The 115343-nt window shown below is 71.7% G+C and carries 100 protein-coding genes, 2 pseudogenes and 1 riboswitch (2 of these 103 running past the window's edge); of the genes and pseudogenes, 65 read left to right on the top strand and 37 right to left on the bottom strand.

Annotated elements, in window-relative coordinates; genetic code table 11:
• Positions 1-137, bottom strand: the 5' portion of a protein-coding gene (locus tag ACLJPL_RS09905) for a hypothetical protein (protein WP_411080377.1). It extends 127 nt beyond the left edge of the window; the window shows 137 of its 264 coding nt (coding positions 1-137); its start codon is at positions 135-137; its stop codon lies beyond the left edge, outside the window.
• A 237-nt stretch (positions 138-374) separates the two neighbouring features.
• Positions 375-1589: a helix-turn-helix domain-containing protein gene (locus ACLJPL_RS09900; protein WP_411080376.1), complete on the bottom strand. Its 1215-nt coding sequence runs from the start codon at positions 1587-1589 to the stop codon at positions 375-377.
• Positions 1590-2224: 635 nt separating this feature from the next.
• On the opposite strand from ACLJPL_RS09900, the gene ACLJPL_RS09895 reads away from it, so the two are divergent.
• From ACLJPL_RS09895 to ACLJPL_RS09800, 20 genes are all read left to right on the top strand, one after another.
• Positions 2225-3157, top strand: coding sequence for a hypothetical protein (locus ACLJPL_RS09895; protein ID WP_411080375.1), 933 nt, complete (start codon positions 2225-2227; stop codon positions 3155-3157).
• Positions 3158-3358: 201 nt separating this feature from the next.
• Positions 3359-4015 (top strand): hypothetical protein, encoded by a 657-nt coding sequence (locus tag ACLJPL_RS09890; RefSeq protein WP_411080374.1) that lies wholly within the window; start codon positions 3359-3361, stop codon positions 4013-4015.
• Positions 4016-4345: 330 nt separating this feature from the next.
• On the top strand, positions 4346-5851 hold the full coding sequence (locus tag ACLJPL_RS09885; RefSeq protein WP_411080373.1) for a DUF6801 domain-containing protein: 1506 nt from the start codon (positions 4346-4348) through the stop codon (positions 5849-5851).
• A 351-nt stretch (positions 5852-6202) separates the two neighbouring features.
• Complete coding sequence (locus ACLJPL_RS09880) at positions 6203-7201, top strand: ABC transporter ATP-binding protein (RefSeq protein WP_411080372.1); 999 nt, start codon at positions 6203-6205, stop codon at positions 7199-7201.
• Complete coding sequence (locus tag ACLJPL_RS09875) at positions 7198-8070, top strand: MlaE family ABC transporter permease (protein WP_411080371.1); 873 nt, start codon at positions 7198-7200, stop codon at positions 8068-8070. The genes ACLJPL_RS09880 and ACLJPL_RS09875 overlap by 4 nt, the downstream gene beginning before the upstream one ends.
• Before the next feature lie 5 nt (positions 8071-8075).
• A complete protein-coding gene (locus ACLJPL_RS09870; RefSeq protein ID WP_411080370.1) occupies positions 8076-8879 on the top strand; it encodes an MlaE family ABC transporter permease in 804 nt (267 codons plus the stop codon).
• Positions 8879-10162 carry an MCE family protein gene (locus ACLJPL_RS09865; protein ID WP_411080369.1) on the top strand — a complete coding sequence of 428 codons (1284 nt, stop codon included), beginning with the start codon at positions 8879-8881 and terminating at the stop codon, positions 10160-10162. The genes ACLJPL_RS09870 and ACLJPL_RS09865 overlap by 1 nt, the downstream gene beginning before the upstream one ends.
• Positions 10159-11190 (top strand): MCE family protein, encoded by a 1032-nt coding sequence (locus ACLJPL_RS09860; protein ID WP_411080368.1) that lies wholly within the window; start codon positions 10159-10161, stop codon positions 11188-11190. The genes ACLJPL_RS09865 and ACLJPL_RS09860 overlap by 4 nt, the downstream gene beginning before the upstream one ends.
• The gene (locus tag ACLJPL_RS09855) at positions 11187-12203 is read left to right on the top strand and encodes an MCE family protein (protein ID WP_411080367.1); all 1017 of its coding nucleotides are present in this window, start codon (positions 11187-11189) and stop codon (positions 12201-12203) included. The genes ACLJPL_RS09860 and ACLJPL_RS09855 overlap by 4 nt, the downstream gene beginning before the upstream one ends.
• A gap of 1 nt (position 12204) precedes the next feature.
• On the top strand, positions 12205-13347 hold the full coding sequence (locus ACLJPL_RS09850) for an MCE family protein (RefSeq protein WP_411080366.1): 1143 nt from the start codon (positions 12205-12207) through the stop codon (positions 13345-13347).
• A complete protein-coding gene (locus ACLJPL_RS09845; protein WP_411080365.1) occupies positions 13344-14645 on the top strand; it encodes an MCE family protein in 1302 nt (433 codons plus the stop codon). Before ACLJPL_RS09850 ends, ACLJPL_RS09845 begins: the two co-directional genes overlap by 4 nt.
• On the top strand, positions 14642-15904 hold the full coding sequence (locus tag ACLJPL_RS09840; RefSeq protein WP_411080364.1) for an MCE family protein: 1263 nt from the start codon (positions 14642-14644) through the stop codon (positions 15902-15904). Before ACLJPL_RS09845 ends, ACLJPL_RS09840 begins: the two co-directional genes overlap by 4 nt.
• Entirely contained in the window at positions 15901-16419 is a 519-nt protein-coding gene (locus tag ACLJPL_RS09835; RefSeq protein WP_411080363.1) for a hypothetical protein, read from the top strand. Before ACLJPL_RS09840 ends, ACLJPL_RS09835 begins: the two co-directional genes overlap by 4 nt.
• Entirely contained in the window at positions 16416-17102 is a 687-nt protein-coding gene (locus ACLJPL_RS09830; protein WP_411080362.1) for a hypothetical protein, read from the top strand. Before ACLJPL_RS09835 ends, ACLJPL_RS09830 begins: the two co-directional genes overlap by 4 nt.
• Before the next feature lie 20 nt (positions 17103-17122).
• Positions 17123-17653 carry a hypothetical protein gene (locus ACLJPL_RS09825; RefSeq protein WP_411080361.1) on the top strand — a complete coding sequence of 177 codons (531 nt, stop codon included), beginning with the start codon at positions 17123-17125 and terminating at the stop codon, positions 17651-17653.
• A 54-nt stretch (positions 17654-17707) separates the two neighbouring features.
• Positions 17708-18541, top strand: coding sequence for a hypothetical protein (locus tag ACLJPL_RS09820; RefSeq protein WP_411080360.1), 834 nt, complete (start codon positions 17708-17710; stop codon positions 18539-18541).
• Between the two features lie 37 nt (positions 18542-18578).
• Positions 18579-19901 (top strand): lytic murein transglycosylase, encoded by a 1323-nt coding sequence (locus ACLJPL_RS09815; RefSeq protein WP_411080359.1) that lies wholly within the window; start codon positions 18579-18581, stop codon positions 19899-19901.
• Positions 19902-20080: 179 nt separating this feature from the next.
• Positions 20081-21742 carry a PP2C family protein-serine/threonine phosphatase gene (locus ACLJPL_RS09810; protein ID WP_411080358.1) on the top strand — a complete coding sequence of 554 codons (1662 nt, stop codon included), beginning with the start codon at positions 20081-20083 and terminating at the stop codon, positions 21740-21742.
• Positions 21739-22830, top strand: coding sequence for a B12-binding domain-containing protein (locus ACLJPL_RS09805; protein WP_411080357.1), 1092 nt, complete (start codon positions 21739-21741; stop codon positions 22828-22830). Before ACLJPL_RS09810 ends, ACLJPL_RS09805 begins: the two co-directional genes overlap by 4 nt.
• Positions 22827-23231: an STAS domain-containing protein gene (locus tag ACLJPL_RS09800; protein ID WP_411080356.1), complete on the top strand. Its 405-nt coding sequence runs from the start codon at positions 22827-22829 to the stop codon at positions 23229-23231. The genes ACLJPL_RS09805 and ACLJPL_RS09800 overlap by 4 nt, the downstream gene beginning before the upstream one ends.
• A 252-nt stretch (positions 23232-23483) precedes the next feature.
• Here ACLJPL_RS09800 and ACLJPL_RS09795 read toward each other — a convergent pair whose 3' ends face one another.
• Positions 23484-23855 carry an ATP-binding protein gene (locus ACLJPL_RS09795; protein WP_411080355.1) on the bottom strand — a complete coding sequence of 124 codons (372 nt, stop codon included), beginning with the start codon at positions 23853-23855 and terminating at the stop codon, positions 23484-23486.
• Between the two features lie 295 nt (positions 23856-24150).
• On the opposite strand from ACLJPL_RS09795, the gene ACLJPL_RS09790 reads away from it, so the two are divergent.
• A complete protein-coding gene (locus tag ACLJPL_RS09790; protein ID WP_411080354.1) occupies positions 24151-24888 on the top strand; it encodes a hypothetical protein in 738 nt (245 codons plus the stop codon).
• A gap of 91 nt (positions 24889-24979) precedes the next feature.
• Here ACLJPL_RS09790 and ppk2 read toward each other — a convergent pair whose 3' ends face one another.
• Both ppk2 and ACLJPL_RS09780 read right to left on the bottom strand, forming a co-directional pair.
• Positions 24980-25945, bottom strand: coding sequence for a polyphosphate kinase 2 (ppk2, locus tag ACLJPL_RS09785; RefSeq protein WP_411080353.1), 966 nt, complete (start codon positions 25943-25945; stop codon positions 24980-24982).
• A gap of 124 nt (positions 25946-26069) precedes the next feature.
• Positions 26070-27131, bottom strand: coding sequence for an ATP-dependent DNA ligase (locus ACLJPL_RS09780; protein ID WP_411080352.1), 1062 nt, complete (start codon positions 27129-27131; stop codon positions 26070-26072).
• A 76-nt stretch (positions 27132-27207) separates the two neighbouring features.
• Here ACLJPL_RS09780 and ligD point away from each other — a divergent pair, with 76 nt between their 5' ends.
• Both ligD and ACLJPL_RS09770 read left to right on the top strand, forming a co-directional pair.
• Entirely contained in the window at positions 27208-28233 is a 1026-nt protein-coding gene (gene ligD / locus ACLJPL_RS09775; protein WP_411080351.1) for a non-homologous end-joining DNA ligase, read from the top strand.
• Entirely contained in the window at positions 28230-29369 is a 1140-nt protein-coding gene (locus tag ACLJPL_RS09770) for an ABC transporter permease (protein WP_411080350.1), read from the top strand. Before ligD ends, ACLJPL_RS09770 begins: the two co-directional genes overlap by 4 nt.
• Before the next feature lie 15 nt (positions 29370-29384).
• On the opposite strand, the gene ACLJPL_RS09765 is transcribed toward ACLJPL_RS09770, so the two are convergent.
• Positions 29385-31643 (bottom strand): OmpL47-type beta-barrel domain-containing protein, encoded by a 2259-nt coding sequence (locus tag ACLJPL_RS09765; protein WP_411080349.1) that lies wholly within the window; start codon positions 31641-31643, stop codon positions 29385-29387.
• Entirely contained in the window at positions 31640-34150 is a 2511-nt protein-coding gene (locus ACLJPL_RS09760; RefSeq protein WP_411080348.1) for a ThuA domain-containing protein, read from the bottom strand. Before ACLJPL_RS09760 ends, ACLJPL_RS09765 begins: the two co-directional genes overlap by 4 nt.
• A gap of 217 nt (positions 34151-34367) precedes the next feature.
• Between ACLJPL_RS09760 and ACLJPL_RS09755 the strand changes: the two genes are divergently transcribed.
• Positions 34368-35387: a multicopper oxidase domain-containing protein gene (locus ACLJPL_RS09755; RefSeq protein WP_411080347.1), complete on the top strand. Its 1020-nt coding sequence runs from the start codon at positions 34368-34370 to the stop codon at positions 35385-35387.
• 7 nt (positions 35388-35394) lie between these two features.
• Here the strand turns inward: ACLJPL_RS09755 and ACLJPL_RS09750 are convergent, their stop codons facing one another.
• Positions 35395-37575, bottom strand: coding sequence for a DEAD/DEAH box helicase (locus ACLJPL_RS09750; protein ID WP_411080346.1), 2181 nt, complete (start codon positions 37573-37575; stop codon positions 35395-35397).
• 154 nt (positions 37576-37729) lie between these two features.
• Positions 37730-38683 carry an MvdC/MvdD family ATP grasp protein gene (locus ACLJPL_RS09745; RefSeq protein ID WP_411080345.1) on the bottom strand — a complete coding sequence of 318 codons (954 nt, stop codon included), beginning with the start codon at positions 38681-38683 and terminating at the stop codon, positions 37730-37732.
• Positions 38684-38902: 219 nt separating this feature from the next.
• Here ACLJPL_RS09745 and ACLJPL_RS09740 point away from each other — a divergent pair, with 219 nt between their 5' ends.
• The 6 genes from ACLJPL_RS09740 (at position 38903) to ACLJPL_RS09715 (ending at position 43344) form a co-directional block, all read left to right on the top strand.
• Positions 38903-39718 carry a helix-turn-helix domain-containing protein gene (locus ACLJPL_RS09740; protein WP_411080344.1) on the top strand — a complete coding sequence of 272 codons (816 nt, stop codon included), beginning with the start codon at positions 38903-38905 and terminating at the stop codon, positions 39716-39718.
• Positions 39715-39912 carry a DUF397 domain-containing protein gene (locus ACLJPL_RS09735; protein ID WP_411080343.1) on the top strand — a complete coding sequence of 66 codons (198 nt, stop codon included), beginning with the start codon at positions 39715-39717 and terminating at the stop codon, positions 39910-39912. The genes ACLJPL_RS09740 and ACLJPL_RS09735 overlap by 4 nt, the downstream gene beginning before the upstream one ends.
• Before the next feature lie 19 nt (positions 39913-39931).
• Positions 39932-40129, top strand: a complete 198-nt coding sequence (locus tag ACLJPL_RS09730; RefSeq protein WP_411080342.1) for a DUF397 domain-containing protein — start codon at positions 39932-39934, stop codon at positions 40127-40129.
• A gap of 274 nt (positions 40130-40403) precedes the next feature.
• A complete protein-coding gene (locus ACLJPL_RS09725; RefSeq protein WP_411080341.1) occupies positions 40404-41198 on the top strand; it encodes a VOC family protein in 795 nt (264 codons plus the stop codon).
• Positions 41199-41294: 96 nt separating this feature from the next.
• Positions 41295-41549 carry a WhiB family transcriptional regulator gene (locus ACLJPL_RS09720; RefSeq protein WP_411080340.1) on the top strand — a complete coding sequence of 85 codons (255 nt, stop codon included), beginning with the start codon at positions 41295-41297 and terminating at the stop codon, positions 41547-41549.
• A 67-nt stretch (positions 41550-41616) separates the two neighbouring features.
• On the top strand, positions 41617-43344 hold the full coding sequence (locus ACLJPL_RS09715) for a GMC family oxidoreductase (protein WP_411080339.1): 1728 nt from the start codon (positions 41617-41619) through the stop codon (positions 43342-43344).
• A gap of 86 nt (positions 43345-43430) precedes the next feature.
• Here ACLJPL_RS09715 and ACLJPL_RS09710 read toward each other — a convergent pair whose 3' ends face one another.
• The gene (locus ACLJPL_RS09710) at positions 43431-44405 is read right to left on the bottom strand and encodes an acyl-ACP desaturase (protein ID WP_411080338.1); all 975 of its coding nucleotides are present in this window, start codon (positions 44403-44405) and stop codon (positions 43431-43433) included.
• 107 nt (positions 44406-44512) lie between these two features.
• Positions 44513-46862 (bottom strand): annotated as a pseudogene (locus ACLJPL_RS09705) (ATP-binding cassette domain-containing protein).
• Positions 46863-47200: 338 nt separating this feature from the next.
• On the opposite strand from ACLJPL_RS09705, the gene ACLJPL_RS09700 reads away from it, so the two are divergent.
• Positions 47201-47635 carry an SgcJ/EcaC family oxidoreductase gene (locus tag ACLJPL_RS09700; protein ID WP_411080337.1) on the top strand — a complete coding sequence of 145 codons (435 nt, stop codon included), beginning with the start codon at positions 47201-47203 and terminating at the stop codon, positions 47633-47635.
• 42 nt (positions 47636-47677) lie between these two features.
• Here the strand turns inward: ACLJPL_RS09700 and ACLJPL_RS09695 are convergent, their stop codons facing one another.
• The 4 genes from ACLJPL_RS09695 to ACLJPL_RS09680 all read right to left on the bottom strand — a co-directional run bounded on the left by ACLJPL_RS09695 (position 47678) and on the right by ACLJPL_RS09680 (position 52782).
• A complete protein-coding gene (locus tag ACLJPL_RS09695; protein WP_411080336.1) occupies positions 47678-49312 on the bottom strand; it encodes an ABC-F family ATP-binding cassette domain-containing protein in 1635 nt (544 codons plus the stop codon).
• A gap of 313 nt (positions 49313-49625) precedes the next feature.
• Positions 49626-50042 (bottom strand): SsgA family sporulation/cell division regulator, encoded by a 417-nt coding sequence (locus ACLJPL_RS09690; protein WP_411080335.1) that lies wholly within the window; start codon positions 50040-50042, stop codon positions 49626-49628.
• A 248-nt stretch (positions 50043-50290) separates the two neighbouring features.
• Positions 50291-52012 carry a hypothetical protein gene (locus ACLJPL_RS09685; protein WP_411080334.1) on the bottom strand — a complete coding sequence of 574 codons (1722 nt, stop codon included), beginning with the start codon at positions 52010-52012 and terminating at the stop codon, positions 50291-50293.
• Positions 51997-52782: an ABC transporter ATP-binding protein gene (locus ACLJPL_RS09680; protein WP_411080333.1), complete on the bottom strand. Its 786-nt coding sequence runs from the start codon at positions 52780-52782 to the stop codon at positions 51997-51999. The genes ACLJPL_RS09685 and ACLJPL_RS09680 overlap by 16 nt, the downstream gene beginning before the upstream one ends.
• 124 nt (positions 52783-52906) lie before the next feature.
• Here ACLJPL_RS09680 and ACLJPL_RS09675 point away from each other — a divergent pair, with 124 nt between their 5' ends.
• From ACLJPL_RS09675 to ACLJPL_RS09665, 3 genes are all read left to right on the top strand, one after another.
• Complete coding sequence (locus ACLJPL_RS09675) at positions 52907-54283, top strand: sensor histidine kinase (protein ID WP_411080332.1); 1377 nt, start codon at positions 52907-52909, stop codon at positions 54281-54283.
• Positions 54284-54410: 127 nt separating this feature from the next.
• Positions 54411-55127 carry a response regulator gene (locus tag ACLJPL_RS09670; protein WP_411080331.1) on the top strand — a complete coding sequence of 239 codons (717 nt, stop codon included), beginning with the start codon at positions 54411-54413 and terminating at the stop codon, positions 55125-55127.
• A 278-nt stretch (positions 55128-55405) separates the two neighbouring features.
• Positions 55406-55936: a hypothetical protein gene (locus ACLJPL_RS09665; RefSeq protein ID WP_411080330.1), complete on the top strand. Its 531-nt coding sequence runs from the start codon at positions 55406-55408 to the stop codon at positions 55934-55936.
• Positions 55937-55986: 50 nt separating this feature from the next.
• On the opposite strand, the pseudogene ACLJPL_RS09660 reads toward ACLJPL_RS09665, so the two are convergent.
• Together ACLJPL_RS09660 and ACLJPL_RS09655 are read right to left on the bottom strand one after the other, a co-directional pair.
• Positions 55987-56181 (bottom strand): annotated as a pseudogene (locus ACLJPL_RS09660) (hypothetical protein); the annotation flags it as partial.
• A gap of 35 nt (positions 56182-56216) precedes the next feature.
• Complete coding sequence (locus tag ACLJPL_RS09655; protein WP_411080329.1) at positions 56217-56516, bottom strand: YciI family protein; 300 nt, start codon at positions 56514-56516, stop codon at positions 56217-56219.
• A gap of 78 nt (positions 56517-56594) precedes the next feature.
• Between ACLJPL_RS09655 and ACLJPL_RS09650 the strand changes: the two genes are divergently transcribed.
• Together ACLJPL_RS09650 and mmpA are read left to right on the top strand one after the other, a co-directional pair.
• Positions 56595-57287, top strand: a complete 693-nt coding sequence (locus ACLJPL_RS09650) for an endonuclease V (protein ID WP_411080328.1) — start codon at positions 56595-56597, stop codon at positions 57285-57287.
• Between the two features lie 90 nt (positions 57288-57377).
• Positions 57378-57521: a morphogenic membrane protein MmpA gene (gene mmpA / locus ACLJPL_RS09645; RefSeq protein WP_411080327.1), complete on the top strand. Its 144-nt coding sequence runs from the start codon at positions 57378-57380 to the stop codon at positions 57519-57521.
• Between the two features lie 27 nt (positions 57522-57548).
• Here mmpA and ACLJPL_RS09640 read toward each other — a convergent pair whose 3' ends face one another.
• Complete coding sequence (locus ACLJPL_RS09640; protein ID WP_411080326.1) at positions 57549-58739, bottom strand: saccharopine dehydrogenase family protein; 1191 nt, start codon at positions 58737-58739, stop codon at positions 57549-57551.
• 237 nt (positions 58740-58976) lie between these two features.
• Between ACLJPL_RS09640 and ACLJPL_RS09635 the strand changes: the two genes are divergently transcribed.
• From ACLJPL_RS09635 to ACLJPL_RS09620, 4 genes are read left to right on the top strand one after another with little or no spacing between them, the layout of a single operon-like run.
• Positions 58977-60110, top strand: a complete 1134-nt coding sequence (locus ACLJPL_RS09635; protein ID WP_411080325.1) for a CaiB/BaiF CoA transferase family protein — start codon at positions 58977-58979, stop codon at positions 60108-60110.
• Between the two features lie 8 nt (positions 60111-60118).
• Positions 60119-61261 carry an acyl-CoA dehydrogenase family protein gene (locus ACLJPL_RS09630; RefSeq protein WP_411080324.1) on the top strand — a complete coding sequence of 381 codons (1143 nt, stop codon included), beginning with the start codon at positions 60119-60121 and terminating at the stop codon, positions 61259-61261.
• A gap of 38 nt (positions 61262-61299) precedes the next feature.
• Entirely contained in the window at positions 61300-62514 is a 1215-nt protein-coding gene (locus ACLJPL_RS09625; protein ID WP_411080323.1) for an acetyl-CoA C-acetyltransferase, read from the top strand.
• Between the two features lie 40 nt (positions 62515-62554).
• Positions 62555-64726: a 3-hydroxyacyl-CoA dehydrogenase NAD-binding domain-containing protein gene (locus ACLJPL_RS09620; RefSeq protein ID WP_411080322.1), complete on the top strand. Its 2172-nt coding sequence runs from the start codon at positions 62555-62557 to the stop codon at positions 64724-64726.
• 121 nt (positions 64727-64847) lie between these two features.
• On the opposite strand, the gene ACLJPL_RS09615 is transcribed toward ACLJPL_RS09620, so the two are convergent.
• From ACLJPL_RS09615 to ACLJPL_RS09605, 3 genes are all read right to left on the bottom strand, one after another.
• Entirely contained in the window at positions 64848-65579 is a 732-nt protein-coding gene (locus ACLJPL_RS09615) for a MerR family transcriptional regulator (RefSeq protein ID WP_411080321.1), read from the bottom strand.
• A gap of 283 nt (positions 65580-65862) precedes the next feature.
• Entirely contained in the window at positions 65863-66861 is a 999-nt protein-coding gene (gap, locus tag ACLJPL_RS09610) for a type I glyceraldehyde-3-phosphate dehydrogenase (RefSeq protein ID WP_411080320.1), read from the bottom strand.
• A gap of 104 nt (positions 66862-66965) precedes the next feature.
• Entirely contained in the window at positions 66966-67922 is a 957-nt protein-coding gene (locus ACLJPL_RS09605) for a GlxA family transcriptional regulator (protein WP_411080319.1), read from the bottom strand.
• A gap of 243 nt (positions 67923-68165) precedes the next feature.
• On the opposite strand from ACLJPL_RS09605, the gene ACLJPL_RS09600 reads away from it, so the two are divergent.
• Positions 68166-69059 (top strand): oxygenase MpaB family protein, encoded by an 894-nt coding sequence (locus ACLJPL_RS09600; RefSeq protein WP_411080318.1) that lies wholly within the window; start codon positions 68166-68168, stop codon positions 69057-69059.
• A gap of 164 nt (positions 69060-69223) precedes the next feature.
• On the opposite strand, the gene ACLJPL_RS09595 is transcribed toward ACLJPL_RS09600, so the two are convergent.
• Positions 69224-70807: a M1 family metallopeptidase gene (locus ACLJPL_RS09595; RefSeq protein WP_411080317.1), complete on the bottom strand. Its 1584-nt coding sequence runs from the start codon at positions 70805-70807 to the stop codon at positions 69224-69226.
• Between the two features lie 330 nt (positions 70808-71137).
• Between ACLJPL_RS09595 and ACLJPL_RS09590 the strand changes: the two genes are divergently transcribed.
• Positions 71138-72523, top strand: coding sequence for a M14 family metallocarboxypeptidase (locus tag ACLJPL_RS09590; RefSeq protein ID WP_411080316.1), 1386 nt, complete (start codon positions 71138-71140; stop codon positions 72521-72523).
• Between the two features lie 87 nt (positions 72524-72610).
• A complete protein-coding gene (locus ACLJPL_RS09585; protein ID WP_411080315.1) occupies positions 72611-74356 on the top strand; it encodes a BCCT family transporter in 1746 nt (581 codons plus the stop codon).
• 34 nt (positions 74357-74390) lie between these two features.
• Here ACLJPL_RS09585 and ACLJPL_RS09580 read toward each other — a convergent pair whose 3' ends face one another.
• On the bottom strand, positions 74391-75320 hold the full coding sequence (locus tag ACLJPL_RS09580) for an FAD-dependent oxidoreductase (RefSeq protein WP_411080314.1): 930 nt from the start codon (positions 75318-75320) through the stop codon (positions 74391-74393).
• Positions 75321-75488: 168 nt separating this feature from the next.
• Here ACLJPL_RS09580 and ACLJPL_RS09575 point away from each other — a divergent pair, with 168 nt between their 5' ends.
• The gene (locus ACLJPL_RS09575) at positions 75489-77126 is read left to right on the top strand and encodes an ABC-F family ATP-binding cassette domain-containing protein (RefSeq protein WP_411080313.1); all 1638 of its coding nucleotides are present in this window, start codon (positions 75489-75491) and stop codon (positions 77124-77126) included.
• Between the two features lie 69 nt (positions 77127-77195).
• On the opposite strand, the gene ACLJPL_RS09570 is transcribed toward ACLJPL_RS09575, so the two are convergent.
• The 3 genes from ACLJPL_RS09570 to ACLJPL_RS09560 all read right to left on the bottom strand — a co-directional run bounded on the left by ACLJPL_RS09570 (position 77196) and on the right by ACLJPL_RS09560 (position 81616).
• Positions 77196-79718 carry a Tex family protein gene (locus ACLJPL_RS09570; RefSeq protein ID WP_411080312.1) on the bottom strand — a complete coding sequence of 841 codons (2523 nt, stop codon included), beginning with the start codon at positions 79716-79718 and terminating at the stop codon, positions 77196-77198.
• Between the two features lie 199 nt (positions 79719-79917).
• Positions 79918-80787, bottom strand: coding sequence for an SCO6745 family protein (locus tag ACLJPL_RS09565; protein WP_411080311.1), 870 nt, complete (start codon positions 80785-80787; stop codon positions 79918-79920).
• 64 nt (positions 80788-80851) lie between these two features.
• Positions 80852-81616 (bottom strand): enoyl-CoA hydratase/isomerase family protein, encoded by a 765-nt coding sequence (locus ACLJPL_RS09560; RefSeq protein WP_411080310.1) that lies wholly within the window; start codon positions 81614-81616, stop codon positions 80852-80854.
• Between the two features lie 80 nt (positions 81617-81696).
• Here ACLJPL_RS09560 and ACLJPL_RS09555 point away from each other — a divergent pair, with 80 nt between their 5' ends.
• Both ACLJPL_RS09555 and ACLJPL_RS09550 read left to right on the top strand, forming a co-directional pair.
• The gene (locus tag ACLJPL_RS09555; protein WP_411080309.1) at positions 81697-82374 is read left to right on the top strand and encodes an HdeD family acid-resistance protein; all 678 of its coding nucleotides are present in this window, start codon (positions 81697-81699) and stop codon (positions 82372-82374) included.
• A 146-nt stretch (positions 82375-82520) separates the two neighbouring features.
• A complete protein-coding gene (locus ACLJPL_RS09550) occupies positions 82521-82976 on the top strand; it encodes an ATP-binding protein (RefSeq protein ID WP_411080308.1) in 456 nt (151 codons plus the stop codon).
• Positions 82977-83001: 25 nt separating this feature from the next.
• Here ACLJPL_RS09550 and idi read toward each other — a convergent pair whose 3' ends face one another.
• The 4 genes from idi to galE all read right to left on the bottom strand — a co-directional run bounded on the left by idi (position 83002) and on the right by galE (position 87327).
• Positions 83002-83595: an isopentenyl-diphosphate Delta-isomerase gene (gene idi / locus ACLJPL_RS09545; RefSeq protein WP_411080307.1), complete on the bottom strand. Its 594-nt coding sequence runs from the start codon at positions 83593-83595 to the stop codon at positions 83002-83004.
• A 147-nt stretch (positions 83596-83742) separates the two neighbouring features.
• Positions 83743-85011 carry a GNAT family N-acetyltransferase gene (locus ACLJPL_RS09540; RefSeq protein WP_411080306.1) on the bottom strand — a complete coding sequence of 423 codons (1269 nt, stop codon included), beginning with the start codon at positions 85009-85011 and terminating at the stop codon, positions 83743-83745.
• Between the two features lie 228 nt (positions 85012-85239).
• Complete coding sequence (locus tag ACLJPL_RS09535; protein WP_411080305.1) at positions 85240-86181, bottom strand: cation diffusion facilitator family transporter; 942 nt, start codon at positions 86179-86181, stop codon at positions 85240-85242.
• A 156-nt stretch (positions 86182-86337) separates the two neighbouring features.
• Positions 86338-87327, bottom strand: coding sequence for a UDP-glucose 4-epimerase GalE (gene galE / locus ACLJPL_RS09530; protein WP_411080304.1), 990 nt, complete (start codon positions 87325-87327; stop codon positions 86338-86340).
• Positions 87328-87647: 320 nt separating this feature from the next.
• Between galE and ACLJPL_RS09525 the strand changes: the two genes are divergently transcribed.
• From ACLJPL_RS09525 to ACLJPL_RS09445, 17 genes are all read left to right on the top strand, one after another.
• Complete coding sequence (locus ACLJPL_RS09525; protein ID WP_411080534.1) at positions 87648-89402, top strand: DUF5941 domain-containing protein; 1755 nt, start codon at positions 87648-87650, stop codon at positions 89400-89402.
• Complete coding sequence (locus tag ACLJPL_RS09520; protein ID WP_411080303.1) at positions 89399-90136, top strand: sugar phosphate nucleotidyltransferase; 738 nt, start codon at positions 89399-89401, stop codon at positions 90134-90136. The genes ACLJPL_RS09525 and ACLJPL_RS09520 overlap by 4 nt, the downstream gene beginning before the upstream one ends.
• Positions 90124-91185 (top strand): iron-containing alcohol dehydrogenase family protein, encoded by a 1062-nt coding sequence (locus ACLJPL_RS09515; RefSeq protein ID WP_411080302.1) that lies wholly within the window; start codon positions 90124-90126, stop codon positions 91183-91185. Before ACLJPL_RS09520 ends, ACLJPL_RS09515 begins: the two co-directional genes overlap by 13 nt.
• Positions 91163-91942 carry a CDP-alcohol phosphatidyltransferase family protein gene (locus ACLJPL_RS09510; RefSeq protein WP_096630852.1) on the top strand — a complete coding sequence of 260 codons (780 nt, stop codon included), beginning with the start codon at positions 91163-91165 and terminating at the stop codon, positions 91940-91942. Before ACLJPL_RS09515 ends, ACLJPL_RS09510 begins: the two co-directional genes overlap by 23 nt.
• A gap of 8 nt (positions 91943-91950) precedes the next feature.
• Positions 91951-92823 carry a glycosyltransferase family 2 protein gene (locus ACLJPL_RS09505; RefSeq protein WP_411080533.1) on the top strand — a complete coding sequence of 291 codons (873 nt, stop codon included), beginning with the start codon at positions 91951-91953 and terminating at the stop codon, positions 92821-92823.
• Positions 92824-92924: 101 nt separating this feature from the next.
• Positions 92925-93854, top strand: a complete 930-nt coding sequence (locus tag ACLJPL_RS09500) for an ABC transporter permease (protein WP_411080301.1) — start codon at positions 92925-92927, stop codon at positions 93852-93854.
• The gene (locus ACLJPL_RS09495) at positions 93847-94632 is read left to right on the top strand and encodes an ABC transporter ATP-binding protein (RefSeq protein WP_411080300.1); all 786 of its coding nucleotides are present in this window, start codon (positions 93847-93849) and stop codon (positions 94630-94632) included. Before ACLJPL_RS09500 ends, ACLJPL_RS09495 begins: the two co-directional genes overlap by 8 nt.
• Before the next feature lie 420 nt (positions 94633-95052).
• Positions 95053-95964, top strand: coding sequence for a squalene synthase HpnC (gene hpnC / locus ACLJPL_RS09490; protein WP_411080299.1), 912 nt, complete (start codon positions 95053-95055; stop codon positions 95962-95964).
• Between the two features lie 29 nt (positions 95965-95993).
• Complete coding sequence (gene hpnD, locus ACLJPL_RS09485) at positions 95994-96914, top strand: presqualene diphosphate synthase HpnD (protein WP_411080298.1); 921 nt, start codon at positions 95994-95996, stop codon at positions 96912-96914.
• Between the two features lie 118 nt (positions 96915-97032).
• Positions 97033-98418, top strand: coding sequence for a hydroxysqualene dehydroxylase HpnE (gene hpnE, locus ACLJPL_RS09480; protein ID WP_411080297.1), 1386 nt, complete (start codon positions 97033-97035; stop codon positions 98416-98418).
• Positions 98415-99518 (top strand): polyprenyl synthetase family protein, encoded by a 1104-nt coding sequence (locus ACLJPL_RS09475; protein ID WP_411080296.1) that lies wholly within the window; start codon positions 98415-98417, stop codon positions 99516-99518. Before hpnE ends, ACLJPL_RS09475 begins: the two co-directional genes overlap by 4 nt.
• Positions 99519-99625: 107 nt before the next feature.
• Positions 99626-101626, top strand: a complete 2001-nt coding sequence (gene shc / locus ACLJPL_RS09470) for a squalene--hopene cyclase (RefSeq protein ID WP_411080295.1) — start codon at positions 99626-99628, stop codon at positions 101624-101626.
• Positions 101626-102273, top strand: a complete 648-nt coding sequence (locus ACLJPL_RS09465) for a 1-hydroxy-2-methyl-2-butenyl 4-diphosphate reductase (protein ID WP_411080294.1) — start codon at positions 101626-101628, stop codon at positions 102271-102273. The genes shc and ACLJPL_RS09465 overlap by 1 nt, the downstream gene beginning before the upstream one ends.
• 5 nt (positions 102274-102278) lie before the next feature.
• Positions 102279-103298 carry an adenosyl-hopene transferase HpnH gene (gene hpnH, locus ACLJPL_RS09460; protein WP_411080293.1) on the top strand — a complete coding sequence of 340 codons (1020 nt, stop codon included), beginning with the start codon at positions 102279-102281 and terminating at the stop codon, positions 103296-103298.
• Positions 103299-103365: 67 nt separating this feature from the next.
• Positions 103366-104763, top strand: coding sequence for an aspartate aminotransferase family protein (locus tag ACLJPL_RS09455; RefSeq protein WP_411080292.1), 1398 nt, complete (start codon positions 103366-103368; stop codon positions 104761-104763).
• Positions 104764-104822: 59 nt separating this feature from the next.
• Positions 104823-105431, top strand: coding sequence for a helix-turn-helix domain-containing protein (locus ACLJPL_RS09450; RefSeq protein ID WP_411080291.1), 609 nt, complete (start codon positions 104823-104825; stop codon positions 105429-105431).
• 43 nt (positions 105432-105474) lie between these two features.
• Positions 105475-105651, top strand: a complete 177-nt coding sequence (locus tag ACLJPL_RS09445; RefSeq protein ID WP_411080290.1) for a DUF6126 family protein — start codon at positions 105475-105477, stop codon at positions 105649-105651.
• Positions 105652-105737: 86 nt separating this feature from the next.
• Here the strand turns inward: ACLJPL_RS09445 and ACLJPL_RS09440 are convergent, their stop codons facing one another.
• Positions 105738-106550: a tyrosine-protein phosphatase gene (locus ACLJPL_RS09440; protein WP_411080289.1), complete on the bottom strand. Its 813-nt coding sequence runs from the start codon at positions 106548-106550 to the stop codon at positions 105738-105740.
• 446 nt (positions 106551-106996) lie between these two features.
• Positions 106997-107155: riboswitch (cyclic di-AMP (ydaO/yuaA leader) on the top strand.
• Between the two features lie 3 nt (positions 107156-107158).
• Between ACLJPL_RS09440 and ACLJPL_RS09435 the strand changes: the two genes are divergently transcribed.
• Positions 107159-108148 carry a peptidoglycan DD-metalloendopeptidase family protein gene (locus ACLJPL_RS09435; RefSeq protein WP_411080288.1) on the top strand — a complete coding sequence of 330 codons (990 nt, stop codon included), beginning with the start codon at positions 107159-107161 and terminating at the stop codon, positions 108146-108148.
• A 162-nt stretch (positions 108149-108310) separates the two neighbouring features.
• Positions 108311-109138 (top strand): SGNH/GDSL hydrolase family protein, encoded by an 828-nt coding sequence (locus ACLJPL_RS09430; RefSeq protein ID WP_411080287.1) that lies wholly within the window; start codon positions 108311-108313, stop codon positions 109136-109138.
• A gap of 4 nt (positions 109139-109142) precedes the next feature.
• On the opposite strand, the gene ACLJPL_RS09425 is transcribed toward ACLJPL_RS09430, so the two are convergent.
• The 6 genes in view from ACLJPL_RS09425 to ACLJPL_RS09400 are tightly spaced (at most 31 nt apart) and all read right to left on the bottom strand, a layout consistent with a single transcriptional unit that may run on beyond the window.
• The gene (locus ACLJPL_RS09425; RefSeq protein WP_411080286.1) at positions 109143-110060 is read right to left on the bottom strand and encodes an STM4011 family radical SAM protein; all 918 of its coding nucleotides are present in this window, start codon (positions 110058-110060) and stop codon (positions 109143-109145) included.
• A 7-nt stretch (positions 110061-110067) separates the two neighbouring features.
• Positions 110068-111474 (bottom strand): STM4012 family radical SAM protein, encoded by a 1407-nt coding sequence (locus ACLJPL_RS09420; protein ID WP_411080285.1) that lies wholly within the window; start codon positions 111472-111474, stop codon positions 110068-110070.
• Positions 111471-112301 (bottom strand): STM4013/SEN3800 family hydrolase, encoded by an 831-nt coding sequence (locus ACLJPL_RS09415; protein WP_411080532.1) that lies wholly within the window; start codon positions 112299-112301, stop codon positions 111471-111473. Before ACLJPL_RS09415 ends, ACLJPL_RS09420 begins: the two co-directional genes overlap by 4 nt.
• 31 nt (positions 112302-112332) lie before the next feature.
• Entirely contained in the window at positions 112333-113490 is a 1158-nt protein-coding gene (locus ACLJPL_RS09410) for an STM4014 family protein (protein ID WP_411080284.1), read from the bottom strand.
• Positions 113471-114418, bottom strand: a complete 948-nt coding sequence (locus ACLJPL_RS09405; RefSeq protein WP_411080283.1) for an STM4015 family protein — start codon at positions 114416-114418, stop codon at positions 113471-113473. Before ACLJPL_RS09405 ends, ACLJPL_RS09410 begins: the two co-directional genes overlap by 20 nt.
• 6 nt (positions 114419-114424) lie before the next feature.
• A protein-coding gene (locus ACLJPL_RS09400; protein WP_411080282.1) for an STM4015 family protein crosses the window boundary here: on the bottom strand, positions 114425-115343 show its 3' portion. The gene runs 38 nt beyond the window's last position; the window shows 919 of its 957 coding nt (coding positions 39-957); its start codon lies beyond the right edge, outside the window; the stop codon is at positions 114425-114427.

The raw sequence follows: 115343 nt of genomic DNA, 5'->3' as shown, positions 1-115343 counted from the left end.
CGGAACCTGCGGACCTCGCGGGCCGCGCAATCGGCGTCGAACTCCGCCTCCAGGATGTGCGGCGGGATGCACGAGCCGATCAGCGCGGCGACCCGGTCCGGGATCGGCACGGGGACGAGGAGGTGCGAGGCGGTCATGGGGTGTTCCCTCTCGGATGGTCGGCCAGGAGGCGGTACGCGGGTGCTGCCGCCGGTCGGGCGGCAGACTCCTCCTTGTGTACGGGACGCGGTTCCGGGTTTCTCGTCGGATACGTCTCCGTGTCGCAACCGTTTGGGACTGACCGTCTATTTCGCCTTACGCGCGGGTAAGTTGACCCGTCGCGCCGAACATGATCCAGATTCCGTGCGCGAACGGTCGCGCCGACGTGCGCCGGATCAGGGGGACGTACCGGTCGAGCGGGTGCGCAGCCGCAGCGCGCGGAGCACGGCCTCGGTCGCGAAACGGCTTTCCGGGTCGACGAGTTGATCACCGAAGATGGTCTCCAGGCTGCGCATGCGGTAGCGCACGGTCTGCGGGTGCACATCGAGCAGTTCGCCCATCTGGGCCGCCGTGCCCCGTGTGTCGAGCCAGATCCGCAGCGTCTCGATCAGCCGCTCGCGGCGGGTGGTGCTGATCCCCGCCACGGCGGCCAGTTCCCGTTGGGCGAGCTGGTCGAGCAGGGCGGGGTCGGAGAGCAGCCACAGGGTGATGAGGTGGTCCTCGCAGCGGATCAGCGGGGCGTCCTCGATCACCCCCGAGTCGACCAGCTCCAGCACCCGGCGGGCCCAGCGGATCGAGTCGCAGGCCAGGGAGGTCGGCACGGTCAGCCCGATCGCCGCACGGGACGTCGGCAGGGCCTGGGCCAGCATCGATCTTCGTGCGTCGGTGAGGGGGCCGGGGACGAGTAAGTGCGGCTGCGGGTCGCTGAGGTCGACGAGCAGGTCCCGGTCCGCGCCGAGCCGGTCCAGCGCCCCCGGGGCGCGGACGGCGACGAGGGTGACCTCGTCGGGCAGGGGCCAGCCGGTCTGTTCGCACAGGTCAAAGATGGCGCTGCGCGGGGCGGGGCGGCCGGCCAGGATGAGGTGGAGGAGGCGTCGGCGCAGCGCCTCGCTCTGCTCCCCGGACTGCGACTGGACCTCCAGGAAGCCTTCCCGGGAGAGGGATTCGAGCTCGTCCACGTAGGCGAAGAGCGCGTCGGCGAAGCTGAGCATCAGGGTGGGGGAGAGGTGGTAGCTCTGCCCCACCTTCTTCGCCCGCCGCAGTGCCACCCGCGCGCCGAGCCGGTACGCGCCCTGGAGGGTGTCCATGCTCCGGCCCTCGTACGCCTCGAACCGTCCGAAGCGCCGGCACATGTCGTCCCGCAGCGTGGTGGGAGCGGTGGGCTCGGCCACCAGGTCGACGAAGGAGGAGAGGCTCTGCTCCACGCCGACCCGGATGGCCTGGCCGTTCGGGCCGTCCAGCAGCCGGGCGTATTCCGGATAGGCGCGGGTGACCTCGACACCGATTTCCTTGATGAGGCTGGGGAGTTCGGGCCGCATGATCGCGGCGAATTCCTGGGGGAGCGGCCCCAGGGGGTCCTCGGTGTCCAACGGCTGTATGAGGTGTGCCATGCCATGTCCCCTCTGCTCTCGGCGCCCGGTGGTGGGGCGGGACGGTGAGGGAAAGCGCTCCCACGAACCGACAGTCCGTACCAAGTTCGCGATGAAGATAGACCAAGTAACAGGCGCGGGACACCACTTGGACAAGATCGACGTGCAGGGGGCACGCATCGTGCCCGCACTCCGGTACTTCTGCGCAGGTCGGACGGTACTGCGCGCTTTCGGACAATGAATTTCGGCCGCCTGCTCCGGCGATGACAACGGGGGCGTCGCCCGCACGCCTTCGGCGGGGGGATCCGGGCGGCTCCGGGGGGTGGGGTTCCGGCCGCCGGGCCTATTTCGACGCCTCCGGATGCGCATTCCTTGATAAAGGGGTGACCCCCGGTTACTCATTTACGGATCAAAAACAGCGCCCCGCAAAGAATCTTAGCCGGACGGATTGTGTCGCTGTGTTTCCCGCGAGTAACATCACGCTTCGTTGAATTCGGTCAGAAATCTGCCCGAAATTCGACGCCCAGTTCTTCTCGCCCGGGTGCACCCCGGCTCCATCACCGCCGGCCGACGCCTCAGGGGTGCGGGCCTGCGTCGCAGAACCGGTCGACTTCGTGTACGGGGCCGCATCCTCGCGGCCGAACAGAGGGGACGACATGAGATCCGTTTCCAACCGAACCCGGGTGGGGCTGCTCGCGGCCCTCACGGCGTTCAGCGCCGTGCTCTCCACCGGCTCGGCGGCCGCCGCGCCCCAGCTCAACGGCGACTGGGCCCCGTTCGACCGCTGCCCGGTGGACGCCCCCGCCATGCTCGCGGCGGACGGCATCACCAACATCGCCACCTGCATCTCGTCGAGTTCGGTCACCGGCTCCATCACGCTCGGCAAGAGCCATGTCCCCACCGGCAACAGCGATCTGCAACTCGGCGTCATCCAGCACAGCAACGGCACCACGTCGCTGGTGGCTCCCCCCGAGGGGGCGCTCACCGCCGACCCGGCCCAAATCCCCGGCGGGCTGCTCGGGCTGATGTGCCCCAGCGGAATTCCTCTCGTCTCCGCGATCTGCCGTCAGCTGACGGACAACAATCTCAACAAGGTGACGGCCACCATCGAACCCGCCGGTGCGCCGAGGGACTTCAATATGGTGGCGGCCTTCTCCACCGGTGAGCCCATTCTCACCATTCCGGTTCGCATCCACCTCAAGAACCCGTTCCTCGGTGACAAGTGCTACATCGGCACCACCGCCAAGCCGGTGCTCCTGAAGCCGCAGAACCTGAACGCGCCGAGCCTTTCGCTCCAGCGGTTCGCGGCGGACGGGACCCGCGACGACGAGGGCGAGATGGGGCGCTACACCTTCGAGGGCGCCGACCAGGGCGATGCGACGTTCGCCGTCCCCGGGGCGAGCGGCTGCGGAGCCGGACTCCTGGACTGGGCGGTGAACCTGAAGACCGGTCTGCCCTCCGCCGCCGGGAAGAACAGCGTGAAGCTCGACGACACCTCGACCTACTTCGGCAGCCCCTACGATCCGGCCGGTCTTGCGCCGAACGAGGGCAGGAAGCTGTCGGAGTTCTGGCACTCCGCGGTGCGGTAGCGCCCGACGCCCTCGATTCCCGGGAGGGCGTCCCCGTACCGGAACGGAAGGAGGTGGTGTGCCGGCCGCCTGATCGCCCGTGACAGAAGACAGCCCGAAGGAATTGCGCCTCCTGAAGTCCAGTTCGAAGCGTGCCGCCCGCTTTCCCGCGCGCGCACGTCCACTCGTATCCCCAACGGGACAAGAAAAGGGAGTGACTCCATGTTCAAGCGATCCGGTGTCCTGACCGCGATCGGTGCCGCCGCGGCATCCCTCGCCCTGGCCGTTCCCTCGGCCGTCGCCGCGCCGACCAGCTGGACCATCACGCCGACCGGGGCCTTCACCGGCAGCGCCGGCGTGACCGTCCTGACCGACAACAACGGCAACAAGATCCAGTGCGCGTCCTCCGCGGCGTCCGGCTCGGCCCCCACGTCCCCGGTGGCCGGATCCCCGGCGCAGCTCGCGTCCATCTCGGCGATCTCGTTCAACTCGCCCTGCACCGGGCCGTTCAGCTCGACGTGGACCGTGGCCACCACGCCTCCGTGGCAGATCTGGGGCCACGACTACGCGGCGGGCGCGGGCACCAACTCCACCGGCCAGGTGACGGGTGAGATCAGAGCGATCAAGGCGAAGGTGACCGGGAGCAGCATCCTCGGCCCCTGCTCCTTCGACGTCACCGGCAAGGTCGCGGCCAAGTACAACAACCCGAGCAGCGGCGGCAGCAACGGCACGCTGAACACGGCGGGCGGCGGTCTCACGCTGACCATCACCAACAAGGTCGGCGGCGGCTGCGGCATCGTCGGCACCACCGCCAGCTTCCAGGGCCTCTACACCATCAAGAACACGGCCTCCGGAAAGTCCCCGGTCATCAGCGGCTGATCCACCGCCCCCGACCCCCGGCCGATCTCCGGCCGGCCTTCAGCACCTGTGCGTGGCGCCCGGCCGTGCCGACCCCGGCGGCCGGGCGCCTGCGTGCTTTTCCACTCACCCGCCGACAACTTCGCCGTACGGAATTGTCATCGCATGCCAAAAACCGCGGCCCGGTGAAACGGCCGAATTCCCGACTCTTCCCAGGTGCTGACGGCGTGCGTAGCGTACTCGTCGGTAGGGACCGTTCCGAGTCCGCCCGAAAGGCCGTTGCCGAAAAGCGGACCCATTTCGCAGCCATCGCACCGATGGGCCCCCGTGCGCCGGAAGGACACCATCCGTATGACCGTCGATGCACGCGCCACGGCGAGGCGACCGCTCCACTTCGCCGTGGGCGGGGCGATCCTCGTCGCCACCGCGCTCATTCCGGGCGCCGAATCGGTCGCGGCCGATCAGACCTCCGAGGTCACCGTCCCCTATACCTGCCAGTTCCCCTCGGGCGAGGAGAAGGCGGAGGTCGCGATCAAGGCCCTGCTTCCCGTCTCGGCCGGTGCGGGGGAGACGATCCAGCCCGGCGACGTCTCGGTCGAGGTGAGCCTCGAACGGTCGGCGCTCGCCCGGTTCACCGCCCTGGAGGCGGCCACCCTGTCGGCCGTCGCCGACCTGACCGTACGCAACACCGTGGGCGAGCACTCCGCCGAGGCGTCGTGGCAGCGGCTCGAAGCCCCGGCGGCCCCGCTGCCGGAGGAAGGCGGCCCGGTGCTCACCGCCACGGGCGACGTGCCGACCGTCGCCTTCGGCAGCCCCGGCGAAGCGGCGATCACCCCGGCCGGGCTCACCCTCGTCCTCGCCTCCTTCACCGAGGACGGCGCCCCGACCTCGCCCCCCGAGCTCACCGTCGCCTGTGAGCCCGCCGACGACGAGGAACGCCCGCTCGCCCGCATCACCGTCCGCGACGGCGCGAGTCCGACAGCCCCCGCGCCCGGCCCGAGCGACCCCGCACCCGGGAAGGGCACGCCCGAGCCTCCCGCGCCGCCCACCCGGCCGGCTCCCGGCGTCGCCCCGGACGCCCGCCAGAAGATCGACGACCTCACCGAGGCGCGGCTCGAAGCCCTGGACGACGGGGACCCCGGGAGCTGCCCGATCGAGATTCCGCCCGAGTGGGTGATGACCACCGCGGAGACCTACGCGGCCGGATACGCCAACGCCGCCAAGCTGGACGGGGCCGTCTCGCTGGGCCCCGCGTTCATGAAGGTGGTCCTGAACAAGCGGTACATCAACGACTCCTGCGCCTCGACCGTCGACGTCACCTCCGAGGTGGAGTTCGAGCACGAGGGCAAACGGCAGCTCCCGCCGGCGAAGGCGACCTTCCTGAGCTACGGATTCATGCCGACGACCGCCACGATGGTCCTGGAGCAGGTGGGGCCGCCGGCCGTCGTCCAGACGCACACGGTCACCAACACGCCGACCTACCCCGAGGAGTCGACGGTCACCGCCCAGCTCTCCATGCGCCTGTACGACGTGGAGGTCAACGGCGTACCGCTGGACGTGGGGCCGGACTGCCGCACCGTACGGCCCTTCGAACAGGTGCTCAAGGGATACGGCCAGAGCTATCCGCCGGCCGGATACCTCGTGGCGACCGGTGGAAACCTGACCGGGAACGCGCACATTCCGCCGTTCAAGGGGTGCGGGGTCGACGAGGACCTCGACCCGCTCTTCACGTCGGCCATTTCGAGCTCGGGCAAGAAGGCCGACAACTACACGAAGATGACGCAGGCGCCGCTCTGCGTGGCGACGAACCCGGACGGACCGGACTGCCCGCCGAGGATTCCCCAGCCCGAACGCTGACCGGCCCGCCCCGGTGCGACCCCGCAGCCTTTCCGGTCCTCTTCCGCCGGAAGGGCTGCTCGGCATGGAAAGGAACCGGCCGTTCCGCCGTCACTCATCAACAATTGACAGGTTTGGCGCGCCGGACACTCACTCGGAAACAAGTAATCGGGGCGCTGCCGTCGCACCGCAGAAAGTTCCGTATCCAGTATTGCGAACTCAGGTTACCGAGCCGTAGCGTCCCAGCTGGGCGGCTCGGAAGCGTGTTTGTCACCGCGTGACAAATGATCCACCCAGCACCGCGTTCACCGATTTCCGACAGCCGGAGCGCTGACTGATGACTAGGGTCACCACCACTTCGAGGGAGGGCCGATGGGAATCGAAGTAGTCGTCGAGGGCCTGACGAAGTCCTTCGGCAAGCAGAACATCTGGCAGGACGTCAGCCTCACCCTGCCCGCCGGTGAAGTGAGTGTCATGCTCGGTCCTTCCGGCACCGGAAAGACCGTGTTCCTGAAATCCATCATCGGACTGCTGAAGCCCGAACAGGGACGCGTCCTCATCAACGGCGTCGACATGGTGAACAGCTCCGAGCGCGACATCATGGAGACGCGGAAACTCTTCGGCCTGATGTTCCAGGACGGGGCGCTCTTCGGCTCGATGTCCCTCTTCGACAACATCGCCTTCCCGCTGCGCGAGCACACCCGCAAGAAGGAGTCCGAGATCCGCCGCATCGTCATGGAGCGGATCGACATCGTGGGGCTGCTGGGCGCGGAGGGGAAGCTCCCGGGCGAGATATCCGGCGGGATGCGCAAGCGCGCCGGCCTCGCCCGCGCCCTCGTCCTGGACCCGCAGATCATCCTCTGCGACGAACCGGACTCCGGCCTCGACCCGGTGCGCACCGCCTACCTCTCCCAGCTCCTCATCGACCTGAACGCGCAGATCGACGCGACGATGCTGATCGTCACCCACAACCTGGACATCGCGGCGACCGTCCCCGACAACATGGGGATGCTGTTCTGCCGCAACCTCGTCACCTTCGGGCCCCGCGAGGTGCTGCTCACCAGCGACACCCCGGTCGTCTCCCAGTTCCTCGCCGGCCGCCGCGAAGGGCCCATCGGGATGTCCGAGGAGAAGGACGCGGCCACCCTCGCGGCCGAGCAGCAGCGCAACGACTCCCTCGGCCACGCCGACACGATCGCCCTGCCCCGCACGGTCGTCCCGCAGCTGGAGCCCTCGCCCGGGATGCCCGTACGCCAGGGGGCGCTGCGCCGCCGCGAGCGGGTCACGGCGATGATGGGCCAGCTGCCGGAGGCCGCCCGCAGGGCCATCCTCGACAGCTACGCCCCGGCCGCCGGGGGTGCGAGAGCGTGACCGCCCCGATGCCGGTGCGGCCGCCCGAGCCGCCCGAGAAGCCCGCGCCGGCGATCGACGCGCCGCCCGCCGCCGCCCCGGTCCCCGAGCAGCGACGCTCCAGCCGGCTGCTCGCCCCGCTGAGGGAGACCGGCAAGCTGTTCGCGCTCGGGGTCGCGGTGGGCCGGGCCGTCTTCCGCCGACCCTTCCAACTGCGCGAGTTCATCGAGCAGTTCTGGTTCGTCGCCAGCGTCACCATCCTGCCCGCCGCCCTCGTCTCCATCCCGTTCGGCGCGGTCATCGCCCTCCAGGTCGGCTCGCTCACCCAGCAGCTCGGCGCGCAGTCCTTCACCGGCGGCGCGAGCGTCCTCGCGGTGATCCAGCAGGCCAGCCCGATCATCGTGGCGCTGCTCATCTCCGGCGCGGCGGGCTCCGCGATCTGCGCCGACCTCGGCTCCCGCAAGATCCGCGAGGAGCTCGACGCGATGGAGGTCATGGGCGTCTCGCCCATCCAGCGCCTGGTCGTCCCCCGGGTCCTGGCCACCATGCTCGTCGCCGTCCTGCTCAACGGCCTGATCTCCGTGGTCGGCACGCTCGGCGGCTACTTCTTCAACGTGATCATGCAGGACGGCACCCCGGGCGCGTACCTCGCGAGCTTCTCCGCCCTCGCCCAACTGCCCGACCTGTACGTCAGCGAGTTCAAGGCCCTGATCTTCGGCTTCATCGCGGGCATCGTCGCCGCCCACCGCGGCCTCAACCCGCGCGGCGGCCCCAAGGGCGTCGGCGACGCGGTCAACCAGTCCGTCGTCATCACCTTCATGCTGCTGTTCTTCGTGAACATGGTCATCACGGCGATCTACCTCCAGATCGTCCCCGCGAAGGGGGGCTGAGGAAGATGGCGATGCTCAGCTGGCTCGACCGATCGGGCGACCAACTCACCTTCTACGTCAAGGCCCTGGTCTGGATCCCGCGCACCCTGCGCCGCTACCTCAAAGAGGTGCAGCGGCTGCTGGCCGAGGTCGCCTTCGGCAGCGGCGGACTCGGCGTCATCGGCGGCACCATCGGCGTGATGGTCGCGATGACCCTGTTCACCGGCACGGTCGTCGGCCTCCAGGGGTACGCGGCCCTCGACCAGATCGGCACCTCGGCGTTCACCGGCTTCATCTCCGCCTACTTCAACACCCGGGAGATCGCCCCCCTGGTCGCCGGCCTCGCCCTCTCCGCCACGGTCGGCGCGGGCTTCACCGCCCAGCTCGGCGCGATGCGGATCAACGAGGAGGTCGACGCGCTCGAAGCGATGGGCGTGCGGTCGATGCCCTACCTCGTCACGACCCGGATCATCGCCGGGGTCGTCGCGATCATCCCGCTGTACGCGATCGGGCTGCTCTCCTCGTACCTCGCCTCCCGCTACATCACCATCTTCTTCAACGGCCAGTCGGCGGGCACCTACGACCACTACTTCAACCTCTTCCTCTCCCCGGCCGACGTGCTGCTCTCGGTGCTCAAAGTGCTGATCTTCAGCGTGCTGGTGATCCTCGCCCACTGCTACTACGGCTTCCACGCCACCGGCGGACCGGCCGGAGTCGGTGTGGCGGTGGGCCGGTCGGTGCGCAACGCGATCGTCATCATCAGCGTCACCGACTTCTTCCTCTCGCTCGCCATCTGGGGAGCCACGACGACGGTGAAGGTGGCCGGCTGATGTCCGCACACAGCGCCACGCGAACGGTCCGCCGCAGACTCGCCGGAGTCGCGTTCTTCCTGGTCCCCGCCGTCCTGGTGTGGGTCTCGGTCTCGGTGTACGACAAGGACTTCGCCGACGACGCCACCGTCACCGTGCTCACGGGCTCGGTCGGCAACGAGATGCACGACAACGCCGACGTGAAGCTGCGCGGCGTCGTCATCGGGCAGGTCCGCTCCATCGCCTCGGACGGCGAAGGAGCCCGCCTCACCCTGGCCATCGACCCGGACAAGCTGGAGCGCATCCCCGCCGACGTCACCGCGCAGATGCTGCCCACCACCCTCTTCGGCCAGCGGTTCGTCGCGCTCGTCCCGCCCCGCGTCCCCTCCGCGCGGACCCTGAGCGCCGGTGCGGTGATCCCGCAGGACCGCTCCAGCAACGCCATCGAGCTGGAACAGGTCCTCGACAACGTCCTGCCGCTGCTGACCGCCGTGAAGCCGGAGAAGCTCTCCGCCACCCTGAGCGCCGTCGCCCAGGCCCTCGAAGGACGCGGCGACAAGCTGGGCGACACCCTGGTGACGCTGGACGCCCACCTGAAGAAGTTCAACCCCCAACTGCCCACCCTCAACGAGGACATCAAGCAGCTCGTCAAGGTGAGCACGCTCTACGCCGACGCGGCCCCGGACGTGCTGGACGCCCTGGCCGACGCCACCACCACGAGCGGGACCATCGCCGAACAGGAGGCGCGGCTCGCCGGACTGTACGGCGCGACCACCGCCTCCGCGAGGGACGTCACCTCCTTCCTCCGGGAGAACAAGGACAACCTGATCCGGCTCTCCTCCTCCGGCCGCCCCACGCTCGAACTCCTCGCGAAGCACTCCGAGTCGTTCCCCTGCACCCTGCGCACGGTCGCCGGCTTCGTGCCCGCCATGGACAAGGCGCTCGGCAAGGGAACCGACCGGCCGGGACTGCACGTGAGCGTCAAGTCCGTCCCGTCCAAGGGGAAGTACGTCCCCGGCAGGGATACCCCGGCCTACAACTCCACCGGCGGACCGCGCTGTTACTCGGTGCCGTACGTCGGCAAGGGAGCCCCGACCGCCGACGCCTCCCGGGCCGCCGACGTGACCACCCCGCCCCCCGCCGCCCAGGACACCGCGCTCGGCCTGCCCAACTCGCCCCAGGAGTCCCAGCTCGTCAACGAACTGGTCGCCCCCTCACTGAAAGTCCAGCCGCAGACCCTGCCCGACTGGAGCAGCGTGCTCATCGGTCCGGCCTTCCGCGGTGCGGAGGTGAAGCTCAAGTGAATCGCCGCTCCCTCGCGGGACCGATCGCCAAGTCCCTCGTCTTCGTCCTGGTGACCGTCCTGGCCACCACCGTCCTCGGGCTCTCCATCGCCAACACGGGCGTGGGCGACACCACCACGTACAAGGCGCGGTTCACCGACGCCACCGGGCTCATCCCCGGCGACAGCGTCCGCATCGCCGGAGTGAAGGTCGGCCAGGTCGAGTCCGTGGCCCTCGCCGACCGGCGGGTCGCGGAAGTCACCTTCGCCGTACGCAGGGGGCGCACGCTCCCCGCCTCGGTGACGGCGTCCATCAAGTACCTCAACATGGTCGGCCAGCGGTACGTGGACCTCGACCGGGGCGCCGGACCGGTCGGCCGGAGCTTCGCCGCCGGGGACACCATCCCGCTCTCCCGCACCACCCCGGCGCTCGACCTCACCCAGCTCTTCAACGGCTTCCAGCCCCTCTTCGAGGGATTGTCCCCGCCGGACGTCAACCAGCTCGCCGGCTCGATCGTCCAGGTCCTCCAGGGCGAGGGCGGCACCGTCGACAGCATCCTGCGGCACGTCGGCTCCCTCACCGGCACCGTCGCCGCCAAGGACAAGGTGATCGGCGAGGTCATCAAGAACCTCAACACGGTCCTCAAGACGGTCAACGACCGCGAGGCCGGATTCGACGACCTCGTCGTCACCCTGGAGAAGCTCGTCACCGGCTTCTCCGGCGACCGCAAACCGCTCGGCGAGGCCGTCACGGCGATGGGGGCCCTCACCACCGTCACCGCCGACCTGTTCGAGGACGGCAGGAAGCCGCTCAAGGAGGACATCCGCCAACTGGGCAGGCTCAGCGACCAGTTGGACAAGGGGGCCCCGCAGCTGGAGAACTTCCTGGAGCGGACCCCGGCCAAGATGGAAGCGATCAGCCGCCTCACCTCCTACGGGTCGTGGCTCAACCTCTACCTCTGCGAAGCCAAGGTCAGCGGGGTGGCCACCGACGACGGCAGCGCACCGCCCACCGGCATCGCCATCACCCAGCCGAGGTGCCTGGCATGACCCTCACCCCCGTCCGGGAACGCAACCCGGTCGCCGTCGCCCTCGTGGGACTCCTCGTCCTGACCCTCCTCGCCCTCGCCGCCTGGCGCGCCGACTCCCTGCCCTTCATCGGCGGCGGCACGACGTACAGCGCGGACTTCACCGAATCCGCCGGGCTCAGCGAAGGCGACGAGGTGCGGATCGCCGGAGTGAAGGTCGGAGAGGTCACCGGCGTCTCGCTCGACGGACCCCGCGTCAAGGTCGACTTCAAGGTCAAGGACGCCTGGATCGGCAACGCCTCCACCGTGGGCATCGCCATCAAGACCCTGCTCGGCGAGAAGTACCTCGCCGTCGACCCGCTCGGCAACGCCCCGCAGGACCCCGGCTCCCGCATCGCCGCGAGCCGCACGACCTCCCCGTACGACGTCAACCAGGCGTTCAACGGGCTGGGCGAGACCATCGGGGAACTCGACACCGCGCAGCTCGCCCAGAGCTTCGAGACGATCTCCGCCACTTTCAAGAACTCCCCGCCCGACGTCCGCAGCGCCGCCGAAGGGCTCTCCGCCCTCTCCCGTACGGTCTCCGAGCGCGACGCCCAGCTCGCGACCCTGCTCCAGGGCGGCAAACGCCTCACCAAGACCCTGGCCGGCAAGAAGAGCAGCTTCGAAACGCTCCTGGAGGACGGGAACCTGCTGCTCGGGGAGATCCAGGCCCGCCGCGACGCCATCCACCTGCTGCTCACCGGCACCCGCGGCCTCGGCAAACAGCTCACCGGACTCGTCGAGGACAACGACAGGCAGCTGGGCCCGACCCTGGCGTCGCTGAGCCGGGTCACCGCCGTCCTGGTGAAGAACCGCAAGAGCCTGGACAAGGTGCTCGCGATGACCGGGTCCTACAGCAGGCTCGTCGGCAACACCCTGGGCAACGGCCGCTGGTTCGACACGTACGCCTGCGGGGTCGTCCCCAAGAACTACCTGCCCGCCGGAGCGCCCCCGGCGACCGGATGCATGCCACCGAAGCAAGGCGGCCGCTGACATGAGACGCACACGCATCATCGGGATCGGCGCGGGACTCGCGGTCGTCGCCGTGGCCGCCACCACCGGGGTGAGCGCCTTCCAGGAGGACTCCAGGGCCACCGTCACCGCCCACTTCGACCGGGCCACCGGCGTCTACGCCGGGTCCGACCTGCGGATCCTCGGCGTCCGGGTCGGCACGGTCGAATCCGTCACCCCCCGGGGCAAGGACGTCAAGGTCGTCCTGCGCCTCGACCAGGGCGTCAAGGTCCCCGAGGACGCCCACGCGGTCGTCGTCGCCCCGAGTCTCGTCGCCGACCGGTACGTCCAGCTCGCCCCCGCCTACGACGGCGGCCCGCTCCTCGCAGACGGGGCCGTCCTGCCCGCCGCCCGCAACGCCACCCCCGTCGAGGTCGACGAGCTGTACGCCTCCATCACCGAGATCACCACGGCGCTCGGCCCGAACGGGGCCAACGCGGACGGGGCGCTGGCCCGGCTCCTGGAGACCGGGGCGAAGAACATGGACGGCAACGGCAAGGCCATCGGGGACTCCGTCGAACAGTTCGGCAAGGCCGCCAAGACGCTCGACCGGAGCAGCGGCGACCTGTTCGACACGCTCGCCCACCTCCAGTCCTTCACCACCATGCTGAAGGAGAACGACGCGGGCGTCCGCACCGCCGAACAGCAGCTCAACTCGGTCACCTCGTTCCTCGCGGACGACAAGAAGAACCTCAGCGCGGCCCTGAAGGAACTCGGCACGGCGCTCGGCCAGGTCAAGGCGTTCATCGCCAAGAACCGCGGCTCGCTGAAGAAGAACGTCGACGCCCTGGTCCCCGTCACCCAGGCCCTGGTCGACCAGCGCGCCTCGCTGGCCGAGGCGATGGACACCCTGCCGCTGGCCGCGGGCAACGTCCTGAACGCGTACGACCCGGCCAACCGCACCCTGAACGGGCGGGCCAACCTCAACGAACTGTCCATGGGCGGCCCGCTCGTCGACCCGGACGCGGCCTCCGGCCCCCCGGCCGGCCTCGCACCCGTCGACGCGAACCGCCGCAAGGCCCTGCCCGTCCTGCCGCTGCCGGAGGTCGGCACGGTCTTCGGCACCCCGGAGAAACGGGCCGCCGAGAAGAGTCCCGAGCAGCGGAAGAAGGGGGCGGGACGATGAGCGGTTCTCTGCGCACCACCGGCGTCCGGGCGGCCACCGCGGCCGTGGCCCTGCTGGCCACCGGAGCGCTGATCGCCCTGGTCGTGGTCCGGACGGACGGCCCGGTCTTCAGCGGCATCGAGCAGATCCCGCTGCCGGGCGGGGCCGACCTCGGGGACGACCCGTACGAGATCACCGCCGAGTTCGGCGACGTCCTCAGCCTCGCGCCGCAGTCCTCGGTCAAGGTCAACGACGTATCGGTCGGGCGCGTCACCCGCATCGCGCTGGCCCCGGACGGCTGGAGCGCCAAGGTCACCATGCGGGTCAACGGGAAAATCAGCCTTCCCGCCAACGCGTACGCCCGCCTGGAACAGTCCAGCCTCCTGGGCGAGAAGTTCATCCAGCTCTCCCCGCCCGCTCAGGGAACCGCACGCGGCTCCCTGGCGCAGGCCGGCCGCATCCCGCTGACCCGCACCAACCGCAACCCCGAGGTCGAGGAGGTCTTCGGGGCGCTCTCCCTGCTCCTCAACGGGGGCGGGGTCAACCAGCTCAAGACCATCACCACCGAACTCAACAAGGCGCTCGCGGGACACGAGCCGCAGATCCGCTCGATGCTGAACCGGGTCGACACCCTCGTGACCAACCTGGACGACAACAAGGGCGACATCACCCGGGCCCTCGACGGCGTCAACCGGCTCGCCGCCACCCTCGCCACCCGCAAACAGGACGTCGGAACGGTCCTCACCGGGCTCAGCCCCGGACTGAAGGTCCTGGAGAAACAGCGCGGCGCGCTGCTCACCATGCTGCGCTCCCTCGACACCCTCTCCACCGTGGCCGTCGACACGATCAACCGGAGCAAAGCCGACATGATCGCCGACCTGAAGGCGCTCGCCCCGACCCTGAAGGCGCTCGCGGACTCCGGCAAGGACCTCCCCGACTCGCTGCAAGCCTCGCTCACCTACCCCTTCACGGACGAGGTGCTGCGCGGAGTGAAGGGCGACTACCTGAACGTCTACCTGGACGTCACGGCCGCACCCGGCACCCGGATCATCCCGGCGCTCACCCCGGACGACCCGACGCTGCCCCCGCCGCCGACGCCGGACCCGCCCGGCGAGGAGATCCCGGAAGCGGCCCGCAACGCGCTTCCGTTGCCGCTGCCCGCCGTGTCCCGGACGCCGGGGCCGGGGAACTCCGGTACGCCGGACAGCTCCCGTACGCCGAAGTCCTCGCGTACGCCGGGGACCTCGGGGACTCCGGCGACCTCGGGGACTCCGGGAGCCTCGGGTACCCCGGGGACCGAGCAGGGGAGCACCCCGTGATCACTCCCGCCATCCGGCTCAAGAACATCGCCTTCCTCGTCATCGCCGTCCTGGTCCTCGGCTACCTCGGCGTGCGGTACGCCGGCCTCGGCCAGTACGTCGGACTGCGCAGCTACTACACCGTCACCGTCCAACTCCCGCAGACGGGCGGCCTCTACACCCACTCCAACGTCACCTACCGGGGCGTCTCCGTGGGCCGGGTCGGCCCCATCGAGCTGACCGACGACGGGGTGGAGGCCGAGCTGCGCATCGAGAAGGACGCCGCGCCCATCCCCGACAGCCTGAAGGCGGTCGTCGCCAACCTCTCGGCGGTCGGCGAGCAGTACGTCGACCTGCGCCCGACCCGGACCGAAGGCCCCTACCTGGGCAACGGATCGGTGATCGACGAGGCCGACACGACGCTCCCCGCTCCACCCACCACCGTCCTCACCAGCGTCGACGACTTCGCGCGTTCGGTCGATCTGGAGCATCTGCGCACGGTCGTCGACGAGTTCGGGACAGCCTTCGAAGGGCGCGGCGACGACCTCCAGGTGCTGCTGGACAGCGGCAGCGAGTTCGTCGAGGCGGCGGACCGTGCCCTGCCGGTCACCACCCGGCTGATGAACGACGGGGAGACCGTGCTGCGCACCCAGGCCGAACAGGGGGCGGCCCTCAAGGGGTTCGCCTCCGGGGCCAAGGAACTGGCCGCCGAGCTCAAGGGATCGGACGCCGACCTGCGGCGGCTGATCGCGACCACGCCGGACGCGGCCGTGCAGATCAGCGGTCTGCTGCGGGACGTCGACCCCGCCTTCGGAGTCGTCGTCGCCAATCTGCTCACCACCTCGGAGGTCGCCGTCACCCGCCAACGCGGCCTGGAGGAACTGCTGGTGAAGCTCCCCGCGGTGGTGGCCGCCGGAGCGAGCGCGGTCGACGACGACGGCGCCCGGTTCGGCATGTCCGTCACCTTCTTCGAGCCGCTGCCCTGCACGGCCGGCTACGGCTCCACGACGTACCGCAACGGCCTCGACACCTCACCCGCCCCCGCCCTCAACTCCGGTGCCCGGTGCACCTCGTCGCCCGGCACCGGCATCAACGTGCGCGGCAGCGCCAACGCCCCGAAGGGCGGCCCGGTCCCCGCACCCGCCAAGCCCGGCTCGATGCTGCTGAACGGCGACGCGCACGCGAAGGACCCGCTGCCCGGGGCACTGGGCTCCGCGCCGGCCACCGCACCGCCCGCCCCGGGCATGGCCGGGCTGCTGGGCCTGGGAGGCGGATCATGACGCGCGCCCGGACCCTGGGCGGCTGGGCCGTCCTGCTGGCCGCCGCCCTGGTCTGCGGCCTCGGGGCCTGGTCGTACGCCGATGCGCGCGGCGACCGCACCCTCGCCCACGCCAAGGCCCGCGATACGGCGCTGGCGCAGGGCAAGCGGCACCTCGCCACGCTGAACAGCCTCGACGGCACGAGCGCCACCGGCGTGGACACCGGGCTGCGGGCCTGGCGCGACTCCTCCACGGGCCCGCTCCACGACCAGCTCAAGCGGACCTCGGGGGCCGACGCGAGGACGCTCACCAAGTCCGGCGACACCGCACGGGGCAAGGTCACCGCGGCGGCGCTCACGGCGCTGGACGAGCGGGCGGGCACGGCGGAGCTGATCGCCACCGTGGACGTGGAGGTCACCCCGCGCACCGGAGCCCCGGGCACACAGCGCAAGCGCTTCACCGCCACGCTCGCCCGCACCGGGGACGGCTGGAAGGTCAAGGCGCTCACGGCGATGGCGGCGGGAGAGAGCAGATGAGCGAACGAACAGCGTTGGCGCCGGAGCCCGTTGAGGACGACGGCCCGACCGGCGACCTCGACGCCACGGGCCCGGCCGACGAGCCCGAGGCCACGGGGCCGGCCGACGAGCCCGACGTCACGGGCCCGGACAGCACGGACGGCCTCGACGCCACGGGTCCGGACAGCACCGACGAGCCCGGTCGCCCCCGATGGCCCCGCGTCGTCGGCGCGCTCCTGGCGCTCGCCCTCCTCGCGACCGGCGGCGCGCTCTTCGCCCAGGGGCAGCAGCTCCGCGACACCCCGGCCACCGCCAACCTCGCCCTCACGGACACCGAGGCGACCACCCGGGTCACGGGCGACGTCAGCAACGCGCTCGGGAGGATCTTCTCGTACGGCCCCGACGCCACCGCCCTCGCCAAGGAGGCGGCGCGACAGGTCCTGGCGGGCAAGGCGCTCCAGCAGTACGCGGCGCTGTTCGGCCAGGTCGAGAAGCAGGCCGCCGACCAGAGACTGACGCTCACCACCCATGTCGTACGGGCCGGGACGACCCGGCTGACCGGCAGCAGCGCCCACCTCCTGGTCTTCCTCGACCAGGTCTACGAACGCCGGGGCAAGCCCCCCACCACCGCGTCCGCGCAGCTGTCCGTCACCGCCGAACTGCGGGACGGGCGCTGGCGGATCGTCGAGATCAGCTCCATATGACGGCAGGGGAGAGGCAGCGCATGGCACGGGCAGCAAGCACGAGGAACCCGCTGGTGATCGCGGCGACGGCGCTCGCGGTCGTCGCCGCCGGGGCGGCGGGCTGGGGCGGCTGGCAGCGCTACGACGCCGCCCACGACGACGCGGCCTCCTACGCGCAGGCACGGGACGACGCGCTGGCGGCGGGCGAGCAGGCGGTGCAGAACATGAACACCCTGGACCACCGCACGCTGGAGAAGGGGCTGGACAGCTGGGAGGAGTCGACGACCGGCGATCTGCACCGCCAACTCGTCGAGGGGCGCGACGCGTTCGCCGAGCAGATCGGGGCGGCGAAGACGGTCAGCACCGCCAAGGTCCTGGCGGGCGCGGTCACCGAGCTCGACGAACGGGCGGGCCGCGCCGGGGTGATGGTGGCGCTGCGGATCACCGTCGCCGCGCCGAAGGGCGAACCCGCGGTGAAGGAGAGCCGGATGGTCGGCACCCTGACCCGCACCTCCGAGGGGTGGAAGCTCAGCGCCCTCGGCCAGGCGCCGGTCGGCAGCACGGCCGGCTGACCCCCGCGCCCCCGCCGCCCGGCTCCCGCCCCAGCACCCGAGAGGACCCCGCCCATGTCGACGACCCGTCACCTCGTCAACCGCCGCCGCCGGCTCGCCACCGCCCCGTCCCGCACCGCGACCCCGTTGGACGCGGAGGACACGGAGGAGACCACCGCACCACCGAGGCGGAGGGACCCGGAACCGCAGCCGGATCCCGAGCCGGACACGGCCGAGAACACCAACACAGACACCAACGCCAACACAGACACCAACACCAACAAAGGCACCAACACCAACAAAGACACGGACGCGAACACGGCCGCGGAGGGGGAGCCGGAGAAGGCGGCCGACCCCGCAGGGCCAAAGCCCGCCGCCCGGCCCGCGCTCCGCCGGCTCCGCGTCGGGCTGCCCGCCGTGCTCTGCGCCCTCACCGTCCTCCTCGGGGCCTTCGCCGCCTGGGCGTTCGCCTCGGCCGCGAGCCTGCGCGGCGAACCGGCGCGCCAGAACACCGCGCTCACCGACATCGCCCGCACCAGTGAGGTGAAGGGCCGGATCAGTGAGGCGGTCGGGGCGGTGTTCTCGTACGACTACGCCTCGCCCGCCCGCTCCGACCGCGCGGCGAGCACCCATCTGACCGGCAGGGCCGTGCGGCAGCACCAGGACATGCTGGCCGAGGTCCGCGAACAGGGGCCGAAACAGAAGCTCGTGCTGACCACGACCGTGACCGGCAGCGGAGTGGAGTATCTGGACGGCGACCGCGCCCGGCTGCTGATCTTCGCCGACCAGAGCAACACCCGTACCGGCAAGGACGAGGAGACCACCCACGCGGCGGCCATGTTCGCCGTGGACGCCGTGCGCCGCGGGGACACCTGGCGGATCGCCGCCATCGACACGTTCACCCGGTGAACCGGAGACCCGGACCGCCCGGGAGAGGGGACCAGCCATGAGGTTCAGGGGCACAACGCGCCGGCAGCTCACCGGCACCGTCACGGCCATGGCCGCGATGGCCGCGCTCACCGCTTCCCAGGCGCCCGGATTCGCGCACTCGGCCGCCGCGTCGCGCGAGGACCAGGCGGCGGGCACGGAGGACGTGGTGTGGACCGAGGCGCCGGGCGACGACTCGTACCACACCGAGCTCCCCCCGCTGGAGAGCCCGCGGCCGCCGCAACCGCTGAAACCGCCCGGGAAGGCGGGGCCCGGGGCGAACCCCTCGCCCGTGGCGGCCGATCGCGTCCGGCCCGAGGCGGGCATCCCGGCGACCGTGTTCGCCGCGTACCGGAACGCTGAGAACGCCCTGCGCCGCGGCGATCCCGGCTGCCGGCTGCCGTGGCAACTGCTCGCGGCGATCGGCAAGGTCGAGTCCGGCCAGGCGGCGGGCGGCCGGGTCGACGCGCGGGGCACGACGCTCACCCCGATCCTGGGGCCCGCGCTCGACGGGGTGGGCTTCGCGCTGATCCGGGACACCGACAACGGGGTGCACGACGGCGACCGGACCTACGACCGGGCGGTCGGGCCGATGCAGTTCATCCCCTCCACCTGGGCGAACTGGGCCAAGGACGGCAACGGCGACGGCCGCAAGGACCCGAACAACATCTACGACGCCGCTCTCGCCGCCGGTCACTACCTCTGCGCCGGGGACCGCGACCTCGGGGTCGGGGCCGACCTGGACCGGGCGATCCTCAGCTACAACCGGTCCGACACGTATCTGCGTACGGTGCTGTCCTGGCTGGCGTACTACCGCAACGGGGCCCACCCGGTGGCCGACGGCCAGGGGATCCTGCCCGTCAGCCCCGGTCCGGGCGGCGTGAACCGCCCCGAGGCGCCGGTGGGGTCCGGGGGCTCCGAGGGACCGGGCAAGGGCGACGGCGGCATCGTCATCGGCCCGCAGCCCAAGCCCAAGCCCCAGCCGCCGCGTCCGCCGAGCCCCAAGCCCACGCCGAGCCCCACGAAACCCGGATCACCGAGCCCGACCCCCTCCGACCCCGGGCCCACCCCGACCGATCCCACGCCGACCGATCCGACCCCGACCGACCCCACGCCGACCGATCCGACCCCCACCGAGCCCACGCCGACCGATCCGACCCCCACGGACCCCGGACCCAGCCCCGACCCCACCGACCCCGCCCCGACCGACCCCGCCCCGACCGACCCGGGCCCCTCGGACCCCGGACCCGCCCCGACACCGGACCCGGCGGAGCCGGACCCCGGGACGAGCCCCGCCCCCGACCCCACCACCGGTGCCGTCGACGGCGGGACGCCGTCCTGACCGAGGGTGTGAAGGCTTCGAAAGGATAGGGTGATCCATCTGTGGCGCCGAGGGTCCGCACGGTGGACGAGACGGGGATCCGGTTGCTATTTCGGGCGTCCTCCTAGATGTTTGCCCGAGGGAAACACTTCGTTCCGACCGGAAGGTGGTGCGACTCGCCGCAGGCGGGTCCCCCCCTCATGGCTTCACCCAAGGCGCAGGCGAGGACAACTACAAAGGAACGGCGCACACCGGCCGACTGGGGTCGGCCGCCGCATGCCGTGATCGTCGTCGACCCCTCGGGAACGGCCATCCGGGCCGAGGGGGACGTGAACCCTCTCCCGGGTGTGGAGCAGGGCGCCCCGCTGCCGGCCGGCCTCTCCTGGCTGGCCCGGGCGACGGCGGAGATCACCGCTGACGCCGTGCGCCAGGGCGGGCCGGAGCTGCCCGCCGTCGCCGGGGAGTACGACGGCCGCCGTTTCGAGGCCCATCCGACCCGGCGCGCCGGCGGCGAGGTGGTGTGGTGGCTGGTCGACCACACGGCCCGGTTCGCCGCGGAGGAGGCCCTGACCGAGGAACGCGAACGCACCGCGTTCCTCGCCGAGGCGTCCAGCGTCCTGCTGTCCTCGCTGAACGCCGAGCGGTGCATGGCCGCCACCGCCCGCCTGGCCGCCGGGTTCCTCGCCGACGCGGCCGTCGTCGTGGCCCCCGCGTCGGGCCGCCATGTGCCCGTGACCTACGCCCTGCGGGACGGCGAGCCCGTACGGACCGTGATCGTGGCCGATCCCTCGGACGTGCCGGCCCTCGGCGAGGCGCTGAAGGGCTTCCCTCCCGTCCCGTCCCGGTGGATCGACCCGATGTCCCTGCCGGACTGGCTCCTGCCCGAGGGATTCGACACCTCCGTCGGCTCGGTCGTCGTCACTCCGCTGCCCGGCCACGGCGTGCCCGCCGGGGCGCTGATCCTGCTGCGCACGGACACGCGAAGGGAGTTCAGCGAGACCGAGGAGAAGTTCGCCCGGCTCTTCGCGGCCCGTTCCGGAGCCGCGCTCTCGGCGGCCCGTCTCTACGCGGAGCAGCACAGCATCACCCGGACCCTGATGCGCGACCTCCTGCCGCCGCGCCTCCACCGGGTCAACGGAGTGGAGTTCGCCGGACGCTACCGCCCTTCCGACGTCAGGGAACGGGTCGGCGGCGACTTCTACGACGTCCACGCCGGCGCCACCGAGGCCGATCCCTCCTTCGTGGTGCTCGGGGACGTCTGCGGCAAGGGGCTGGAAGCGGCCGTCCTCACCGGCAAGATCCGCAACACGCTCCAGGCGCTGATGCCGATGGCCGACGACCATGAGCGGGTCCTGCAACTCCTCAACGGCGCCCTGCTGAACTCCGACAACACCCGGTTCGCGACCCTCGTCCTGGCCTCCGTGCTGCGTACGGACAACCAGGTGCACCTGCGGCTCACCTCCGCGGGCCATCCGGCCCCCCTGGTCGTGCGCAACGACGGCCGGGTGGAGGAGATCCCCACCCACGGCACCCTGGTCGGAGCTCTGGAGCACGTGCGGGCCCGGACCGTCGAGACCGTGCTGCTGCCCGGCGAGACGTGCCTCCTGCACACGGACGGGATCACCGAGGCGCGGGGAGGTCCGCTCGGCGACGAGCTCTTCGGGGAGGAGAGGCTGCGGCGGGCGCTGGCCGAGTGCGGGGGCATGCCCGGCGAGGCGGTGGTCGAGCACGTCCAGATGCTGACCGCGCAGTGGGTGCGGGACGGCGGGCACGACGATCTGGCGGTCGTCGCCATCACCGCCCCCCGGACCACTCATCTGAGTGCGGTGGACGGCCACACGCGGGGCAGGTACACCTCATGACCACCACCACCGACACCACCCGTCTCGACGCCCTGCGCGGTGATCTGTGGGACGCCGTGACCGGCCAGGACGAATACCGGGCCGCCGACACCGTGCTGACCGCGCTGGACGCCGGGGTTCCCGCCGAGACGGTTCTGCTCGACGTGATCGCCCCCGTCCAGGCGAGAGTCGGCCGCGCCTGGCAGGCGGACCGGATGACGGTCGCCCAGGAGCATGCCGCGACCGCGATCGCCGAGCGGGTCATCGCCGCACTCGCCCACCGCCGCGCACGCGGGCCCGCCACCCGGGGCGGCCGCATCACCGTCGCCTGCGTCGACCAGGAGTGGCACGCGCTGCCGGCCCGGCTGCTCGCCGAAGTCCTCACCCTGCGAGGCTGGCAGGTCGACTTCCTCGGCGCGCAGGTGCCGACCCCGCACCTCGTGACGCATCTGCACAACACCGGCGCCGACGCGGTGGCCCTCTCGTCGTCCATCGCCACCCGGCTGCCGGCCGCGCACGCCGCGATCACCGCGTGCCAGGCGGTGGGCGTGCCCGTCCTGGTGGGCGGCGCCGCGTTCGGGCCGGACGGCCGCTACGCCCGCCTGCTGGGCGCCGACGCCTGGGCCCCGGACGCGCGCGCCGCGGCCCGGTGGCTCGCCGACGGGATTCCGGCCCCCGGCCCGATGCCGGGCCGCCCGGAGAGCGAAGGTCTCGCGCACCTGACCGACCAGGAGTACACCCTGGTCGTACGGGGTAGAGCCCGGCTCGTCCGGATGGTGCTGGCGCACCTGGAGCGCAGCGTCCCGGCGATGGCGGAGTACTCCGCTCCGCAGCGCGAGCGCACGGCGGAGGACATCGCCCACATCGTGGAGTTCCTCGGCGTCGCCCTCTACACCGACAGCGACGACCTCTTCACCGACTTCATCCGGTGGACCGCCGCCGTGCTGACGGCCCGCCGCGTCCCCGCACGGTCCCTGCGCCCGGCACTGGACGCCCTGGCCGCCGAGCTCAAGGACTTCCCGCGCGCCACCCGCATGCTGGACCGAGCCCGCCTCCACCTGGACGACGCGGCGCCCGCCACCGATCAGCCCTCCGGAGCCTCCGCATGACCGCCCTGCCGAACCCCCTCCTCGCCGTCGCCATCGAGGAGGGCCCGGGCTGGGCCCGGCTGCGTCTCACCGGGGACCTGGACTACGACACCAGCCATGAACTGGTGGCGCGGGCGAGAGAACGGATGACCGCTCAGCCGGATCTGAACGACCTGTATCTGGACTGCGCCGCGCTGGGTCTGTGCGACTCCATGGGCGTCTCCGCCCTGTTGCAGATCCACCGCGACACCGCCGCCCGTGACGCGCGCCTGCACGTCGAGGCCGCGCCGTCCTTCCTCGCGCGGATCATGCGCATCACCGGGATCGACCACCTCTTCGCCCACGCGGAGGACCGGCAGTCCGCCCGGGGCGGCGGGGACGAGGAAGCGACCACCGAGCAGCGCCCGTCACCGACGCTCTGAGCGGGCGACCTCACCGGCCGGGGAGGCCGGGACGCGTCGGTCCACGGCTATGAGAGCGACATAACCGACCACGGCTCGAAGAGCGACGACGGCGACCTGTCGGACCAGGGCTCGAAGAGCGACGACGGCGACCTGTCGGACCAGGGCTCGAAGAGCGACGACGGCGACGTGGCCGGCCAAGGCTCGGAGGGCGACGGGGGCGACGGGGGCGACGAGGCCGACGACAGCTCGGAGAGCGACGACGGCGACGTCTCAGACGAGGGCGACGACGGCGACGATGCGCTTGCCGCTCCCGTGCGCCGTGACGGACAGCCGGGCAGTGAGCCGGTGGACCAGCGACCAGCCGTACCCGCCCTCGCCGACCGACCCGGGGGGCGGTTCCCGCCGCACGGGATGCCGGGGGTCCGCGTCCTCGACGACGAGACGGAGCCCGCCGTCCGTGATCCGCGCGGAGAACCCGGTGATGCCGCCGCCGTGCTGAAGCGCGTTGGTCACGATCTCCGAGGTGACCAGCAGGGCGTCCGCCACGACCACGTTCGAAAGGATCTCGTCCGACAACCCGCCGAACTCGGCCGCCAGCAGCCGTGACACGACATCGCGAGCCTCGCCCGCGGTCCGTGGCACGCCCGCGGTCCCCGCGTTCGGATGTCCTGCGGGCGGATGTCCTGCGGGAGAGGAGCCGAATGCTGGAGAGGTGCTGTACATGCGCGCACCTCCTTCCGATGCCGTAGATGTTCTTTCGCTTCTGTTCGGAATCACCGCATTCCCGTTGTCGCCGTCTCCACACCTGCGGCAACTCCTCCGTGCCTCGCCGGCCTCCGGGGAAGCCTCCGGGAGAAATGCAGGAGTGATATTCCGTTTTCTCCGGGTATTCGGTTCGCTGGAGGCCCGGATGGGCGGCAGTTGATACCGGCAGGGGATGAGTATGAAGGCGAAGATGCTTTTCGTGGCGGCCGTTTCCGTCTCGCTGGGGGCCACCGCCCTCGTCGGGTGCGGCAGTGAGAAGGACAGCGGCGAGGTCTTCGGCGGAAAGAGCGCGGACACCATCGCGTCGGACGCCGTGAAGGCCACCCGTGACACCGAATCCCTGCGGATCGTCGGGAAGTCCGAGCAGCCGGGCGGCAACGAGATAGAGCTCGACTTCTCGGTGGACGAACAGGACCGCTGTACGGGCACGATGTCCGGCAAGGGGGCCAAGGCCGACGTTCTCCAGGTGGGCCAGAAGGCATATGTGCGGGGCGACAAAAAGTTCTGGGAGAACACCCTCCAGGGAAAGCCCGGTACTGAAGGGGCCGTCGAGAAGCTCCAGGGGAAATGGGTGAAGTCCGAGCCGGGTAAGTCCGGTACCGAAGGAATGTGCGACAAGCAGGCGCTGCTGGCGTCGCTCGACAGCGACAAGTCCGAGCGCAAGGGAATGAAGAAGGGCGAGACCACGGAGATCGACGGCCGTTCCGCGCTGGCTCTGGAAAAGAAGCAGCCGGGCGGTGAGAAGATCACCATGTATGTCGCCACCGAGGGCGAGCCGTACATCCTGAAGGCGGTCACCGAGGGCGGCGAAACCCCGAGTGAGGTCGTCCTGAGCGACTTCGACAAGAAGGTCGAGGTCCAGGAGCCGGCTGCCGGCGACGTCGTCGACCCCAAGAAGGCCACCGCCTGATCCGCGGTCCCCCGACCGGGCGGCCGTCACCTGATCCCGCCCCACGGCCCCGGGCCCCGCCCCCCTCATGAGGGGGAGGCGGAGCCCGTCCTCAGCTCTGCTCGGGGTGCACGCCCGGGCCGTCGGACCTGCCGGCCAGCGGCGTGGGGGAGAGCTCCGTCTGCTCCTCGCCCGGCTCCAGGAGCGTGTCGGCGGCCCCGATGATCTGTGGATCGGGAACCCCCACGGCCTTCTCGTCCTTGCTGTCGTAGTCGAACCGCCACAGCAGGCTGCGCATCGCCTCCAGCCGGCCGCGCTTCTTGTCGTTGTTCTTCACCACGGTCCACGGGGCGTGTTCGGTGTCCGTGGCCCGGAACATGCCGACCTTGGCCGTCGTGTACTCGTCCCAGAGGCCGAGCGAGGCCAGGTCGGTGGGCGACAGCTTCCACTGGCGCACCGGATCGACCTGCCGGATCGCGAAGCGGGTCCGCTGCTCGTTGCGGGATACCGAGAACCAGAACTTCACCAGCAGCACACCGTCGTCGACGAGCATCTCCTCGAACAGCGGTGCCTGCTTGAGGAAATGGGCGTGCTGGTCCGGTGTGCAGAACCCCATCACCTGCTCCACGCCGGCCCGGTTGTACCAGGAGCGGTCGAAGAACACGATCTCACCGGCGGTCGGCAGATGGGCGACGTACCGCTGGAAGTACCACTGCCCTTCCTCGCGCTCGGTGGGCCTCTCCAGAGCGACCACCCGCGCGCCGCGCGGGTTGAGCCGCTCGGTGAACCGCTTGATGGTCCCGCCCTTGCCCGCCGCGTCGCGGCCCTCGCAGAGGACCACCAGCCGCTGCCCGCTCTCCCGCACCCAGCGCTGGAGCTTCAGCAGCTCGATCTGCAGGATGCGCTTCTCGCGTTCGTACTCCCTCCGCCGCATCCGCCGTTCGTACGGATAGTTCTCCCGCCACGTCTCCAGCGGCTCGCCCCGCTCGTCGAGCAGCACCGGCTGTTCCGGCCGTCGCCCGTCCACGGTCAGCCCCTGCAACAGCTCCACCCGGTCGTCCTGCGGTTCTTCGGTCATCGCCCCTACCCGTGCCCCTCGGTGTCTCCCCGTCCGCAGCCTGATGCCCCCGCAACCGCCGCTCATGTACGCGGGGGGCGCGGCGGGGCCGCCGGGCGAGCCGGAGAGGGCGGGGGCAGCCGGGTCAGCCGCCCGCCAGCACCTCGGCCAGGTCGTAGGAGACGACCTCCTCCAGTTGCGCGTAGGTGCAGTCGGCGGGGGCCCGGTCCGGCCGCCACCGCCGGAACTGCGTGGTGTGGCGGAACCGGTCGCCCTCCATGTGGTCGTACGCCACCTCGCAGACCCGCTCCGGGCGCAGCGGAACCCAGGACTGGTCCTTCTTGCCGGACCAGCGGTTCTGCGTCCCCGGCAGCCGCGAGGTCTCGTGCGCCGCCGCCTCCGCCCACGCGCCCCACGGGTGGTCGGCGAACTCGGTGCGCAGAGGGGCGAGTTCCTCGGCGAGTTCGGCGCGCCGCTTCATCGGGAAGGCCGCGCAGACCCCCACGTGCTGGAGCACGCCCTCGGTGTCGTACAGGCCCAGCAGGAGCGAGCCGACGACCGGGCCGCTCTTGTGCTCGCGGTACCCGGCCACCACGACGTCGGCGGTCCGCTCGTGCTTGATCTTGTACATCGCCCGGGTGTCGGGCCGGTACGGCAGGTCCAGCGGCTTGGCCACGATCCCGTCGAGCCCCGCGCCCTCGTACCGGTCGAACCACTCCCGCGCGAGCTCCGCATCCGTGGTGGAGGGGGCGAGCAGGACGGGAGCGGAGGCCCCGGAGAGCGCCGCCCTCAGCACCGCCCGGCGGTCGGCCTGCGGGACGGAGATGAGAGAGGTGTCGTCGACCGCCAGCACGTCGAAGGCGATCAGGCTCGCCGGGGTCTGCTCCGCGAGCATCCGCACCCGGGAGTCCGCCGGGTGGATGCGCTCACTGAGGCGGTCGAAGTCGAGCCGCCCCTCATGGGCGATCACGATCTCCCCGTCGATCACGCAGCGCCGCGGGAGGTTGTCCCGCACGGCGGCGACCAGGTCGGGGAAGTAGCGGGTCAGCGGCTTTCCGGTGCGGCTGCCGATCTCGACCTCGTCGCCGTCCCGGTAGACGATCGCCCGGAAGCCGTCCCACTTGGCCTCGTAGCTCATGCCCGGCGGGATCTTGGACACCGACTTGGCGAGCATCGGTTTCACGGGTGGCATCACCGGCAGGTCCATGAACCGATTCTCGCCCGCCCGCCGTCCCCCGTCTCCCGATATGCGGCATATGTGCGACCGGCCTACGGTGGCCGTCATGGGAGCAGCGGTGGAGCTGGACGCGGGCGGACGAGCGGTGAGGCTGTCCAACCCGGACAAGGTGTACTTCCCGGAGAAGGGCTACACCAAGAGAGACGTGGCGGAGTACTTCCTGGCCGTGGGGCCCGGGATCACCCGCGCCCTGAACCACCGGCCCACCACGCTCCAGCGCTTCGTGGACGGGGTGGAGGGCGACTTCTTCTACCAGAAGCGCGCCCCGAAGAACCTCCCCGAGTGGATCCCCACAGCCCGGATCGCCTTCCCCAGCGGGCGTCCCGCCGACGAGCTCTGCCCCACCGAGCTCGCCGCCGTCATCTGGGCCGCCAACCTCGGCACCCTCACCTTCCACCCCTGGCCGGTTCGGGCCGGGGACACCGACCACCCCGACGAGCTGCGCATCGACCTGGACCCGCAGCCCGGCACCGACTACGCCGACGCGGTGGCCGCCGCCCACGAGCTGCGCTCCGTCCTGGAGGACCACGGCGTACGCGGGTGGCCCAAGACCTCCGGCGGGCGCGGGATGCACGTCTTCGTCCCCATCGAGCCGGCCTGGACCTTCACCGAGGTCCGGCGCGCCGCCATCGCCGCCGGGCGCGAGCTGGAGCGGCGGATGCCCGAGCGGGTGACGACGGCGTGGTGGAAGGAGGAGCGCGGCGAGCGGATCTTCGTCGACTTCAACCAGACGGCCCGGGACCGCACGATCGCCTCCGCCTACTCCGTACGCCCCTTCCCGCACGCCCCGGTCTCCGCGCCGCTGCGCTGGGAGGAGATCGACGACGCCGAACCGCGCGACTTCGACATCGTCACGCTGCCGGTGCGGTACGCCGAACTCGGCGACGTGCACGCCGACATGGACCAGGAGGCGTTCCGGCTCGACGGGCTGCTGGAGCTGGCCGACCGGGACGAGAAGGAGCGGGGCCTCGGCGACCTGCCGTACCCGCCGGAGTACCCGAAGATGCCCGGCGAACCGAAGCGGGTCCAGCCCAGCCGCGCCCGGCACGACGACGAGGGCGAGATGGCGTGAGCGGGGAGGCGGACAGGCCCGGGAACGGCGAGAAGAGCGGCGGCGAAGAGAACCGCGGCGAGCGGGGCGGGAGCAGTCAGAAGCACGGGGCGCACGGCCGCCCCCTCACCCTTCGCGAGCGCTGGGAGGCGTACAAGAACAGCCCGTTCCTCCCGGCGACCGTCCTGGTGCTCATCGTCGCCGCCGCGGCCGGACTCTTCGCCGGTTCCTACACGTACGCGATGGCCAACCCCACCCCGCACCGCATCCCGGCCGCGCTGGTCACCGAGCCGGAGGTGGCGGGCGGCAGGGCGTTCGTCACCGGGATGGAGAAGGCGCTCGACGCCTCGCTCCAACTGCGCACCTACCCGGACACGGCCGACGCCCGCCGCGCCCTGGACGAGCAGAAGGTGTTCGCGATCGTCCGCGCGTCCGACGACGGCGACGGGATCGCGCTCGACGTGGCCGGGGCCTCGGGCGCGTCCGTGGCCGAACTGCTCGGCAAGGCGGGGCTGGAGGTCGGCGAGGACACCGGGACCGAGGTCACGGTCAAGGACATCAAGCCGCTCCAGAGGGGCGACCCGCGCGGGCTCGCCCTGTTCTACATCTCGCTGGCCGCCGTCATCATGGGCTTCCTCGGCGCGATCCAGCTGAGCGTCCACGCCCACGGCCTCAACCCGGCGGAGCGCATCGCGTTCACGGTCGCGTACGCCCTGCTCGGCGGCTTCGCGATCGCCGCCGCCGTGGACTGGTGGCTCGGGGCGGTCGACCTGCCGTTCGTCCAGTCCTGGCTGATCCTGGCGTTCACGATGTTCACCTCGGGCATGGTCTTCACCATGTTCAACACCCTGATGGGCCGGTGGGCGATGATCCCCACCTGGGGCGTCATGGTGCTGCTCGGCAATCCCTCCTCCGGCGGCGCGGTCTCCTGGCCGCTGCTGCCGTCCGCCCTCGGGCACATCGGCCGCTGGCTGCCGCCGGGCGCGTCCGTCAACGCCCAGCACACCGCCGTCTACTACCAGGGCCACCAGTTCGTCTTCCCGTACCTGGTCCTGGCCGGCTGGGCGCTGGTCTCCTGCACGGTCTTCTGGGTGTGGCGCCACCGGCACCCGGGAGGCCGCGCCCGCACGCCCGAGCACGCGGCCACGGCCTCCTGAGACCTTCCGTGGGGCTTACAGCTCCTTGATCCGGATGTCCCGGTACGAGATGACGTCGGTGACCCCGTGAACCTGGAGCCCGATGTGACCGGAGGCGAACCGCCGGCCGTCCGTGCCCGGGTCGTCGCCGCGCGGCGGCTCGAAGAGCTGACCGCCGGTGTTGTCGAACTCGTTGATCAGGACGCCGTTGCGGTAGATCTCGTAGTGCTGGTCCACCACCTTGATCTCGTAGTCGTTCCAGGCGCCCTTGGGCGTGACGCCCGCGCCGCCGAGACCCACCCGGTCGAAGCCGTACACCGACCCGGTCTTGTACATGTCGCCGTCCGGCCGGTCGTTGACCTGGATCTCATGGCCGTACTTGATGGCGACCCACTCCGGCCGCGACTCCTCCGGGTGGTCGTGGACCTTCGGGAAGCGGACGAAGACCCCGCCGTTGGCGTTGCCCGAGCCCGGTGCGTCGTCGCGCCACTGGAGCTTCAGCGAGAAGTCGCCGTACGCACGGGCCGGGAACCACAGCATGCCCATGCCGCCCACGGTGGTGGAGCTGGTGATCGAGCCCTCCTCCTCGTTCAGCCCGAACGCGCCGCCGCCCACGTGGCTCCACTTGGCGAGCGAGGCCGCCGTGCCGTCGAAGAGCTTGGTGTAGCCCTCGGACTGGCCCGGCTTCCCGATGCCCGACTTCTTGGCGGCCTGGTTGATGGCCTTGCGCTCGCGCTGGTCGATCACGCCGTCGCTCTTCAGCCTGTCGAGCACCGACGTCACGTGCTTGAGGAACAGCGCGTGGGAGGACCAGTCCTTCTCGTCCTCGATCAGCTCGTTGATCGTGCAGCGGTTACGGGTGATCCGGTTCGGGACGCCCGTGTCGACCGTGCCGACGAAGACGGTGTGCCGCTCGTCGAACTCCGCGCAGTTCGGCGCGGGGACCCCGCCGCCCTGGGCGACGGTGAACGACGCCTTCTTCGCCTCGGAGGTGTTGCCCGCCCTGTCGGTGGCCCGGTGCGCCACCGTGTGGTGGCCGACCCGGTCGACGATCACGGGGGCGGTGTACGCGAGGTAGGGGCCGCCGTCGAGCGAGTACTCCACCTTGTCCACGCCCGAGTCGTCGTCGGTCGCGGTGATCGTGGCCCTGGCGCTGGTGATGAACGCGCCGTCCGAGTTCTTCTCGCCCTCCACCTTCACCGAGGTCTCCGGAGCCGTCTTGTCCTGCGACGGCGGCTCCACCACGGTGAACTCGGCCTTCTTCTCGGCCGCGACGTTCCCCGACCGGTCCGTGGCCCGGTAGCGCACCGTGTGCTCGCCGACCTCGTGGACCATCACGGGTGCGGTGTACGGCTTCCAGTCGCCGTCCGCGCCGATCGCGTACTCGATGGTGTTGACGCCGGACCCGGTGTCGGACGCGGTCACGGTGACCGTGGCCATGCCCAAGTACGCGCCATCGGCGTCCTGTTCGCCCGAGACGGTCGCGGAGGTCTCCGGCGGGGTCTCGTCGTCGGTCGGCGGCGCGGCGACCGCGAAGTCGACGGACTTCTCCGCCGCCGTGTTGCCCGCCTTGTCGGTGGCCCGGTAGCGGACCGTGTGCTCGCCGACCTCGTCGACGACGACGGGCGCGGTGTACGGCTGCCAGTCGCCGTCCGCCCCCACCGCGTACTCGACGGTGTCGACGCCGGAGCCCGCGTCCGTCGCCTCGACGGTGACGGTGGCCTGGCCGATGTACGCGCCGTCGCCGTTCCGGTCGCCGTCGACCTTCGCGGAGGTCGCGGGGGCCTCGGTGTCCTCCTCGCCGCCGCCCTCGGTGACGGTCAGGACGCCCTTCATCTCGCCGTGGCCGGGGATCGTGCAGTGGTAGAAGTACTTGCCCGGCGTGAGCGTGACCTCCACGCTGTGCTTGCCGCCCTCCGCGTCACCGGGGTTGGCCAGGATGTTCAGCTGGACGTCGTTGTTGTACTCGGGGTCCGAGACGCTGAACGTCAGCGTGTGCGGCATGCTCGTGGTGTTGCCGGTCGCCGTGCTGTTCTCGAAGACGATGGTCGCCTTGCCGGCCACCGCCGTTTCCGGGGCGGTCAGATAGCGGTCGATCGGGTCGCCGGCGGTCCAGGTCAGCACCTGGTCGGCGGCTGCGGCGGTTCCGCCCGTCTTCGTCCCGGGGGTGTCGCCGCCCTTGCCGTACGCGGCCGTCGACGTCAGCCCGAGGACCATGAGCAGGGAGGCCAGCAGGGCCACCCAGAAACTGGGCGGCCGATGCCGCCGCCGGGCGAGGTGCGTGGGGTGTCTCACTGCGCTGCCGCCTTTCCAACCAGGTCCTTGACGGCGGGAGTTGACGCGCCGCCCTTGTACGTCACGCGCCACAGCGCGGACTTGGAGTCGGAGGTGAAGAAGCCGCGCCCGTAGTCCAGGACGTACAACGAGCCGTCCGGCGCGAACCTCCAGTCCATGAGGTTGCGGATGCCGTCCGCGCCGACCGGGATGATCTTCTTCAACGACTCGGCGTGCGTGGGCAGTCCGCCCTTCCCGACCGTCTTCGGGTCGGTGATCACCGCGTGGCGGGGCTGGGTGTCGTCGTAGAAGTCGCCGACGAACCACTTGCCGTCCCAGTACGCGGGCCACTTCGCCGAGGACTCGCTCCGCGCGTCGTAACGGTAGACCGGGCCGTTCATGGTCGCCTGGCCGCCGCCCTTGAGCCAGGGCAGCAACTCCTTCTGCTCCTCCGCCTTGTAGCTCGGTACGCCGTTCGCGTCACGCGGGTAGTCGACCCCGCCGCCCTGGGGCGAGTACCAGATGGTGTTCGGGGTCACCGGCGGCAGCTTGACCAGGCCGTCGTTGTTCGGCGACTCGTTCTTCGGGGCCTTGCAGTCGTACCAGCCCAGCGGCTTGCTCGGGTCGGGCAGATTGCGGTCCCGGTAGGGCTGGTTGTTGCCCATGCAGTACGGCCAGCCGTGGTTGCCCGCCTTGGTGATCGCGGCGAACGTGTCGTACTTCGCCGGGCCCCAAGTGGTGGACGCCGAGCCCGCGTCGGGGCCCACCCAGCCCGCGTACAGGGTGTCCGTCGAGCGGTCGATCGAGATCCGGGCCGGGTTGCGCACGCCCATCACATAGATCTCGCCCCGGGTCTTCCCGCCGCCCTCGTCCGGCTCCTTGCCGGTGAAGAGGTTCCCGGCGGGCAGGGTGTACGTGCCGTCATCCTCGGGGTGGATCCGCAGGATCTTCCCGTTGAGGTTGTTGGTGTTGCCCGAGGTCCGGCGCGCGTCCGCGAAGGAGACGCCCTTGTAGTTCGGCTCCGGGTTGTTGCCGGAGTAACCACTGCTGAAACCGGAGGAGTTGTTGTCGCCGGTCGCGATGTACAGGTTGCCCTTCGAGTCCCAGGCCAGACCGCCGCCCGCGTGGCAGCAGCTGTGGATCTGCACCGGCCAGCCGAGCAGCACCTTTTCGGAGGCGAGGTCCAGCTTGTTCGCCGCCGGGTCGAAGGTGAAGCGGGAGACCTGCCGGACCGCCGTGCGCTTGTCGCGGTCGATCTTCGCGTGCGGGGTGTAGTGCAGATAGACCCAGCCGTTGGAGGCGAAGTCCGGGTCCAGCTCGATGCCGAGCAACCCCTCCTCCACCTTGGTCAGTTCGTCGCCGCCGCCCTTGTTGCCGAAGACGTCCAGCACCCCGGCCAGGGCGACCTTCTTCGTCTTCGGGTCGTAGACGTGGATCTCGCCCTTGCCCTTGCCGACGTTCGGGTCGTTCCAGTCCGTGACGACCGGGACGGAGCTGTCGGCCCCGCCGCGCCCGATGTAGAAGACCCGCCCGTCCGGGGCGGTCACCAGGCCGTGCGGTTCGCCGATCTGGTCGTTCTGGCCGGGCTGGTTGGGCTGGGTGAGGCGCTCGGCGGTGTAGTTGGAGGTGATGGTGGCCTTGCAGTCGGCCTGCGAGGTGCGGTTCGTCCAGGCGAGCGCGCCGCGCAGATGGTCGCGGAAGTCGGTCTCCGCGAAGCTGTCCGCCGTACCGCCCATCGCCGTGTAGAAGGAACGGCCGCCGTCGTAATCGCGGCACCAGGAGACCGGGTGGTCCCAGCCGTTGGCGCTCGCACCCGGCTTGTACGTCGACTCCCGCACGCGCGCCACGGTGTGCACGTCACCGGACGGGTTCTTCGTCCAGTTCAGCCACGTGTCGGGGCGCTTCCACTCCAGCGGCAGGCTCTTGGTCGCCGGATGGACCCGGTCCCCGATCTCGACCGTGGCCCGCTGTACGGCGGTCGGGCTGTTCCCCGCCGGACGGGCCCCGACCAGGCCGGTGAACCAGTCCGAGTACGGCTCGGTGCGCGCCGCGTCATGGATGCCTAGGAAGCCGCCGCCCGCCTCCATGTACGCCTCCAGGCCCGCCTCCTGCTCCGGGTCCAGGACGTCGCCGCCGCCGGTGAGGAAGACGACCGCGTGGAAGGAGCCGAGCCGCTTGCCGTTGGTGAAGACGTTCGGATTGGCGGTGGCCACGGTGGTGAACCGCCCGGCCTCCGGACCGGTCTGCCCGATCTTCTCGATCGCCGCGATCCCGGCGTCGGTGTACGGGGCCTCATCGCCGGCCGACGCGTGGAAGACCAGCACCTTGACCTGGTTCGCGGCGCCCGGCGGGGATGGCAGGGACAACGTTGTCGCCATCCTCTCGACCAGATCCCGGTCCGGCGACGTGCCCGCGCTGGCCGGTCCGCCCGCGCTCAGCAAGGACACGGTCAGTGCGCCGGCCGCCACGGCCGCCGCGAGGCCGCGTCGGTTTCGTGATCTGGACCGGTGATGCGATGCGCCTTGCATGTGGGTCACCCCACCCTTCTGTGGTCACTGCGACGTTGACTGCGACAGCGCACGAAGCTAGACCCCTTTTCGTGGCGCGCCAAGAGCCGTGGCAGCAATCGCACAAACTTTGTCCTGAGTGTGGATAAACGCTCGGCCCCCGGATACGGTGTGGCCCGTTCCGGTAGCTCCGGGCCCCCGTCTCCGCCAGTTTCCTTATCCCCGTAGGGAGTTCGACATGGACCGAAGGACCTTCAGCCGGCGGATGCTGATCGGCGGCGCGGCCGCGGCAGCGACCGGCGTGACATCGTTGTCGCTCGGCGCGGTGGAGGCGAGCTCCGCCGAGAACCCGCCGCGCACGGCCCCGGACGGGGGAGTAGTGCGCCGCATCACGATGTACGCCGAGAAGCTGCCGAACGGCGAGCTCGGCTACGGCTTCGAGAAGGGCAAGGCGTCGATCCCCGGCCCGCTCATCGAGCTGAACGAGGGCGACACCCTGCACATCGCCTTCGAGAACCTCACCGACGTGGACGCCAGCCTCCATGTCCACGGCGTCGACTACGACATCGCCAACGACGGCACCCGGATGAACAAGAGCCACGTCGAGCCCGGCGGCACCCGCACGTACACCTGGCGCACCCACAAGCCGGGCCGCCGGAAGGACGGAACGTACGAGCCGGGCAGTGCGGGGTACTGGCACTACCACGACCACGTCGTCGGCACCGACCACGGCACCGGCGGTATCCGCAAGGGGCTGTACGGGCCGCTCGTGGTGCGAAGGAAGGGCGACCTGCTGCCCGACCAGACGTGCACGGTCGTCTTCAACGACATGATGATCAACAACAAGACGGCTCACAACAGCGTCAACTTCGAAGCCACGGTGGGTGATCGGCTCGAATTCGTGATGATCACGCACGGTGAGTTCTACCACACCTTCCACATCCACGGTCACCGCTGGGCGGACAACCGCACCGGGCTGCTGACCGGCCCCGACGACCCCAGCCGGGTCATCGACAACAAGATCTGCGGCCCCGCCGACTCCTTCGGCCTCCAGATCATCGCGGGCGAACGCGTGGGCGCGGGCGCGTGGATGTACCACTGCCACGTACAGAGCCATTCCGACATGGGCATGGCCGGCCTGCTGCTGATCAAGAAGCCGGACGGCACGATCCCGGGCTACGAACCGCACCATGTGGTCGGCGGAGCGGAGAAGAACGGGGCCGGCGAGGGCAAGGGTGCGGCGGAGCACCAGCACTGACGGGCCGTCATTCCGCACGGCCCAGCCGCTGCTGCTCCTCCTCCACGATGCGCCGGGCGAGTTCACCGTCGGACACGTCCACGGCGTCCGGCGTGGTCTCCGCGAGGTCGCTGCGCCGGGCGTACGCGTCGAAGAGCCGGTCCTTGCGGGCCAGCAGCTCCACCATGCGCTGGTCCACGCTGTCCGCCGCCAGCAGCCGGTGCACCTGGACCGTGCGCACCTGCCCCATCCGGTGCGCACGCGCGACGGCCTGGTGCTCCAACGTCGGCTTGATCTGCGGCTCGCACAGGACGACCACCGAAGCGGCCTGCATGTTCAGACCGGTGCCCCCGGCCTGGATCTGGCTCAGCAGCACCGCGTGCCCGTCCGCGGCGGAGAAGGCGTCGACCAGCTCCTGCCGCCGGGCGGCCGGGAGACTCCCCGAGATCGGCCCGAACGCGTGCGGCCCCAACGCCTCGCCCACCGTGGCGAGCACCTCGCGGAAGTACGAGAAGACGACGACCTTCAGCCCGTTGTCCCGTGCCTCGTCGACCAGTTCGCGCAGCCGCTCCAGCTTGGCGGAGGCGGCCGGGTCGGCGTACGCGGCCCGGCGCATCCGCATGAACTGCCCGGCCGTGACCGCCTCGCGGTACACCGCCAGGTCCCCGGCGCTGAACTCCTCCCACTCGTCCACGTGGACCAGCGCGGGGAGTTCGGCGAGGACGTCCACCTGGTTGCGGCGCAGATAGGCGGGGGCGACCGCCCTGCGGAACGCCTGTGAACCGGCGGCCCCGTGCGTCGAGCTCACCACATCGGCCAGATCCGGGCGGAGTTGGCGGACGAGGCTGCGGAACTCCTCCACCCGGTTCTCCATGGGCGTCCCGGTGAGGAACAGCACCCGATCCGCGCGCTCCGCCCATCCGGCGACCGCCTGCGCCCGCCGGGTGGCCGGGTTCTTCACGAAGTGCGCCTCGTCCACGACCAGCAGGGCCGGGGCGACGGCCTCCTCGCCGGGCAGGGTGCGCAGCGCGTCGAACGTGGTCAGCGCGACTCCGCCCTTCGCCCGCCACTCCCCGAACGCGTCCAGCCGATCCGCCCCGTGCACCGGCAGTGCGCGCAGGGTGGAGCGGGCCCGGATCTCCCGGGACCAGTTGATCAGCACGCTCGCCGGGCACACCACCAGGAAGTGGCTCTCGCCCCGCGCGGCGAGATGGGCCAGGGCGGCGATGGCCTGCACGGTCTTGCCGAGCCCCATCTCGTCCCCGATGATCACCCGCCGCTGCACCAGCGCGAAGCGCGCCCCGAACGACTGGTAGCCGCGCAGGGAGACCCGTAGCCGCGAGTCGTCGAGCCGGAGGGCCCGCACCCGGTCCGCGATCCCGGCGGGGAGGAACCCCTCGGCGGCGTCCCGGTCAGGCCCGCTGCCCGACAGTTCGGCGAGCAGGCTGTAGTACTCGGCGGACCGCAGCTCGAAGTCCACCCACGCCCCGGGCGCGGACTCCGGAGCCCGCAGCAGGTCCACGGAGACCTGCCCGAAGAGCATCGGCAGCTCCTGCTCCACCGCCTCCGCGAACGCCGTACGCAGACCGGCCACGGCGTCGAGCGCCCGGCTCCGCTTCTCCTTGCCGCTGAACAGCATCCGCAGCCGGCTCCCGGCCGGTCCGGCGGCGGCCACCAGCGGATCGAGCCGTTCGGCCAGCCGCCCGGCCGCCTCCACCGCCCGCCGGGCTTCCGGTCCGGCCTCCACCAGCCGGTTGAGGGCGACGACCAGCGCGGTCGTCGCCTCGTCCGGGGCGTCCATGTCGATCCGCACGGAGACGGTCTCGCGCACCGCGTCGGCGATCTGCCCGGCGGCGGCCAGCGCCTGATCGGCGGTGTGCGCCCCGACCCCGGGAATCTGCCGCAGCTCGTAGCGGCCCGTCCCGTGGACCTGCCCGACGGTCGTGAACCCGGCCTGTTCGAGGGCTCCGAGGCGTAGCCGGCCCTCGGTGACGTCCTTGAGCCGGGAGACCGGGATGGCGGCCAGCTCCCGGTCGACCAGGGAGGAGAGGAGCGGGTCGAGGACGGCCCGTACGGCGTCGACGGCGCGGGCGTGGTCCTCCCGCACGGCGCGGGCCCGGTCCAGCAGCGCTTCCGCCCGCGCGAGCAGGTCACGGGCGGCCCGGCCCGTGCTCGCCGGGCGGGCGGTCGTGACCCCCGTGTCCGTCATCGTCGCTCTCGCCGCCATCGGAGTGTGGTCTCTTCGTTGTGCGCGGCCATCGTCCCACGGCCCGCGGACAGCCCCCGGGCGCGGCCCTACCCGGCGGGCGCAGGCGCGTGGGCGCCCGGCCTGTCCGGGGCGGGCGTCGGCGCCGGCCGGCGGTTCAGAGATCGCACCATTCCTCCAGAACGCCGGCGATGGCCTTCGCCACCGGAAGGTCCGGGGAGTTCGTCCAGGCCCACCGGCCGCGCGGGTCGGCCTCCAGGAACACCCACTGGCCCGAAGGCCGCACGACGAAGTCCGCCGTGAAACAGGCCAGGCCCATCACGGCCGCGTACCGCCGCAACGCATGGTGCACGTCCCTGGGCGTCTCCACCGGGGTGAGCTTGACCGAGTCGCACCCCGAGCGCCGGTCGATCCCGATCCGGGCCTGATCGGTCACGGCGTCGACGCGTGCACTGAAGCACTCGTCCCCGACGAACACGGCCCGGACCTCGAAGTCCTTCTCGATCCGCTCCTGGAACAGGTGGGCCGTCGACGCGATGCCCTCAAGGGCGTCGGGATCCGGCTCGCGTACGCAGAGGCACTCGTACCCCGCCGTGCGGGCCGCCACGGGAGCCCCCAGCGCCCTCGTGACGACCGGACCGCCGACGTTGCGCGAGAAGCGTCGTACCGCCTCCGCCTCCGTCGTCACCAGAGTCTGGGGAATCGCGAGGCCGGCCGCGCTCGCCACCTGGAGCTGGCGCGGCCTGAACTCGGCGGCGGTCGACTTGGCCGGATGGTTCAGATACGCCGCGTCCAGGCTCGTCAGGACGCCGCCGAACCCGATGCGGGCCGCATCGCGGGCGTAGCGCTCGTCCGACTCGGAGAGCCCGGGAAAGGTGAACGCACCCGGCCGATTCCAGTACACGGCCCTGATGGCGGACAGGTCGACGGACCTCTCACCTTTGGTGAGGACGCCCTCCCAGCGCTCCACGCCGAACGAGGCGCGGAAGTCCAGCGCGGAGGGGAAATCGGCCATGTCCATGCGGAACATGGGGACCCCCGCCGAGGCCAGTTCCTTGACGATCAGATCGGTGCCGGGCTCGGACGGGTTGTCCACGATCAGGACGGTCATTCCGTGCACCCCGCTTCGGCGCTCTCGTCGTGCTCGATGACGTTCATGAAGTCCTCTCGATCGTGGTGGTGCGGGCAGCCGGCTCCGGCCGTGCGTCGGCCCTGCGTCCCTCGTACGGGGCGGAGTTCGCCGTTCCACAACCAGCTTGGGCTCTGTAGCCGTACGATCACCAGAGGTAATAATTCCGAGTCCGCAACCCGGAAAAATGGAGTCGCACGCATGGCGAGGCCGCCTAAGGAACTGACGCCCGAGAAGAGCGTGGAGGACTTGCTCGGGTCGAAGATCCGTATGCTCAGGCAGGCACGGGGCTGGGAGGTCGTCGACCTCGCGACGAAGGTGTTCGTCAGCCCCGGCCGGATCAGCTCGATCGAGACCGCGAACGACCCGCCGGGGCGGGACCTCACGGTGAAGTTGGAGCAGGTGTTCGGCGTGGACGGGGCCCTGTTGGAGCTTCAGACGCTGATCAAATCCGAGGCGTTCAAGAACTACTCCCGTCGTTTCCTGCGGGATCAGGCCGGTGCCCGGTCGATACACGAGTTCTCTCCCGGAGTTCCGGGGCTGCTCCAGACCTCCGACTACGCACGGGCGTTGATGGCGGTGACCTTCACGGACAGTCCCGAGACCTTGGAGGACTCCGTAGTCCGCCGGGCTGAGAGGCAGGAGGTCTTCGGCCGGGAGAATCCGCCGTGGCTGTGGGTCGTCCTGGCCGAGTCATCCCTCCACCAGGTCCACGGCAGTTCCGAGGTCATGGCCCAGCAGATCGATCACCTGCTGGAGATGGCCGAGCGCCCGTTCATCCACATCCAGGTGCTCCCGATCGATGAGCCCGCAGTGCCCGGCTCGATCAGTCTGCTGACGCTTCGGGACGGTACGCGAACCGCTTACGCCGAAGGGTTCCACACGGGGACCTATTACCAGGAGCCCGACGACGTCGATATGCTCCAGAGGATCTACGATCACGTCCAGGCTGGCGCGTTGGACCTCGACGCGTCCGCACAGGCCATGAGGGACGCACGAAAGAAGCACCAGCGATGACACGGCAGTTCGATTGGCACATCAGCTCGTACAGCGGCGCGAACGACAACTGTGTCGAGGTGAAGGTCGTGGACGCGAGCCTTCCCGGTGTGGTCCGTGCGCGGGACAGCAAGGACATCAGCCTTCCTGAGGTCAGGGTTCCTGCGGCGGCGTGGGGCGCGTTCGTCGCGTACGTCGGTCACCCCGAGGTGTGACCACAAGGAGGCATCAGCGATGACACGACAGTCTGCTTGGCGCATCAGCTCGTACAGCGGAAGCAACGACAACTGTGTCGAGGTGAAGGTCGTGGACCCGAGCCTTCCCGGCGTTGTTCGTGCGCGCGACAGCAAGGACCGCACCATCCCCGAGGTGCGCGTGCCGGCCGCTGCGTGGGGCGCGTTCCTCGCGTACGTCGGTCGCCCCGAGGTCTGAATCACGCACGGCAGCGGAAACCTCCCCCGGCCTGAGCCGGTGGGAGGTTTCTTCGCGTTCGGGCCCCGCGGAAACCGCCCCGCCCTCGTCGGCCGCGTACTCCGGCGCTGCGGTGTCGCCACCCCTGCCCCCGGCCGTACGAGTCCTCCCGGCCCGGACGGCCCTTCGCGGACTGCGGTTGTCAGTGGCCGGTGCGAGACTCGACGGGACAGGGAAACAGCCCCGCACCGCTGTGCGCGCGTGCGGGCCATGGGATCCGCCGAAGGAGCACGTCATGCTCAACCCCGCCTTCCCCGATGGAGCGCCCAACTGGATCGATCTGGGCACGCCCGACCTTGAGGGGGCCGTCGCCTTCTACGGCGGACTCTTCGGCTGGGAGCACGTCCCCGGCGGCCCGGAGGTCGGCGGGTACGGGATGTTCACCCTGGACGGCCACACCGCGGGCGGTGTCATGACGGTCCCCGAGGACCAGTCCGCCAGCGCCTGGACGGTCTACTTCCAGTCGCCCGACATCTCCGCCACCGCCCAGTTGGTGACCCGGTCGGGCGGGCGGTCCGCGTTCGAGCCGATGGACGTCCTCGACTACGGCCGGATGGGCGGCTTCACCGACCCGGCCGGAGCCTATTTCGGCGTCTGGCAGCCGCGACAGAATCCCGGCCTGGGCGTCATCCAGCAGCCGGGCTCGCTGCTCTGGGCCGAGCTGTACACCCCGGACGTCCCGGCGGCGGCCGTGTTCTTCGCCGACGTCTTCGGCTGGCGGACCGAAGCGCTGAAGGTGGAGGGCACGGAGTACGTCTACACCACGGTCCATCCCGCCGGCGCCGGCCCGGAGCTGTCGTTCGGCGGCCTGGTCACGATGGGCGACGTCCCGGCCGAGGCCGCGCGCGGCCCCCACTGGATGCCGTACTTCGCGGTGGACGACGTGGAGGCCGCGGTGGCCGCCGCGCGGCGGCTCGGCGGTGCGGAGGCGCTGCCGGCGATGGAGGTGCCCGGCGTCGGCACGATGGCCAACGTCACCGATCCGTACGGGGCGGTCTTCGCGCTGATGAAGCCCCAGCCGAGGCAGTAGCGGGCAGCGGAACGCCAGGGGGTTCCCGGGGCCTCCCGCGCGGCGATTGATGAATCGTTGATCAGTCGTTTATCGCGGCCGGGCACCGTGTTCCCCATGCTGATGAATACGATCACCGACGACGCGCTCGCCTGGCAGGAGACCGCGTTGTGCGCGCAGGCCGGCCCCGAGTTCTTCTTCCCGGCCCCCGGCAGTTCGACGCGCGAGGCCAAGCAGCTGTGCGGGGCCTGCGAGGGGCGTGTGGCCTGCCTGGAGTACGCGCTCGCCAACGACGAGCGGTTCGGCGTCTGGGGCGGGCTCTCCGAGAAGGAGCGGGAGAGGTTGCGCCGGGAAGAGCGCAACCAGGGGTGAACCGCCCCCGCCCATGCCAGACTTCCGCTGTCCGCCACAGGCGTCCGCACCGGGCAGGGGAGTCGCGATGAGCGTGCAGGAGCAGTCCGGGACACCGGGGGAGCGCACCACCCACGGGAGTGCGACCCCCCACGGCCGTGCGACCACCCACGACCACGCCACCACCCGTGGCCACGCCGCCGCCCACGGCCGTACCGCCGCCCACGACCGCACCGCCTACGACTACATCGTCGTCGGCGCGGGATCGGCGGGCTGTGTCCTGGCCGCCCGGCTCTCCGAGGACCCCACGGTCAGAGTCGCACTCGTGGAGTCCGGCGGGCCCGACCGGAAGCTGGAGATCCGCATCCCGGCGGCCTTCCCGAAGCTGTTCAAGACCCCGTACGACTGGAATCTGCACACCGTCGCCCAGCCGGGGCTCGACGGCCGCGAGCTGTACTGGCCGCGCGGCCACGTCCTCGGCGGGTCCTCGTCCATCAACGCGATGATGTGGGTGCGCGGCCACCGGGACGACTACGACGCCTGGGCGCGGAGTGCGGGGGAGGACTGGTCCCACGACACGTTCGTACGGTACTTCCGGCGGGCGGAGCAGTGGACCGGCCCCACCACCGCGAGCAGTGTCCACGGCACCGAGGGGCCGCTCTTCATCTCGCCGCCCCGCGACCCGAGCCCGCTGAGCGCGGCGTTCCTGGCCGCGTGCCGGTCCGAGGGCCTGGCGGAGCTGCCCGAGCTCAACGTGCCCGACCACAGCGGCTGCGCCCTCACCCCGCTCAACCAGCGCCGGGGCCGCCGCTGGAGCGCGGCGGACGGCTATCTGAAGCGGGCCGCCCGCCGGGCCAACCTCGACGTCCTCACCGGTACCCGGGTCCGCGCCCTCGCCTTCGACGGCCCACGGGTCACCGGCGTGCACACCGAGGCCGGTCCCGGCCGCCTCACCGCCCGCCGCGAGGTGATCCTCAGCGCGGGCGCGATCGGCTCGCCCCACCTGCTCCTGCGCTCCGGCATCGGCGACCCCGAGGAGCTCGGAGCGGCGGGGATCGAGGTGCGCGCGGCCTCCCCGGACGTCGGCAGGAACCTCCAGGACCATCTGTCCTTCGCCGTCACGGTGCGCTGCCCGCGACCGGTGAGCCTGACCGGAGCCGACACGCCTGCCAACCTCGCGCGCTACTTCCTGGCCCGGCGCGGGCCGCTGACCTCCAACGTCGGGGAGGCCGCCGCGTTCATCCGCTCCACGCCGGAACAGACCGCCCCCGACCTGGAGTTGATCTTCGCGCCGGCGCCCTTCGTCGACCACGGACTGGCCGCCCCCACCGAGCACGGCATCACCCTCGGCGTCATCCTGCTCCAGCCCGGGAGCACCGGTCGCATCACCCTCGCCCCCGACTCCGCCGGGGTGCGGATCGACCCCGGGTACCTCACCGACGCGTCCGACCTCCGCCGCCTGATCGCGGGCGTCCGCCGCGCGGAGAGCCTGCTCGCCTCGCCGCGCCTCGCCGCGTACACCGGCGAACCCATGGGCTTCTACCCGGGCGTGGTCGACGACACGGAGCTGGCCCGGGCGATCCGGGGGGCGGCCGAGACCCTGTACCACCCGGTCGGCACCTGCCGGATGGGCGAGGACGAGGGTTCGGTGACCGACCCCCGGCTCCGGGTGCGCGGGGTGAGCGGACTGCGTGTCGTCGACGCGTCGGTGATGCCGCGCATCACCCGCGGCCACACCCACGCCCCGACCGTGGCCCTCGCGGAGCGAGCCGCCGAACTCATCCGCGCGGACGCCCGGGCGGGGACGGGCCGGTAGCTCGACGGGGCCAGTGCCGGGTGCGTGACGTACGAGCAGGTCACCGCGCCGGAATGCCGTGCGGGCGGGGCGGCGGGGCGAGGGGGTCAGGCGCGGCCGCGGGCGAGCATCCGGGCCTTGCGGGCGGCGAGCTTCTCGTCGAACTTCGCCGCCTCGCTGTCGAGGCCGCCCATGTACAGGCCGAGCTCCTCCTGGGCCTTCATGCCCTCCGGGCCGAGCCCGTCGATGTCCATGACCTTCAGGTAGCGCAGGACCGGCTGGATCACGTCGTCGTGGTGGATGCGCATGTTGTAGATCTCGCCGATCGCCATCTGCGCGGCGGCCCGCTCGAAGCCGGGCATACCGTGTCCGGGCATCCGGAAGTTGACGACGACGTCGCGCACGGCCTGCATGGTGAGGTCCGGGGCCAGCTCGAAGGCCGCGCCCAGCAGATTGCGGTAGAAGACCATGTGGAGGTTCTCGTCGGTCGCGATCCGGGCCAGCATCCGGTCGCACACCGGGTCGCCGGACTGGTGGCCGGTGTTGCGGTGCGAGACGCGGGTGGCCAGCTCCTGGAAGGCGACGTACGCGACGGAGTGCAGCATCGAGTGCCGGTTGTCCGACTCGAAGCCCTCCGCCATGTGCGCCATGCGGAACTGCTCCAGCTTGTCCGGGTCCACGGCGCGCGAGGTGAGCAGGTAGTCGCGCATCACGATGCCGTGGCGTCCCTCCTCGGCCGTCCAGCGGTGCACCCAGGTGCCCCAGGCGCCGTCGCGGCCGAAGAGGGAGGCGATCTCGTGGTGGTAGCTGGGGAGGTTGTCCTCGGTGAGGAGGTTCACCACGAGGGCGATCTTGCCGATGTCGGTGACCTTGGACTGGTCCGCCGCCCACGCCTCGCCGTCCTCGAAGACGCCGGGGAAGTTCCGGCCGTCCGAGAACGGTACGTACTCGTGGGGCATCCAGTCCTTGGCGACCTTGAGATGGCGGTTGAGTTCCTTTTCCACCACCTCTTCCAGCGCGAACAGCAGCTGGGCGTCGGTCCACGCCTTTGAACTGCCGAGGTGGGGAGAGGCGATCGTCACGGGGAGCTCCTGGGGACGGGAGAATTACCTACGGCTTCGTAGGTTACGTGACCGTAGGTTAAGGCGACCGTAAGGGCAAAACCAAGCCCGTCCCCGCGGGCGCCCCATCACGTACGGTCATGCGGGCGGCTCACGACCCGGCCGGGCGGCTTGCGACCCGGCTCCGCCGGACACACCCCAAGGGCCTCCGGCATTTCCAGATCCCGGCGCAGATACCGGGCGGTAACCGAGACGGGGTCCGCCAGCAGCCGGTCCGGCGTCCCTTCGAAGACCAGCTCCCCGCCCTTCTTCCCGCCGTCCGGACCGAGGTCGATCACCCAGTCCGCCCGCTTGAGCACCTCCAGGTTGTGCTCCACGCAGATCACCGTGTTCCCCGCGTCGACCAGCCGGTCCAGCAGATCCACCAGCGCGCCCGTGTCGGCCAGGTGCAGTCCGGTCGTCGGCTCGTCCAGGACGTACACGCTGGAGGTGCGGTGCAGCTGGGTGGCGAGCTTGATCCGCTGCCGCTCGCCGCCGGAGAGGGTGCTGAGCGGCTGCCCCAGCGTCAGATAGGTGAGGCCGACCTCGTCGAGCGTCCGCAGCTTCCGCAGCAGTGCGCGGTCCTCGAACAGCTCGACCGCCCGCGCCGCCGTCATGTCCAGGACGTCGACGATCGACCGGCCGCCGACCCGGTGCCTCAGGACGTCGTCGTGGAAGCGGCGGCCCTCGCACTCCTCGCAGGTCGTGGTGACCGGGTCCATGAAGGCGAGGTCGGTGGTGATCGCACCCCGGCCCGAGCAACCCGGGCAGGCGCCGGAGGAGTTGAAGCTGAACAGGCCGGCGTCGACGCCGTTCTCCCGGGCGAAGACCTTGCGGATGGCGTCCAGTGCGCCGATGTACGAGGCGGGGGTCGAGCGGGAGGACGCGGTGATCGCGCTCTGGTCGATGACCACCGCCTGCGGGTGGGCCGCCGTGAACACCTCCGACACCAAAGTCGACTTGCCCGAACCCGCCACACCGGTCACGACGGTCAGCACTCCTGTGGGGAACGACACATCGAGCTTCTTCAGGTTGTGCAGATCGGCTCCCCGGACCGGGAGTTGGCCGGTGGGGGAGCGGAAGTCCCCCTTGAGCGGGGTGCGTCGGCGCAGGCACCGGCCGGTGAGCGTGTCCGCCGCGCGCAGTTGGTCGAACGTCCCCTCGAAGACGACATGCCCGCCATCCGCACCGGCGCGCGGGCCCATGTCCACGATGTGGTCCGCGACCGCCATCACGTCCGGGTCGTGCTCGACGACCAGCACGGTGTTGCCCTTGTCGCGCAGCCGTACCAGCAGATCCCCCAGCCTCCCGACGTCGCGCGGGTGCAGCCCGACGCTCGGCTCGTCGAAGATGAACGTCAGCCCGGTCAGCGAACTCCCCAGGTGGCGAACCACCTTGAGCCGCTGCCCCTCGCCGCCCGACAGCGTCGTCGTCTCCCGGTCCAGGCTGAGATAGCCGAGCCCGATCCCCACCAGCCGCTCCAGCCGCTCACGGGCCGCCGCCGCGATCGGGCCGCCCACCGGATCGTCGATCCGCGCCAGTACGCCGACGAGGTCGGCGACCTCCATCCGCCCGTAGTCGGCGGGCGAGCCCGTCGATGCGGGTGGCGAGCGCCGCCGCGTTGAGCCGCGCCCCGTCGCAGGAGGCGCAGACCCGCTCGACGGTGAAGCGGGCGGCCGCCGCACGCCGTTTGTCCGACAGCGAGGCGGTGTCGCGCTTGAGGTAGAGCCGGTCGAACCGCTCCGCCACCCCCTCGAACCGCATCTGAGCCGACCCGGTCCGCGTGTCGACGCGCACGGTGAACCCCGAGCCGTGGAGCAGGAGTCGGCGGTCCTCCTCGCTGAACTCCCCGAGCGGCAGGTCGTTGTCGAAGCGCCCCGACCCTCCGTACAGGTTCCACTCCCAACTGCCCACCGAGAGACCGGGCAGCAGCAGCGCCCCCTGGTTCAGCGACTTCGACCAGTCGACCGCCCGGTCCAGGTCCAGCCGGACCGTACGCCCGACCCCGTCGCACTCCGGGCACATCCCCGAAGGGTCGTTGAAGGAGTACGCGGTCGCCGGGCCCGCGGCGGGGACTCCGTACCGGGAGAACAGCACCCGGATCACCGACCAGATGTCCGTCGCGGTGCCGACCGTGGAGCGGACGTTGCCGCCCAGCGGCTTCTGGTCGATGACGACGGCCACCGACAGGTCCTCCATGGACTCGGCCCGCGGCCGCTCGTACTTCGGCAGCCGGTTCCGCAGGAAGGAGGTGAAGGTCTCGTTCAGCTGCCGCTGGGACTCCACGGCGATCGTGTCGAAGACGACGGACGACTTCCCCGAACCGGAGACCCCGGTGAAGACGGTGATCCGGCCCTTGGGGAGGGTGAGGGAGACGTCGCGGAGATTGTTCTCGTGCGCGCCGGTGATGGCGATGCCGCGTTCGGTGCTGTGATCCATACCGACGACGCTAGGCGGGATACCTGACAGCTTCTGTCGCCTTTTACGGGGGATCTGCCGCCGTCCACCGGTTCGCTGCGGCCACACGGCCTGAGCTGGAGTCCACGGTTGCCGTCTGCCGTCTGCCGTCTGCCGTCTGCCGTCTGCCGCCTGCCGTCACCCACTGCTGTCGCCGATTGCCGGCTACCGGTCGCCGTCTCGCACACGGGCCGCAGGCGCGACGCCGACGCGGAGGCTGATCGCCCCGCGTGATCACTGACCGCCGACCGGCCCACGTCGCCACAAAGGTCGACGGGAGGGGTTGACCTCAAGCCGGGTTGAGGTTCTAGGTTTCCCCCATGAACACCGAGAACCCCACCCTCTCCACCGCTTCCGCCGGCACCGCCGCCGACGAGCAGCGGATCCGCGAACTCGTCGTGCGGGCCCAGGCGGCGCAGACCGACCCGGACGCGCTGCTCGCGCTGCACACCGCGAACGTGGTGATCGTCAACCTGGTCGGGCGGCGCCTCTTCGGACGGGACGCCTTCGCTTCGGCCATGACCCAAGCACTCTCCTCCCCGCTCAAGGACATCCGGACGTCGATGGAGGTCGACGACATCCAGTTCACCACCCCGGACGTCGCCGTCGTCAGCCTCACCAAGACCGTCCACGACGAACGGGAAGGGGTGGAGGGCTCGTCCACACTGCCCTCGACCGGTGTCCTGACCTACGTCCTGACCCGGCAGGGCGACGACTGGCTCATCGCCCTGGCCCAGACGACGCCGATCCACTGAGCGACGGCCGAGCCGCGACACGGGGTCGCGGCTCGGCCCGTGTCACTCCCGCCCCGTCCGCACCGCCTCCGCCGTGGTGTCCCGCAGCTCGCCGTCCAGCCGCAGCCAGCGGGTGATGCCGATCGACTCCAGGAACGGCACGTCGTGGCTCGCCACGATCAGCGCCCCCTCATACGCCTCCAGCGCCTCGGTCAGCCGCCGTACGCTCGCCAGATCCAGGTTGTTCGTCGGCTCGTCCAGCAACAGCAGCCGGGGGGCCGGGTCCGCCAGCAGCAGCATCGCCAGCGTCGCGCGGAACCGCTCCCCGCCCGACAGCGTCCCGGCCGGGCGGTCCGCCGTTCCCCCCTTGAACAGGAAGTGCGCCAGCCGGGCCCGGACGCCGTTGTCCGTCAGGCCGGGGGCCCACCGCTTCACGTTGTCCGCCACCGACAGCGCGTCGTCCAGCGTGTCCAGCCGCTGCGGGAGGAAGCCCAGCGGCAGCAGCGCCGTCGCCTCGCCGGAGACCGGGGCGAGCTCGCCCGCGATCGTCCGCAGCAGCGCCGTCTTGCCCGCGCCGTTGCGACCGGTCAGCGCGATCCGCTCGGGCCCCCGCACCTCCAACTCCCCGCGCAGCGGCGGCCCGTAGGGCGGTACCGGATCACGCAGGAGCAGCACCTCGCGGCCCGGGTGGACCCGGGTCTGCGGCAGCACGATGCGGATCTCCTCGTCCTCGCGCACCGCCGACTCCGCCTCGTCGAGCCGCTCCCGGGCCTCCGCCAGCCGCTCGGCGTGCAGGATGCGGTGCTTGCCGGCCGACTCCTGGGCGGACCGCTTGCGCCCGGCCATGGCCGCCTTGGGCGCCCGCTTGATGTCCCACATCTTCTGCCCGTAGCGCCTGCGCCGCGCCAACTTGATGTGGGCCTCGCCCAGTTCGCGCTTCTGCCGCTGCACATCCGACTCCGCGGCCCGCACCATCCGCTGCGCCGCCTCCTGCTCGACGGCGAGCGCCTCCTCGTACGCCGACAGGTTTCCGCCGTACCAGGTGACCTCCCCGTCGCGCAGATCCGCGATCCGGTCGACCCGATCCAGCAGCTCCCGGTCATGGCTGACCACGAGCAGCGCCCCGGTCCAGGCGTCCACCGCGTCGTACAGCCGGTTGCGGGCGACGGCGTCCAGGTTGTTCGTCGGCTCGTCCAGCAGCAGCACCCCGGGGCGGGCCAGCAGCAGGGCGGCCAGCCGCAGGAGCACGCACTCGCCCCCGGACATCTCGCCCACCGTGCGGTCCAGGCCGATGTGCCCGAGGCCGAGCCCGTCGAGGGCGGCGCGGGCGCGCTCCTCCACGGCCCAGTCGTCGCCGATCACCGTGAAGTGCTCCTCACGGGCGTCACCGGCTTCGACGGCGTCGATCGCCGCACGCCGGTCCGCGATGCCGAGCACCTGATCGACCCGCAGAGCGGTGTCCAGGGTCACGGTCTGCGGCAGGTAGCCGAGTTCACCACGGGTGCGGATCTGCCCCTCCAGCGGGGCGAGTTCACCGGCCATCAGCCGCAACAGGGTGGATTTGCCGCACCCGTTGAGGCCGATCAGCCCGGTGCGGCCGGGGCCGACGGACAGGTCGAAGCCGGTGAAGACCTCGGAGCCGTCCGGCCAGGAGAAGGAAAGGGAGGCACAGCTGATGTGGGCATCGGACGCAGACATACGGATCTCCTGTGTACGTCGGGGAGTTGACAGCAAGGACGGCCGGCGGACTGAGATCGCACACGGGCGCTGCCTGACACCACGACGAGGCGTGGCGGGCCGGCGCTGCACGGTGCGGGGGACCTCAGATCAGCAACGTCCTTCTCCGATACGACGACAACAGGAACATCACGAAGGTAGGACCGGGGCGCACACCCCGGCAAACGGTTTTACGACGGGGGCGTCGGCGCGCCCCCGGGGCGCGGGGCCGGGAAGCCCGTCAAGAGCGGCACACCCGCCCGGAGCGGTACACCCGCCCGGAGTGGTCCGCCCGTCAGCAGGCCCCGCCGAGCAGATCGGTCAGGTCCCGGTCCAGATCCAGATAGCGGTACTCGTCGCCCACCGGCACCAGCTCCTGCGCCCGCTCCAGGAAACGGCGCAGCTCAGCCGTGCGCACATGCACCATGGCGATGCCCTCGGCCGCGTGGAACTCCAGCACCGTCCGCTCGTACCCGAACGGCCGGACCCGGACGTCGCCCTCGCCGGCCGGGGTGTCGACCCCCGCCGTCAGCAGCTCGCGGGAGAACTCCCAGGACACCTCGGTCCCTTCCAGGGTCGCCGGGGCCGGGAACGCCATCCGTACGGCGAAGGGGTCCTCGCGGTCGTACTGCAGAGTGGCGGGCAGGGTCTCCATCCGCGGTGCGGACGCGACCATGCGAGCCTGCACGGACTGCTCGATAACGCTGGACAAGACCTGCTCCCTCTCGCGGCTGGGTGAACGGTTCCCGGCAATGGAGTAGACGACGGAAAGCATCGATCCGTGCACCGGCTGGTGGCGTGAGCTGCGTCACCGCTTTTCACCGGCCCGCCCGCATCCGCCACGCACCTGCACTCCTGCCCCGTCGGTGGCGCGGCACCCCAAGGGCCTCACCACCGATCACCTGCCGCATGCCGCCGCTCACCCAGCGCCGATCATCCCCCGGGGGGCCCTCCTCTAACTCAGGTGCCCACCGGCTTCCGCTCCTGGTTCCCCTTGACGGAACCGCGCTCCATCCGGTCGAGCCAGCCACCGCCGGCCGGCTGCTGCTGGAAGGCGATGGACTTGCCGTAACGCAGCCGGACGAACGTCTCCGGGAGCCGCGCCTCCAGCCGCCGGTACGCGATGCGGCCGAACAGCCACGCGGCCACCGCCCCGTTCAGCACGCCCACGGGCACCGCCGCCCAGGCCAGCGTCGTCCGGCCCGTCACCAGCGCGGGCACCGCGAGGGCGACGGTCGGCAGCGCGAGCAGCAGCGTCCCGTACAGGGCGATCCAGAGCTGGTACGAGATGTCTCCCGCGTCGTTCGGCCCGACCCGGTACTTGGGATCGACGCCCGGCGTGGCCGCGATGACCGACAGCAGCACCGCCACCCCCACCGCGCAGCCCAGCACCGCCGGGAGCAGCGCCAGCGCGAGCGCCCAGAACCGGTGCTCGCCCGAGAACGGCGTGAACGCCGCCGTCAGGAGGACCGACGCCGGGCCGAAGAGGATCAGCAACGCCGCCTGGCGGCCCCGGATGTCCGCGCGCACGGCCCCCCGGTCCGCGCCGACCACCGTCAGCCAGAGCGCCGTTCCGTCCTGGCCCAGCAGGTTGCACGAGGTCAGCGCGGTCATCAGCGCCACCGCGAGCCCCGTGAAGGCCAGCAGTTCAGGCACCCCGGAGATCAGCCCGATCAGCCCGATGAACAGACCGGTCCAGGCGCCGGACTGGAGCTCCAGCGACCGCCAGGGGTCGCGCCACCACTGCCGCAGCTCCCTCCCCATGACCGCCCCCGTCGCCGTGCCGGGCAGGATCGGCCGCCCCGTCAGCACCCGGCTGCCCAGCGCCCGGAAGCGCCGCCGCGCGGTGCGGACCGGGGTGCGCGGGGTCAGCACGAGCGCGCACACCCCCGCCATCGCGACGGCGGCCGCCGTCAGGGCCAGCAGCCACCCGAGCGCCGCCCCCCACCGGCCCCCTGCCGCCGCCTCGACGGCGAGAACCGGCCACGCCGTCGGGAATGCCTCCAGGACCCGGGCCGCCGTTTCGCCCGGCAGCCCGTCACGCACGACCGCCGCCACCCCCTGCTGGGTGCTGGAGACCGCCAGCCACCCGGTGAACAGCCCCGCGATGAGGAGCCCGTACTGGATCGCCGACATGGTCACCCCGAGCCGGGATCCCATCGCCGAGCCCATCAGCGCGTACACCGTCCGCGACAGCGCCACCATGAACACCAGCAGCGGCGGTACGGCGAGCAGCGCCACCGGCAGCACCGGAAGAGACCCCCGGTCGACGGCGTGCACGCCCACGGCCCCCAGTGCCAGCACGGTCACGGCGGGGCCGTATCCGACGCACGCCGCCACGAGCAACGCCAGGCCGAGACGGCGCCGGCCCACCGGCAGCAGCGAGAAGAACGACGGCCGCAGCACCCCCGCCCCCGACGCGAAGACCGGGCCGAGCATCCAGCCCACCCCCCAGACCGCGAGCACCAGCAGCAGCACGTCACGCCGGGCGTCCGCCCCGGCGGCCGGCAGGACCGCGCCCCAGGTGGCAAGGACGGCCCCCGGCCAGAAGACCACCCGGCTGAGCCGCACACCGTCGGACGAGTGGCCCAGGATTGTGAACTTCAGCCGCACCAGCGCCTGGACGATCCCCAGGAAACCGGTCGGCGATCCACCGCCGGCCCCGGTCAGGAATCCAGCCATGTCAGCTCCCCCTCAGCGACGGAGCGCTGACCGACCAGCGCGACGAAGGCGTCTTCCAGAGTCCCCGCGCCGCTCACCTCCGCGAGAGTGCCGTCCGCCCGCACCTTCCCGTCCGCGATCACCGCCACCCGCTCGCAGACCTGTTCCACCAGCGGCATCACATGACTGGAGATGACCACCGAGCCGCCCGCGGCGGCGAACCTCCGCAGAATGGCGGTCAGCACCCGCGCCGACACCGGATCGACGGCCTCGTACGGCTCGTCGAGGACGAGCACCTTCGGCGCGTGCAGCAGCGCCGTGGCCAGACCGATCTTCTTCCGCATCCCCGTCGAGTACTCGATGAGCAGGGTGCCCGCCTTCTCCGCCTCGTCCAGTTCGAGCACGCGCAGCAGCTCCACGGTCCGCGCACGCACGATTTCGCGATCGATACCGCGCAACTGCCCCCAGTAGGTGAGCAGTTCACCGCCGGTCAGCCGTTCGGGCAGCGCCAGACCGTCGGGCAGCACGCCCAGCAGGCGCTTCGCGTCCTCGGGCCGCTCCCATACGTCGACGCCGAGCACCCGCGCCGTCCCCGCGTCGGGCCGCAGCAGCCCGACCGCCATCGACAGGGAGGTGGTCTTGCCCGCGCCGTTCGGTCCGACGAGTCCCATCAGGCATCCACGCGGCACCGCGAGGCTCACCGCGTCGGCGGCCGGTCTGCCGTTGAAGGACTTCGTCAGACCGGCCAGTTCGAAGCCTGGGCCGATGGTGTCGGCAGTCGTGTCTTCCATACGCCGAGCCTGGCCGTTCCCCGAGGCTCCGGTCCATCGGCCGGTCGGCCAGGGCCCCCGGCCGACCGGCCAGAGTCCGTCCCGCCGGACGGAACGGGCGGCCGGGTGCGCATACGCTTCCCCGGTGAGCGAATCCGGCACCCGTGACCCCCTTCCCCGGTCGCCGCTGCCCGGGGAGCGGGCGGCGGTCGCGGGCCGCACCGGCCCGCCGGAAGCCGGACGCGCACGCCGTACGCCGCGCGACTGGGTCGTCGACTCCCTCGCCTTCGGCTGGGCCCTTCTGTGCGGTGCGGTGCTCCTCCGGGTCGTCGCCGACTACGACCACCTGCCGCTCTGGATCAGGGTGCTGGACGTACCGCTCGGTGCGCTGGCCTGCCTGGCCCTGTGGTGGCGGCGGTCGTATCCGGTGACCGTCGCCCTGATCGGGCTACCGGCCATGTCGTTCGCCAACACCTCCGTGGGCGCCGCGACGGTGATCCTGCTCAATCTCGGGCTCCGGGTCCCCTGGCAGCGGGCGCTGCCGGTCGTCGCCCTGTGCATCGTGACGGTGGCCCCCTACGTCCTCGTCTACAGCGTCCCCCACGAAGGCGGCTGGTCCGTGGCCTCCTTCATCCTCGCCTACTACCTGGTCTTCTTCTCCTGGGGCAGCGCGCTGCGGGCCCGCCGACTGCTGGTGCTGAAACTGCGCGAGGACGCGGAACGGGAGCGCGCGGAGCACGCCCGGCGGCTCGCCGACAGCCGCCGGGCCGAGCGGGCCGCCATCGCACGGGAGATGCACGACGTCCTGGCCCACCGGATCTCGCTGCTCTCCGTACACGCCGGGGCCCTCGTCTACCGCGCGAAGCAGACGGACGCCGGCCGGGCGCCCGCGCTGAGCGGCAGCGAGATGGTCGAGAGCGCACAGGTCATCCGTGACAACGCGCACCAGGCCCTGGAGGAGCTGCACGACATGCTGCATGTGCTGCGCTCCGACGAACGCCACGAGCCGGGCCCGGGGGACCGGCGCGGCACGGGGGCAGACGGCACGGCGGCCCCGCAGCCGAGGATGGCCGACATCGCGCACCTGGTCGAGGAGGCGCGGGCGGCGGGCCAGCAGATCGATCTACGGACCGAGGGCCGCGCGGCGACCGGCGTACGGGCCGGGACTCGCGGTCCCACCGGCGTACGCGAGGAGGCCCCCGGTCCCGCCGGTCCGCCGTGGCCCGCCCCGCGCTCCCAGGTCCAGCGCACCGCCTACCGCCTGGTCCAGGAGGGCCTGACCAACGCCCGCAAGCACGCGCCGGGCGCGCGGGTGACGGTACGGGTCGCCGGCGCGCCCGGCGCGGGGCTGACCGTGGAGGTCCGCAGCCCGCTGCCGGTCGGGGTCACCGCCTCCGAGATCCCGGGTGCCGGAGCCGGTCTCACCGGCCTCCGCGAGCGGGTGGAACTGGACGGCGGCTCCCTCGAACACGGCAGCAGGGAAGGCGCGTTCGTCCTCCTCGCGCGACTGCCGTGGTCCTGACCGCAGAGCCGTGGCATACCGTCATGAACAGGAAGTTCTCACAGACGTTCCCACAGACGTTCCCACAGACGTTCCCACAGACGTTCCTACAGATGTTCATGCTGAAGTTCATACGAAGGGGAGCTGGATGATCCGGGTGCTGCTGGCCGACGACGACGCGCTGGTCCGCGCCGGGCTGCGGCTGATGCTGCGCGGGGCGGCCGGGATCGAGGTCGTCGCCGAGGTGGCAGACGGCGTGGCGGTGGCGGACGCCGTACGGTCCAGCGCGCCCGATGTGGTGCTGATGGACATCCGGATGCCGGTGATGGACGGGATCACGGCGACACGCGAGGTGACCGGCGTCCCGGAGCCGGGCCCGCGCGTGATCGTCCTCACCACGTTCGACGCCGAAGGGCTGGTGGTGCGGGCGATGCGTGCCGGTGCGGCCGGCTACCTCCTCAAGCACACCGAACCCGAGGAGATCGTCGAGGCCGTGTACCGGGCGGCCCGGGGCGAACCGGTCCTCTCGCCCTCCGCCGCCCGCGCCCTCATCGACCACGCGGCCGCCGGGGACGGCGCCGACACGCGTACGGCTGATGCGGCAAGGCGGCTGGCGCTCCTGTCGCCGCGCGAACGTGAGATCGCGGATGCGGTCGCCGACGGACGGTCGAACGCGGAGATCGGAGAGCGGCTGTTCCTCTCCGTCGGCACGGTCAAGGCCACGGTCTCCAGCGCCCTGGGCAAACTGGGTCTCGACAACCGCATCCAGCTGGCCCTGCTGGCCCACGACGCCCGGGGACAGGATGCCCGAGGCCACGACGCCGCCCACCGCGATGCCCTGGACACCCCTGAGGGCTTCGCCTAGTACTCCAGCCGTAGATCGTGATCTTCATTGACCTGCCGCAGCGAAGTTCGAGCATGCTCATCGAAGGTGGGGCAGAGCCTTCAAGCTGTGGGCGATCGACTCTTCGGCGTCCACGAAGTGGGCTGCCTGGTATGCAGGTTCGTCGCGCCCCCAAGCCGCGGAACTCCGCCCTCGTCATCTCGAAGGCTGACCTTGCTCCACCGCGAGGCGGACGCGGGGCGGACAAGGCCAACCTCCGAGTCGATACGCGTCGCCGTGCCTCACGGCAGGGTGGATGCATGACGACGACAAGGCACTCCCACCCAGACTCCGAGGCGACGGCCCCCGCACAGCGCGGCGTGCCCGCCTGGGCAGAGCGCGTCGCACACGCCATCCCTCTGGTCGTACTGCCTGTCGGCATCTGGCGACTACCGATCGGCTTCGGGTACGGCATGGGCGGAGAGCCCATGCCCCCTGCCTGGTACAACGCCCCTTACGTCATCGGGCTGACGATCCTCACCGAAATCCTCGCACTGCTCAGCTTCGGACTGGTCCGCCGCTGGGGCGAGGTCGTTCCCCACTGGGTGCCGAGGCTGGGCGGGCGACGCATCCCGCCGGCCGCCGCGATCGTCCCCGCAACCTTGGGGGGCCTCTTCTTCACCGCGCTCGGCATCCACTGGCTGTACGAAGCCGCTACCGCCGGCACGGCGGCCTGGCCGTACGACGAGGGCTGGGACGTCCTCGCGATGGCGATGAGCGGGCTGATGAACCTGTGGGGTCCCCTGCTTCTGGTTCTCACGTATGCCTATTACCGACGCCGCCGGACCTGATCCCGGTCTTCGGTGAGAATCCATGCCTGGTGTGCGGCTTGCCGATGGCAATGGCCGGCCTGGGCTCGGGCTTGGCGGCGGCTCCAGGACGGGTGGCGGCGGACCTGGTGTTCATCGAGTCCGGCCAGGCCCTTCTCGGTCTGGAAGGTCTCCTCCACTCGCCACCTGGATCCGGCAGTCCTGACCAGGGTGCGCAACGAATCAACGGTGGCCGCACCCGTCTCCACACCGGCCCCCGACCAGCAAGATCACGATCTACAGCTGGAGTACTACTGGAGTACTAGCCGGGCGGCTCCTGCTGGAAAGGCGCGAGTTCCGGCGCCGTCTTCGTCGCGATGAACTCCGTGATCCGGTACGCGCAGACCCCGTGCGCGGCGAAGGGATCGGCCGCCGCGATCTCCTCGATCCGCGCCCGGTCGCCCCCGACTGCGAGGATCACCCCGCCGTCCCGGGGGTTCTTGCGGCCCGACGCGATGAAGACGCCCGCCGCGTACTGCTCGTCCAGCCAGGCGATGTGCTCCCGCATCAGCGCGTCCGCGCGCTCGACCGGGGCAGTGTAGGTCAATTCGAGTACGAACATGGCCGCCAGGCTACGGGACCGGGCCGCCCGCGAAGGGCCGCCCCCGGGACCCCTCCGGCACCGCCTAAGCTGCTGGTCATGACGACGCAGCCGACTCCGGCCCATGAGACCCCCGCCGACGAAGCCGAGGGCCGGGCGATCCAGGACCGCCTGCGCGGCCTGGTGGTGCTGGACGAGCCGGGTCCCGCGCCCGGGACCGGACTGGTGACCGGGGTCGACGTTGCGTACGACGACGAGAAGGACGTCGTCGTCGCGGCGGCCGTGGTGCTGGACGCCGAGACGCTGGAGACCGTGGACGAGGCCACCGCGGTCGGCAAGGTCGCCTTCCCCTACGTCCCCGGGCTGCTGGCCTTCCGCGAGCTCCCCACCGTGCTGGAGGCCCTGGAGACGCTGACCGTCGACCCGGGCCTCGTCATCTGCGACGGCTACGGCCTCGCCCACCCGCGCCGCTTCGGGCTCGCCAGCCACCTGGGCGTGCTCACCGGGCTGCCCGTGATCGGCGTCGGCAAGAACCCGTTCACCTTTTCGTACGAAGCCCCCGGCCCCCGGCGCGGCGACTTCTCCCCGCTGGTGGACGGCGACGAGGTGGTGGGCCGGGCGCTGCGCACCCAGGAGAACACCAACCCGGTCTTCGTCTCCGTGGGCCACCGGATCAGCCTCGACAACGCCTGCGCCCACACGCTCCGCCTCGCCCGCCGCTTCCGCCAGCCGGAGAGCACCCGCCGGGCGGACGCCCTGTGCCGGCAGACCCTGCGGGAAGCGACCGCCTGAGGCGCGCGCCGCGCGCCGCCGGGGAGCCGGTTTCAGGATCGGTACGAAATACGGATGGCGACAACGGCTTTCGCTGGGCAGGCTGAACGTATGAACGCCTCTCGTGCAGCCGTCCGGACCGTGCCCCTCGACCCCGCCCAGCGCCGCATCGCGCTCGGCATGGCCCTCGGCGGGGTCGTCGGCCTCGTCTGGCTGGGCGCGATGCTGTACACGGTGGGCAGCTGGATCTTCTAGCGCGCGGCCCCGGCCCGGCGCTCCCGGCTAACGCACCGCCGCCACCCGGAACCGCAGCCCCGCCGCCGTCAGGCGCTCCAGCAGCGCGTCGCCCATCGCCGCCGCCGTGGTGACCTGGCCGGAGGTCTCCGGCAGCTCGTCCAGCGCGAGGCACAGCGCCGACTCCGCGAGGATCTTGGCCGTCTCGTCGTAGCCCGGATCGCCCCCGGACACCTCCGTGTACACCCGCCGGCCGCCGCCCTCCCCGATGAAGCGGACGGTGAACCAGCTCCGCTTCCGGCGCTCGGCGTCCGGACCCTGCCCCGACGCGTACCGCCCCATCAGCCACTCGCGTACGCCTTCGACCTGCGCGGCGGCGACCAGCGCGCCCACCGCCACCGGGCCGCCCAGAGCCATCGGCAGCGTCTTGACCGACGCGAAGTGGCGGTAGCGGAAATCGGGGCCGTACCGCTCCAGCGCCCGCGCGGAGCGGCCCACGACCGCCGGGTCCACGGTCGGCAGCGGCAGCGCCCAGGCGCCGGTGGCCCCGCTGAAGTGCGGGGAGCCGGCGGGGGTGCGGACCCGGCGGCCCACCTGGCGCGGCTCGTGCAGCCGCCGCTCCCTGGCGGCGAGCAGCATCTGCGGGCCGCGTCCCATCGCGGTGAGCGCCGAGGCGAACGTACCGCCGGAGAACACCGCGTTGCTGCGGACGAAGCCGTCGACGGTCAGGGGCACTCCCTCGGGCAGCTGCCGGACCGTGAAGTACGCCCCCAGATCGTGCGGTACGGAGTCGAAGCCGCAGGCGTGCACGATGCGGGCTCCCGTCTCGCGGGCCCGCGCGTCATGGCGCACATAGGTCCGGTCGATGAACTCCGCCTCGCCGGTGAGGTCCAGATAGTCCGTCCCGGCCTCGGCGCAGGCGGCGACGAGCTTCTCGCCGTACAGGATGTAGGGGCCCACGGTCGTGGCCACCACCCGTGCGGAGGCGGCGAGTTCACGCAGGGCGTCCGCGTCGTCCGCGTCGGTCTCCAGCAACGGCAGCCCTGCGCAGCCCGGTTCGATCGCGGCGAGCTGTCCGCGCAGCCGCTCCAGCTTGGTGCGGCTGCGGCCGGCCAGCCCCCAGCGGAGCCCGGCCGGGGCGTGCCGCGCCAGATATTCGGCCGTGAGCATCCCCACGAAGCCGGTGGCGCCGAAGAGGACGACGTCCAGGGGGCGGGTCGCCCCGTTCTGCCTGTTCACGGGTACCTCCGGGCACGGGGACGGGGGAGACGCAGCAGGCAGAGAGTAGCGGAGCCGCCGGGACGGCGTGCGGCCGGGCGGGGGCGATGCGCGGGGGGATACGAGAGGATCGCGTGAAGAGCTAAGCGCTTGCTCGGCCCGAGGGGTTGTGCGGAGCGGGGCGCGTTCTTAGCATCACTGATGTTACATCGGTTGTGTCACACCGCTGGGGGCTCATCAATGGCAAGGACCGCGTAGATGACGAAGACCGGGCAGGGCCCGCTGACGGGAGTCCGCGTCGTCGAACTGGCGGGCATCGGCCCCGGACCGTTCGCGGCGATGCTGCTGGCGGACCTCGGAGCCGACGTCGTCCGCGTCGACCGGCCCGGCGGCGCGGGCATCGGCATCGACCCCGCGTACGACCTCACCAACCGCAACAAGCGCTCCGTCCTCGTCGACCTCAAGAGCGGCGAAGGACCGGCCCGCGTCCTGGACCTCGTCGAACGCGCCGACATCCTCATCGAGGGCTACCGCCCCGGCGTCGCGGAGCGCCTCGGCGTCGGCCCGGACGCCTGCCTCGCCCGCAACCCGCGCCTCGTCTACGGGCGGATGACCGGCTGGGGCCAGGACGGGCCGCTGGCCGAGCGGGCCGGGCACGACATCGCGTACATCGCGCTGACCGGCACCCTGTCCATGATCGGCGAGCCGGACGAACCGCCCACCGTCCCCGCCAACCTGGTCGGCGACTACGCGGGCGGCTCGCTCTACCTCGTCGTCGGCGTCCTCGCCGCCCTCCAGCACGCCCGTACGGAGGGGGGTGCGGGGCAGGTGGTGGACGCGGCGATCGTCGACGGCGCGGCCCACCTCGCCACGATGATCCACGGCATGCTGGCCGCCGGGAGCTGGCAGGACCGGCGCGGCGCGAACCTGCTGGACGGCGGCTGCCCCTTCTACGGGACCTACGCCACATCGGACGGCGGCCACATGGCGGTCGGCCCGCTGGAGCCGCGGTTCTACGCGGAGTTCACCGACCTCCTCGGCATCGCGGACACCGCCCCCGCCCAGTGGGACCTGGCCCGCTGGGACGAGCTGCGGGCCGTCGTGACCGCCCGCTTCCTGACCCGTACGCGGGCGGAGTGGACCGAGGTGTTCGAGGGCTCGGACGCCTGCGTGGCCCCCGTGCTCTCGCTCCGCGAAGCGCCGCACCACCCGCACCTCGCCGCCCGCTCCACCTACGTCGAGCACGGCGGCCTCACCCAGCCCGCGCCCGCCCCGCGCTTCTCCGCCACCCCCGTCTCCGTACGCACCGGACCGGCGCGGCCGGGGGCCGACACGGCAACCGTCGCCGCCGACTGGGACGTACCGGCACTGCGGCCCGACCCTCACGACTAGGAGACCCTGTGCAACGCCAGATCTTCACCGAGGAGCACGACGCGTTCCGCGAGACCGTCCGGGCCTTCCTGGCCAAGGAGGTGCTCCCGCACTACGAGCAGTGGGAGCAGGACGGGATCGTCTCCCGCGACGCCTGGCTCGCCGCCGGGCGCGCCGGGCTGCTCGGCCTCGCCGTCCCCGAGGAGTACGGAGGCGGCGGCTCCAGCGACTTCCGCTACAGCGCGGTCCTGGCCGAGGAGTTCACCCGGGCCGGGGCGGCCGGACTCGCCATCGGCCTGCACAACGACATCATCGGCCCCTACCTCACCGGCCTGGCCACCGACGAGCAGAAGCGGCGCTGGCTTCCCGGGTTCTGCACCGGCGAGACCATCACCGCCATCGCCATGACCGAACCGGGCGCGGGGTCCGACCTCCAGGCCATCCGCACCACCGCCGAGGACAAGGGCGACCACTGGCTGCTCAACGGCTCGAAGACCTTCATCTCCAACGGCATCCTGGCCGACCTGGTGATCGTCGTCGCCAAGACCACCCCGGACGGCGGAGCCAAGGGACTCTCCCTGATCGTCGTCGAGCGCGGCGCGGAAGGCTTCGAGCGGGGCCGCAACCTCGACAAGATCGGCCAGAAGTCGCAGGACACCGCCGAGTTGTTCTTCAACGACGTCCGCGTCCCCAAGGAGAACCTCCTCGGTGAACTCGACGGCGCGTTCCTCCACCTGATGACCAACCTGGCCCAGGAACGCATGGGCATAGCGGTCGCCGGGATCGCCGCCGCCGAACACCTGCTGGAGATCACCACGCAGTACGTCAAGGAGCGCGAGGCGTTCGGACGCCCGCTCGCCAAGCTCCAGCACATCCGCTTCGACATCGCGGAGATGGCCACCGAGTGCGCCGTCACCCGCACCTTCCTCGACCGGTGCATCGTCGACCACTCGGACGGCGTCCTGGACGCGGTCCACGCCTCGATGGCCAAGTGGTGGGCCACCGAGCTCCAGAAGCGCGTGGCGGACCGCTGCCTCCAACTCCACGGCGGCTACGGCTACATGAGCGAGTACAGGGTCGCCAAGGCGTTCACCGACGGCCGTATCCAGACCATCTACGGCGGCACGACCGAGATCATGAAGGAGATCATCGGCCGCTCGCTGCTCGCCTGACGCCCCTCCCTCTCAACCACCCTCGAAAGGCAGCTGTCTTGAGTACCGAAGCATTCGTCTACGACGCGATCCGCACGCCGCGCGGCCGGGGCAAGGCCAACGGGGCCCTGCACGGCTCCAAGCCGATCGACCTGGTCGTCGGCCTCATCCACGAGATCCAGGCCCGCTTCCCCGGCCTGGACCCGGCCGCCATCGACGACATCGTCCTCGGCGTGGTCACCCCCATCGGGGACCAGGGCTCCGACATCGCCCGGATCGCCGCCATCGCCGCCGGCCTGCCCGACTCCGTCGCCGGGGTCCAGGAGAACCGCTTCTGTGCCTCGGGCCTCGAAGCGGTCAACCTGGCCGCGGCGAAGGTCCGTTCGGGCTGGGAGGACCTCGTGCTGGCCGGGGGCGTCGAGTCGATGTCCCGGGTGCCGATGGGCTCGGACGGCGGGGCCTGGGCCATGGACCCGATGACCAGCTTCGAGACCGGCTTCGCCCCGCAGGGCATCGGAGCCGACCTCATCGCCACCATCGAGGGCTTCAGCCGCCGGGACGTCGACGAGTACGCCGCCCTCTCCCAGGAGCGCGCCGCCGCGGCCTGGAAGGACGGCCGCTTCGCCCGCTCCGTCGTCCCGGTCAAGGACCGCAACGGCCTGCTGGTCCTGGACCACGACGAGCACATGCGGCCCGGCACCACCGCCGACTCCCTCGCCGGCCTCAAGCCGTCCTTCGCCGCCATCGGGGACCTGGGCGGCTTCGACGCGGTGGCGCTCCAGAAGTACCACTGGGTCGAGAAGATCGACCACGTCCACCACGCGGGCAACTCCTCCGGCATCGTCGACGGCGCGGCCCTCGTCGCCATCGGCTCCCAGGAGGCCGGGGACCGCTACGGCCTCACCCCCCGCGCCCGCATCGTCTCCGCGGCCGTCTCCGGCTCCGAGCCCACCATCATGCTCACCGGCCCCGCACCCGCCACCCGCAAGGCGCTCGCCAAGGCCGGGCTCACCATCGACGACATCGACCTCGTCGAGATCAACGAAGCCTTCGCCGGAGTCGTCCTGCGCTTCGTCAAGGACATGGGCCTCTCGCTGGACAAGGTCAACGTCAACGGCGGCGCGATCGCCCTCGGCCACCCCCTCGGGGCGACCGGCGCGATGATCCTCGGCACCGTCATCGACGAACTGGAGCGCCGCGACCAGCAGTTCGGCCTGGTCACCCTCTGTGTCGGCGGCGGCATGGGCGTCGCGACCATCGTCGAACGCATCTGACCCGTCCCCGGCCCCACCTGCTTACGGAGAAGACACCGACATGACCGAGAGCACCACCATCCGCTGGGAACAGGACGAGAGCGGCGTCGTCACCCTCGTCCTCGACGACCCGAACCAGTCGGCCAACACCATGAACCAGGCGTTCAAGGACTCCATCGCCGCCATCGCGGACCGCGCCGAGGCCGAGAAGGACTCCATCCGGGGCATCATCTACACCTCCGCCAAGAAGACGTTCTTCGCGGGCGGCGACCTCAAGGACATGATCAAGGTCGGCCCCGAGAACGCCCAGGCCGCCTTCGACACCGGCACCGAGATCAAGCGCTCCCTGCGCCGCATCGAGACCCTCGGCAAGCCCGTCGTCGCCGCCATCAACGGCGCTGCCCTCGGCGGCGGTTACGAGATCGCGCTCGCCTCCCACCACCGCGTCGCCCTCGACGCCCCCGGCTCCCGCATCGGCCTGCCCGAAGTCACCCTCGGCCTGCTCCCGGCGGGCGGCGGCGTCACCCGTGCCGTACGCCTCATGGGCATCGCGGACGCGCTGCTCAAGGTGCTCCTCCAGGGCACCCAGTACACCCCGAAGCGCGCCCTGGAGAACGGCCTCGTCCACGAAGTCGCCGCCACGCGCGAGGAGATGCTCGAAAAGGCCCGGGCCTTCATCGACGCCAACCCCGAGTCCCAGCAGCCCTGGGACGTCAAGGGCTACCGCATCCCCGGCGGCACTCCGTCCCACCCCAAGTTCGCGGCCAACCTCCCCGCGTTCCCCGCCAACTTGAAGAAGCAGATCGCGGGCGCGCCGATGCCCGCGCCGCGCAACATCCTGGCGGCGGCCGTCGAGGGCTCCCAGGTCGACTTCGAGACCGCCCTGACCATCGAGGCCCGGTACTTCACCGAGCTGGTCACCGGCCAGGTCTCCAAGAACATGATCCAGGCGTTCTTCTTCGACCTCCAGGCCGTCAACTCCGGGGCCAACCGCCCCAAGGACGTCCCCGAGCGCCCGGTCCGCAAGGTCGCCGTCCTCGGCGCGGGCATGATGGGCGCGGGCATCGCCTACTCCTGCGCCAGGGCCGGGATCGACGTCGTCCTCAAGGACGTCTCCACCGAGGCGGCCGCCAAGGGCAAGGCGTACAGCGAGAAACTGCTCGCCAAGGCGCTCTCCCGGGGCCGTACGACAGAGGCGCAGCGCGACGAACTGCTGGCCCGGATCACCCCGACCGGCGACGCGGCCGACCTCGCGGGCTGCGACGCGGTCATCGAGGCCGTCTTCGAGGACACCGCCCTCAAGCACAAGGTGTTCCAGGAGATCCAGGACGTCATCGAGCCCGACGCACTGCTCTGCTCCAACACGTCGACTCTTCCCATCACGGTCCTCGCCGAGGGAGTGTCCCGCCCGGCCGACTTCATCGGCCTGCACTTCTTCTCGCCGGTCGACAAGATGCCGCTCGTCGAGATCATCAAGGGCGAGCGGACCGGCGACGAGGCGCTGGCCCGCGCCTTCGACCTCGTACGACGCATCAAGAAGACGCCGATCGTCGTCAACGACTCGCGCGGCTTCTTCACCTCGCGCGTCATCGGCCAGTTCATCAACGAGGGCGTCGCCATGGTCGGAGAGGGCGTCGAGCCCGCCTCGATCGAGCAGGCCGCCGCCCAGTCCGGCTACCCGGCCAAGGTGCTCTCCCTCATGGACGAGCTGACCCTCACCCTGCCCCGCAAGATCCGCGACGAGACCAAGCGCGCGGTGGAGGAGGCCGGCGGCGTCTGGCCCGGCCACCCCTCGGACGAGGTCATCGACCGGATGGTCGACGAGTTCGAGCGCCCGGGCCGCAGCGGGGGAGCGGGCTTCTACGACTACGACGAGGACGGCAGGCGCACCACCCTCTGGCCCGGACTGCGCGAGCACTTCGCGAAGCCCGACGCGGACGTGCCCTTCGAGGACATGAAGGAGCGGATGCTCTTCTCCGAGGCCCTGGACAGCGTCCGCTGCCTGGAGGAGAACGTCCTCATCTCCGTCGCCGACGCCAACATCGGCTCCATCATGGGCATCGGCTTCCCGCCGTGGACCGGCGGCGTGCTCCAGTACATCAACGGTTACGAGGGCGGCCTCCCCGGCTTCGTGGCCCGCGCCCGCGAACTGGCGGAGCGCTACGGAGACCGGTTCCTGCCGCCGGCGCTGCTCCTGGAGAAGGCCGAGAAGGGCGAGACGTTCCACGACTGACCCGCCAACCGCACCTGCTGCGGGCCGCGTTCACCGTCACTGGGGCGGTGAACGCGGCCAACCGCTCTTCTCCCACCCTCACTCGGCGGTGAACGCCTGGCCAGCAGCCCCTGGCCGACCGTCACTCGGCGGTGAAAGCGGCGCGCAGCTCCTCCCTCAGCGACCGCTGAAATGCCGTCACCAGGGCCTGCACGACGATCGGTTGCATATGCGCCGACAGCGACTTCATCGCCGCCACATGCTCCGGGTCGCCCTCGCGCTCCCGGTAGGGATTCCACACCTCGTCCCGGAACAGCCGGGTCATCTCCTGCGCGGCCGAGCGGGTGTGCTCCAGCAGGACCGTGCGCGCCGCGAGGATGGTCTCGTGCGCGATCGGCACGTCCAGCAGCTCCACCCCGAGCCGCAGCAGCCCCAGATCCACCCGGAAGACCCCGCCGGCCGTCTCCGGCCGCACCAGCACCCCCATCGCCGCCAGCCGGTCCACATCCGACTCGGTCAGGGCCCGCCCCGCCCGCTTCTCCAGCTCCGCCCGCGTCAGGTCCTCCGCCGTGTCCGGAGCCCAGGACGCCACCAGCGCCCGGTGGATCGCCAGATCGTGGGCGCTCAGGTCGGGCGGCAGCTGCTCCAGATAGCGTTCGATGGCGGCGAGCGTCATCCCCTGGTGCTGAAGCTCCTCGATCAGCGCGAGCCGCGAGAGGTGATCGGTCCCGTAGTGCCCGACCCGGCGCGGCCCGATGACCGGGGGCGGCAGCAGACCCCGGGTGCTGTAGAACCGCACGGTGCGTACGGTGACTCCCGCGCGCGCCGCCAGCTCGTCCACCGTGAGCGTCGGCTCGTCGGTCCCCGTCGCCATCTCTGCTCCCCGCAATCGAACCGGACCCTCGTATCGGACAGTGTCGCTGTCTCACCACTACTGCGAAAGTCTCCGGCACCGGAGCCGCGCCGTCCACCCCGGCCCTTGCGCGTGCGTCAGCGCGACAACCCCGCCGCATTCTCCAATGGCGGCAGCGGGTTGGAAGGCGTAGCGCTGCCCCCGGCTCTTGAGCTGATGCGGCGTGGAGGTTTCTGAACGGGCTGTCTTGCCGGCACCTCATCAGCTTCGACCCGGGCGGCAGCGCCACGGCAGCGGTCCCCGGTCAGCCGGTGGCGAGGAGTTCGAGCGTGTCGATCACGCGGTTCGAGAAGCCCCACTCATTGTCGTACCAGGCCACGACCTTGATGTGGCGGCCGTCGACCCGGGTGAGAGCCGAGTCGAAGATCGACGAGGCCGGGTTGCCGGTGATGTCGGACGAGACCAGCGCGTCCTCGGAGTACTCCAGGACGCCCGCCAGCGGCCCCCGCGCCGCCGCGCGGTACGCCGCGAGCACGTCCTCGCGGGTCACGTCCCGGGCGACGGTCGTGTTGAGCTCGACGATCGATCCCACCGGGACCGGTACGCGGATCGAGTCGCCGGACAGCTTGCCGTCGAGGTTCGGCAGCACCAGGCCGATCGCCTTGGCGGCGCCCGTCGTGGTCGGCACGATGTTGACGGCGGCCGCGCGGGCGCGGCGGGCGTCGCGGTGCGGGCCGTCCTGGAGGTTCTGCTCCTGCGTGTAGGCGTGCACCGTCGTCATGAAGCCGTGCTCGATGCCGGCGAGATCGTCGAGCACCTTGGCCAGCGGCGCGAGCGCGTTGGTCGTGCACGAGGCGTTCGAGACGACCGTGTGCGCGGCCGGGTCGTACGCGTCGCTGTTGACCCCGAACGCGAGCGTGACGTCCGCGCCGTCCGCCGGGGCGCTGATCAGCACCCTCTTCGCGCCCGCGTCGAGATGGGCGCGGGCGGCCCCCGCCGACGTGAAGCGGCCGGTCGCCTCCAGCACGATGTCGACGCCGAGGCCGGCCCAGGGCAGCCGGGCCGGTTCGCGCTCGGCGAGCACGGTGATGCGCCGGCCGTCGACGACGAGGGCGTCCCCGTCGACGGTCACCGGACGGCCGAGCCGGCCCGACGTGCTGTCGAAGGCGAGCAGCCGCGCGAGGGCGGCGGGCTCCGTGAGGTCGTTGACGGCGACGATCTCCAGGCCGCTGTCCCGCTCCAGCAGTGCGCGCAGCACATTGCGTCCGATGCGGCCGAATCCGTTGATGGCGATGCGAGTCATGAGTGGTGTCCTTTCGGGTTCGCCACCAGGTTCCCGCCCGGCGCCCGCCGGTGACAGCGGCGTGATCGCCACGGTCCGCAAGGATCACGCCACGCGGCGACGGGCTACCGCCCCTGGGCGAACGTGCGCCGGTACTCGCTCGGCGTGGTGTCCAGGACGCGCTGGAAGTGCAGCCGCAGATTCGCCCCCGTGCCGAGGCCCACGTCGGCGGCGATCTGCTCGACGCTCCGCTGCGACCGCTCCAGCAGCTCCCGGGCCACGTCGACGCGGGCGCGCATGACCCACTGCATCGGCGTGTACCCCGTGTCCTCGGCGAACCGCCGCGAGAACGTGCGCGGCGACACCGCCGCGTGCCGGGCCAGCGCCTCAAGGGTGAGGGGCTCCCCGAGCCGGTGCAGCGCCCACTCCCGGGTGGCGGCGAACCGTTCCCCGATCGACTCGGGCACACTGCGCGGCACGTACTGCGCCTGCCCGCCGCTGCGGTACGGGGCCGCCACCAGCCGCCGCGCCGCGTGGTTCGACGCGGACACCCCCAGGTCGCCCCGCAGGATGTGCAGGCACAGATCGATGCCCGAGGCCGCGCCGGCCGACGTCAGCACACTGCCCTCGTCCACGAACAGCACGTTCGCGTCGACCCGGACCAGCGGACGCTTCGCCGCGAGCGCCCGCGTGTAGTGCCAGTGCGTCGTGGCGCGCCTGCCGTCGAGCAGCCCCGTGGCGGCGAGCGCGAAGGCCCCCGTCGAGATGGCGGCAAGCCGCGCGCCCCGCGCGTGAGCGGCGATCAGCGCGTCGACGACGGCCTGCGGCGGGTCCTCACGATCCGGGTGCCGGTAGCCGGGTACGAAGACGATGTCGGCCCACTCGAGTGCGTCGAGGCCGTGGGCGACGTAGTACGACAGGCCGTCGCCGCCGGCCACCGGACCGGGCGCCGCACCGCACACCCGTACCTCGTACGGCATGCTCGCGCGGGTCGTGAACACCTGCGCGGGAATGCCGACGTCGAGGGGCTTCGCGCCTTCGAGCACGAGTACGGCGACGCGATGCGGGGGCGGGGCTGGCACGGGAAGAGGGTACGCGGGGGCCGGGGGCGCTGCGGCACACCCGCTCCCGGGACCGCATCGACGCCTCCGCCGTACGGTCACGCCCGCGACCATCACGTACAGCCACGGTCGCACCCACACCCACACCCACACCCACACCCACACCCACACCCGCATCCGCAGTCACCCCCGCCCCGCTCGCATACTGGGAGGAGCAGCGGACGGGCAGCGCACGGCAGACCCGCCGGACGGCCGGAGCACCTCATGAACAGCGCGGAGACCACAACGGAGACCCGGGGCGGCCCCGACCCCCTGCCGCCCCCGCCCGGCGGTGTCCTGTGGACCCTGTCCGGCGACATCCGGGCCCTGCTGATGCTGCCCGCCGCCCTCACCCTCCAGGTCGCCCACCCGGCGGTCGGGGCGGGCGTCGACGAGCACTCCGTGTTCCGCACCGACCCCTGGGGGCGCGGCGAACGCTCGCTGCGCTCGCTCCAGCTCTGGGTGTACGGCGGTGCGGAGGCCGCCGAGGAGGGCCGCAGGCTGCGCCGGCTCCACCGCACCATCCGGGGCACCGACACCCGGGGCCGGGACTACCACGCGCTGACGCCCGCCAACTACGCCTGGGTGCACGCCACCGGCTTCCCGGTCCACCGGCACGCGGCCCGCTACCTCATCCGGCCGATGAGCCCCGCGCAGGAACGCGCCCTGTACGCGGAGTGGCTCCAGGTGGGCCGGATCCTCGGCATCCACGACCGGGACATGCCGCAGACGATCGAGGAGTTCTGGCCGTACTGGGAGAAAATGCTCGCCGGGGAGATCGAGGCGACGACCGTGGTCCGCGAACTGGTCGACGTCGACCAGCCCGTCCCGCCGCCCGACCGGGGCCCGTGGCCGCTGCGCCTGACGCTCCGGGCCCTGTGGCCGGTGCTGCTGCCCCCGCTGGCCCGCTTCCGCCGGTTCGTCACCATCGGGCTCATGCCGCCGGACGCCCGCGCCGCGATCGGCCTGCCGTGGACCGCTGCCCAGGAGAAGCGGCTGCGGCGGCTGTGCGCGGTCCTGCGGGCCGTCGTCCCCGTACTCCCGGAGCGGTTGCGGTACCTGCCGAGGGCGCGGGCGGCCCGGGCCGCGCACGCCTCGGAGATCCGCCGGAACGGCTGAACTCCGCTGCTCCGAAGGCCCCCGGGCCGCGCACGCCACGGAGGTCCGCCGGAACTTGCTGAACTTCACCGCTCCGAAGGCCCCCGCGCCGCCCACGCCCCCGGGACCCGCCGGAACGGCTGAACCTCGCCGTTCCGGCGGCCACGGCAGAGCACCCGCAGTGGTCAGCGGCGGCCGTGACCCTCATGAACGGGACCGGGACCGTGCCCATGGCCCCCATGACCCTGACCGCCACGCCCCCCGTGGTCGTGGATCGTGTTCGTCGCCGCGATCTTCTTCCAGGACGCCGGCCGCTCCGGCCGGTCCGCCGCACGGGACGACACCGCGCCCTTGGCGCTCCCCGCCCCGGCGGCCGCCGGGAGGGCCGGCCGCTTCGGCTGGTACAGCCAGGTGTCGAACAGCGCCGCCAGCGGCTTGCCCGAGACCCGCTCCGCGTACCGCAGGAAGTCGCCCACGGTCGCGTTGGCGTGCGCCTTCTCGGTCGGCCACCCCTTCAGCAGGGCGAAGAAGGTCTCGTCGCCGACCCTGTTGCGCAGCGCCTGGAGCGCCAGCGCGCCCCGGTCGTAGACGGCGATGTCGAACTGCTTGTCCGGGCCGGGGTCGCCCGGCTTCACCTTCCAGAACGGGTCGTTCGCCGGGTGCTGGGCGTAGACGTAGTCCGCCAGCTCCTGCGCGGTGCCCTCGCCCTCCTTCTCCGACCAGAGCCACTGGCTGTATCGGGCGAAGCCCTCGTTGATCCAGATGTCCTTCCAGCCGTCGACCGACACGCTGTTGCCGTACCACTGGTGCGCGATCTCGTGCACGACGACCGAGACGTTGGCTCCGTTGGCGAACTGCCTCGGGCTGTAGAAGGGCCGCGTCTGGGTCTCCAGGGCGAAGCCGCTCGTCACGTTGGGCACATAGCCGCCGAGCGCGTTGAACGGGTACGGCCCGAACACCTCGGTCAGCCACTCGGCCACCTCGGTGGTGCGCTCGACGCTGGCGCGGGCGGCCCCGGCGTCGGCCCCGAGGTCCTTGCTGTACGCGTTCAGCACCGGCAGGCCGTCCGCCGTCCGGTCCGTCGTGATGTGGAACTTCCCGACCGCGAGCGTCGAGAGGTACGTGGCCTGCGGCTTGTCGGAGCGCCAGTTGAAGCGCGTCCAGCCCAGCTTCGAACTCTGCGACTGGAGAACCCCGTTGCTGATCGCCTGGGTGCCGTCCGGTACGGACACCGAGATGTCGTACGTGGCCTTGTCCAGCGGGTGGTCGTTGCTCGGGTACCACCACACCGCCGACTCCGGCTCCTGGGCGGCGACACCGCCGTCCGGGGTCCGGGCCCAGGCGGTCCAGCCGTTGATCTTCAGCTCGGAGGGCTTCCCGGCGTACCGGACCACCACCGAGACGTCCTTGCCCTTCGCCAGGGGAGCCGCCGGGGTGATCTCCAGCTCCTGGTCGCCGCTGGTGGCGAAGTCCGCCTTCTTGCCGTTGACCCGCACCTCGGAGACGGCGAGGCCGAAGTCGAGGTTGAAGCGGGTCAACTCCTGTGTGGTGGTGGCGAGAATCGTCGCCGTGCCCTCCAACAGGTCGGTCTTCGGCTGGTACTTCAGCCGCAGGTCGTAGTGGGAGACGTCGTAGCCGCCGTTTCCGCTGGCCGGGTAGTAGGAATCGCCGATGCCCGGCGCGCCCACGGAGCCGGAGGAGGCCGACGCCGGGATCGCCAGCAGGAGGGTGGCCGCCAGTGCGCTGGGGACGATCAGTCTGCGGTGCACGCGTGCTCCAAACAGTCGGGACGGTCGACCGGGCGGGGATGCTGCCGCCCGGCCGGGAAATCCGGTCGGGAGATCCGGACAGGGGATGGCCCCGTCCGGTCGGGAATACCGGACGGAGGGATGATTCCGACCGGTGGAACGAGGCTAAGCAGCCCCCGGGCGGCATAGCCCGATTCCGGGCATTCCTGTCACACGATCGCCATGCCCTCGTCACGGCTCGCAGTGATCGCCCCCTGTTGCACAGCAGTTGACTTGGGTAACGTCCGCAACGCCGACAGACCGGCGGGCCTCCCGGTGTCCGCCGCTCGTACCCCCGGGAGGCAGCCGCTGATGACCCCTCGCATCGCCCGCGCGCTCCACATGCTCAGCCCGCACCCCTGGCTCGCACCGGTCGCCGGCCCCGCCCGGCCGCCCACCGCCGCGCCGCGCCGGGGCCGGGCGACCCTGCGCCGGGGCGCGGCGGCGGCGGTGCTCGCGGCGCTCGCCGTCCCCTTCGCGATCGCACCGGCCGAGGCCGCGCCCCACCCGCCGCGCACCGGGTTCGAGACCAGCGACGGGGCGCGCTGGACCGGGCCGGGGGAGGAGCAGTCCTTCCTCACCGCGGTCGAACGGGGCAGCGACCGGGTCGCCGTCGACCGGATCGGGACCACCAAGCAGGGCCGCCCCCTCCAACTCGTACGCGTCGGAGAGCGCCGGCCCGCCGCCACCACCGTGCTGCTGATCTGCAGCCAGCACGGCGACGAGCCCGCCGGGCGCGAGGCATGTCTCACGACCCTGCGCGACCTGGCCTTCGCCGAGGACCGCGCCACCCGCGCCTTCCTGTCCCGGACGACGGTGCTGGTGCTGCCCACCGCCAACCCGGACGGCCGGGCCGCCGGCACCCGGGGCAACGCGGACGGCGTCGACGTCAACCGGGACCATATCGCCCTGGAGACCACCGAGGGCAGGGCGATGGCGGCCGTCATCCGCGACGAACGGCCCGACGTGATCTATGACTTGCACGAGTACGGGGCCACCCCGCCGTACTACGACAAGGACCTCTTCGTCCTGTGGCCCCGCAACCTGAACGTCACCGGCCCGGTCCACGACAGCTCGCGGACCCTCTCGGAGCGGTACGTGCGGCCCGCCGCGACGAAGGGCGGCCACAGCAGCGGCCACTACGGCATCTGGACCGACCCGGCCACCGGAGAGCCCCTCAAGCAGACCGCCGGCGACGGCCAGGAGCGCATCCTGCGCAACGCCTCCGGCCTCAAGCACGCGGTCGGCCTCCTCATCGAGTCCAGGATCGACGCGCTGAGCGAGGCCGAGAAGGCCGATCCGGCCCTCAACCAGCGGCGCAGGGTCCACTCCCAGCAGACGGCGGTCGGCGGACTGTTCGACTTCACCGAGCGGCAGCGCGTCCGCCTCCGGGCGGCCACCGCGCTCTCGCGCCTGGCCGGATACGCCGACCGCGGCCCCGTGTACCTGGGCGGCGCGGACAACGACCCGGCCGAGCCCGGCGAGATCCTCGCCGACCCGCCGTGCGGCTACCGGCTGGAGGCCGCCCAGTACGCCGAGGTGGCGGACGAGCTCGCGCTGCACGGCGTCTGGTCCCGCCACGACGGAGATGGCGCATATGTGCCGTTGCGTCAGTCGGCCAGGAACCTGATTCCGCTGCTTCTCGACCAGCGAGCGACATACAACATCACAAACGGTCAAGCCGATACCGCTTGTTGATCCTTCGAGATCGTGGGCTTGTGTGGTACTGCCTACGGAGAGCGTTTTTCGGACTCAGTGTGTTCAGACTCAGGGAAAGGTGCATTCGTGTCCCAGGACGACCAGTCAGCGGACAGCCGGGAGGAGCTGTCGGTCACGGCGGATCTTCCCGCCGAACCGGCGAGCACCAGGCGACCGACAACCGACCGGGTGGTGTTCGGCGTCACGGCGGTCCTCACCCTCGCCTTCGTCGTCTGGGGCGCGACCGCCACCGACTCCCTGGAGAGCGTGTCCAGCAAGCTGCTGAACGGCCTCATCCACAACGGCGGCTGGGCCTTCATGCTCGCCGCCTCCGGCTTCGTGGTCTTCGCCCTGTGGCTGGCCATCAGCCGCTACGGCAGGATCTCCCTCGGACAGGAGGGTGAGAAGCCGGAGTTCCGGACCATCTCCTGGGTCGCGATGATGTTCAGCGCCGGTATGGGCATCGGCCTGATGTTCTACGGCGTGAGCGAGCCGCTCGCCCACTTCCGCAACCCGCCGCCCGGCACCGACCCCGCCGACGCGGCCGAGGCCATGCAGACCGCCATGGCCACCACCCTCTTCCACTGGACGCTGCACCCCTGGGCCATCTACGCGGTGGTCGGGCTCGCCATCGCGTACAGCGCCTACCGGCGGCGCAGGCGGCAGACGATCAGCGCGGTCTTCGAGCCGCTGATCGGCAAGCGCCACGCCTACGGCGGCTTCGGCCGGGTCATCGACATCCTCGCCATCTTCGCGACCCTGTTCGGTTCGGCGGCCTCGCTCGGTCTCGGCGCGCTCCAGATCGGCAGCGGCTTCCAGGAACTGAACTGGATGGAGAAGACCGGCACCGGCCTCCTCGTCGCCATCATCGCCGTGCTGACGGTCGGCTTCGTCGCCTCCGCGGTCTCCGGCGTGGAGAAGGGCATCCAGTGGCTGTCCAACATCAACATGGTGCTGGCCCTGCTCCTGGTCGTCTTCGTCTTCATCGCCGGTCCCACGATCATCGTGCTCGACCTGCTGCCCACCTCGCTGGGCGCCTACATCAGCGACCTGGGACAGCTCGCCGGACGCACCGAGGCCACCGGCGGGGGCGATGTGGCCGAGTGGCTCGGCGGCTGGACGGTCTTCTACTGGGCCTGGTGGATCTCCTGGACGCCCTTCGTCGGCATGTTCATCGCCAGGATCAGCCGCGGCCGGACGATCCGGCAGTTCGTGGGCGGCGTCATCCTGGTGCCCAGCACCGTCAGCCTCATCTGGTTCGCGGTCTTCGGCGGCACGGCGATGAAGCTGGACGAGGCCGGGAAGCTCGCCGGGGCGGACACCCCGGAGGCCCAGCTGTTCGGCGTCCTCCAGGAGTTCCCGATCGCCACCGTGATGAGCATCCTGGTGATGATCCTGGTCGGCATCTTCTTCGTCTCCGGAGCCGACGCCGCCTCGATCGTCATGGGCACGCTCTCCCAGAAGGGCGTCCTGGAACCGGGCAAGTGGGTCGTCATCTTCTGGGGCGTCGTCACCGGGGCCGTGGCCGCGATCATGCTGCTCATCGGCGACGGCAAGGGCAACGCGCTCGCCGGACTCCAAAACCTCACCATCCTGGTCGCCGCCCCCTTCACCATCGTGATGATCGGCATGTGCGTGTCCCTGATGCGGGACCTGCGCAGGGACCCGCTGATCGTCCGCCAGGAGTTCGGGGTCGAGGCCGTCGAGTCCGCGGTGATCGAGGGGCACGCCAAGTACGACGGCGACTTCGAGATCCGCATCGGCCCCGGCACGGCGGTCACCACCGACGAGCGCCACAAGGAGGCCCCGGTCGAGAAGCGCCCCCAGGACTGATCCGGGGACCATCTCTCGTACGCACGGCGGCGGCTCAGCCCACCAGGGCGGCCGCCGCCCGTGCGCAGCCCCAGGCCACGGTCACCCCCGCGCCCCCGTGCCCGTAGTCGTGCACCAGCAGCCCGCCGCCGGGCAGGCCCTCCGCCTCGATCCGCACCCCCGCCTCCCGCACCGGCCGCAGCCCCACCCGGTGCCCCAGCACCCGGGCGTCCGCGATCTCCGGCCGCACCCGCGCACACCGCGCCACGATCTCCCGCGCCACCGCCGCGTCGGGCTCCCGCCGTTCGTCGTCCGCCTCCGCCTCCGCCGTCCCGCCCAGCACCAGACCGGCCGGCTGCGGGAAGAAGTACGTCGTCGCCGCCGACGCCGGGTCCGCCTCGGTGAACCACTCCTCGATCCCCGGGTTCTCCACCAGGACCAGCTGCCCCCGCACCGCCCGCACCCCCGCGTCCGGCACCAGCTCGCGCGCCCCGAGCCCCGTGCAGTTCACCACCACAGGGGCATGCGCCGCCGCCTCCCCGAACCCGGCCACCGCCCGCCGCTCCACCGTCCCGCCCGCCGCCACCAGCCGCCGCTCCAGCCAGGCCAGGTGGACCGGCATGTCCAGCAGCGGCAGCGTCACCCGCAGCCCCCCGGCCACCTCCACCGCACCCTTCAGCTGCCCGGCCCAGGCCCCCAGCGCCGCGAACCGCTCACCACCGTGCACCCCCGCCACCAGCCGTACGCCGGTGGCATCGGGCCCGGCCGCCAGCTCCTCGTACACCGCGAGCGTCTCCAGCGCCCAGTCCCCGACCCGCTCCGCCGGCTCGATCCGGTACGGCCACCACAGCGCCCCCGCCACCGCCGAGGTCGTCGCCCCGGCCGGATCGCGCGACCACACCCGCACCCGCAGCCCGCGCTCCGCCAGGGTCACAGCGGTGGTGAGCCCGATGACCCCGCCGCCCACCACGATCACGTCCGCCATCACGGCCCCTCCAGTCCCACGATCACGTCTGCCAGCACGGCCCCTCCAGTCACTGTCGTACGCGACCCCGGCACGCGCCCGTCGCTCTGCCCGGACGCTAACGGAATCGGGCGGCCAGGGGCACAGGGCCAGGGGCATGGAGAGCCGGCGACTAGGATCGGCACCCTGATGACTGCCACCCTCGTCGCCAAGGACCTCGCCGCCGGACACGGCGACCGCACGCTCTTCGCCGGACTCGACCTCGTCGTCGCCCCCGGAGACGTGATCGGTCTCGTCGGAGTCAACGGCGCGGGCAAATCGTCCCTGCTCCGCCTGCTCGCCGGCCTCGACCGCCCGGAGGAGGGCGAGCTGCGGCTCTCCCCGCCCACCGCCACCGTGGGCCACCTCCCGCAGGAGCCCGAGCGGCGCGAGGGGGAGACGGTCAGCGCCTTCCTGGCCCGCCGCACCGGGGTCGCGGACGCCCAGCGCGCCATGGACGAGGCGACCGAGGGCCTGGTCGCGGGGGCCCCGGGCGCGGACGACGCGTACGCCGAGACCCTGGAGCGCTGGCTCGCCCTCGGCGGCGCGGACCTGGAGGAGCGGGCCGCGCAGGTCGCCGCCGAGCTGGGTCTCACCGTGAGCCTGGACCTGCCCATGACCGCGCTCTCCGGGGGCCAGGCCGCCCGCGCCGGACTGGCCTCCCTCCTCCTCTCCCGCTACGACGTCTTCCTGCTGGACGAGCCCACCAACGACCTGGACCTCGACGGCCTGGAGCGCCTGGAACGCTTCGTGGCGGGACTGCGGGCCGGCACCGTCGTCATCAGCCACGACCGCGAGTTCCTGATGCGCACCGTCACCAAGGTGCTGGAACTCGACCTCGCCCAGCAGCAGATCAACCTGTACGGCGGCGGCTACGCGGCCTATCTGGAGGAGCGCGAGACCGCCCGCCGGCACGCCCGCGAGGGCTACGAGGAGTACGCCGACAAGAAGGCCGCCCTGGAGGCGCGCGGCCATATGCAGCGCTCCTGGATGGACAAGGGCGTCAAGAACGCCCGCCGCAAGGCCACCGACGGCGACAAGCTCGGCCGCAACGCCCGCAGCGAGGCGAGCGAGAAGCAGGCGGCCAAGGCCCGGCAGACCCAGCGCATGATCGAGCGCCTCGACACCGTCGAGGAGCCCCGCAAGGAGTGGGAGCTGCGGATGGAGATCGCTGCCGCCCCGCGCTCCGGCTCGGTCGTCGCCACCCTGCGCGAGGCCCGGGTGGTGCGCGGCGACTTCGCGTTCGGCCCCGCCTCGCTCCAGATCGACTGCGCCGACCGGGTCGCCATCACCGGCGCCAACGGCGCGGGCAAGTCCACCCTGCTCGCCGCCCTGTTGGAGCGGTTGCCGCTCGACTCGGGGCACGCCACGCTCGGTTCGGGCGTGGTGGTCGGCGAGGTGGACCAGGCCCGCAGGCTCTTCCTCGGCTCCCAGTCGCTGCTGGAGGCGTTCTGCGCCGCCGTGCCCGACACGGAACCGGCCGAAGTGCGCACGCTGCTCGCCAAGTTCGGCCTGCGCGCCGACCATGTGATGCGCCCGGCGACCAGCCTGTCCCCCGGGGAGCGCACCCGCGCCGCCCTCGCCCTGCTCCAGGGCCGGGGCGTCAACCTCCTGGTGCTCGACGAGCCGACGAACCACCTGGACCTGCCCGCCATCGAGCAGTTGGAAGCGGCCCTGGAGAGCTACACGGGCACCCTGCTGCTGGTCACCCACGACCGGCGGATGCTCGAAGCGGTCCGCACCACGCGCCGCGTCGAAGTGGCGGACGGCCAGGTCAAGGAAGTCTGAACGCGGCCACGAAGCAGTACGGGGGTGGGGCGGGTCGCACGCGGCGACCCCCCCCACCCCCGGACCGTCTCAGCGCCCCCGGCCGCCCTGCTTCGGGTCGGTCAGCCCGGCCCGCCGCAGCGCGTCGGCCATCGCGCTGTTCGCCGGAGCCGGAGCGCCCTGGCCCTGCCGCGAACCGCCGCCGCCCTCGCCACGCCGGTCCTGCCCGCCGCCCCCGCCACGCCGGTCCCGACCACCGCCGCCGCCGCCGCGCCGGTCCTGCCCGCCGCCGCCCTGGCCGCCCTGCCCGCCGCCGGAGCCTTGCCCCTGGCCCTGCCCTTGGCCCTGCCCCTGTCCCTGCCGCTGCCTCGGCGGACGCGCGCCCCGCTCTCCCCGGCCCTGCTGCCCGCCGCCGGAAGGACCGCCCGCGCCCGGCTCGTCGTCCAGCCGCAGCGTCAGCGAGATCCGCTTGCGCGGGATGTCGACGTCCATGACCTTGACCTTCACGATGTCCCCGGGCTTCACGACGTCGCGCGGGTCCTTCACGAAGGTCTTCGACAGCGCCGACACATGCACCAGACCGTCCTGGTGCACACCGATGTCGACGAACGCGCCGAAGGCGGCCACATTCGTCACGACGCCCTCCAGCACCATGCCGGGCTCCAGGTCGCCGAGCTTCTCGACGCCCTCCTTGAAGGTCGCCGTACGGAAGGCGGGACGCGGGTCGCGCCCCGGCTTCTCCAGCTCCTTCAGGATGTCCGTCACGGTCGGCAGACCGAACATGTCGTCCACGAAGTCCGCCGCGCGCAGCGACCGCAGCGCCTCCGCGTTGCCGATCAGCGAAGCGACCTCGCCGCCCGCGCTCTTCCCCATCCGCCGCACCACCGGGTACGCCTCCGGGTGCACGCTGGAGCCGTCCAACGGGTCGTCGCCGCCCCGGATCCGCAGGAAGCCCGCGCACTGCTCGTACGCCTTCGGGCCGAGCCGCGCCACGTCCTTGAGCCCCTTGCGGGAGCGGAAGGGACCGTTGGCGTCGCGGTGCGCGACGATGTTCTCGGCGAGACCGGAGCTGATCCCCGAGACCCGTGAAAGCAGCGGCGCGGAGGCGGTGTTGACGTCCACGCCGACGCCGTTCACACAGTCCTCGACGACCGCGTCCAGCGAACGCGAGAGCTTCACTTCCGACAGGTCGTGCTGGTACTGGCCGACGCCGATCGACTTCGGGTCGATCTTCACCAGCTCCGCCAGCGGGTCCTGGAGCCGCCGCGCGATCGACACCGCGCCGCGCAACGACACGTCCATGTCGGGCAGTTCCTGCGAGGCGAAGGCGGACGCGGAGTACACGGACGCCCCCGCCTCCGAGACCATCACCTTCGTGAGCTTCAACTCGGGGTGCTTGTCGATCAGTTCACCGGCGAGCTTGTCCGTCTCGCGGGACGCCGTGCCGTTGCCGATCGCGATCAGGTCGACCGCGTGCTCCTTCGCGAGGTGCGCGAGCTTCGCCAGCGCCTGGTCCCACTTGTTCGCGGGCACATGCGGGTGGATCACCTCGGTGGCCACCACCTTGCCGGTGGCGTCGACGACCGCCACCTTCACCCCCGTACGGAAACCGGGGTCCAGGCCGAGTGTGGCGCGCGTCCCGGCCGGGGCGGCGAGCAGCAGATCGCGCAGGTTGGAGGCGAAGACCCGTACCGCCTCGTCCTCCGCCGCCGTGCGCAGCCGCAGCCGCAGGTCGATGCCCAGGTGCACCTGGATCCGGGTCCGCCAGGCCCAACGCACCGTGTCCGCGAGCCACTTGTCGCCCGGCCGGCCCCGGTCGGCGATCTCGAAGCGGCGGGCGATCATGTTCTCGTACGTCGAGGGGCCCGGCCGTTCGTCGGCCTCCGGCTCCTGGGGCTCCAGGACCAGGTCGAGCACGTTCTCCTTCTCGCCGCGCAGCAGCGCGAGCACCCGGTGCGAGGGCAGCGCGGTGAACCGCTCCGCGAAGTCGAAGTAGTCGGCGAACTTGGCGCCCGCCTCTTCCTGGCCCTCGCGCACCTTCGCCGCCAGCCGGCCCCGGGTCCACATGCGCTCGCGCAGCTCGCCCGTCAGGTCGGCGTCCTCGGAGAACCGCTCGGTGAGGATGGAGCGGGCGCCGTCCAGGGCCGCCGCCGCGTCCGCCACGCCCTTGTCGCCGTCCACGAACGCGGCGGCGGCGGCGAGCGGATCGGCCGACGGGTCGGCGAGCAGGCCCTTTGCCAGCGGTTCGAGCCCCGCCTCCCGGGCGATCTGCGCCTTGGTCCGGCGCTTCGGCTTGAACGGCAGGTAGATGTCCTCCAGGCGCGCCTTGGTGTCGGCCGCCCGGATGCTCGCCTCCAGCGCCGAGTCCAGCTTGCCCTGTTCGCGGACGGACTCGAGGATCGACGTACGCCGCTCCTCCAGCTCCCGCAGATACCGCAGCCGCTCCTCCAGCGTGCGCAACTGCGCGTCGTCGAGCGATTCGGTCGCCTCTTTGCGGTAGCGCGCGATGAACGGCACGGTGGAACCGCCGTCGAGCAGCTCGACGGCCGCCCTGACCTGTCGCTCACGTACGCCGAGCTCCTCGGCGATCCTGCCTTCGATGGACGTCGTCACGGTTTTCCCGACTCGCCTTCTCGTACTGGCTGTGCTGGCCGTGCTCGCGGTGCGATGAGCACGTTCTTACCGGGGGCGGTGGCCCTCGGGGGGATGTCCCGTCTGCATTGTGCCGGGTGGCCGGGGGCCGTGTCGCATGACCTGGTCGAACGCGCCGGAGCCCCCGCACCGCGTGCGAGGGCTCCGGGAGGCGGGTGGCTCAGCCCCGGCCGGTCGCCTCGGCCGGGAACGCGCCCGCCGCGGCCGCCGTGAACAGGAAGCCGCGCCCCAGCTCGGTGAGCCGCTCCACGCCTTCCGCGCCCAGGTGCTCGTACGGGGCCACGTCCATCCGGTCCGTCGCCTCCTCCACCTGGGCGCGCAGCGCCGTCCCCGCCCCGGTCAGCGCGAGCTCCTCGCCCGTCTCCAGCAGCCCGCGCTCCCGCAGCCGGTCACAGGCCGCCTCCCAGTCGGTGCGCCGCCAGCCCCGGGAGGACAGGATCCAGCGGATCGCCATGCCCTTGCCGGTGGCGGTGTGGCTGACGAGCGACTCCACCGGGTCCAGTCCCGCGGCCAGCAGCGCGGCGAGGTGCGCGTCGCCCCGGTGCTCGCGCAGCAGGGTCGCCGCGTGCCAGAACGCCAGGTGCGGTTCGTCGGGCACCGGCAGCTCCGCGTGCGCGGCGTACAGCGGCCGGGCGTGCGGGGTGCACGCCTCGGTGGCGCGCAGGGCGAGCCGGGCCGCCTCCGCCATCTCGTCGGAGGCGATGATCTCCTCGCCGAGCACCCGCCGCAGCGTCGCGTCCGCCGCCCGCAGCCGGGCCCCGAGGACCCGCTCGGGCGAGGCGACGGACCAGACGGCGGGCACATGCCGGGCTACCAGGGCCGGGTTGAAGTTGTAGAACGTCGCGGTGACGACGCCCGCCCCCACCGCCCCGAACGCGGCGGCCCGGGTGGCGAAGTAGGCGGCCCCCGGGTCCTCGATGCCGAGCTTGCCGAGCTCGGCGCCCAGGTCGGGGGAGAAGAAGAGGCACGAGTGCAGCGGGTTGACGGCGTTGTGGCAACGGCGTTCCGCGCGGGCCGGAAGAGTACTCATACCCGCACGTTACCGACTGGTCGGTACGGCATGGAGCCCTGGGGCGGCGGATCCCCGGGACACCTCACCCGGCGGTGCCCGTGGTGTACGTGAAGTGCGGCGCGCGCCGCTCCAGGAAGGCGGCGACCCCCTCCGCGGTGTCGCCGCTGCCCCGCGCCTCACCGGCCCAGTGCGCGTCCCGGTCCAGCCGTCCCGCCGCGAACTCCTTCGCCGCCGCCTGCGTCAGCAGGGAGCGCGAGGCCAGGATCCGCGCGTACTCCGCCACCCGCTCCTCCAGCCCGCCGGCCGGCAGCACCTCGTCCACCAGTCCGGCGCGCAGGGCCCGGACCGTGCCGATGAGCTCACCGGAGAAGAGCAGATGCTTTGCCGTGGCCGGGCCGATCAGGGCGACCAGCCGCCGGGTGGAGGAGGCCGGGTAGACGATCCCCAGCTTCGCCGGGGTGACGCCGAACAGGGCGCCCTCCTGGGCGAACCGCAGATCGCAGGCGGCCGCGAGCTGGCTGCCGCCGCCCACGCAGTAGCCGCGCAGCGCCGCGAGCGTCGGCCGGGGGAACGCGGCGAGCGCCTCCTCGGCCGCCACCGCCAGCGCCTGGACGTCCGCGGCGCCCTCGCGCAGCGTGGAGATGTCCGCCCCGCCGCAGAAGGTCTCCCCGGCCCCCGTCAGCACCAGCACCCTTACCGCCGGATCGGCGGCCAGCCGCTCCAGCAGCTCCGGCACGCTCCGCCACATCGCGGCGGTCATCGCGTTGCGCTTGGCGGGGTGGCTGATCACGACGGTGGCGATCCCGCCGTCGACGGTGCTGAGAAGCTGGGGTTCCATACGGTCCATGCGCCGGATGCTATCCGTACGGTTCGAACCTATGATCAAGAAGGGGTCGCGAAGCGGACACGCACCGTAAGGAGCTGTCGATGAACGGACCCACCGCCGAAGGCGGGAAGCACGGGACGCCCGCCCGGGGCAGGAAGCGCGCACCCACCGCCGAGGGCCGGAAACTGAGCCGCAGTTTCGGCTGGCTCACCCTGCTCGGCACGCTGCTGGTGATCGCGGGGATCATCGGTCTGGTCTACACAGGCGTCGCCACCCTCACCTCGATGCTGCTCTTCGGCTGGCTGCTGCTGATCGGCGGCATCGTCGGCCTGGCGCACGCGATCGAGTCGCGCGGCACCAACTACTTCTGGCTGGGCGTCGTGGTCGCCGCCCTGAACCTCGCCGCGGGCGTGGTCGTGATCCGCCACCCCGAGGGCACGGCCGAGGCGCTGACCATGTTCGCCGCGCTGCTCTTCCTGACCGGCGGGGTGTTCCGGCTGGTCGGCAGCGTCGTCGTACGCGGTCCGCAGATGGGCTGGACGCTGCTGCAAGGGGCCTTCGGGCTGCTGCTGGGCCTGCTGGTGCTGTTCGACTGGCCGCACAGCAGCCTGTACGTTCTGGGGTGCTTCTTCTCCCTGGCCCTGCTGTTCGACGGGCTCGGCCTGATCGCCATCGGGGTGGGCGGCCGACGTATCGTCAGCATGGTCTCCGACCGGCTCGATGCTTCCGGCCCGGATCAGGGCGGGCTGCCCAAGTCAGCAGAAGGCGGGCAGAAGTAGTCCATCGGCGGCCATGAAAGCGCACCCGCGGTCAAATAGCGTCGATACGCAGCTATTTCCGATCAGTGGCCCGGTACGGACCAAGCCATTCCCAACACTCTTTACTCGACGGTCAGTGCAGTGCGAGTGAGAGCTGGTGCCGGACGATGGAGAGCCTGGGGAGTGCCCCCGCCGATCCCGTGTCGTACGAGGGGGTCTGGCGTTTCACCGCCCCCGCCGTCGACGTCTCCGTGCCGCAGGCCCGGCACGCCGTGCGCGACCTCCTCGGCCGCCAGGGCGTGCCCATCGAGGAGGACATCCTCCAGGGGCTGCTGCTGATCGTCTCGGAGCTGGTCACCAACGCCGTCAAGCACGCGGCGCTGCTCTCGCCCGAGCTGGCCGTCGAGGTGGCGATCGGGGCCGACTGGGTCCGGGTCTCGGTCGAGGACAGCCATCCCTACCGCCCCACCGCGCTGGAGACGGACTACGCGCAGACCGGCGGCCGCGGACTGCTGCTGGTCAAGGAGATCACCGCCCAGGCGGGCGGGACCTGCGACGTGGAGCACACCGCGAGCGGCGGGAAGACCATCTGGGCGGCGCTGCCGTTGAAAACGCAGCTCTGACCGCCCCGTACGCGATCCGCGCGGATCACCAGCCCGCGGACGGTCCCGTCAGCTCCCGGATCGCCGGGCGCGCGGCGTCCAGCACCGTCATGAACCAGGCGGAGAACGGGGCCTCGGCATGCCGCTCGGCGAGCTCCGCCGCCGTGACGAAGGCCGTCTCCCCGACCTCCTCGGCGTCCGGGTCCAGCTGCTCCTGCGCCATCCCCACGAACAGGTGGTTGAACTCCTGCTCCACCAGTCCCGACACCGGGTCCGGGTGGTTGTAGCGGACCGTGCCCGCCTCCGCCAGCAGCGAGGGCGCGATCCCCAGCTCCTCGTACGTACGCCGGGCGGCCGCCGCGAACGGGGCCTCGCCCGGGTAGGGGTGCCCGCAGCAGGTGTTCGACCAGACGCCGGGGGAGTGGTACTTGCCGAGCGCCCTGCGCTGGAGCAGCAGGCGTCCCCGCTCGTCGAAGAGGAAGACGGAGAACGCACGGTGCAGCTGCCCGGGGGCCTGGTGGGCCGCCAGCTTCTCCGCGGTGCCGATGGTGGTGCCGTTCTCGTCGACCAGTTCGAGCATGATCGCTTCTGCGGTTCCGTTCGACGAGCTGTGCGTCGCGGTGGCTGGTGTGGTCGGCATACCCATCCTTCGCTTTGGTCCCCGGCCTCGTGCGCCGGACCCCTGGAGTCCGGTCAAGTCTGCCGCACAAACGCCGCTCGTCCGCACTTCGGGTCCGGGCATGTCCGCCCCGCCGCGCTCCCCGGGCGCGGCGGGGCGGACGGGTCGTCAGACCCCGAAGGCCGCCGGATAGCGGATCATGCCCGCCGGAACCTGGACGGAATCGTCCAGCACCAGCGCCATGATCGCCTCGTCCGGCACCTCGAAGCCCGGCCGGATCCCGTGGCGGGAGGCCGGTACGAAGCCGAAGCGCGGGTAGTACGCGGGATGCCCGAGCACCACCACCAGCGCCTCTCCGCGCACCCGGGCGGCGTCCAGCACCGCCCGCACCACGGCCTGCCCGGCCCCCTGCCGCTGGTGGGCGGGGGAGGCGGCCACCGGGGCCAGCGCGAGCGCCGGGGCGTCCCCGACCCGGCACCGGGTCAGCAGCGCGTACGCCGCGAGGGACCCGTCCGGGGCCTCGGCGACGTACGACAGGTCCGGCAGCCAGGCCCCCGCGTCGGCCCGCAGCGCGTCCACGAGATCGGCCTCGTCCCGGGTCGGGAACGCGGCGGCGTTGAGCGCGTGTACGGCCTCCCGGTCCGCCGCCGTCTCCGGCCGGGTGGCCCAGCGGGGGTCGGCCGGACGCAGCAGGTACGCGGCGTAGCCGTACTCCCCGCCGTGCTCACGCCGCACCGCCAGCTCCTCACGGGTGGCCGCGAGCGCCCACTCCATGCCGGGAGCCGCCGGGTCGGCGCTCTCGACCCGGGCGGCGAGCGGGACGTAGTACGCGTCCCAGTCGCTCTCGGGCTGGAGCAGCACGGCCGGGACCGTGCAGCCCGCGGCGACGGCCGCCGCGGTCGTCTCCGGCAGCGTGCGCAGGGAGCCGTTGCGCTCCCAGAAGGCGCGCGCCCCGGCCGAGGGCGCGTCGGTGGTCCAGACGCACTCGGAGACCATCATCGCGCCGCCCGGGGCGAGCAGCCGCTGCCACTGGCGTACGGCGGTGGCGAAGCCGATGCAGTAGGCCGACCCCTCGGCCCAGACGAGGTCGAAGGAGCCCGCGGGGAACGCGGGACCGGTGAGGTCGCCCATGTCGGCCCGGACCGTACGGATACGGTCGCCCAGACCGCGCGCCTCGGCCGCCTCGCGCAGCTCGTCCAGGAACGGCTGGTGCAGGTCGACCGCGGTCACCTCGGCGCCCGCCTCGGCGGCGAGCAGCAGGGCGGCCCGGCCCGGACCGCAGCCCAGGTCGAGGACGCGCGGACGGTCGGGCAGCGGGCCGGCCAGAGCGAGCAGCCGGCGCGTCGTGGCGTCGGAGCCGGGACTCTGCCGGGGCAGACGGTGGTGCAGGGTGAAGAACGCCTCGGTGCGGGAGGCGTCGTCGGTGTGGTCGGTCAACGTGGGAACCCTTGGGTGTGAGGGCTCCGACCCGATCCGAAAAGAGGTGAAGAGCGGACCTAGCCGGAAACCCGGGAGATGAGGGAAGAACGATTGCCGCGCCGTGAAGGCGTCGTCGCGACCGTCATCAACCTCAGCTCCTCTCGAAAGGTCCCGGTCCGTCCGGGGCGTCCACCGTGAGACTCGAACGTCTCAGCGAAACCACAGTAACATCCCTGCCGCACCGCCTCAGTGGCAGAGCCGCGCCTCGTGCTCGGCGTGACCGCTCGGCTCCAACTGGAAGGTGCAGTGCTCCACGTCGAAGTGGTCGCCCAGGCAGCCCTGCAACTCGTGGAGCACCTTCTCGTGCCCTATCGAGTCCAGCATCTCCTGGCGCACCACCACATGGGCGGAGAGCACCGGCATCCCCGAGGTGATCGTCCAGGCGTGCAGGTCGTGCACGTCCAGGACCCCCGGCAGCGCCGTGATGTGGGCCCGTACCTCCGCCATGTCCACGCCCTTGGGGGCCGCCTCCAGCAGCACGTTCAGGGTCTCCCGCAGCAGCTTCACCGTCCGGGGGACGATCATCAGACCGATCACCAGGGAGGCGATCGGGTCGGCGGCCTGCCAGCCGGTCGCCATGATGACGGCGGCCGAGACGATCACGGCGAGCGAGCCCAGGGTGTCGGCCAGCACCTCCAGATACGCGCCCCGCACGTTCAGGCTCTCGCGCTGGCCGCGCATCAGCAGGGACAGCGAGACGATGTTGGCCACCAGGCCCACGGCGGCGAATGCGATGGCGAGGCCGCCCTTGGTCTCGGCCGGAGTGATGAACCGGTCGATCGCCTCGAAGATCAGATAGCCGCCGACCCCCAGCAGCAGCAGGCAGTTGGCCAGCGCCGCCAGGATCTCGGCGCGGGCGAAGCCGAAGGTGCGGTTCGGGCCGGCCGGCCGGTTGGCGAAGTGGATGGCGAGCAGTGCCATCCCGAGCCCCAGGGCGTCGGTGGCCATGTGGGCGGCGTCCGCGATCAGGGCCAGCGAGTTGGAGAGCACCCCGCCGACGATCTCCATGACCATCACGCTCAGGGTGATCCCCAGGGCCACCTTCAGCCTGCCCCGGTACGCGGCGGCCGCCGTGCCGGTGGGAGGCGGCCCGCCGTGCGTATGCCCGTGATCGTGGCCAGCCCCCATGCGAAACGCCTCCAGGTTCCCTGTGACAGCACCGCGCGAAACCGCCCGGCCAGGCCAGTGAACTACGGGTGGGGGGTATCCGGCAACACGGCACTGAACACCGTTGTCATGTGCCCTGACCTGCGGAAACGTTCCGCAGGTCAGGGCGCTGGCACGTTACGCTCCCCGCCCGGCGCGAGCCTCGGGATGACGCAGCAGCCAGCCCTCCCAGGCCGATTCCACCATCGCGCGCACATCCCGGCGAGCCGTCCACCCCAGCTCCTCGGCCATCCGCGCGGCCGACGCCACCGCCCTCGCCGCGTCGCCGGGGCGGCGCGGTTCCACGACCGGCTCCACCCCGTGCCCGGTCACCTCCGCGATCACGGCGATCAGCTCCCGTACCGAGACGCCCTCGCCCCGGCCGATGTTCAGCGTCAGATCGCCGCCCTCGCGCCCGGCCAGCTCCCGCGCGACCGCGAGGTGCGCCTCGGCCAGGTCGGCGACGTGGATGTAGTCACGGATGCAGGTGCCGTCCGGGGTGGGGTAGTCGTCGCCGAAGATCCGGGGGGCCTCACCGCGCGTCAGCCGGTCGAAGACCATCGGGACGATGTTGAAGACCCCGGTGTCCGCGAGCCCGGGCCCCGCCGCACCCGCCACGTTGAAGTACCGCAGACAGGCGGTCGAGAGCCCGTGCGCCTTCCCGGCCGCCCGCACCAGCCACTCCCCGGTGAGCTTGGTCTCGCCGTACGGGTTGATCGGCAGGCAGGGCGTCTCCTCCGTGATGAGCTCCACATCCGGTACGCCGTAGACGGCGGCCGAGGACGAGAAGAGGAAGCGCCGCACACCCGCCGCCACCACGGCCTCCAGCAGCACGGCCAGCCCCGCGACGTTCTCCCGGTAGTACAGCAGGGGCCTCTCCACGGACTCGCCGACCTGCTTCCTCGCCGCGAGATGCACCACACCGCTCACGTCGTGCTCACCGAGCACCCGGTCCAGCAGCGCCCGGTCCGAGAACGAGCCCTCCACCAGCGTGACGGCCTCGGGCAGCCGGTCCACGACGCCCGTCGAGCGGTCGTCCAGCACCACGACCCGCTCGCCCGCCGCGACCATGGCCCGCGCCACGTGTGCCCCGATGTACCCCGCCCCGCCTGTGATCAGCCATGTCATGGCCGCCACCCTAAGGGGAGGCCCCGGGAGGCCCTCACCGGCGCGGTTTGTGGGGCGGGGCGTCGATCGACGATGATGATCGCGAACGGCGTCCCTGGCCGCACGACCGCCCGAACACCGCGCAAACGGGCGGTGAAGTCGGTCTTCGGTTCATCGGATAGCCTCAGCCGACACGCCGCCGGCCCGTCCACGGGCCGTGCTGCCGTGCGTCGTCCATCGTCAGTGCCAAGGAGTGAGTTCGTCTGTCGACCGCCATCCTCACCGGTGTGCCGGTACCCGGCTCGTCGCTCGTGGACGACCTGCGGTCCCTGGGCTTCGACGTGCTCAGCGCCGTCGACGCCGGTGACGCCGCAGCACTCCTCGACGCCGTGCCGCCGGGCCGCCGGGTCGCGCTCGTCGACCCGCGCTTCGTGGGCCATGTGCACGCGCTGCGGCTCGGGCTGACCGACCCCCGCTTCGCGGCCGCGAGCCTCCCCGGGGCCCTCACCGCCCAGCCCGAGGCCCGCCCCGCCCTGGTGCGCGCCCTGCACCGCACCGCCGCAGCGGTCGGCGCCGGCGCCCCCGTCGTCGAACCGGACACCGACCCGGCCCCCGAGGACCGCACCGTCCCCGGCCGCATCGCCGTCGCGCTGGACGCCGAGGGCATCGCCGTACAGCGCCCCGAACTCGGCTCGCTCACCGCCGCCGTCCCCACCGACGCCGGACAGCGGGCAGCCGCCGAGGCGGAGCGCGACGCGGTCGACGACGAGGCCGTACGGCTGCGCAGCGCGGTCAAGGCCCACGACGGCTTCTTCACCACCTTCTGCATCAGCCCCTACTCCCGCTACATCGCCCGCTGGTGCGCCCGCCGGGGCCTCACCCCGAACCAGGTCACCACCGCCTCGCTGATCACCGCGCTCATAGCGGCCGGCAGCGCGGCCACCGGGACCCGGGGCGGCTACGTCGCCGCCGGGATCCTGCTGCTGGTCTCCTTCGTCCTGGACTGCACCGACGGGCAGCTCGCCCGCTACTCGCTCCAGTACTCCACGATGGGCGCCTGGCTGGACGCCACCTTCGACCGGGCCAAGGAGTACGCGTACTACGCCGGGCTCGCCATCGGGGCCGCGCGCGGCGGCGATGACGTCTGGGTCCTGGCGCTCGGCGCGATGGTCCTCCAGGCGTGCCGCCACGTCGTGGACTTCTCGTTCAACGAGGCCAACCACGACGCGGTCGCCAACACCAGCCCCACCGCCGCCCTCTCCGGCAAGCTCGACAACCTCGGCTGGACGGTCTGGGCACGCCGGATGATCGTGCTGCCGATCGGCGAGCGCTGGGCCATGATCGCGGTGCTCACCGCGTTCACCACCCCCCGCATCGTCTTCTACGCCCTGCTCGTCGGCTGCTCCCTGGCCGCCTGCTACACCACCGCCGGCCGCCTGCTGCGCTCGCTGACCCGCAAGGCCCGCCGCACCGACCGCGCCGCACGGGCCCTGGCCGACCTGGCCGACTCGGGGCCCCTCGCCCAGGCCGTCGCCGCCGTCGCCCCCGGACCGCGCGGCGCTTTCACCGCCCCGGCGCTCGCCCTGCTCGGGGCGCTGGTCATGGTCGGCTCCGCGCTCTTCCTCCCGTACGGCAGCCGGCTCACCGTCGCCGCCGCGGCGCTCTACGCGCTGCTCTCCGGCCTCGCCGTCGCCCGCCCGCTCAAGGGCGCGCTCGACTGGCTGGCCCCGCCGTTCTTCCGCGCCGCCGAGTACGGCACGATCCTCGTGCTGGCCGCCCGCAGCGACGCCCCCCACGCCGTCCCGGCGGCCTTCGGGCTCGTCTCGGCCATCGCCTACCACCACTACGACACGGTCTACCGCATTCGCGGAGGCACCGGCGCACCGCCCCGGTGGCTGGTGCGGACCGCCGGCGGCCACGAGGGCCGGACCGCGCTGGTCGCCGTCCTCGCCGCCCTGCTCACCCACACCTCAGGTTTCACCACGGCTCTCACCGCCCTCGCGGTGGCCGTGGCTCTGGTGGTGCTCGTGGAGTCCATCCGCTTCTGGGTGTCCTCCTCGGCCCCCGCCGTACACGACGAAGGAGAACTCGCATGATCGGCCTCGTACTGGCAGCCGGTGCAGGACGACGTCTGCGCCCATACACGGACACGCTCCCCAAGGCGCTCGTCCCCGTGGACGGCGACAAGACGGTCCTCGACCTCACGCTGGCCAACTTCGCGGAGGTCGGACTGACCGAGGTCGCGATCGTCGTCGGCTACCGCAAGGAGGCCGTCTACGCGCGCAAGGCCGAGCTGGAGGCGACGTACGGCGTCACCCTCACGCTCATCGACAACGACAAGGCCGAGGAGTGGAACAACGCCTACTCCCTGTGGTGCGCCCGTGACGTCATCAAGCGCGGCGTGATCCTCGCCAACGGCGACACCGTGCACCCGGTCTCGGTCGAGAAGACCCTCCTGGACGCGCGCGGCAAGGGCCAGAAGATCATCCTGGCCCTCGACACCGAGAAGAGCCTCGCCGACGAGGAGATGAAGGTCATCACGGAGGAGGGCAAGGGCGTCCAGCGCATCACGAAGCTGATGGACCCGGCCACCGCCACCGGCGAGTACATCGGCGTCACCCTCATCGAGGCCGAGGCCGCCGAGGAGCTCGCGGACGCGCTGAAGGCCACCTTCGAGCGCGACCCCGACCTCTACTACGAGGACGGCTACCAGGAGCTCGTCAACCGCGGCTTCACCGTCGACGTGGCGCCCATCGGCACCGTGACCTGGGTCGAGATCGACAACCACGACGACCTCGCCAAGGGCCGGGAGATCGCGTGCCAGTACTGACCCGGCTCATTCCGTCCCCGATCGTCGTCGACATCCGGCGTGGCGCCCTGGACGATCTGGCGGGTCTTCTGGCCGATCAGCGGATCTCCTCCTCGGGCAAGCTGGCCGTCGCGATCAGCGACGGCTCCGGGCGCGCCCTGCGGGAGAAGCTCGCCCCGGCCCTCCCCGGCGCCGACTGGTACCCGGTCGCCGACGGCACGATCGACTCCGCGGTCAAGCTCGCGGACGGCATCAAGGGCAACCGCTACGACGCGGTGGTCGGCCTCGGCGGCGGCAAGATCATCGACGTGACCAAGTACGCGGCCGCGCGCGTCGGGCTGCCCATGGTCGCCGTCGCGACGAACCTCTCGCACGACGGCCTGTGCTCGCCGGTCGCCACCCTGGACAACGACAACGGGCGCGGCTCCTACGGGGTGCCCACCCCGATCGCCGTGGTCATCGACCTCGACGTCATCCGGGCGGCCCCGACCCGCTATGTGCGCTCCGGCATCGGCGACGCGATCTCGAACATCTCCTGCGTCGCGGACTGGGAGCTGGCCCACGAGGTCAACGGCGAGGAGATCGACGGCCTGGCGGCCGCGATGGCCCGCCAGGCGGGGGAGGCCGTGCTGCGCCACCCCGGCGGGGTCGGTGACGACGCCTTCCTGAAGGTGCTGGCCGAGGGGCTCGTGCTGACCGGCATCTCGATGTCGGTCGCGGGCGACTCGCGACCCGCCTCCGGGGCCTGCCACGAGATCAACCACGCCTTCGACCTCCTGTACCCGCAGCGCGCGGCCAGTCACGGCGAGCAGGTCGGCCTGGGTGCCTGCTTCGCCATGCATCTGCGCGGGGCCCGCCAGGAGTCCCTCCTGATGGCCTCGATACTGCGCCGCCACGGCCTGCCGGTCCTGCCGGAGGAGATCGGGTTCAGCGTCGACGAGTTCGTCCGGGCCGTCGACTACGCGCCGCAGACGCGCCCGGGACGCTTCACGGTCCTGGAGCACCTCAACCTGTCCACCGATCAGATCAGGGACGCGTACGCCGACTATGCCAAGACCATCAGTAGCTGAACTCCGTCCGGTCGTTCACCCCCCGGGGGTGAAGGACCGGCGCAGCGGCGAGCACTGGGCCGGGCGCATGTACATGCGGGAGGTCTCGCTGCGCGTGGACCGCTACCTGGTGAACACACGGGTCACCCCGAACCAGGTGACGTACGTGATGACGCTGGCCGGAGCCCTGGCCGCCCCGGCCCTGCTGGTGCCGGGGATTCCCGGGGCGCTGCTCGGCGTGCTGATGGTCCAGCTCTACCTGCTGTTCGACTGCGTGGACGGCGAGCTGGCCCGCTGGAAGAAGCAGTACTCGCTCAGCGGCGTCTACCTGGACCGGGTGGCGGCCTACCTGTGCGACGCGGCGGTGCTGGTCGGCCTCGGCCTGCGCGCCGCCGACATCTGGGGCGAGGGCCGGATCGACTGGCTCTGGGCCTTCCTCGGCACGCTCGCCGCGCTCGGCGCGATCCTGATCAAGGCGGAGACGGACCTGGTCGGCGTCGCCCGCCACCAGGGCGGGCTGCCGCCGGTGAAGGAGGCGGCCTCCGAGCCGCGCTCCTCCGGCATGGCGCTGGCCCGCCGGGCGGCCGGAGCGCTCAAGTTCCACCGGCTGATCCTCGGGATCGAGGCATCGCTGCTGATCCTCCTGGTCGCGATCCTGGACACCATCGGCGGCGACCTCTTCTACACCCGCCTGGCCACGGCCGTCCTGGCCGGCATCGCGCTGCTCCAGACCCTGCTGCACCTGGTGTCCGTCCTGGCGTCCAGCAGGCTGAAGTGACCTCTGCCATGAAACTGGGCGCGGTGATCATCACCATGGGCAACCGCCCCGAGGAGCTCCGCGCCCTCCTCGATTCGGTCTCCGCGCAGGACGGCGACCGGATCGAGGTCGTGGTGGTCGGCAACGGGGCCCCGCCCGGGGACGTCCCGGCCGGTGTGCGGACGGTGGAGCTGCCCGAGAACCTGGGCATCCCCGGCGGCCGCAACGTCGGCATCGAGGCGTTCGGCCCGTCCGGCGCCGACGTGGACGCCCTGCTCTTCCTGGACGACGACGGGCTGCTGGCGCACCCGGACACCGCCGAGCTCTGCCGGCGGGCGTTCGAAGCCGATCCGCGGCTCGGCATCATCACCTTCCGGATCGCGGACCCGGACACCGGCGTCACCCAGCGCCGGCATGTGCCCCGGCTCCGGGCGGCCGACCCGATGCGCTCCTCCGGCGTGACGACCTTCCTCGGCGGCGCCAACGCCGTACGGACGCGGGTCCTCGCCGAGGTCGGCCCGCTGCCGGAGGCGTTCTTCTACGCCCACGAGGAGACGGACCTGGCCTGGCGGGCGCTGGACGCCGGCTGGGGCATCGACTACCGCGCGGACATGGTGCTGAACCACCCCACCACGGCCCCCTCCCGGCACGCGGTCCACCACCGCATGGTGGCCCGCAACCGGGTCTGGCTCGCCCGCCGCAACCTGCCCGCGCCGCTGGTCCCCTTCTACCTGGGGGTCTGGCTGCTGCTGACCCTGCTCAGACGCCCGTCGCGACCCGCGCTGAAGGCGTGGTTCGGCGGTTTCCGGGAAGGCTGGTCGACGCCCTGCGGGGTCCGCCGCCCGATGAAGTGGCGTACGGTGTGGCGGCTGACGAGACTGGGCCGCCCTCCGGTCATCTGAGAGGCTTTCCTCTGAGAGCATGAGGCGTATTTTCTTTCCGGGACCTGTCCGCCTGAGCCGCGCCCGCGACTGGCTGCGCGTGAAGACGAGAGTTTCAACTTGTGAGTGACACGACCCACGACGGTGGGGTAGCCCTCGGCACCCTGTCGTCCGCCGACGAGGGGCTGAGCGCGGCCCGGACGGCCGCCAAGTACGGCCTGACCGTGAGCGGCGCCCGGCCCGGCCTGTTCGAATACATCAGACAGCTCTGGGGCCGCCGCCACTTCATCCTGGCCTTCTCCCGGGCGAAGCTGACCGCGCAGTACAGCCAGGCCAAACTGGGCCAGCTGTGGCAGGTGGTCACCCCTCTCCTGAACGCCGCTGTCTATTACCTGATCTTCGGACTGATCCTGGGGACCAGGGAGGGAATCCCCCACGACGTCTTCGTGCCGTTCCTGGTCACCGGCGTCTTCGTCTTCACCTTCACCCAGAGCTCCGTGATGGCGGGCGTCCGGTCGATCTCCGGCAACCTCGGACTGGTCCGGGCCCTCCACTTCCCCCGGGCCTCGCTGCCCATCTCCTTCTCGCTCCAGCAGCTCCAGCAGCTGCTCTTCTCGATGATCGTGCTGGTCGCGGTCGCCATCATCTTCGGCAGCTACCCCTCGCTGTCGTGGCTCCTGGTGATCCCCGCGCTGATTCTTCAGTTCTTCTTCAACACCGGCCTGGCCCTGATCATGGCGCGGCTCGGCTCCAAGACCCCCGACCTCGCGCAGCTGATGCCGTTCGTCATGCGGACCTGGATGTACGCCTCGGGCGTCATGTTCTCCATCCCGGTGATGCTCAAGGACAAGCCGCAGTGGATCGCCGACGTGCTCCTGTACAACCCGGCGGCGATCTACATGGACCTGGTCCGCTTCGCCCTGATCGACGGATACGGCTCCGAGTACCTGCCCGACCACGTGTGGGCCGCCGGCCTGGGCTGGGCGGTGCTGCTGGGGGCCGTGGGATTCGTGTACTTCTGGAAGGCAGAGGAACGGTACGGCCGTGGCTGAGGACAACACGCAGGGACGGATTCCCACGGTCATCGCCGACGAGGTCCACATCGTCTACCGGGTCAACGGCGCCGGCGGCGGCCGGGGCAGCGCCACCGCCGCGCTGAGCCGCATGATGCGCCGGGGCAAGGGCGAGCAGCGCGGCGTCAGGAAGGTGCACGCGGTACGCGGCGTCTCCTTCACCGCCTACCGGGGCGAGGCCATCGGCCTCATCGGCAGCAACGGCTCCGGCAAGTCGACGCTGCTGCGGGCCATCGCCGGACTGCTGCCGACCGAGTCCGGGCACGTCTACACCGACGGCCAGCCCTCGCTGCTCGGGGTGAACGCGGCCCTGATGAGCGACCTGACCGGCGAGCGCAACGTCGTCCTCGGCGGTCTGGCCATGGGCATGAGCCGCGACGAGATCCGCGAGCGCTACGACGACATCGTGGAGTTCTCCGGGATCAACGAGAAGGGCGACTTCATCACCCTGCCGATGCGGACGTACTCCTCCGGCATGGCCGCCCGGCTGCGCTTCTCCATCGCCGCCGCCAAGAACCACGACGTCCTCATGATCGACGAGGCGCTGGCCACCGGCGACCGCAAGTTCCGGATCCGCTCCGAGGAGCGGATCCGCGAACTCCGCAAGGAGGCGGGCACGGTCTTCCTGGTCAGCCACAACAACAAGTCGATCCGGGACACCTGCGACCGGGCGTTGTGGCTGGAGAAGGGCGAGCTGTTGATGGACGGCCCCACCGAGGAAGTCCTCAAGGCGTACGAGCGCGAGACGGGCAAGTAACCCGCAGCGCCTCCCCGTGGCCCCCGCCGGACCTCTTCCGGCGGGGGCCACGGTGCCGCCCGGGGCGGCCGGGGACGCCCGCCGTACGGCCCGGGGTCGATCTCCTCCCGGCGGATGACGTCAATTCACCGGTGCGCGGGGAAGGTTGACGGACAGGCCGGCGTCCGCCCGGTGGGCGCTCCACCCCGCCGTACCCGTGTGAGCTGTGCAACGTAAGCTGTAGCGGTGCTGATTCACGGCAAGTGGGGCGATACGCCCCCGGCGCTTCGCCCGCGGTGCCGCAGTGCACTCGGAAGAGCGAGCGGCGTGTCCGAAAAGGGATGTTTTGGGTCAGCAGTGTAGAACGGGAGATGTGACGGCAATGACGGAAGATCTCCAGCTCCGACGTGGTCCCGCCGTCTCCGCCCCGGGCGGTCCGCAGTGACCACCACCCCCCAGGCGCGCACCGGTGACGCCACACTCGGCAAGGCCGCGGACGAGAACTTCCCCGTGGCCCCCTTCTTCCTGCCCCGCGCCTGGCGCGACGACCTGATGGCGGTCTACGGCTACGCCCGGCTCGTCGACGACATCGGCGACGGCGACCTCGCCCCCGGCGGAGCCGACGCCCGCCGCCTGGGCCTGGAGCCGGGACAGAGCGACGACCGCCTCGCCATGCTCGACGCCTTCGAGGCCGACCTCCACCGGGTCTTCGCCACCACCGGGCAGGAGCCGCGCCACCCGCTGCTGCGCGCCCTGCGCCCCACCGTGCGACGCCGCGCGCTCACCCCCGAACCCTTCCTCGGCCTGATCGAGGCCAACCGGCAGGACCAGAAGGTCCGCCGCTACGCCACCTACGAGGAGCTCGCCGCCTACTGCGAGCTCTCCGCCAACCCGGTCGGCCGCCTGGTCCTGGCCCTCACCGGCACCACGAGCCCGGAGCGTGTACGCCGCTCCGACGCGGTCTGCACCGCGCTCCAGATCGTCGAGCACCTCCAGGACGTGGCCGAGGACCTGGGCCGCGACCGGATCTATCTGCCCGCCGAGGACATGGACCGCTTCCGCGTCACCGAGGCCGACCTGGCCCGGCCGTCCGCCGGGGCCTCGGTCCGCGCCCTCATCGCGTACGAGGCCCGGCGCGCGAGCGAGCTGCTGGACGAAGGCACGCCCCTGGTGGGCAGCGTCGACGGCAGGCTCAAGCTCTTCCTCGCCGGCTTCGTCGGCGGCGGACGCAGCGCCCTGGCGGCGATCTCGGCCGCCGGATTCGACGTACTGCCGGGGCCGCCCAAACCCACCAAGCCCAGCATGCTGCGCGAAGTCGCAGTCGTCCTGCGAAGAGCGCGTAGAGAGGGGTGAGCCGGACCGTGGAGGGACAGACGACGTACATGTCGCCGCCGGTACAGGCCGCATACAGTTACTGCGAGGCCGTCACCGGACAGCAGGCCCGCAACTTCGCCTACGGCATCAGGCTGCTGCCGTACGAGAAGCGGCAGGCCATGTCGGCTCTGTACGCCTTCTCCCGTCGCGTCGACGACATCGGCGACGGCGAGCTGGACCCGGGGACCAAGCGGACCCGGCTGGAGAGCACCCGCGACCTGCTCGACCGGGTCCGGCACGGCAAGGTCGAGGAGGACGACACCGACCCGGTGGCCGTCGCCCTCGCCGACGCCTCCCGCCGCTTCCCGCTGCCGCTCGAAGGACTCGACGAGCTGATCGACGGCGTTCTGATGGACGTGCGCGGCGCGACCTACGAGACCTGGGACGACCTGAAGACGTACTGCCGCTGCGTCGCCGGCGCCATCGGACGCCTCAGCCTCGGCGTCTTCGGCACGGAGCCGGGGGCGCCCGGCGTCGAGCGCGCCTCCGAGTACGCCGACACCCTCGGCCTCGCCCTCCAGCTCACCAACATCCTGCGCGACGTCCGCGAGGACGCCGGCAACGGACGCACCTACCTCCCCGCCGACGACCTGGCCAAATTCGGCTGCTCCGCCGGATTCCACCGGGCCACCCCGCCGCCCGGCTCCGACTTCGCCGGCCTCGTCCACTTCGAGGTGCGCCGGGCCCGCGCCCTGTTCGCCGAGGGGTACCGCCTGCTGCCGATGCTGGACCGCCGCAGCGGGGCCTGCGTCGCCGCCATGGCCGGGATCTACCGCCGCCTCCTGGACCGGATCGAGCGCGACCCGGAGGCCGTGCTGCGCGGCCGGGTCTCGCTGCCCGGCCACGAGAAGGCGTACGTCGCGGTGCGCGGCCTCTCCGGCCTGGACGCCCGGCACGTGTCACGGCTGACCTCCCGGGGGCGGGCCTGATGCGCACCGGCGGGCCCGGGCCCCGGCCGACCCTCCGGTGGCCCCACGCGTCCACGACTGCGACGATTCCCTTCGGGGAGACCCGGCGACCGGTGACGACCCGGCGAGAGGGGCAGGCATGAGCGACGAGACCCCGCGCCCCGTCGCGGTCGTCGTCGGAGGGGGCCTCGCCGGCATCACGGCGGCGCTGCGCCTCGCCGAGGGCGGGCTCGACGTCACCCTGCTCGAAGGGCGGCCCCGCCTCGGCGGCCTCGCCTTCTCCTTCCAGCGCGGCGACCTCACCGTCGACAACGGCCAGCACGTCTACCTGCGCTGCTGCACCGGCTACCGCTGGTTTCTCGACCGCGTCGAGGCCGCCCACCTCGCGCCCCTCCAGGACCGCCTGGACGTCCCCGTGCTGGACGTCGGCCGGGCCGCCGGACCGCGCCTGGGACGGCTGCGCCGCACCGCGCTTCCCGTACCGCTGCACCTCGCCGGCGGCCTCGCGGCCTATCCGCACCTCTCGCTCGCGGAGAAGGCGAGCGTCGGCCGCGCCGCCCTCGCGCTCGGCCGCCTCGACCCCGCCGACCCCGAGCTCGACCGCATCGACTTCGCCACCTGGCTGAGGCGGCACGGCCAGTCCGAGCGCACCATCGAGGCGCTCTGGGACCTCGTCGGCGTCGCCACCCTGAACGCCACCGCCCCCCACGCCTCCATGGCACTGGCCGCCAAGGTGTTCAAGACCGGCCTGCTCTCCGACCCCGGGGCCGCCGACATCGGCTGGGCCACCGTCCCGCTGGGCGAGCTGCACGACACCCTCGCCCGCAAGGCCCTGGACACGGCGGGCGTCCGCACCGAGCTGCGCGCCAAGGTCGGCTCCCTGACCCGCACCGAGGACGGCCGCTGGAGCGTCGAGAGCGCGGGGGAGCACATCACCGCCGACACCGTCGTCCTCGCCGTACCGCAGACCGAGACCCACGACCTGCTGCCCGCCGGGGCCCTGGACGAGCCGGACCTCCTGCTCGACATCGACAACGCGCCCATCCTCAACGTGCACGTCGTCTACGACCGCAAGGTCCTGCGCCGCCCGTTCTTCGCCGCGATCGGCTCCCCGGTCCAGTGGGTCTTCGACCGCACCCACTCCTCGGGGCTCAAGGGCCCCGGGCAGTATCTGGCGGTCTCCCAGTCCGCCGCCCAGGACGAGATCGACCTCCCCGTCGCCGAGCTGCGGGCCCGCTACCTGCCCGAGCTGGAACGGCTCCTGCCCGCCGCACGCGGCGCGGGCATCCGGGACTTCTTCGTCACCCGGGAGCGCACCGCCACCTTCGCGCCCGCCCCGGGCGTCGGCCGGCTGCGCCCCGGCCCCCGTACGCGCACGCCCGGACTGCACCTGTCGGGCGCCTGGACCGACACCGGCTGGCCCGCGACGATGGAGGGCGCCGTGCGCAGTGGCTTCCAGGCCGCCGACGCCGCCCTCCACGACCTCGGCCGCCCCCATGGACATCCGCTGCAGGAGGCGGCATGAGCAGTACCACCGGAACAAGAGGAGAGTCAGTGACCCCGGCGAATCCGGCTTCCGACACCGTGGCGGACACCACGGACGTCACCGCGCTTCTGGAGCGCGGACGAGCCCTGTCAGCGCCGGTGCTGCGGGCGGCCGTGGACCGGCTGGCGCCGCCCATGGACACCGTCGCGGCCTACCACTTCGGCTGGATCGACGCCGAGGGACGGCCCTCGGACGGTGACGGCGGCAAGGCCGTGCGCCCCGCGCTCGCCCTGCTGTCGGCCGAGGTGGCGGGCGCGCCCGCCGAAGCGGGCGTCCCCGGAGCCGTGGCCGTCGAGCTCGTGCACAACTTCTCGCTGCTGCACGACGACCTGATGGACGGCGACGAGCAGCGCCGCCACCGCGACACCGTATGGAAGGTGCACGGCCCCGCCCAGGCGATCCTGGTCGGCGACGCGCTCTTCGCCCTGGCGTACGACGTCCTGCTGGAGCTCGGCACGGTCGAGGCGGGCCGCGCGGCCCGCCGGCTGACCACCGCCACCCGGGGGCTCATCGACGGCCAGGCCCAGGACATCTCCTACGAGCACCGCGAGCGGGTCACCGTCGAGGAGTGCCTCGAGATGGAGGGCAACAAGACCGGAGCCCTGCTCGCCTGCGCGGTCTCCATCGGCGCGGTGCTCGGCGGCGCCGACGACCGCACCGCCGACACCCTGGAGGCGTACGGCTACCACCTCGGCCTCGCCTTCCAGGCCGTCGACGACCTGCTCGGCATCTGGGGCGACCCCGAGTCCACCGGCAAGCAGACCTGGAGCGACCTGCGCCAGCGCAAGAAGTCCCTCCCGGTCGTCGCCGCGCTCGCCGCGGGCGGCCCGGCCTCCGAGCGGCTCGGCGAGCTGCTCGCCGCCGACGCCAAGAGCAGCGATTTCGACAGCTTCTCCGAAGCGGAGTTCGCCGCCCGCGCGGCGCTCATCGAGGAGGCGGGCGGCCGCGAGTGGACCGCCCAGGAAGCCCGTCGCCAGCACGCGGTCGCCATCGAGGCGCTGCACGGCGTCGACATGCCGCACCGGGTGCGGGAGCAGCTCACCGCCCTCGCGGACTTCGTGGTGGTACGAAAGAAATGATCAGCACGCGCATATGACTCGCAGTCGCCGGCCGACGCCCTGACCCGGGCGTCGGCCGACGGAGACCCCAGCACAGCAGAGAAACCACTGCACGTAAGGGGAAGCTCATGACAGCGACGACCGACGGATCCACCGGGGCCGCCGATCTCCACACGGACCCGGCCGGTGATCCGGCCGACACGACCAACGCCGCGGACGACGTGCTCGTCGCCGCACGGCGGGCCGCGGAACGCTCCGTGGAGCACCTCCTCGGCAGACAGGACGAGCAGGGCTGGTGGAAGGGCGACCTGGCCACCAACGTCACGATGGACGCGGAAGACCTGCTCCTGCGCCAGTTCCTCGGCATCCAGGACCCGGAGACCACCCGCGCGGCCGCCCTCTTCATCCGGGGCGAACAGCTCGGCGACGGCACCTGGAACACCTTCTACGGCGGGCCGAGCGACCTCTCCGCCACCATCGAGGCGTACGTGGCCCTGCGGCTGGCCGGGGACCGCCCCGACGACCCGCACATGGCGCGCGCCTCCGCCTGGGTCCGGGAACAGGGCGGCATCGCGGCCGCCCGCGTCTTCACCCGCATCTGGCTGGCCCTGTTCGGCTGGTGGAAGTGGGACGACCTCCCCGAACTGCCGCCCGAGCTGATGTTCCTCCCCTCGTGGGTCCCGCTGAACATCTACGACTTCGGCTGCTGGGCCCGGCAGACCATCGTCCCCCTCACCATCGTCTCCGCGAAGCGCCCCGTGCGGCCCGCGCCCTTCGCCCTGGACGAGCTGCACACCGACCCGGCCGAGCCCAATCCGCCCAGGAAGCCTGCCCCGGCGGCGAGTTGGGACGGCTTCTTCCAGCGCCTGGACAAGGGGCTGCACCTCTACCACAAGGTCGCCCCGCGCCCCCTGCGCCGTATCGCGATGAACGTGGCGGCCCGCTGGATCGTCGAGCGGCAGGAGAACGACGGCTGCTGGGGCGGGATCCAGCCCCCGGCCGTCTACTCCATCATCGCCCTGCACCTGCTCGGCTACGACCTCGACCACCCGGTGATGCGCGCCGGACTCGCCTCGCTCGACCGGTTCGCCGTCCACCGCGAGGACGGCGCGCGCATGGTCGAGGCGTGCCAGTCGCCCGTCTGGGACACCTGTCTGGCGACCATCGCCCTGGTCGACGGCGGACTGAGACCCGACCATCCGGCGTTGGTGAAGGCCGCCGACTGGATGCTGGCCGAGGAGATCACCCGGCCCGGCGACTGGTCCGTACGCAGACCCGAACTCGCCCCCGGAGGCTGGGCGTTCGAGTTCCACAACGACAACTACCCGGACATCGACGACACCGCCGAAGTCGTCCTGGCGCTGCGCCGGGTGCGCCACCCCGACCCCGCCCGGCTGGAAGCGGCCATCGAACGCGGGGTGCGCTGGAACCTCGGGATGCAGTCCCGCAACGGGGCCTGGGGCGCGTTCGACGCCGACAACACCAGCCCGTTCCCCAACCGCCTGCCGTTCTGCGACTTCGGCGAGGTCATCGACCCGCCGTCGGCCGATGTCACCGGCCATGTGGTGGAGATGCTCGCCGTCGAAGGGCTCGCCGAACACCCCGCCACCCGCAGGGGAATCGAGTGGCTGCTCGCCGAACAGGAGGCGTGCGGGGCGTGGTTCGGCCGCTGGGGCGTCAACTACGTGTACGGGACGGGGTCGGTGGTGCCCGCACTGGTCGCCTCCGGACTGCCGGCCGGACACCCCTCGATCCGGCGCGCGGTCACCTGGCTGGAGTCCGTGCAGAACGACGACGGCGGCTGGGGCGAGGACCTGCGCTCGTACCAGGAGGAGAAGTGGATCGGCCACGGTGAGTCCACCGCCTCCCAGACCGCCTGGGCGCTGCTCGCCCTGCTCGCCGCGGGCCGCCGCGACAGCCGGGCCGTCGCCCGGGGGGTCGGCTGGCTGACCGAGGCCCAGCAGGCGGACGGCTCCTGGGACGAGCCGTACTTCACCGGCACCGGCTTCCCCTGGGACTTCTCCATCAACTACCACCTGTACCGCCAGGTCTTCCCGCTGACCGCACTCGGGCGTTACGTGTACGGCGACCCGTTCGCCGACCGTGCGGGCGCGGCCAAGGGGGCGTGATGGCCGGCGCACCGGGGCCCGCGGACCCCGTGTCGCCGCTGCTGGTCGCCTGCGCGCTGGGCATCGAGCAGCTCGCCCTGCGCAGCGGCCGGCGCGCCGGGGGCCCGGTGCGGGTCCTGCGCACCGGCATGGGCCCCCGGGCGGCGGAGGCGGCCGTGGCGGCGGTCCTCGCCCCCGGCGGCGTACCGGACGCGGCCGTCATCGCCTCCGGCTTCTGCGCGGGCCTGGCCCCCGGGATGCACCCCGGGGACCTGGTCGTCGCCGAGGAGACCCGGGACGCGGACGGGGCGAGCCCCTGCACCGGCACCGGGCTGCTGGTCGCCGCCCTCGCCCGGGCCGCCCCCGGCCGCAGGGTCCACACCGGCCCGCTGGCCGGCTCCGACCACGTCGTGCGCGGCCCCGAGCGGGCCGCGCTGCGGGCCACCGGGGCCGTCGCGGTGGACATGGAGTCCGCGGCGACACTGCGTACCGCCCTGTGCCACGGACCGCGCCCGGTTGCGGCCGTCCGGGTGGTCGTGGACGCTCCAGAGCATGAGCTCGTCCGCATCGGCACGGTACGCGGTGGAATATCAGCCTTCCGTGTCCTCCGAGCCGTCCTTCCGGCTTTCTACGAATGGCACCGTTCCTCAACGCTCCCCAGGAGGTGAGCCAGATGGCCATGCCGCTCCGTCAGTCCATCAAGGTCGCGACGTATCTCTTCGAACAGAAGCTCCGCAAGCGTGAGAAGTTCCCGCTGATCGTCGAGCTGGAGCCGTTGTTCGCCTGCAACCTCGCCTGCGAGGGCTGTGGGAAGATCCAGCACCCGGCCGGTGTCCTGAAGCAGCGCATGCCGGTCGCGCAGGCCGTGGGCGCGGTGCTCGAATCCGGCGCGCCCATGGTCTCCATCGCCGGCGGCGAGCCGCTGATGCACCCGCAGATCGACGAGATCGTGCGCCAGCTCGTCGCGAAGAAGAAATACGTCTTCCTCTGCACCAACGCGATGCTGATGCGCAAGAAGCTCGACAAGTTCACCCCGTCGCCCTACTTCGCCTTCGCCGTGCACATCGACGGGCTGCGCGAGCGGCACGACGAGTCGGTCGCCAAGGAAGGCGTCTTCGACGAGGCCGTCGAGGCGATGAAGGAGGCCAAGCGGCGCGGCTTCCGCGTCACGACCAACTCCACCTTCTTCAACACCGACACCCCGCAGACCATCATCGAGGTCCTCAACTACCTCAACGACGACCTGAAGGTCGACGAGATGATGATCTCGCCCGCCTACGCCTACGAGAAGGCTCCCGACCAGGAGCACTTCCTCGGCGTCGACCAGACCCGCGAACTCTTCAAGAAAGCCTTCGCGGGCGGCAACCGGGCCCGCTGGCGGCTCAACCACTCGCCGCTGTTCCTGGACTTCCTGGAGGGCAAGGCGGACTTCCCCTGCACCGCGTGGGCCATCCCCAACTACTCGCTGTTCGGCTGGCAGCGCCCCTGCTACCTGATGAGCGACGGCTACGTGCCGACGTACCGGCAGCTCATCGAGGAGACCGACTGGAGCAAGTACGGCCGGGGCAAGGACCCGCGCTGCGCCAACTGCATGGCGCACTGCGGCTACGAGCCCACCGCCGTCCTCGCGACCATGGGATCGCTCAAGGAGTCGCTGCGCGCCGCGCGCGAGAGCGTCGGCGGCAACCGGTGACGTGGTGGCCGGCGAGGGGGCCGGCGGCCACGGCCGCCGGGTGCGTACCGAAGGAGAAGAGCGGGCGATGACGGACGGCGGGCCGAAAGGCTTCGACCTGGGACGGCTGCTGGCGGAGCGCGGGGGAGAGCGGTACGAGCTGCACGCCCGCCACCTCAACCACCAGCTGCCGCGCATGCTGCGCACCATCGGCTTCGACAAGGTCTACGAGCGGGCCGAGGGCGCGTACTTCTGGGATGCGGAGGGCGACGACTACCTCGACATGCTCGCCGGGTTCGGCGTGATGGGGCTCGGCCGGCACCACCCGGTCGTCCGTAAGGCGCTGCACGACGTGCTCGACGCCCAGCTCGCCGACCTCACCCGCTTCGACTGCCAGCCGCTGCCCGGGCTGCTCGCGGAGAAGCTGCTCGGGCACAGCCCGCACCTGGACCGCGTCTTCTTCGGCAACAGCGGTACGGAAGCGGTCGAGACGGCGCTCAAATTCGCCCGGTACGCCACCGGGAAGCCCCGCGTCCTGTACTGCTCCCACGCCTTCCACGGCCTGACGACCGGGTCTCTCTCCGTCAACGGCGAGAGCGGCTTCCGCGACGGCTTCGCCCCGCTGCTGCCCGACACTGCCATCGCCCTGGGCGACCTGGAGGCGCTGCGCCGGGAGCTGAAGCGCGGAGACGTCGCGGCGCTGGTCGTCGAGCCGGTCCAGGGCAAGGGCGTGCACGCCGCGCCGCCCGGCTTCCTGCGCGAGGCCCAGGAGCTGCTGCACCGGCACAAGGCGCTCCTGATCGCCGACGAGGTGCAGAGCGGCCTGGGCAGGACCGGCGACTTCTACGCCTACCAGCACGAGGACGGGGTCGAGCCCGACCTCGTCTGCGTGGCCAAGGCGCTCTCCGGCGGCTACGTTCCGGTCGGCGCGACGCTCGGCAAGGACTGGATCTTCCGCAAGGTCTACTCCTCGATGGACCGGGTCCTCGTCCACTCCGCGAGCTTCGGCTCCAACGCCCAGGCCATGGCGGCGGGGCTCGCGGTGCTGACGGTGATGGAGGACGAGGAGACCGTGGCCAACGCCCGGCGCACCGGTGATCTGCTGCGGGAGCGGCTGTCGGCGCTGGTCGACCGCTACGAGCTGCTGCACGAGGTGCGCGGGCGCGGGCTGATGATCGGCATCGAGTTCGGCCGGCCCTCCTCGCTGAAGCTCCGCAGCCGCTGGACCATGCTCCAGGCGGCCCGCAAGGGGCTCTTCGCGCAGATGGTCGTGGTGCCGCTGCTCCAGAAGCACCGCATCCTCACCCAGGTCTCCGGCGACCACCTGGAAGTGATCAAGCTCATTCCGCCGCTGATCATCGGGGAGGCGGAGGTGGACCGCTTCGTGGCGGCGTTCACCGAGGTCATGGACGACGCGCACAGCGGCGGCGGCCTGATGTGGGACTTCGGCCGGACCCTGGTCAAGCAGGCCGTGGCCAACCGCTGACTTTTTGCCTCTCGGGCAATTTATTTGCCCGAGAGGAAAGTTCCTGGCCCAATGGAGGCATGAACCCTCCGGACGATGGGGCGGCCGACGAGCTCCCCGGCGTCGCACCCCGACTGCGCGATCTGCGCCGCGGGCGCGGTCTCACCCTGGAGACCGCGGCCCAGCGGGCCGGACTCTCCCCGGCCCACCTCTCCCGGCTGGAGACCGGCCGCAGGCAGCCCTCGCTGCCCATGCTGCTCGGCCTGGCCCGCATCTACGGTACGACGGTATCCGAGCTGCTCGGCGAGAAGCCGCCCGAGCGGGAGGCGGTCATCCGGGGCGGCCCCTTCGAGGGGGCCGAGGCGGACGGCTGGATGTACCGGCGGGCCGGCGGCTCCGGCCGTGCGATGCAGGCGCTGAGGGTGCGTGTCCCGTACGGCGCCCAGGGCGATCTGGTGCGCGTCCACCCCGGTGAGGAGTGGCTGTACGTCCTGGTCGGGCGGCTGCGGGTCGCGCTGGGGGAGACCGTGCACGATCTGGAACCCGGCGACAGCGCCCACTTCGACTCGCTGACCCCGCACCGCATCGCGGCCCTGGACCGGAGCGGGGCGGAGCTGCTCTTCGTCCACTCCCTGCTCCAGAGCCCCGCGGCCGAGCTGTGCCTCGGCAACGCCCTCCACGCGCGCTGACCCATTCGCTTCACCGGTCGCGAGGCCGGCAGAGAGGACCGTCATGTCCGATTCCGAGCACTACGACCCGCTGACGCCGAGGCGGCCGAAGGCTGCGCAGGACTCGCAGGAGCGCCGGATGCCGCGCGGTCTGGTGATCCGGCTCTTCGCCTATCTGGTGGTCGGCCATGTGATCGCGGCCTTCCTCTACCTGCTCTTCATGGTGGCGGGCGCGGAATGATCGCCGGGCCGATCCCTCCGCGCTGATCCCTCGGCCTTGAGCCCTCAGCCCTGAGCCTTCAGCCCTGGTTTCTCGGCTTTGGTTCTTCAGCCTTGGTCGAGCAGTCGCTCGCGCAGTCGCTCCCGGGTCTCGGGGGAGACGTTCAGTCCCTCCGTCAGGTAGCGGTCCGTCGTGCCCCAGGTCTCGTCGATGGCCGTGAACGCCGCCGCGAGGTACTCCGACCGGGCCCCGAAGAGCGGGTTCAGGAGCTCCATCACCTCGGCGGACATCCCGATCTCGGACATGTCCGACCGCTTCACCTTGTACCGGCGGTGGAGGTCGTTGGACTTGAGGTAGTCCGTCTCGATCGCCTCGCGCTCCACTCCGACCGCCAGCAGCGAGACCGCGATCGACAGCCCCGCCCGGTCCTTGCCCGCCGCGCAGTGCATCAGGGCCGGCACGCTGTCCTCGGCCAGGGCGTGCAGCACCCGGCTGTGCTCGGCGGTGCGGTCCACGATGGTCGACCGGTACATGTGGACCATGCGCTCGACGCCCTTGCCGTTCGCCAGGACCGAGCGCAGCTGCTCGATGTTCCCGTCGCGCACCAGCCGCCAGAACTCGGCCCCATCGGCGGGGTCGGAGAGCGGAATGCTGACATTGCGGACACCGCTGAGCTCGATGTCGAACCCGTCGAGCCGGTGGTCGGCGGAGTTGCGGAAGTCGAAGACCGTGTGCAGCCCGAGGCCGCCGAGGAAGGCCGCGTCCTCGGCGGTGGCGTGCGCCAGATGGCCGCTGCGGTAGAGCCGGCCGAAAGCGGTGCTGCGCCCGTCCGCCGTGGGGAGCCCGCCCACGTCGCGGAAGTTGCGGACTCCGGTCAGTGCGGTCTCTGTCGGCGGGACCTGCGGCACCTGCTGCGTCACGGGGGCTCCTGGGGTCTTCGGTGGCGGCGCGGCTCTCCGGCGAGGGCGCTCCCGTGACGATACGACATCGATTCCCCGGAAAATCATCACGGTTGACGAGCGCCGACCCGGCCGTCCACGGAGCCTGTGCTGATGGGGCGTCAGTGAGGACTCTCGCGGCATGTCCGTATTGGTGTATTTCTCAGAACATGCCCCGCTTATGGGTGAGATGGGATTCGACAGGTGAGCGGGATCATATCCGTGACGGTCCGTGGCGATGACCGTCCGACCGTTTCCCGGGATCCGCACGGAAAGCCAAGATCCGTAATCCACGGAGTGTGACGGGAAATCCCCGGCGCAATTGAATCGATGATTCCGCAAGGCAACCGACGGCTTGTTCCTGTCGTCCTGACTCGTTTACGGTCACCGTCAATCCGGGCGGACCGCCTAATCCTGCCGCCGACCGGAATTCGCACCCACCCACTCACGCGTGGCAGGAGCGGGGGAACCAGGTAAGCCGCCGGCCCGGAGAGATCCGGACCGGCTCGGGGTGAAGTCGCCACGGCGACCGGGCATCTCCAGCCCGAACCCGACAGCTCACCTCGCAGGCGCCGGAGAGGAACTTCCCCATGCCCGCAAAGGGTAAGCACCGTCGTATCAAGTCCGGCCCGATCCACCGCGGCGTCCTCGCCGCGGGCACCGGCGGCGCCGTACTCGCCCTCCCGCTGATCGGCGCCACCGGCGCGCACGCGGCGGAGAAGGCGGCCCCCGCCGCCAAGCCCGCGGCGGCCTCGCCGGCCGCGGCGCACACCGCGCCGCAGTCCGCGCCCGCCACGGCGAAGACCTCCCCGAAGACGTACTCCGTCGTCTCCGGCGACTACCTGGCGAAGATCGCGACCGAGCACCAGGTCAAGGGCGGCTGGCAGAAGCTGTACCAGGACAACCGCTCGGCGGTCGGCGAGAACCCCAGCCTGATCTTCCCGGGCATGAAGCTCACCATCGGCGCCAAGGCGTCCGGCTCCACCGCTCCTTCGGAGGCCGGGAAGCCGGAGGCCAAGAAGGCCGCCCCGGCTCCCAAGGCCGCCCCGAAGAAGGCCGCGCCGGCCCCCAAGGCCGCGCCGAAGGAAGCCCCCAAGGGCGACACCATCTCGGCGGACGACTCCGAGGGCTCCGGCGCCTCCGCGCAGACCGGCTCGTCCGAGGCGACCGGCTCCGGCTGGACCGCCCCGCTGGCCAACGCCAACGTCACCACCCAGTACCGCGCTTCCGGCTCCAGCTGGTCCAGCGGCTACCACACCGGCTCGGACTTCCAGGCCGCCTCCGGCACCCCGATCCACGCCATCGGCCCGGGCACCGTGGTCTCGGCCGGCTGGAGCGGTTCGTACGGCAACGAGGTCGTCATCCGGCACGAGGACGGCATGTACTCCCAGTACGCCCACCAGTCCTCGCTGAGCGTCTCCGCCGGCCAGACCGTCACCGGCGGCCAGCAGATCGGCCTCTCCGGCTCCACCGGCAACTCCACCGGCCCGCACCTCCACTTCGAGGTCCGCACCGGCCCGGGCTACGGCTCGGACGTCGACCCGATCGCCTACCTGCGCGGGCACGGCGTCTCCCTCTGATCCGAGGGGCGTAAGAAGTGATCGAGGGGCGGTGCGCGGCGGCGCACCGCCCCTCCACTTATTCCGGCTTTACCGAAATCTGACCGGGTGGTCTATCTCACCTCCCGTCAACCCCGTATTACGGTCGCGTAGGTCACATTGAACGGTGCAGGATATGCGCTTGTGGCAGACGATTCGAGAACCCAGCAGCAGAACATCATCGGGTCGTACGCGGCGATCGGGGACAGTTTCACCGAAGGCGTCGGAGATCCCGGCCCCGATGGAGCCTTCGTCGGCTGGGCGGACCGGTTCGCGGTTCTGCTCGCCGACCGGCTCCCGGCCCCCGACGCGGCGACGAACCCGGACGAGACCCGGCACGGCGATTTCCGTTACGCCAATCTCGCCGTACGCGGACGCCTCCTCGACCAGATCGTCCAGGAGCAGCTCCCCCGCGCCAAGGAACTGGCCCCCGACCTGGTCAGCTTCTGCGCGGGCGGCAACGACATCATCCGGCCCGGCGCCGACCCCGACGATCTGGCCGAGCGCTTCGAGCGGGCCGTCGCGGACCTGACCAACGCGGTCGGCACGGTCATGGTCACCACCGGCTTCGACACCCGGGGCGTTCCGGTGCTGCGCCACATGCGCGGCAAGATCGCCACGTACAACGTCCACCTCCGGGCGATCGCGGACCGCTACCACTGCCCGGTGCTGGACCTGTGGTCGCTGCGCTCCGTCCAGGACCGGCGCGCCTGGGACGCCGACCGGCTCCACCTGTCGCCCGAGGGCCACACCCGGGTCGCGCTGCGCGCCGCCCAGGTCCTCGGCCACGACGTGCCGGCCGACCCGGACCAGCCCTGGCCGCCCCAGGCCCAGCGCCGCCCGTTCGACGAGCGGCGCGACAACATCCAGTGGGCGCGGGAGTACCTGGTGCCGTGGATCGGCCGGCGGCTGCGCGGCGAATCGTCCGGCGACCACGTCGAGGCGAAGCGCCCGGACCTGCTGCCGCTGTAGCCCGTCACGGCTCCAGCAGAGGCAGCGTACGCCTGGCCGGGCTCGGCCCCACGAGCCCGGCAGGCGGCGGTCCCGCGCCGGGCGCAGCCGGTATCCGCTCCAGCACACCGCCCGCGAACACGTCGTACATCGGCAGCGTCTCCAGGTGCACATAGCCGATATGGCAGTCGCACACGGCGAGCGGACAGGCCCGCGGCCCGAGCGCCCGGCGGTAGCTGCCGTCGTAGAGGTTGCCCAGCTCGGCCTTGACGAAGTGGCAGCGCCGCACCGTGCCGTCGCCGTCCACCGAGACCACCGACTCACCCGTCCGGCACGGCAGCCCGGCCGAGCGGTGCGGATGCCGGCTGTAGGGGAAGAGCGGGTCCAGCTCCGTCCACCGCTCCGCCTCCGCGTCGGTGTACGTATGCCCCTCCGCCGCGTTCACCCAGAGGTAGACCTCGTCGGGGAGCGCCGCCCGCAGCCGCCGCGCCTCGTCGAGGTGCGCGTCGAACCCCACCACGCCCACGCTGTAGCGGATCCCGCGCGCCGACAGCTCCCGGCACTTGCCGAGGAACCGCTCGTACGGCGTCTGCCCCGGGTGGTACGTGCACCAGAGGGCGACGCGTTCCGGATCGGCGGCGGCGAGCCACTCCGTGCGGCCGCTGAGGTTCGTCTGGATGGCCACCCGGCCGATGTGGGGCAGGTGGGACAGCTCGGTCAGCGCCCGCCGGTACCAGGAGCGCACCAGCCCCTCGCCCCACGGGGTGAACAGCACGGAGAGCCGGTCGCCGGTCTGCGCCGCCGCCCACCCGGCGAACCGCTCCAGCGCCTCCCGGTCCGCCGTCAACTGCGCCCGGGTGTCCCGCCGCTTGGCGAACGGGCAGTACGGGCAGTCGTAGTCGCACGAGGCCAGCGGGCCCCGGTACAGGATCGTCAGGTCCATGACCCGCTCACTTCCGCTCGTACGCGGCCATCGCGGCCCGCACCCCGGGGGAGAACAGCGCCGGGCCCAGGGCGTCGGAGTGGGCCAGGCCCAGCGGGGACAGCCGCAGCAGCCCGACCGGCGCGCCCGCGTCCAGCCAGCCCAGGGCGGCGAAGCGCTCCAGCTCGGCGGGGAAGTCCTCGCGGGGGTCCGTGCCGAAGCGGGCGCGGTAGTCGTCCACGGGCAGCCCCGCCGCCTGGAGCAGCGACTGGAGGAGATGACGCCTGCGGGCCTCGGCCGCGTCGACGTACCGGCCGACCTCGGCCCGGGAGAAGTCCTCGGCGGCGGTGAACCCGTCGATGATGGAGCGGATCTCCCGCATGTCCACCGCGTAGTCGAAGGAGTAGTGCAGGGCGGCGGTGTAGGAGCGGGCCCCGCAGCCCAGGCCGATCATCCCGTCGGTCTGGCAGGCGTAGTCCTCGGGGCCCTCCCGCGACGCGCTCGGGGCGTCGGCGCGGCGGAACATCCGCATCGACACCTGCTCGTAGCCCTGCGCCAGCAGATGGTCGCGGCCCACGGCGTACAACCGGAGCCGCTGCTCGTCCCAGGCGGCCTGCTCCAGGGCCTCCGCCTCCGGGCCGCTCGCCATCCCGCCCAGCCGGTGCAGGCCGGTCAGCGGGCGGACGTACAGCGGGTAGAGGTACAGCTCCTCGGGCCGCCAGGCCAGCGCCGCGTCCAGCGAGGCGAGCCAGGTGCGCTCGGTCTGGCCGTCGATGCCGTAGATCAGGTCGATGTTCAGCACCGGTATCCGGGCGTCCCGGATCCGGCCGAGCGCCGCCTCCACCTCGGCCCGGCGCTGCGGCCGGACGGCGGCCCGCGCCTCGGCCTCCACGAAGCTCTGCACACCGATGCTGACCCGGGTCGTGCCCCGGTCGGCCAGCACCGCGAGCCGGTCGGCGGTCGCCGTGGAGGGGGACGTCTCCACCGACAGCGGCACCGCGCGCAGGTCCGCGCCCATGCGCTTCTCCGCGATGTCGCAGAGCCGCTCCAGCTCACCGGCGGTCAGGAAGGTGGGCGTCCCGCCGCCGAACGCCGCCGCGGCGAACCGCACCGGACCGTCGTCGCCGAGCGCGTCCCGTACGGCTGCGGCCTGCCGGTCCAGGGCGTCGAGATACCGGGTCGTCAGCTCGTCGGGCGCGCCGATCCGCGTGAAGAGGTTGCAGAAGCCGCAACGGACCTCGCAGAACGGTATGTGGAGGTAGAGGGACAGGGCGTTCTTGGGCTCCGCCGCCCACAGCTCGCGCAGCGCGGGCCGGTCCGCCAGGGGGCGGTAGGCCGTCTTGTGCGGATAGGCGTAGACGTAACTCTCGTACGGCCTGACGGCGGGGGGCGCGGGAGCGCCGGCGGTGGTCGACGCGGTGGTGGCGGTGGTCATCGGGCGGCCCCCGGTTCGAGCGGTGCGGGTGGTTCGAGGAAGAAATGGGCGTACGGCACGGTCCAGACGGCCTCGTGGCCGAGCCGGTGGCCGGTGTAGCCGTCGTCGCCGTACGCCGTGCCGTGGTCGGAGCAGACGATCGCGAAACACCGGCGGCGGCTGCTCGCCGCGGCGAAGAGGCGGCCGATGTGCCGGTCGACGTACTCCAGGGCGGCCGCGTGCGTGGCCCGGGAGTCGCCCGCCTCACGGGTCGCGCCCGGGGTGTGGAACCAGTTCGGCTGGTGCAGCGCGGACACGTTGACGAAGAGGAACAGCCGCCGCTCCCGAGGGAGCTCCGCCACGACCTTCTCCGCCCTGGCCACCTGCTCCTCGAACGAGGTCGGCGACGCGACGCCGAACTCCGGCTCCCAGTGGCTCTCCTGGAACATGCCGGGCAGCACCGACCCCAGCGGCCCCTGCCGGTTGAAGAATCCGACCCCGCCGACGCACACCGTGCGGTAGCCCTCGGCAGCAAGCCCCGACACCAGGTCGGGGGTGTCGAAGACGAACGTGCCGTCCGCCGTCGTCTCGCTGCCCGCGAAGCGCGCCGCGAACAGGCGCGGATGCGGGCCGGGGGCGGCGGGCGTCGGCAGGAACCCGGCGAACATCGCCTGGTGCGAGGCATAGGTGAAGCTGCCCGGCGCGTGCCGCTTCTCCCACACGCCGCCGGGCAGGCGCCGGGCGAGGTTCGGGATGCGGCCGGCGGCGGCCAGCTCGACGGCGACGTCGTGGCGCAGGGTGTCCAGGGTGACCAGCAGCAGGTCATGGCTGCCCACGACCTCGGCCATATCGGGGCGCGGAGGGTCCAGCCGCGGGGGCTCAGGGAGACGTGACGGCATGGTCGTTCCTCGCTCGGTCCAGTACGGCGGCGACCTGCGCCGCATAGGTGTCCAGGCCCTCGGCTCCGCTGCCCGGCAGACCGGTCAGCCCCGGCAGCAGGTCGCCGAAGGCGTTGACCTCGCCCACGGCGAACCGCCGCCAGCCGGCGGCCGGCAGCAGGTCGACGCCCACGCACAGCGTCCCGGGGAAGCAGGCGGCGGCCCGCTCGCACATCGCCAGCGCCTCGCGCCAGGAGCCGCCCACCGCCGACACGGCGGCCCGGACCTCGTCCAGATCGCCGCGGGCGCCCCCGAGGTGCAGGTTGGTCATGGGGGACAGGCTCGTCCGGACGACGGCGTGGGTCGCCCGGCCGCCGACCACCACGATCCGCAGATCGGCCACCCGCCCCCGCTGGGACGCCTTCGGCAGCCAGCGCTCGACGTGCAGGCCGTCCGGGGCGAGCGCGTCGACGATCGCGCCCACCTCCCGCTCCGTGGTGTAGCGGCGGACCCGGAGCGAGTTGAACAGCCGCCCCTCCGCGTCCCGCTCCACCGAGGTGCTCGCCCTGACCCGGCCAGGGCCCGCGGTCTCCACCGCCAGCACCCCCGAGGCGGAGGAGCCGTGGGCGAGCTTCACGAACGCCCGGGGCATCCGGTGCTCCCGCAGGAGCGCCCGTACGTCGGACCAGTCCCGCACCGGCGGCGCCTGCGGCCCGGACGTGGGCGAGGCGGGCACCGGGACGCCCGCGTCCGCCAGGAGGGCGTGGCAGAGCCGCTTGTCGAAGAGCGCCGCGACGTCGTCCGGCGAGGCGAGCACCCGCGCGCCCGCCGCCGATGCGGCCCGCGCCACGCCGCCCACCGCCGCGAGGAACCCGGCGTACCACCGTGCCGTGCCCTCCACCCGGGTCGGATCGCCGACCCCGCGCAGCAGCCGTTCCACCTCGGCGTTCTCACCGGGCGAGTCGATCCGTACGGTCTCGCCCCGGCCGAACGCCGCCTCGCCGCCCAGCACCTGGAGCCAGGACACCACCCGGGCCGGCGGCAGCCCGGCGTCCCGCACGGCCTCCTGGAAGAAGGCGACCCGGCGGTTCTCCGGATTGCCGACGACCGCGAAACGCGGGGCCGCGTCCCCAGCCGGGCTACTCGCTGACGGCGACATAGCGCTCCGGTTCCTCGTCCGGGTCCCCGTCGTCCTCCTCGGCCTCGCCGGCCTCGACCACGGCCGGGGCGCACGCGGCCCTGACGCGGTCCAGCACCGGGTCGGTGAGGTAGTGGTGGCGAAGGTCGAGCGTCGACAGGTGGTTCAGGGGCTGCCCGTTCAGCAGCGCCTCCCCGCCCGTGTCGCTGAGGGTGCCCATGGACAGCGCGAGGCTCTCCAACTGGGCGACGACGGGCGCGGACGCCACGGCCGCGGCGATCTCGTCCTGGATCTCGCTGTTCTGGAGGCCCAGGCGGCGCAGCCGGGGGAACGTGCCGCCCGACAGGACCGGCCGGACGTCGTCGACCGTGGCGTCGCCGCCGTACCACGAACTGCCGAACCACAGATCCAGCCGCTCCAGCGCGGGCAGTTCGCTCGCGGCGACCGCCCGCACCAGGGAGCCGGGCAGCCCGCCGGACTCGAAGCGCAGCGACTTCAGCGCCGCATGACGGACGGGCCGCAGATCCAGGCCCTCCTGGCCGCCGCCCCGCACCGTGAACTCCTCCAGCAGCGGCAGCGCTTCGAGCACCGGCGTGATGTCGCACATGCGCAGCCACGACACCTCGCACTCCTCGCCCACCACATCGGCGAGGAAGAGTCCCCGCAGGGCCGGGAAACGGTCCGCGTGGGCGACGATCAGGTCCCTCACCGGGGCGAACGGCGTGTACTCCTCACGCCACCAGGGGCCGATGACGAGCGCCCGCACCCCCGCCGTGTCCACGGTGTCCAGGAACTGCTGCCACAGGACGGCGAAGTCCGTCGGCTCGCCGTACTCGCACTCCAGCCGCCAGGCCACCGCGTCGGCGGCGGGCAGGGGCACGGACGCCGCCGGCGTGTGGACCGGCAGGCCGTGGAAGTGCTCGGGATGCTCAATACGGATGGGGGTCATGGCACCTCACTCCGACACGGCGGTGTAGCGGCCCTCGGCGCCGCGACCGTCCCACGGCTCGTTCCGCCCGGACAGGTCGACGCGCACCCCGTGCGGCTCCAGGGCCGAGCGGACCCGCTGCTCCATGGCCTCGGTGAGGAAGTGGTGGTGGAGATCGAGCTCGGCGAGGTGGGTCAGCGGCTGCCCTTCGAGGAGCGCGGCCGCGCCTTCGTCGCCCAGCGTCCCGTTCGACAGGTCGAGGGTCGTGAGCTGGGCGACGACCGGCGCCGAGGCGATGGCCGCCGCGATCTCGTTCTGCACCTCGCTGTTGCGCAGGCCCAGGTGGCGCAGGCGGGGGAAGCGGGTGCCGGAGAGCAGCGGCGCGAGGTCCGCGACGCCCGCGTCTCCGCCGTAGGCCGAAACGCCGAGCCAGAGGTCCAGCCGCTCCAGTGCGGGCAGTTCGCTGTCCAGCACTCCTCGGACCACCTGGACGGGCAGACCGCCCGCCTGGATGGTGAGCGACCGCAGCCGCTCGTGCCGCGTCGGCGGGAACACCAGGTCGGTGCCGCCCCGCACCCCGAACTCCGTCAGCGCCGGGAAGGTGCGCAGCAGGGCGGTGACGTCCGACTGCTCGATCCAGGAGATCTCCGCCTCCTCCATCTCCAGATCCCCGACGAACACCGCCTCCAGCGAGGTCAGACGGTCGGCGGCGGCGATCACCAGGCCGATCGGGACGGAGGACTTCTCGTCGTACGCCTCGCCCCACTGGCCGATGATCAGCGCCCGGACCTCCGCCGGATCGACCGCGTCGAGGAAGGCCGTGAACTCCTGCTCCCACGTGCGCTCCCCGTCGTCCCCGAACGGATCGACGGACAGACGCCAGGCGGCGGCAGCGGCGGCGGGCCGGTCGGCCGGGCCGTCCGTGTGCTGGAAGTCGACGGCCGGA

Origin of the sequence: Streptomyces sp. cmx-18-6 (genome assembly GCF_046548915.1) — a bacterium.
Classification (GTDB): Bacteria; Actinomycetota; Actinomycetes; order Streptomycetales; family Streptomycetaceae; genus Streptomyces.
The sequence above is the reverse complement of the archived record's forward strand: the minus strand, read 5'-3'. Positions and strand labels throughout refer to the sequence as shown.

Coding starts and splice junctions, on each gene's coding strand:
- ACLJPL_RS09810 (WP_411080358.1), top strand. CDS start 20,081: ATGGCTTCACCCAAGGCGCAGGCGAGGACAACTACAAAGGAACGGCGC.
- gap (WP_411080320.1), bottom strand. CDS start 66,861: ATGACTCGCATCGCCATCAACGGATTCGGCCGCATCGGACGCAATGTG.
- ACLJPL_RS09700 (WP_411080337.1), top strand. CDS start 47,201: ATGAACACCGAGAACCCCACCCTCTCCACCGCTTCCGCCGGCACCGCC.
- ACLJPL_RS09715 (WP_411080339.1), top strand. CDS start 41,617: ATGAGCGTGCAGGAGCAGTCCGGGACACCGGGGGAGCGCACCACCCAC.
- ACLJPL_RS09600 (WP_411080318.1), top strand. CDS start 68,166: ATGAACAGCGCGGAGACCACAACGGAGACCCGGGGCGGCCCCGACCCC.
- hpnE (WP_411080297.1), top strand. CDS start 97,033: ATGAGCGACGAGACCCCGCGCCCCGTCGCGGTCGTCGTCGGAGGGGGC.
- ACLJPL_RS09750 (WP_411080346.1), bottom strand. CDS start 37,575: ATGACGGACACGGGGGTCACGACCGCCCGCCCGGCGAGCACGGGCCGG.
- ACLJPL_RS09685 (WP_411080334.1), bottom strand. CDS start 52,012: ATGGCTGGATTCCTGACCGGGGCCGGCGGTGGATCGCCGACCGGTTTC.
- ACLJPL_RS09820 (WP_411080360.1), top strand. CDS start 17,708: ATGTCGACGACCCGTCACCTCGTCAACCGCCGCCGCCGGCTCGCCACC.
- ACLJPL_RS09780 (WP_411080352.1), bottom strand. CDS start 27,131: ATGGACCTGCCGGTGATGCCACCCGTGAAACCGATGCTCGCCAAGTCG.
- ACLJPL_RS09590 (WP_411080316.1), top strand. CDS start 71,138: ATGACCCCTCGCATCGCCCGCGCGCTCCACATGCTCAGCCCGCACCCC.
- ACLJPL_RS09730 (WP_411080342.1), top strand. CDS start 39,932: ATGACACGACAGTCTGCTTGGCGCATCAGCTCGTACAGCGGAAGCAAC.
- ACLJPL_RS09835 (WP_411080363.1), top strand. CDS start 15,901: ATGACGCGCGCCCGGACCCTGGGCGGCTGGGCCGTCCTGCTGGCCGCC.
- ACLJPL_RS09740 (WP_411080344.1), top strand. CDS start 38,903: ATGGCGAGGCCGCCTAAGGAACTGACGCCCGAGAAGAGCGTGGAGGAC.
- ACLJPL_RS09695 (WP_411080336.1), bottom strand. CDS start 49,312: ATGTCTGCGTCCGATGCCCACATCAGCTGTGCCTCCCTTTCCTTCTCC.
- mmpA (WP_411080327.1), top strand. CDS start 57,378: ATGAACGCCTCTCGTGCAGCCGTCCGGACCGTGCCCCTCGACCCCGCC.
- ACLJPL_RS09535 (WP_411080305.1), bottom strand. CDS start 86,181: ATGGGGGCTGGCCACGATCACGGGCATACGCACGGCGGGCCGCCTCCC.
- ACLJPL_RS09575 (WP_411080313.1), top strand. CDS start 75,489: ATGACTGCCACCCTCGTCGCCAAGGACCTCGCCGCCGGACACGGCGAC.
- ACLJPL_RS09550 (WP_411080308.1), top strand. CDS start 82,521: ATGGAGAGCCTGGGGAGTGCCCCCGCCGATCCCGTGTCGTACGAGGGG.
- ACLJPL_RS09415 (WP_411080532.1), bottom strand. CDS start 112,301: ATGGCCGAGGTCGTGGGCAGCCATGACCTGCTGCTGGTCACCCTGGAC.
- ACLJPL_RS09410 (WP_411080284.1), bottom strand. CDS start 113,490: ATGTCGCCGTCAGCGAGTAGCCCGGCTGGGGACGCGGCCCCGCGTTTC.
- ACLJPL_RS09760 (WP_411080348.1), bottom strand. CDS start 34,150: ATGCAAGGCGCATCGCATCACCGGTCCAGATCACGAAACCGACGCGGC.
- ACLJPL_RS09880 (WP_411080372.1), top strand. CDS start 6,203: ATGGGAATCGAAGTAGTCGTCGAGGGCCTGACGAAGTCCTTCGGCAAG.
- galE (WP_411080304.1), bottom strand. CDS start 87,327: ATGACATGGCTGATCACAGGCGGGGCGGGGTACATCGGGGCACACGTG.
- ACLJPL_RS09665 (WP_411080330.1), top strand. CDS start 55,406: ATGACGACGACAAGGCACTCCCACCCAGACTCCGAGGCGACGGCCCCC.
- shc (WP_411080295.1), top strand. CDS start 99,626: ATGACAGCGACGACCGACGGATCCACCGGGGCCGCCGATCTCCACACG.
- ACLJPL_RS09790 (WP_411080354.1), top strand. CDS start 24,151: ATGAGTATGAAGGCGAAGATGCTTTTCGTGGCGGCCGTTTCCGTCTCG.
- ACLJPL_RS09455 (WP_411080292.1), top strand. CDS start 103,366: ATGACGGACGGCGGGCCGAAAGGCTTCGACCTGGGACGGCTGCTGGCG.
- ACLJPL_RS09865 (WP_411080369.1), top strand. CDS start 8,879: ATGTCCGCACACAGCGCCACGCGAACGGTCCGCCGCAGACTCGCCGGA.
- ligD (WP_411080351.1), top strand. CDS start 27,208: ATGGGAGCAGCGGTGGAGCTGGACGCGGGCGGACGAGCGGTGAGGCTG.
- ACLJPL_RS09670 (WP_411080331.1), top strand. CDS start 54,411: ATGATCCGGGTGCTGCTGGCCGACGACGACGCGCTGGTCCGCGCCGGG.
- ACLJPL_RS09815 (WP_411080359.1), top strand. CDS start 18,579: ATGAGGTTCAGGGGCACAACGCGCCGGCAGCTCACCGGCACCGTCACG.
- ACLJPL_RS09870 (WP_411080370.1), top strand. CDS start 8,076: ATGGCGATGCTCAGCTGGCTCGACCGATCGGGCGACCAACTCACCTTC.
- ACLJPL_RS09635 (WP_411080325.1), top strand. CDS start 58,977: ATGACGAAGACCGGGCAGGGCCCGCTGACGGGAGTCCGCGTCGTCGAA.
- ACLJPL_RS09560 (WP_411080310.1), bottom strand. CDS start 81,616: ATGGACCGTATGGAACCCCAGCTTCTCAGCACCGTCGACGGCGGGATC.
- ACLJPL_RS09885 (WP_411080373.1), top strand. CDS start 4,346: ATGACCGTCGATGCACGCGCCACGGCGAGGCGACCGCTCCACTTCGCC.
- ACLJPL_RS09435 (WP_411080288.1), top strand. CDS start 107,159: ATGCCCGCAAAGGGTAAGCACCGTCGTATCAAGTCCGGCCCGATCCAC.
- ACLJPL_RS09475 (WP_411080296.1), top strand. CDS start 98,415: ATGAGCAGTACCACCGGAACAAGAGGAGAGTCAGTGACCCCGGCGAAT.
- ACLJPL_RS09800 (WP_411080356.1), top strand. CDS start 22,827: ATGACCGCCCTGCCGAACCCCCTCCTCGCCGTCGCCATCGAGGAGGGC.
- ACLJPL_RS09745 (WP_411080345.1), bottom strand. CDS start 38,683: ATGACCGTCCTGATCGTGGACAACCCGTCCGAGCCCGGCACCGATCTG.
- ACLJPL_RS09425 (WP_411080286.1), bottom strand. CDS start 110,060: ATGGACCTGACGATCCTGTACCGGGGCCCGCTGGCCTCGTGCGACTAC.
- ACLJPL_RS09420 (WP_411080285.1), bottom strand. CDS start 111,474: ATGACCACCGCCACCACCGCGTCGACCACCGCCGGCGCTCCCGCGCCC.
- ACLJPL_RS09405 (WP_411080283.1), bottom strand. CDS start 114,418: ATGACCCCCATCCGTATTGAGCATCCCGAGCACTTCCACGGCCTGCCG.
- ACLJPL_RS09650 (WP_411080328.1), top strand. CDS start 56,595: ATGACGACGCAGCCGACTCCGGCCCATGAGACCCCCGCCGACGAAGCC.
- ACLJPL_RS09735 (WP_411080343.1), top strand. CDS start 39,715: ATGACACGGCAGTTCGATTGGCACATCAGCTCGTACAGCGGCGCGAAC.
- ACLJPL_RS09520 (WP_411080303.1), top strand. CDS start 89,399: ATGATCGGCCTCGTACTGGCAGCCGGTGCAGGACGACGTCTGCGCCCA.
- ACLJPL_RS09505 (WP_411080533.1), top strand. CDS start 91,951: ATGAAACTGGGCGCGGTGATCATCACCATGGGCAACCGCCCCGAGGAG.
- hpnD (WP_411080298.1), top strand. CDS start 95,994: ATGTCGCCGCCGGTACAGGCCGCATACAGTTACTGCGAGGCCGTCACC.
- ACLJPL_RS09445 (WP_411080290.1), top strand. CDS start 105,475: ATGTCCGATTCCGAGCACTACGACCCGCTGACGCCGAGGCGGCCGAAG.
- ACLJPL_RS09450 (WP_411080291.1), top strand. CDS start 104,823: ATGAACCCTCCGGACGATGGGGCGGCCGACGAGCTCCCCGGCGTCGCA.
- ACLJPL_RS09555 (WP_411080309.1), top strand. CDS start 81,697: ATGAACGGACCCACCGCCGAAGGCGGGAAGCACGGGACGCCCGCCCGG.
- ACLJPL_RS09620 (WP_411080322.1), top strand. CDS start 62,555: ATGACCGAGAGCACCACCATCCGCTGGGAACAGGACGAGAGCGGCGTC.
- ACLJPL_RS09615 (WP_411080321.1), bottom strand. CDS start 65,579: ATGGCGACGGGGACCGACGAGCCGACGCTCACGGTGGACGAGCTGGCG.
- ACLJPL_RS09900 (WP_411080376.1), bottom strand. CDS start 1,589: ATGGCACACCTCATACAGCCGTTGGACACCGAGGACCCCCTGGGGCCG.
- ACLJPL_RS09725 (WP_411080341.1), top strand. CDS start 40,404: ATGCTCAACCCCGCCTTCCCCGATGGAGCGCCCAACTGGATCGATCTG.
- ACLJPL_RS09720 (WP_411080340.1), top strand. CDS start 41,295: ATGCTGATGAATACGATCACCGACGACGCGCTCGCCTGGCAGGAGACC.
- ACLJPL_RS09850 (WP_411080366.1), top strand. CDS start 12,205: ATGAGACGCACACGCATCATCGGGATCGGCGCGGGACTCGCGGTCGTC.
- ACLJPL_RS09680 (WP_411080333.1), bottom strand. CDS start 52,782: ATGGAAGACACGACTGCCGACACCATCGGCCCAGGCTTCGAACTGGCC.
- hpnH (WP_411080293.1), top strand. CDS start 102,279: ATGGCCATGCCGCTCCGTCAGTCCATCAAGGTCGCGACGTATCTCTTC.
- ACLJPL_RS09805 (WP_411080357.1), top strand. CDS start 21,739: ATGACCACCACCACCGACACCACCCGTCTCGACGCCCTGCGCGGTGAT.
- ACLJPL_RS09510 (WP_096630852.1), top strand. CDS start 91,163: ATGCCAAGACCATCAGTAGCTGAACTCCGTCCGGTCGTTCACCCCCCG.
- ACLJPL_RS09895 (WP_411080375.1), top strand. CDS start 2,225: ATGAGATCCGTTTCCAACCGAACCCGGGTGGGGCTGCTCGCGGCCCTC.
- ACLJPL_RS09890 (WP_411080374.1), top strand. CDS start 3,359: ATGTTCAAGCGATCCGGTGTCCTGACCGCGATCGGTGCCGCCGCGGCA.
- ACLJPL_RS09565 (WP_411080311.1), bottom strand. CDS start 80,787: ATGAGTACTCTTCCGGCCCGCGCGGAACGCCGTTGCCACAACGCCGTC.
- ACLJPL_RS09855 (WP_411080367.1), top strand. CDS start 11,187: ATGACCCTCACCCCCGTCCGGGAACGCAACCCGGTCGCCGTCGCCCTC.
- ACLJPL_RS09465 (WP_411080294.1), top strand. CDS start 101,626: ATGGCCGGCGCACCGGGGCCCGCGGACCCCGTGTCGCCGCTGCTGGTC.
- ACLJPL_RS09825 (WP_411080361.1), top strand. CDS start 17,123: ATGGCACGGGCAGCAAGCACGAGGAACCCGCTGGTGATCGCGGCGACG.
- ppk2 (WP_411080353.1), bottom strand. CDS start 25,945: ATGACCGAAGAACCGCAGGACGACCGGGTGGAGCTGTTGCAGGGGCTG.
- ACLJPL_RS09755 (WP_411080347.1), top strand. CDS start 34,368: ATGGACCGAAGGACCTTCAGCCGGCGGATGCTGATCGGCGGCGCGGCC.
- ACLJPL_RS09830 (WP_411080362.1), top strand. CDS start 16,416: ATGAGCGAACGAACAGCGTTGGCGCCGGAGCCCGTTGAGGACGACGGC.
- ACLJPL_RS09655 (WP_411080329.1), bottom strand. CDS start 56,516: ATGTTCGTACTCGAATTGACCTACACTGCCCCGGTCGAGCGCGCGGAC.
- ACLJPL_RS09580 (WP_411080314.1), bottom strand. CDS start 75,320: ATGGCGGACGTGATCGTGGTGGGCGGCGGGGTCATCGGGCTCACCACC.
- idi (WP_411080307.1), bottom strand. CDS start 83,595: ATGCCGACCACACCAGCCACCGCGACGCACAGCTCGTCGAACGGAACC.
- ACLJPL_RS09845 (WP_411080365.1), top strand. CDS start 13,344: ATGAGCGGTTCTCTGCGCACCACCGGCGTCCGGGCGGCCACCGCGGCC.